The following is a 115343-nucleotide window of genomic DNA, read 5'->3' on the forward strand; positions in this document are numbered from 1 at the left end:
GATAAAAATAGTAATGGGATTTTTCGGCATATATATGCTTTTGTCTCTTGCGGCTACAGGAGCTGGTATGTATTTTATTTTAAAAGAAATATTCCCGGACCAAAGCCCTATGTGGACTATTAGCCAGTATTTTATTTACTGGATATTAATGGAATTATTCTTAAGGTATTTCATGCAAAAACTACCGGTGATGGATATAAAACCATTCTTGACCACACCGGTGAAGAAAAGTACCATAGCACATTATATATTAGGTAGATCGGCAGCATCTATCTATAATTTATTGACGCTATTTTTTATTGTTCCGTTTGCAATTGTTTTATTGTTTAATGGCTACCCTGTTTTAAATGTTTTACTATGGATAGTGGGTATTATAGGGATTGTTCTGAGTATAAATTACGTGAACTTGCTAGTAAATAAGAATGATAAGGTGCTTATTGGAATAGGGATTCTGTTGGCCTTAGGTTACGGGTTAGATTATTTTGGGGTGTTCTCTATAAAAGCGTTTTTTGCGCCTGTTTTTCATGCGCTTTATGCTTACCCAATTACAGTATTGATTCCTGTTGTCTTGACAGCTCTTATATATTATGTGAATTATAAGTTCTTGCGAGATAAAATTTATCTAGATGCCAAGCTCAAAACAAAGGCAGTAGAGGCAAATACCTCAGATATGTCTTGGACCAAACGTTTTGGCGAAATGGGGTCCTTTTTACAGTTAGACCTTAAAATGATTTGGCGTAACAAAAGAACGAAGTCTCAAGTGTATATTTCTATTTTATTTGTGTTCTACGGATTGGTATTTTATACACAAGAGATGTATAGTAGTATGATGCCGATGAAAGCCTTTGTAGGCATTTTTATGACGGGTATTTTCTTAAGTAATTTTGGTCAGTTTATTCCAGCTTGGGATAGTAGTTACTATAGTATGATGATGTCGCAAAATATTCCAATGCGCAAGTATTTAGAGTCTAAAGTGTCTTTGATTATGGTAAGTATAGTATTCATGTTTTTATTGACATTACCCTATGTTTACTTCGGTTGGGATGCGTTGGCTATCAATTTTGGTTGTGCATTATATAATTTGGGAGTAAATATACCGGTCATTTTATATTTTGGATCCTTCAACAAAAAAAGGATAGAATTGGATCAGAGTCCGTTTGGGAATATGCAAGGTGCTAGTGCTACTCAATTTTTGGTTATGGTTCCGGTTTTAATTGTTCCTATTGTAATATTTTCCATCTTTTATTACATCTTTAGTTTAGAGGTAGCAGTAGGATTATTATCTGTTCTAGGCATCATCGGTTTTGCCATGAAGAATTATTTAATCGGTTTAATCACCGAGCAGTACAAGAAAAAGAAATACGGAATGATTGCTGGCTTTAAGGAGAAGGCGAGTTAAGCTTTTTTCGTTTATCGCATAACAACTCATCCTAACAATATAGAATAACAAGATTATGATTGCAATAGAAAATTTATCTAAAAAATACGGTTCACAACAGGTACTTAATATAGAATCCTTAAACATACCAATGGGACAAAGTTTCGGTCTAGTGGGTAACAACGGCGCAGGTAAAACAACGTTGTTTAGTTTGTTACTCGATTTAATTCAACCAAGTACGGGACATATTATTAATAATGAGGTGCAAGTAAACACCAGTGAAGATTGGAAGCCGTTTACATCATCCTTTATTGATGAAACCTTTTTGATCGGATATTTGACTCCCGAAGAGTATTTCTACTTTATAGGAGATCTTCGTGGGCAAAACAAAGCCGATGTAGATGCGCTTTTAGCACAGTATCAAGATTTCTTTCACGGCGAAATTTTAGGTCAAAAGAAGTATTTAAGAGATTTATCTAAAGGAAATCAGAAGAAAGCAGGTATTGTAGCTTCTTTTATAGGGAACCCTAAAGTGGTTATATTAGATGAGCCTTTTGCCAATTTAGATCCAACAACGCAAATTCGCTTAAAGCAAATCATTAAAGAACTAGCAGCGCAAGAAGATGTTACCGTTTTAGTTTCTAGTCACGATTTAATTCATGTAACCGAGGTTTGTGAACGTATAGTGGTCTTGAACAAAGGTGAGGTGGTAAAAGACATAGAAACATCTGCTGAAACCTTGAAAGAACTAGAAGTATTCTTTGGTGCAGAAAGTGATATTGTGGTTGCGGAATAATTGATAGCTATATGTCCGTCCGATTGCAGTCGATATCTACATATGTTTAAAAATTCAAAGATCTACCATTATTTTAGATCAGACAAAATACACTTTATGTAAATAGCATTAAAAATCCAAAAACCGACCAATAGGTCGGTTTTTCATTTCTATGTTTTAACCTAAGTAAAATAAAATCCGATAAAAATGTATTTGATCAGATTATCTGCAGGAAACACATAATCTCTTGGTCATTTTTATTCAAAACAAACTACAGGGTCGGTAAAAATTAGTTGTAGCGGTTTATAAATGGTCTGATAACTTAAAAATAAATATGCGGTTTACCGATGAACTACATAATAATGTGACTGTTTTTAAGTTAAACATACATACGTAGATCAACTATTTTGAATCTTAGAAACAAACTTATTTTATCCGGTGTTTTGGCGAGTATGCTTTTTAATGCATGTTCTGTCAAGAAAGACAAGTTCGTAAACCGTAATTGGCATGCGCTCAATACCAAATACAATACCTTGTATAATGGTAATATTGCTTTTGAACTTGGTCGAGAAACTTTGAACGATACCTATCAAGATGATTATTTTGAAGTCTTGCCTATAGAACGTTTAGAGGTTAGCGGCGAAATTAAATTAGATTCAGAAGACAATAATCCTAATTTCCTTATTGCAGAAGAAAAAGCTACCAAGGCTATTCAACGACATAGTATGGATATTAAGGATGAAGAGCGAAACCCACAAATAGATGAAGCTTTTCTGCTTTTAGGTAAAGCCAGATATTTTGATGAACGTTATATTCCTGCATTAGAATCTTTCAATTACGTGCTTAATAAATATGCTGAAAGTGATAAGCTGAACGAAGCAAGTATTTGGAGAGAGAAAGTAAACATCAGGTTAGAAAACGATGATCTGGCTATTAAGAATTTAAAGCGCTTAATGAAGTATGAGCGTTTAAAAGATCAAGAATATGCTGATGCAAGAGCTATGATGGCACAGGCGTTCATTAATCTAAATGCACCAGATACGGCTGTTCAAAATCTTAAAATAGCATCGCACTACACTACAAAAAATCCTGAAAGAGGAAGGTACTATTATATTATAGGTCAATTGTACAATCAATTGGGCTTTAAAGACAGTGCTAATTACGCATTTGACAAGGTGATCGAATTAAATAGGAAGTCGCCACGTGTCTACATGATTAATGCGGAGATTGAAAAACTTAAGAATACCGAAGTTACTAGAGAGAATAAAGAAGAAGTTTTAGAGTATTTGACTAAAATGGAGTTGAATAGGGAGAACAGACCCTTTTTAGATGGTATTTATAGACAGCTGGCAGAGTTTCATTTAGAACAGGAATCTGATAGTTTGGCATTGGTATATTTCAACAAATCGTTACGTGCTTCGCAAAACAAGCCAAAATTGAATGCGCTTAACTATGAGAATTTAGCGGAATACAACTTTGATGAAAGTGTGTATAAACCGGCTGGTGCATATTACGATAGTGTATTGACCAACCTTAATGAAAACACCAAAAAATTTCGTGCTATAAAAAAGAAGCGCGATAATTTAGAAGATGTTATCAAATACGAAGATATCGTACAATATGCTGACAGCGTAATTACAATTTACCAAATGCCAAAAGATGAGCAGTTGGCTTATTTTGGAAAGCATATTGAAGAATTACAGAAAGCGAAAGAAGCTGCTCAGAAAAAAGAAAAAGCAAGAATTACCGATGGCTTTGCTGCATTTAACAACAGTAAAGGTGGCAAAGAAAACAAAGGTAAATTCTATTTCTATAATATTACCAGTTTAGGCTATGGTCAAAATGATTTTAAGAATCGTTGGGGCAATAGAGAATTAACCGATGATTGGCGTTGGTCAGATAAATCAATCATCAATACAGAAAACGTTGCCTTGCAAAATGGATCAGGAGTTAACGATAGTTTAAGTGTGGTAAATGAAGATGAGAAATTCTCTTTGGATTATTATATGAATCGTTTACCTACAGATGTAGCTATTATTGATAGCTTAAAGACAGAACGTAATTTTGCCAATTATCAATTAGGGTTAATATATAAGGAAAAGTTTAACGAGAATCTTTTGGCAGCTGCCAAATTAGAAGATGTATTGGCGTCTAATGCAGAAGAGCGATTAATTCTTCCATCAAAATATAATCTATATAAAATTTACGAAGAAGTTGATAGTCCGTTGAAAGAGACGATGAAGGCAGATATTATTGCCAACCATGCAGACTCTAGATATGCAGAGATTCTATTGAATCCGCAAGCGGTATTGGCAGATAGTTCTGATAGCCCAGAGAAGCGTTATGAGAGTTTGTTCAAGCAATATAAAGAGCAACAGTATTTACAAGTAATTACGGGTGCGGAAGAGAATATCAATAGATTTACGGGCGATCCAATTGTTCCTAAATTTGAAATGTTGAAAGCAAATGCCATTGGTAGACTACAAGGCTTTGAACCTTTTAAAGAAGCATTGAATTATGTGGCGTTGACATATCCTAACAATCCAGAGGGTAAAAAGGCGGAACAGATGATTGCAGAGCAGCTTCCTAAGTTAGAACAAAAGGAGTTTTCACCAGAGACAGATTCTAAAGGAACATCGAACTGGAAGGTGGTTTTTCCGTTTAAAAGAAGTAATACGGTACAAGCGTTAAAATTGATGGAACTGTTAGAGCAATCTATTGTGGACCTTAGGTATAAAAATATAGTCTCTAGAGATATTTATAACCTAGAAGACCAATTTGTAGTGGTACACGGATTTAAATCTAAAGATTTTGCCCTAGGGTATGCCGAGCTACTAAAAAACAATAGGGATTACCTTGTTGCTGATGAGAATTTTGTAGTTTTATCGGAGAACTATAAGATTGTACAAGTACACAAAAATATAATCGAATATAGAAATACGCTTTTAACCCCAAAACCGTGAACAATGTTTTCAGACAAACAAAAACCTAGAACAATGAATGAAGTAGGAGGTCAGCCTAACAGAATAGAGAAGAACACCAAAATTAAAGGAGATATCATATCTGAAGCAGATTTTCGTATAGACGGTAAGCTAGATGGAAATGTGAAAACTTCTGGTAAAGTGGTGATCGGCAAGGATGGCTACATTCATGGAAAAGTAGAATGTGTAAATGCAGATATAGAAGGTAGCTTTAACGGTGAGCTTTTAGTGTCTGACCTATTATCTTTAAAATCGTCTGCAGTAATAGAAGGTACGGTATCCGTAAATAAACTGGCTGTAGAGCCTGGCGCTACATTTAATGCATCTTGCACTATGGGTGGCGGTAAAGCTGCTGCAGGTTTTAAATCCTCTAATAATGGAGCCGCAAAAGCCTCGTAAAGAGAATGATAATTCTGAACTTTTAAGAAATGCCGCAAGCTTATCTGGTGTTGCCATACAAATGGGTGTCACTATATTCTTGGGTAATCTTTTAGGGGAGTGGTTAGATCAAAAATTTGAAAAAACGTTTTTAGAGGACACATTTACATTACTTGCCGTATTTTTGTCTATCTATTTAGTCATAAAAAAAGTTATGGCGTTAAATAAATAAACGTTGCTAAAAAACATCCTTTTATATAGTGTCGTGTTCACTGCTGTGGGCGCGACTTCTTATTTTCTACAAAATCTTGCTTTGTTAGATCCGCCATCTTATTTTGGACCTCTTTTGATCAAAGCATATACTTTTCATTTCTTGTTTTCTCTTGCATTGGTCATCATTTTTTTAATTGCCTCAAAAAACAATTCTTTTTTTGAGCAATTAGGTTTTGTATATATGGGCGCGCTCATTTTTAAGATTACAATATTTGCGGCGCTGTTCTTTCCTTACTTGTTGGGAGAACTGGTTATGCCTCAAATATATAGGGGTGCGATGTTTATACCGGTGATTATTTTTTTGTTTCTAGAAGTGTTTTTTATTTCTAAAATAATGCGCAAAAAAAGACTATAAATTTTAAAGCTTTAAAATTGCGTAGTTTATGCAATAATTAACTACTTTTGCGCAAAATTTCTAGGAGCTAATTTTTTTGATATAGAACTAATGATGCAAGTTTCAAATACGATTAAAACCTTATTACAACTTCTTATACTTTGTTTTTCATTGCAAAGTTTCGCGTTATCTGATGCCGAACCAAAAGGTACAGTTAGTAGTAAGGAGCAGGTAGATGCCTATATTTTACATCACCTTAAAGATTCTCACGATTTTCATTTGTTCTCATATTCTAATGATGCAGGCGAAAGAAAGCATGTTGGTTTTCCGCTTCCTGTAATTCTTTGGTCAAGCAACGGGTTGGCAACTTTTATGTCATCAGAATTTCATCATGATGATAATGGGCAGGTAATTGTTGAAAGTAACGGTTCTAAATTCGTTAAACTTCATAGTAAAATATATGAGTTAAATGCTGGTGCTTCTTCAGTGAATTTTGACGAAGATCACCATGCAACAAATGCGCAAAAAGTTTTAGATTTTTCTATTACTAAAAGTGTTGTCGGGGTGTTACTAGTAGGTTTACTTATGTTATTGGCCTTTTCATCATTGGCGAAACAATACGGAAAGAAAAAAATTCCTACTGGTTTCGGTAGGGTGTTAGAGCCATTGGTGCTTTATGTAAGAGATGAGATTGCTAGACCTAATATTGGTGAAAAGCATTACAGAAAATTTACGGGATATCTATTAACGGTTTTCTTTTTTATCTGGGTGTTGAATTTATTGGGGCTTACTCCATTCGGATTTAACGTAACGGGACAAATAGCGGTGACAGCTTGTTTGGCTATTTTCACGTTGATCATTTATACGGTTAGTGGAAATAAAGATTATTGGATGCATATTTTATGGATGCCGGGTGTGCCTGTATTCGTAAGACCTATTTTGGCTGTCATAGAATTGGCTGGGGCATTTATCATTAAGCCATTTTCATTGTTGGTGCGTTTGTTCGCAAACATATCTGCAGGGCATATTGTGATAATGAGCTTAATTGCAATTATGTTTACATTGAAAGAGAGTTTAGGTGTAGCGGGTGCTACGGGTCTGTCATTGGTATTGTCATTTTTCATTTTGCTTATTGAGGTTTTAGTTGCCTTTTTGCAAGCCTATATTTTTACTACGCTTTCTGCCTTGTTTATAGGTATGGCAGTTGCGGAACACGACCATGATCATCATCATGATGAGGCGGGTCACGAAGTAGCCGATACAGAAGATGTAAGAGCAGACTTCATTTAACAAGAGTTTTTTTAATTTAATTATATAAATCAGTTTATTATGTACAATTTAATTGGAGCAGGTTTAATCGTTATCGGAGCAGGTCTAGGTCTTGGTCAAATCGGTGGTAAAGCAATGGAAGGTATTGCTCGTCAACCAGAAGCGGCAGGAAAAATTCAAACTGCGATGATTATCGTAGCTGCACTTTTGGAAGGTTTGGCATTCGGTGCTTTGTTCTTAGGAAAATAAGAACACGAAAACCCAAAGACATCTTCCTGTAACGGTTGGTTGCAGGAAATGTTTTTTTAATTATTGATTTAGATTTTAAAGATTAGGATATGGAAGTTTTATTGAATGATTTTTCACCAGGTTTGTTTATTGTGCAAACAATATTATTATTAGGATTGATTTTCTTGATGGTAAAATTTGCTTGGAAACCAATTTTGAACTCTTTGAACGAAAGAGAAGCTGGTATAGAAGAAGCATTGTCTGCTGCTGATAAGGCACGTACAGATATGCAGAACTTACAGGCTGATAACGAAAAGATGCTTCAAGAGGCTCGTGCTGAACGTGAGGCGATGTTGAAAGAAGCTCGTGAGATCAAAGAAAAGATGATCGCTGATTCTAAAGAACAAGCGAAGCTAGAAGGTGATAAAATGTTGAAGCAAGCGCAGACTGCAATAGAAAGCGAAAAGAAAGCTGCGGTAGCTGATATTAAAAATCAAGTTGCAGAGTTGTCTGTAGCTATAGCAGAAAAAGTATTGAAAGAAGATTTATCTAGTAACGACAAGCAATTGAAGTTGGTAGATACAATGTTGAGCGATATAAAACTTAACTAAAAGAAATAATGAGCGAATCTAGAGCTGCATTACGTTACGCAAAGGCAATATTGGATATGGCCAAGGAAAACAATGCCTTGGATGCTGTTGAGAAAGATATGCGTTCAATCGCCGCTACTATTTCAGATAGTAAAGAACTGAAAGATGTATTGGCTAATCCGGTGGTTTCTGGTACGATGAAAAAGAATGCCTTGCTTGAAATTTTCAAGGGTAGTCATTCAATTACAGAAGGTACTATAAATATGTTGGTAGACAACAAGCGTTTAGCAATGCTAAATGAAGTTGCCTTAAAATACATTATCCTTAATGAGCAATTAAAAGGTAAGGATGTAGCTTACGTTACAACTGCAGTACCTTTGGATGCCGCTATGGAGAAGAAAATATTAAAGAAGGTTGCTGAACTTACAGGTAATGAAGTTACCATTGAAAGTAAAGTTGACGAAAGTATTATTGGAGGTTTCATCTTAAGAGTAGGAGATTTACAGTATGATGCTAGCGTAAGCAACAAGCTTAGTAATTTAAAAAGAGAATTTTCAAATAGTCTATAATAACTATATAAGGCTAAGAATGGATACATTCAGCGCCTAATATCTTATATCTAATTAAAAATGGCAGGAGTAAAAGCCGCTGAAGTATCAGCAATTTTAAAGAAACAATTATCTGGATTTGATGCTACCGCTACTTTAGACGAAGTAGGTACTGTATTACAAGTTGGTGATGGTATCGCAAGAATCTACGGATTAGCGAACGCGCAATACGGAGAATTGGTTGAGTTCGAAGGCGGACTTGAAGGTATCGTTCTTAACCTTGAAGAAGACAACGTTGGGGTGGTTCTTTTAGGACCTTCTAAATCAGTTGGTGAAGGTGATACGGTTAAACGTACACAACGTATTGCTTCTGTAAAAGTTGGTGAAGGTATTGTTGGTCGTGTAGTGGATACTCTTGGTAACCCTATCGATGGTAAAGGACCTATTTCTGGTGATACTTATGAGATGCCATTAGAGCGTAAAGCTCCTGGGGTAATCTATAGAGAGCCTGTAACTGAGCCAATGCAATCTGGTATTAAAGCAATTGATGCGATGATTCCTGTAGGTAGAGGTCAGAGAGAGCTTGTTATTGGTGACCGTCAAACTGGTAAGACTACAGTTTGTATCGATACCATTCTAAACCAAAAAGAATTTTATGATGCTGGTGAGCCTGTTTACTGTATCTATGTTGCCATAGGTCAGAAAGCATCTACTGTTGCCGGTATCGCTCAAGTATTGGAAGATAAAGGAGCAATGGCATATACTACTATCGTAGCTGCCAACGCATCTGATCCTGCACCAATGCAAGTTTATGCACCATTTACTGGAGCATCTATTGGAGAGTATTTCCGTGATACAGGTCGTCCTGCATTAATTATATATGATGATTTATCTAAACAAGCGGTTGCGTATCGTGAGGTGTCTCTTTTGTTAAGAAGACCACCGGGACGTGAGGCTTACCCAGGTGACGTTTTCTACCTACACTCTAGATTATTGGAGCGTGCAGCAAAAGTGATCAATGATGATGATATCGCAAAAGAAATGAACGATTTGCCAGAGGTATTAAAACCAATGGTAAAAGGTGGTGGTTCTTTAACGGCTTTGCCAATTATTGAAACACAAGCGGGTGACGTTTCTGCTTATATCCCTACCAACGTAATTTCTATTACTGACGGTCAGATATTCTTAGAACAAGATTTATTTAACCAAGGGGTAAGACCGGCAATTAACGTAGGTATTTCTGTATCTCGTGTTGGTGGTAACGCTCAAATTAAATCAATGAAAAAAGTTGCAGGTACATTGAAATTGGATCAAGCACAATTCCGTGAATTGGAAGCGTTTGCTAAATTCGGTTCAGATCTAGATGCCGCTACGTTGAACGTTATTGAAAAAGGACGTAGAAACGTTGAGATATTAAAGCAAGCACAGAATGATCCTTATACTGTAGAAGACCAGGTTGCAATTATCTATGCAGGTTCTAAGAACTTGTTAAGAGATGTGCCCGTTGAGAAAGTAAAAGAATTTGAACGTGATTACTTGGAGTTCTTGAACGCTAAGCATAGAGGTGTTCTAGATACGTTGAAGTCTGGTAAATTAACCGACGAGGTTACAGATACATTGACTTCTGTTTGTAAAGAGCTTTCAGCGAAATATAAATAAGTTTAAAAAGTACTGAGTACTGAGTAAGTAGTACAAAGTGTTAGCATTAGGTAATACTTTGTACTACTTTCTAAATACCGAAAAAAATGGCAAATTTAAAGGAAATACGTAATAGGATTTCATCGGTTTCATCAACGATGCAGATTACAAGTGCCATGAAAATGGTATCTGCTGCTAAATTGAAAAAGGCGCAAGATGCTATTACGGCTATGAGACCTTATGCCGATAAACTTACTGAGCTACTACAAAATTTAAGTGCTAGTTTAGAAGGTGATTCCGGAAGTGTTTATGCCGAAAATCGTGCTGTGAACAAGGTTTTAGTGGTTTCAGTTACCTCTAATAGAGGTCTTTGTGGTGCTTTTAATACCAATATTTTAAAGCAATCAACTCATTTGGTCGAAAATGTTTACATTGGTAAGCAAGTAGATTTTGTAGCAGTTGGTAAAAAAGCTAATGATTACTTAGAGAAACGTTACAATGTTATCGCCAACTACAGTGAAGTATATGACGATTTAACCTTTGATAATGTTGCCGAGATAGCAGAAAGTTTAATGGAACTTTTTACAGAAGGTACTTATGATCGTATAGAGGTTGTGTATAACAAGTTCAAGAATGCTGCTACACAAATTGTAATGACAGAGCAATTTTTACCAATTGTACCATTAGAAGTGGAAGAAACCGCAAGTGCAGATTATACTTTTGAACCTTCAAAAGTGGAAATCATTGAGCAGTTGATTCCTAAGTCTTTAAAAACACAATTGTATAAAGGTATTAGAGATTCATTCGCTAGTGAGCATGGTGCTCGTATGACTGCCATGCATAAAGCAACCGATAACGCAACAGAAATGCGCGATCAATTGAAATTAACATACAACAAAGCAAGACAAGCGGCTATTACTAACGAGATTTTAGAAATCGTTGGTGGTGCAGAAGCATTAAATAACTAATACTTTTATTGTATTTAATGACTTATTTGAGCGAAGTCATTTAAAACCCCACCTAAACGTGGGGTTTTCGCTTTTATAGCTTTAAGATTACTTTTTTTACCCGACTTTTGTCTTGACCATGAAATCCAAAAAAACCGCCTTACTTTTTATTTTCATTACCATCTTAGTTGATGTAATAGGTATTGGTATTATCCTTCCTATTATTCCTGATTTGATTATGGAATTAACGGGTGAGGGTAATCACATGGCCATTATATACGGAATGTGGCTAACGACCGCTTTTGCGGGTATGCAGTTTTTGTTTTCACCGGTGCTAGGGGAAATATCCGATAGATTTGGAAGAAGGCCTATATTACTTTTGGCCCTTTTAGGTTTAAGTATAGATTATTTGATCCATGCGTGGGCACCAACAATCACCTGGTTGTTTTTAGGGCGTTTTTTAGCAGGAATTACAGGAGCTAGTTTTACCGTGGCATCAGCCTATATTGCAGATGTAAGCACCAAAGAAAATAAGGCAAAGAACTTTGGCTTAATAGGTGCCGCATTCGGAATCGGATTTATTATCGGTCCCGGAATTGGTGGTTTTTTCGGTGAGATAGATATTCGACTACCATTTTATATTGCCGCAGGCTTAACATTTGCCAATTTCCTTTTTGGGTATTTCTTTGTTCCGGAATCCTTGACTCCAGAGAATAGAAGACAAATCAGTTTTAAAAAAATAATTCCCGGAGTTTCCTTGTTTGCATTAAGAAACTATAAAGGCATTCTGTTATTAATATCTGCGTTTTTCTTGGCTAATCTTGCCGGTCAGGCGCTTCCGTCCACTTGGTCGTATTATGGTATAGAACGTTATGATTGGAATCCTAGGCAAATAGGATTATCGCTAATGGTGGTAGGCTTGTTAGTGGCAATAGTACAAGGATTTTTGGTGGGTAAACTCGTTACTAAATTTGGTAAACGTAAAGTCATTATCTACGGATTTCTCTTATGGACGGTTGGTATGTTTTTATTTTCATTCGCTAAAGAACCTTGGATGCTGTATGCATTCTTAATTCCGTATGCATTAGGTGGAATTGCCGGTCCTACGGTGCAAGGTGTAATTTCTAATCAGGTGTCTGAAAAGGAGCAGGGAATTTTACAAGGTTCCATTACTGGATTGGTTAGTATCACGGCAATTTTAGGTCAGTTTATCTTTGCGCCCGTATTTTACTATTTTATCCGCCCTGGGGCATCTATTTACTTTCCCGGCGCACCATATGCCTTAGCGGCTATATTACTTTTAGCGGCTTTTATTTTAGCATCCACAGCTATAAAAAGAATGGATGTAGAGCCAGAATAAAATCTTTTTTCAATTTAGGATGTAACATTTTTTAGTTTTTGAATCTAAAGGGCAAACAAACAAAAACTCTTACGATGAAAACAATTAAAAAATTACTATTCGGATTACTTATTTTTTCAGCACTTTCAACAACGGCACAAGGCAAACCTTTTAAGGTAAAAGTTATTGGCGACGGAGATCCAATTCTTCTTTTTCCAGGATTTGCATGCACCGGTGATGTTTGGGAAGCTACAGTAGAAACGCTATCAAAAGAATATGAATGTCATGTATTTACTTTTGCGGGTTTCGGTGATGTTCCTGCCATTGAAAAACCATGGTTGCCAAAAATAAATGAAGGGGTTGTGGAATATATAATAGAAAATGAATTAAAAAATCCTTTTTTGTTAGGTCATAGTCTAGGTGGTGCATTGGCGCTTTGGTTGGCAACGGAAAGTAATATCTTTAAAGAGCTGATTATTGTAGATGCCTTACCTTCAACAGGTGCATTGATGATCCCTAGTTATAAAAGTGAATATATGGTCTATGACTCGCCTTATAATAAACAAGTTTTGGCAATGAATGCAAATGATTTTGAAACTATGGCTGCTCAAATGACTAGTGGTATGACCAAAGAAAAATCGAATCAAGAAAAAATTAAAGATTGGATGATTCAGGCAGATAGAGAAACCTATGTATATGGGTATACCGATTTATTAAAGCTAGATTTACGTGAAGATTTAGCTAAGATACAAACACCGGTTACTATTCTCGCGGCAACTGAACCCTATGGATTAGACATGGCAAAATCTACCTATGACCTACAATATAAAGCACTTGAAGAATACACCATTGAATTTGCTAATGGCTCTTCTCATTTCATCATGTTTGATCAACCACAGTGGTTTATGGAGAATCTTAAAAATGCGTTGAACGACTAATGGGTTCCAAAGAAATCACCTATCAGAAAATCTACGAAGATAACTACCCAAAAGTAATGCGACTCTGTATGGGGTATGCTGCGGGTAACGAGGCTCTTGCTAAAGATCTGGTGCAGGAAACCTTTATAAAAATTTGGCAGAATTTAGATGGTTTTAGAAATGAAAGCGGAATAGGGACCTGGATCTATCGTATTTGTGTGAATACTTGCCTGGCAGAAATAAGACGGGAACATAAAAAAGACAGAAATCTTCAGATTGATAGTCTGCAGGTAAGTGATAACGGTGAAAACTCTGTTAAAAAAGAGGAGATGTTGGTGCAACTGTATGCATGTATTAAAAAGTTAAGCAGCACTAATAAAGCAATTATAGTATTGGAATTGGAAGGATTGCCCCAACTAGAGATTTCACAAATAATCGGGATAAAACATGAAGCTGTTAGAACTAGAATTCATAGAATAAAACAACAACTGACAAAATGTGTAAACCATGAATAATTTTGAAGATTTACAAAATAATTGGCAGAACCAATTTGGAGTATCTGCAACAGAAGACGGATTTCAATCGCTTTTAAAAAGTGTAAAATCCATAGAGAACAAACAGAAAAGCGGGAATATAGTTTTAACGATCACTATTTTACTATTGGTTTCTTTTCTAATCTATGTTTCAGGATATACGAGTACTACATTTATACTTGGTATTGGCTTAATGATCGGTAGTTTAGTGGTTAGAATTGTGATTGAATTATTTAGTTTAAGAAAACTGCGTAGCATTAACTTTAGTAAGGATGTAAATACTTTTAAAGCAGATTTAACCACCTATTATTTCTTAAGAAAATATACGCATTATGTAGTTACACCGTTGGCTGTTATAGTTTATACTGTTGGGTTTATAATTTTATTGCCATTGTTTAAGGCTAGTTTATCTGACGGTTTTTATAGCTATATTTTATGCTCATCGGTAGTGTTGTTAATGGTGTTCTCTGTGTTTTTGTACAAACAGGTAAAGAATGAGCTCTTTAAGTTGAAGCAATTACAAATGAAAGACTAAAGATAATATTTGTGATCACGATGTTAAATGAGCTATTAAACCCATATTACTTATTATCTTTATAAGAATAATAGGGGTCTAATGAAATATGTATTTACTTGCTTTTTAATTTTTTCTCTTTGTTTATATAGTTGTAGTTCGCAGAAAAAATTACAAGTAGAAACTCCGTTTAAGATAGGTAAGGCTACTTGTCAACAATATACAAGCGGTAGAGAAGAAAGTGGCTCTGGTACCGAGTTGCGAATTCCAGTGTTACTACTGGAAAATTCTGGGGTAGAATTAAATGAAGTTTATTTTCGTGGTAAGCAGGTAAAAGCAATAGTAAATACAGTAGATAATCAAAAAATGATCGTGGTTAGAATATCTAAGGGAATAGCAAAATCATCTGAAAATTTAGATTTAGAATTGAATACAGACGAAGCGATCATAAGTTATAATGAAAATGGAAGAATAAAATATGCCAAAGTAAATGATATAAAACAAAAGCAGCCATTAATTTATAAAGGCGCTCCCAAAAACTAAATTTGTACCTAGGCTTTTAATAGGTACTTTTATCACCTGAATGTATAGTGCTTGAATCCACTCAAAAAACTTTTTAAACAAACGGCAATTTATGGCTTGGCAACTGTCTTGCCAAGGATGCTTAACGTCATATTAGTACCTATCTATACAGGTGTTATGTTGCCGGGCTCCTACGGGCAAGTGGTGGTGATTTATGCCTATTTTGCTATTTTCAATATCTTTCTGGCCTATGGCATGGAAACCGCTTTTTTTAGATTTTATAAGGATTCTGAAAATAAGAAAAAAGTTGTTTCTACCTCTTTATTGTCCATATTAGGCTCCACAATGCTATTTATGATCATTGGAGTTCTATTTAAGTCGCCACTATCTAGTTTTCTAGAAATATCCATTGAATATATTGGCTATGTCTTTTGGATTTTGGCTCTAGATGCGCTGGTTATAATTCCTTTTGCCTGGTTAAGGGCCAATGAAAGACCTATGCGTTTTGCCATAATTAAATTGATCAATGTGGTATTGAACTTAGGGCTTAATTCTTTCTTTCTTCTTATGCTGCCAAAATTGGCCTTAGATAGTGATGGTTTCTTTGCAAACATCTATAAACCAGATTATGAGATTTTATACATCTTAATTTCCAACCTAGTTTCTAGTGCCGTTACCCTTTTGCTAATGTTAAGGGTTTATCTTAGAAGACCTTATGTCTTTGATGTGGGTATTTGGAAGCGAATGATAAAATATGCCATGCCGGTAATGATTGCGGGTATTGCATTTACCGTAAATGAAGTGTTGGATAAAATTTTGCTCGAAAAAATTTTACCCGTTGAAATAGCAAGTGAAGAAGTTGGTAAGTACGGGGCTTGTGTTAAGTTGGCTGTGTTCATGACCTTATTTATTACTGCGTTTAGAATGGGTATTGAACCTTTCTTTTTCAGCCATTCAGACACAAAGCATCCGCAGAAAGCCTATGCGCAAATAACAAATTACTTTGTAGTCCTAGGCAGTATTATTCTACTAGCTGTGGTTGTTTTTTCTGATGTGCTCAAAGTTCTTTTTGTTCGTGATGAAGCGTATTGGGAAGCGATGCCAGTGGTTCCCATAATTTTGTTGGCAGCTTTCTTTTTAGGTATTTATCACAATCTCTCTGTTTGGTACAAGGTTACGGACCGAACAAAATTTGGAGCATATATTTCTATGATCGGTGCCGTGCTGACCATAATCGTTAATCTAATTTTCATTCCGTATTTTGGGTACATGGCATCTGCGGTTGCTACATTGATGGCTTACGGTACCATGATGATGCTCTCGTTTTATTTTGGAAGTATGTATTATCCCGTTCCCTATAACTTTAGAAAAATTATCTTTTATTTAGGAATATCCATCTTGTTTTCTATCCTTTCATTTTACATTTTTGATCGCAACCTTTTCGTAGGAATACCATTATTAATTCTGTTCTTGGGCTTGGTGTATAAGTTGGAGTTTGAGAATCTTAAAAAACTATATTTAAACAGATGAACATAAAAATTATTAATATATCGGATCACGATATACCACATTATGAAACTAGCGCATCTGCCGGTATGGACTTAAGAGCTAATCTTAAAGAAGCTGTAACGTTAAAGCCTTTAGGAAGGGCTATTATACCAACTGGTCTTTTCATGGAGTTGCCAGAAGGTATTGAAGCACAGGTAAGACCAAGAAGCGGACTTGCGGCAAAAAAAGGGGTTACCGTGCTTAACGCTCCAGGCACCATTGATGCCGATTATAGAGGCGAAGTGGGTGTTGTTTTGATCAACCTTGGTAGTGAAGATTTTGTAGTTGAAAACGGTGAACGCATAGCGCAAATGGTCATTGCCAAACATGAACGCGCCGAGTGGAATGTTGTAGATAGCTTGTCTGATACCGTAAGGGGCGAAGGCGGATTTGGTAGTACAGGTGTAAAATAGGTTTATAAAATAGAGATGAAAAAGTTGATTTTATTGGGCTTGATTTCCGGTATTTGTATGATACCGATGTGGTCTTATGCACAAGAAAATCTAGAATTGGAGGTGGAGCAAAGTTCAGAAGTTTTTCTGGAAGAATACTCAGATACTTTCCAAGAGAATTTTTTTGAAGGCTTAAAGCAGAAGGGAATTAGAAACTATGATCGTGCTATTACATACTTTTTAGAATGTAAACGTTTACAGCCAAAAAACACGGTGGTCTCTTTTGAGCTTGCAAAATTTCACCTTTATGATAAACAACTTGTTCTTGCTCAGGAATATGCATTGGAAGCGCTTAACGGAGAACCTGAGAATTATTGGTATGCAGAAACGTTGGTTAATGTGATCAGCGCCAAAAAATCTGATATTACAGCGGTAAAAGGACAATTGCCGTGGAACAACGTAGCGTTTAGAATGAATTTGGCGGAAATCTATTATTTAAATGCTGATTATGTAACCGCACAAGCTATGATAAAGGGTCTAAAGATCTCTAAAAAGCAAGCCTTTTTAGAAAAGAAAATCAAAGATTCTATAGCCACTCAGGAAAAGAAGTTTGTACATGTGGTAAGAGCGGTCAATGCAGCTCCTAGTAAAGATTTAAATAGCGTTGAAGCATATAAAAGTAGAATCAAAGGAATGCTCAGTTCAGAGGTAGATAATAGGGAGCTGTTGGATACGACTGCTGAAGCCATGGAAAATTTTCCGTCTCAACCGTACTTTTATTATGCAAATGGGGTTGCTTTCAATAGGATGAAACTCTATAAAGACGCCATTGAAATTTTGGAAAGTGCCCTAGATTACCTCATTGAAGACGTTCCCTGGGAAAATTCAATTTATAAAGAATTGGCAGCCGCATACACCGCAACCAATAATACCTCTAAAGCAAATATGTACCTTAGTAAAATTAAATAAGGATTTTAGATGACGAAGTTTTTGAATACAATGAAAATAAAATTTGTTTTACTGATCGTAGTGATAGGTTTAACGGCATCTTGTAAAAGCACAAAGGTGATTTCTGGTGGTATGGTAGATGCTAAATTATCATCTAAATCGGTTATAAAAGCGCATTACCAGAATGAAACCAATTTTAAAACATTGGCAGGGCGGGTGAAAATAAACTATTCTGATGGCGAATCTTCTCAAGGTGTATCTGTTAGTCTAAGAATGGAAAAGGATAAAGCCATTTGGATGAGTGCTCCACTAGGTATTGTTAAAGCCTATATTACGCCAGACAGGGTATCGTTTTATAACAAATTAGAAAATGAATATTTTGATGGAGATTTTTCATATTTAAGTAATTTATTAGGGACAGAGGTCAACTTTTCTATTTTACAAAATTTATTGACTGGTCAGGCATTGTTAGATTTAAGAGGGGAGAAATATGATATTGGTATTTCTGAAGATGGGTATAGACTATCTCCAAAGCAGCAAGGTACTTTGTACAAAACCTTATTTCAAATAGAGCCTAAAAATTTTAAAATGGCATTACAACAACTTTCTCAACTTGCAGACAAACGCGTATTAGAGATTGCCTATAAAAATTATCAAAGTATAGATAAAGAGGTTTTGCCCAACGAAATTATGGTGAAGGCTATAAGTAAGGATAAAATGAATACGATAGACCTTGAGTTTAAAAATTTAGCATTGAACACAACGGTTAATTTTCCATATTCAATACCAAAAGGGTTTAATGAAATAGAATTGTAAGCAGATGTTGTTTAGATGTAATAATAGTCTTTTCTTGTTAGTGCTGTTCACTACGGTATCTGTTTTTGCACAGACCAGTGAGCAAAAGGCCCTAGAGGAAAAACGTGAGCAACTTCAGACAGAAATACGTGATATCAACCGATTACTTTTTGCCGAGAAAAAGGAAAAAGGGAATGTCTTGGATCAAATGGAAGCTCTTGAAAAAAAGATTACCGTACGCCAACAACTAATACGTGTTACTAATCAACAATCGAATTTGTTGAACAGGCAGATCAATACCAATATCAGAAATATAGGTAAGCTTAAAACAGAGTTACAGGAGGTTAAGGACGAGTATGCTAGAATGATTCAGAAATCATATCAAAACAAATCCAAACAAAACAGATTAATGTTTCTTTTGTCTTCAGAAAGCTTTTTTCAGGCCTTTAAAAGGCTTCAGTATATGAAGCAATATACAGATTATAGAAAAGAACAAGGAGCTCAGATATTGGTAAAAACCGAAGAACTTTCACGCTTAAATGCAGATTTGAATGAAGAGCGAAAAGTAAAAGAGGTTTTATTGGCTCAAAATAAAAAAGCCAAAGACCAATTATTTGGTGAAATACAAACACAAAAAGCACTATTGGGTACTATTCGTAAAAACGAAAGTAAGTACGCAAATGCTATTAAAACAAAAAAGAAGGAAGCCAGAAAGATTGATCAACAGATAGAAAAGTTAATTAGAAGTGCTATTGCCGCATCCAATAAAAAATCAGGTAGCAAGACTAAAAATACGAGTAAGTTTGTGTTAACACCTGAAGCTACCGTTATTGCAAATAACTTTTCCGCAAATAAAGGAAAACTGATCTGGCCTGTTGAAAAAGGTATAAAGAGTCAGGGATTCGGAGTTTATGCCGATCCAGTTTACCCAGGTATTAAACACCAAAGTAATGGGGTCATTATTGCTACAGATGAAGGTTCCAAAGCCCGTGCTATATTTGAAGGAGAGGTCATTGCTATTTTGGCGGTACCTGGAGGAAATAAAGGGGTTCAGATCAAGCATGGTAATTTTATCAGTACCTATTATAACCTTTCTGAGCTATATGTAAAAAAAGGGGATAAAGTAACTAGTAAAGAAGAGCTTGGTATTGTTTTTACCAATAAGAACAATGGCCAGACCAGATTAAAATTTTATTTATATCAAGATACCTCTCGCTTAAACCCAGAAGAGTGGGTGTACCGTCTTTAAAACTTTACAAAAATGAAACAGCAACAAACGATTACAGATATTAAAGGAAGCTTTGAACTGCGTAATGGAGTGCATATGCCGTATTTGGGTTTAGGTACGTACCAGTCAGATAATGATCAAGAGGTAGTTAATGCGGTTAAGAATGCACTTCAGATTGGGTATCGTCATATAGATACTGCCGCAGCTTATAAGAATGAAGTGGGCGTAGGTAAAGGTATACGTGAAAGCGGAATAGATAGAAGTGATATTTTCTTGGTAACCAAAGTATGGAATACCGATCAAGGATATGAAGAAACACTGAAAGCATTTAACGCAAGTTTGGAGCGTTTGGGTGTTGACTACTTGGATTTATATCTTGTTCATTGGCCGGTTGCAGGTAAATTCAAAGAAACCTGGAGAGCTTTAGAGCATCTGTATGCTCAAAAGAAAATTAGAGCTATTGGTGTAAGTAATTTTCTAAAACATCATTTAGAAGAGCTTATTGAGGATTGTGAAGTAATGCCAATGGTAAACCAAATGGAGTTTCATCCGCATTTGGTACAACAGGATCTTATCAATTTTTGTGCAGATAAAGGAATCCAATATGAGTCTTGGTCTCCTTTCATGCAGGGCAAGGTTTTTGAATTGGATTTTTGTGCAGATTTAGCTAAGAAGTACAACAAGAGCGTAGCACAGATAATTCTACGTTACAATTTACAAAAAGGTATTGTTGCAATACCGAAATCTGTACATGCAAAACGTATATCAGCAAATGCCGATATTTTTGATTTTGAGCTGTCAGAGGCAGATATTGCTTTTTTAGACAGTTTAGAAACAGGGGAACGTAGTGGCCCTGATCCCGATAACTTTAATTTTTAGTAGGTAATTTAAAACATTCAGCGCTAGAAGTAGATTTGTGTTGAGAGGCTATTCAGTAACAAGATGTTGGTATTTTGGTTTAAACAAGGTTAAGACGTTTAGATTAAGTTTCCTAGAGTAGGTAGTGTAGTGTGTTATTTAGTTGTAAAAGGTACTGATATCTAATACAGTGTTATACCACATTAATTGCCATTCTTTCTTTTGTTTGCTTTGCAAACCCTTTTCTCCACTCTTCTATATTAAAATGATATCTTTCTTGAAAAGAAGAGGTTTCCCAATACATCATTAGCGCATAATTTTGCTCTAATAATAAGGCACTGTTAGTATCTCCAATATCATGGAGTCCAGCAATAACTTCGCGAATTATCAAATAGTCTTTGTTTTCTTTTTGACCTCCAAAACTAAATTCTATTTGTTTAAGATTCTTAATTAAAGGATGATTTTTATATGCTTCAATTGGAGTCATATTTTTAATCATTCTTAGCGCATTTTGAGCGGGGAAATCAATAGCCCAATTGGATAGTATAGAATTAATTATGCTTTTTTGAAATTCCAATTCGTTTCCTATGCGTTTATATTGAGAGGCTAACTTAAACCAATTTTCACTTAATTCTCCAAAACTATTAGTACTGTGTTTATAAAACTCGATAGCTTTTTCAGGATTATTTTGCTTCAATTGCTCGTTTCCTCTATGTAATAAATTTAAGACAAAATGTTCATCATCAATTTCTTCTTCTCCCCAATCATAATCATTCAATGTATACCATTCTAGAAATTTATTCAAGTTTGAAAATCTTGGAACGATAATTCCTTCATCATGAACCATTTCACATATAATTGGCTCTTGATCTTCTTTCCCAAATTCCCAATAAAATCCAAAATAATCTCCATTACCTAAACTGGCTTCACTGAACCGTAAAAATCCATTTGGAGGATATACCCCAACTTCCATTTCAGAATGAACTGAAACTTTATGTATGTTTTTAGGTAATCTCATTTTTTAAATGTAGGGTGTAACTAGTTAGGTAAAATTAAATTATGAGAGAAGAAAGGTTGTACTTAAGAACGAATTAAAAACGTATGAACTAAGCCTATTTATGTAGAGTTAATTCTCGCTCAAAATATAAACAGCATGTTATTTTACTTCGTAAACAATGCTTTAAGCTCCGTTGCGTTGTCCGGTTTCATTTTACCGGCCAATACTAAACTTAATTGTTTTCTGCGTAGGGCACCTTCAAAACGGGTCACTTCTAAAGGAGTTTCTGGGGTTAGTTCAGGTACTTCAGTAGGCTTTCCTGTTTCGTCAACGGCAACAAAGGTGTAGATGGCTTCATTCGCCTTGGTACTCTTGCCGCTGTAGCGATCTTCTATCCAAACATCTATATAGACCTCCATAGAGGTATTATATGCCCTAGAAACGGCTGCTTCTACGGTAACAACACTACCAAGCGGAATAGCTAAGTTAAAAGCAACATGGTTTACAGATGCGGTTACGGTAATTCTACGGCTATGTCTACCGGCAGCAATGCTGGCTGCACGATCCATACGTGCCAATAATTCGCCGCCAAATAAATTTTGTAGTGCGTTGGTTTCGCTTGGGAGAACCAAATCGGTCATTGTAGTACGTGATGCTGCAGGAGTTTTTGCTTCCATTTATTAGAAATTTTCCGCAAAGATACGGGCATCACTGATACTTATAAAATGTGTACAGGTTTATTTTTCAGTTAATAACCAAGCATCTTTAGACTGCGTTCGCTTAATTTCACGTAAAGCTTTTAAAGCGTCATTTGCATTGGTATAACTATTAAATGTAACCATGTGTAGACCAAACGCATTGGTGCCATAATAACCGGCATTGAATCCGTTTGCTTTAAGCTGTGCTATTTTTCTATCGGCATTGTCTTTGATTCTAAATGCACCCGCAACAATAAAATGTGTTGCCGGTACTTTGCTTATTGTTGACTTTGCTGTCGATTTCGAAGATGCATCAACGGTTACTGTAGGCAACTCTAATGGTGATAGATCAAAAAAAGTAGCTTCTTGAATTTGTTTATTCACAAATTCTTGAGCATCTTGTATGGCTACTTTTTCATTTGTTCGCTGCTGTTGATAAGCACGATAACCGGTTACGCCTGTAGAGAATGCCAACATTAGAATAGCAGCGTATTTTAAAAAAGGTCTGAAACCTCTTGTTGCCCTACGTTCAGGACTAATGACGAATGGTGTTTTTTCTTCAATCTCTATAACTTCTTCTTTTAAGACTTCTCTAGTTACCAGTAGAGAATTAAAATTTGAAAGACCGAATGAAGAAGTTAAATAGTTTGTTTCATTTACAGGTTGAAACAATATTTTGTCCTCTATATTCCTAGAAAGAGAACCAATATTCTTTAGGTGTAAAGAAGTTTCTTGAATTAAATGATCTTGCCAAGATTTTACTTGGTTTTCAATTTTAACCAATGCCGTTTCGTAAGAAACTTTCTCTGCATTTGATACATAAGAAACCAAAAGCCCATCATTGGAGACAAGCTGTCTATTGAATACAATAGATTTATTTGGAGCGCTAAACGTATTGGTAGCTACGTTTAATTTGGCTGAATTTTTTTGGGTAAGGAATGCTCCAAATCCAGGGACAACAACACAGTTGTACCTATATAGTAAGTCGCTTATATAGTGTTCTAAAATCATTGGACTACAAATATGGAAAAAATAAAGAGGGATAAAAACCTCTTAGGTTACTTTTTATTAACATATTTTTTTCTCTTATTTGTGAATAAGAAATGAAAGCCATTCAACATACTGCTGATGAACTTGTTGCAATTCTTCGTTTGCAACATGTACCAAATATTGGAGATATCCTTGCAAAGAAATTAATTTCACATTGCGGGAGCCCATCCGCAATTTTCGAAAATAAAAAACAAAATTTGCTTCAGATAGACGGAATTGGCACGCATGCCATAAAACATTTGTTTGATCTGGAACATTTAGAAGCTGCGGAGTCGGAATACAATTATATAATTAAGAATGATATTAGCTGTACCTACTTTTTAGATGATGATTATCCTAAATATTTAAAGCATTGTATAGATGGGCCCATTCTTTTGTTTCAAAAAGGGAATATAGATTTACAGCACCGTAAATTGATAAGCGTTGTAGGTACGCGCAATATAACAAGCTACGGTATGTCCTTTTGTGAACAGTTTATTGAAGAAGTTGCGCCTTTAGATCCAGTCATCATTAGTGGTTTTGCCTACGGTGTAGATATTTGTATTCAAAGAGAAGCGGTTAAACACGGATTACAAACCGTTGGTTGCCTTGCGCACGGTTTAAATCAAATATACCCAAAGGTACATGCCAAGTACCAAGCCGATGTACTTAAAAATGGTGGATTCTACACTGAATTTTGGAGTACGAGTAGTCCGGAGAGAGAAAACTTTCTAAAACGGAACCGAATAATTGCCGGGGTAAGTGAAGCTACAGTAGTTGTTGAGTCTGCTGAAAAAGGTGGAAGCCTAGTAACTGCTGATATTGCCAATAGTTATAATAGAGATGTTTTTGCCGTGCCAGGTAGAACAACGGATAAATATAGTCTGGGCTGTAATAACCTGATCAAGCAGCAAAAAGCACATGTAATGACTTCGGCGGCAGATTTAATTTATTTGTTGGATTGGGATATTGAAGAGAAACGGAACAAGACCATTCAGAAGCAATTGTTCATTGAACTTAATGAGGTTGAACAAAGTATTTATACCTATTTACAGAACAACGGAAAGCAAATTTTAGACCGTATTGCCTTAGATTGTAAATTGCCTATTTATAGCACATCTTCTACGCTGTTAACTATGGAGATGAAAGGAGTCATAAGGCCTTTGCCTGGGAAATTGTTCGAGGCTATTTAAAAATTTTACAAACCAATCGGTTTGTTTTTTTTAGCTATTTTTAGTGTAGCATTACTGAAGTAATCTCTTTATCGATAAAATACCGTTATAAATCGAGAAATTTGCCGTGAACTCTTGATAATTAAAACAAAAAACCGACCTAATAGTCGGTTTTCAATTTTGGTAGTATTTTAGGCTAGTAATTAATATCCTAATTTTTCTCGTACCCTCTCTAGTACCCCGTCTGCTACTTTTCTTGCTTTTTCAGCGCCTAATGCCAATGCGTCATCAATTTCATTTAGATTGTTCATGTAGTATTCAAATTTTTGGCGGGGCTCTTCAAATTCTTTTACAATCACCTCGTAAAGTGCTTGTTTAGCGTGACCGTAACCATAGTTGCCAGCGAGATAGTTAGCGCTCATTTCTTCAACTTGGGATTGGCTAGCTAGTATTTTATATAGGGCGAATACATTGTCATTGGTAGGGTCCTTTGGTTCTTCCATAGGTGTACTATCGGTTTGTATTCCCATAATTTGCTTGCGTAATTTTTTATCGGTCTGAAAAAGACTTATTAAATTACCTTTACTCTTGCTCATTTTAGCGCCATCTGTACCTGGAATGTACATGGTTTCTTCTTGTACTTTTCCATCAGGTATGATAAAAGTTTCCCCTAATTGGGCGTGAAAGCGTGAAGCAACATCTCTAGTCATTTCTATATGTTGCATTTGATCTTTTCCAACAGGGACAATATCTGCATCATATAATAGAATATCTGCCGCCATTAACATTGGGTAGGTAAAGAGTCCGGCATTTACATCATCAAGCCTATCTGCCTTATCCTTAAAAGAATGTGCTAGCGTTAAACGTTGGTAGGGAAAAAAACAACTTAAATACCAAGAAAGTTCTGTGGTTTGGGGTACATCGCTCTGTCTGTAAAAAACAGTATTTTCTATATCTAACCCAAAGGCAAGCCAAGTTGCGGCAACAGCATAGGTATTATGACGTAGCTCTTGGCCGTTTTTAATCTGTGTCAATGAATGCATATCTGCAATAAATAAGAAAGATTCATTAGAAACATCATTTGCCATTTCTATTGCTGGTTTGATCGCTCCAAGAATATTTCCTAAATGTGGAGTGCCCGTACTTTGTATGCCTGTTAAAATTCTTGCCATTTTTTTTTAATTCTAAGAAAGCAAAGGTAAAACAAATACAAAAATACTATTGTAAATAACTACTTTTGATTTATGCTTAAATTGGTCAAACAAGCCGGTCAAACTATATACCGAATTTGGTTTTATGTTCTAGTGGCTATTCCTATTCTTCTCTTTTTTCCATTTCTTGTCATTTTTGCCTCAAGAGAAACGTGGTATCCACAGTTCTTTTGGATGGCCAGAAACTTATGGGCAAGATTTATACTGCATGGTATGCTTTGCTTTCCTATGGTAACTTATGAGCAACGCTTAGTTAAAAATAAGAGCTATATGCTGGTGGCTAATCACACTAGTATGTTAGATATTATGTTGATGCTGGTGGTAAGTAGAAACCCTTTTGTTTTCGTTGGTAAGAAGGAGTTGGTTAAAATACCTTTATTCGGATTTTTTTATAAACGAGTCTGTATCATGGTAGATAGAGAGAGTACGCAAAGCAGAACGGCTGTATATAGAAGAGCACAAAAGAGGCTGCAACAAGGGTTAAGTATTTGTATTTTTCCAGAAGGTGGTGTGCCCAATGAGGATATACTTTTAGATAAGTTTAAAGATGGTGCATTTAGAATGGCAATTGCTCACAAAATTCCAGTAGTGCCGATGACGTTTTATGATAACAAAAAACGTTTTTCTTTCACATTCTTTAGCGGAGGTCCTGGTAAATGTAGGGCTAGGGTACATTCATTTGTTGAAACGCATTCCATACGGCCAGAAGATACTGCAGGGCTCAGAACATGTGTTAGGGAGACAATACTTAAAGAGTTGACTCAAAAAAATACTTAGAGTGGTAAGTGTACTTTAATAAATTCTATTAAAACTTAAAAGTTAGGCCGCTATAGACGCCAAGGGAATAAGGTCTAAATGTGCCATTTATGTTAGAAAACGTGTTTAACTGATATTTAAAAATAGGTTCTACGTTGAACCGGACCTTTTGTGAAAAATTGTAATTAAGGCCAAGTCCCATATTTGCACTGAAATTAAGATTGTTAATATTGTTTGCTTCACCAATTTCGGTGGTTAAATTACCAGATGTTAATGATACGGCATTGTTAATTAGAAATAGAGAACTGACACCTCCAATAAGATTGATCCCAAATTTCTTGTTGATCAACGCATAATTTAGTTCTACGGGTAGTTCAAGATAGCCGAACTGCTGTGACATGTGCCCTTCTCTAGTTGGACTTTTGCCAGTAACATCTATAGCTAAGCTCATAGTGTTAAACTGCTCTGAGTCCACTACCTTGCTTGAAATGGTCAGTGTATTTGACGTTTCTGCATAATCAATAGAGGATAACTGGCCGTTGTTAGATACGAATGTCGATGATGATGAAAATGCAACATCTTCAGTATCATAGCCATAGTCTACTTTGTTGATTCCTGATCGTATGGTCAATTTTTTAGTAACTGCATAAGCTACCGTAACTCCGTAACTCATGTTTATGCTTCCTGATTTTGTATTAGGGCTGAAAATAGGATTAACGGGAGAACCCTCTCCAAGGGCGTTGAAGTATACCGGAGCAACATTTGGTCCTGCAGACCATCTATTGCGGGCAACTTTTTCCTTTTTCAATGCTTCTTGATCTTCTATTTCATCAAAAATAGATTTTTTGTTTGTATCAATTTCTTTGTTAGCGTCTTCGGTAGATGAATTTGCGGCTATAGTATTTTCTTTAACGATACTAATTGGGTCTGATTGAGTAGTTGCATTTGAGCTATTAGCGGCAATGGTTTCTTTTGCTTTTTGGATGTCTATAGCTGAATTTTCTATATCATTTTTGGCAATTCCTGTGCTAACAGTATTTTGGAATATTAAATCCTCATGGGTAGAGGTGTTATTTTTTAAAGCGTTTTTATTTGTTTCTGTTGTAGCGGGAATGAACCCGGTGTTTTTGTTGGCGTTGATTTTAGTATGGGTTACGGCAACTTTGGTAGAATTGTTTTGATGATTTGGTGAGTTGTTTTTGGTCTCTAAAGAATGTTCTTCTTTAATTGTATTGGTTTGTTCAACTATTTGATTGGTGTTATTTTCTGTAGCATCAATTACAATATTAGTTTCTGTAGTTGATGGAATATCATTGTTTACGTCTGATTCATTTTCTGTGTCTACCAAAATTTCATGGGTAGGGTGTTCTTCCGTAAAAGGATTAAATAGTAATAAACCAATTAGTATAGCCGCAGCAATACCACTAAAAGACCACCATAAGGGGATGATGCTCTTCTTTTTTCTTTTGTTCAATGACGCATCAATTTTACGCCAAACCTTATTGTCTGGCGTTTGCTTGAAATTCGAGAGCTTATCTCGAAAGAGTTCATCTATATTCTTATTCTGCATTTAATACTATTTCGGTCTATACTAAGATCAGCTTATAAAAAGTGAGTTGTTATGATAATTAGGACGCTAATTATAGATTGCGCCATCTTGGTTTCTAATTTCTCTTTTAATAATGCCCGTGCCCTAGCCAAATTAGATTTAGAGGTGCCAATTGAGGTACCTAGTATTTCACTAATTTCTTTATGGGTGTATCCATCCAATACATATAAATTGAAGGTTGCACGATACTTATTAGGTAACTCCTGTATATAACCTAAAAGCGTCTGTAAGCTAATATCGCTAAAAGCATTATCTACGGTTACTTCATCCTCTGTGTTATCCGTAACAACATTGAGGTAATCTTCCTTTCTATATTTTTGAATAGCGGTATTAACGGTTATGCGCTTCATCCACCCTTCAAAAGACCCTTTGTTTTTAAATTGGCCAATTTTATCATAAATGGTCATAAAACTGTCGTGTAAGGTATCTTCTGCCTGAGTTTTAGATTTAGAATATTTTAGACATATACCAAAGAGGGTAGTAGCATAGGCTTTATATAATAATTCCTGTGCGTTACGATCTCCTTTTTTACAGTTATGGATGAGTTCTTCTAGACCCACAAATGGTTGATGGTTTTAAGGTTTGTTTACTGGTACGGTAATTTCTATATACTCAGCCTCTCCGTCACTATTATTTCCGGTATAAAATTTAAAAATATAAGGGTCGGTATATACCACCTGAAAGTTAAAAGACGCTGTTTCTTGAATTGATTCTTCCTTACAATCATCTATGTCTGATCTTACAGCACCAACGGCAACAACATTTCTAACGGTCAAGGAATCTTTTGCAACGTCAAAACCTTCGTAGTAGGTGCAATTGTTAGGTCTTAAATAATCTACGGAAATCTCATACGTCTTGTTGAGATCAAAAGACTCTGGCACTTTAGCTTCAACAATTTTTAAAGCGGTAAAATGGAAATTAGGGCCATCATCATCAATAGAGCAACCATTACTAATAAATGCGATGACCAAAGTCAAAAGCAAAAACTTATTTTTCATCATATAAATATTTATTTACAAGATGAAAATGAAGTGTAATGGTTGCGTTAACTATCTAATATTTTATTGAATAAAATAATATTTATGCATTTAAAGCTGCAATAGCTTCTCTAATTTTAATATCTAATTCCTCAAACAACTCTGGGTTGTCTAAGAGTAAGTTTTTAACGGCATCACGTCCTTGGCCTAGTTTGGTATCGCCATAGCTAAACCATGACCCACTCTTTTTCACTATTTCATATTCCACACCTAAGTCGATCACTTCTCCAACCTTAGAAATACCTTCGCCATACATAATGTCGAATTCTGTAGTACGGAAAGGTGGTGCTACTTTATTCTTTACAACCTTGACTCTGGTCTTGTTTCCTTTTACATTACCATCTGTATCTTTTATTTGTGTAGATCTTCTAATATCTAAACGCACAGATGCGTAAAATTTAAGGGCGTTACCACCAGTAGTAGTTTCTGGATTACCGAACATAACACCAATTTTCTCACGTAGTTGGTTAATGAAAATAACGGTACAATTTGTTTTGCTAATAGATCCTGTAAGCTTTCTTAATGCTTGAGACATTAGTCTTGCATGAAGTCCCATTTTAGAATCTCCCATTTCCCCTTCAATTTCACTTTTAGGAGTTAAAGCTGCAACAGAATCGACTACTACAATATCAATTGCTCCTGAACGAATTAGATTGTCGGCAATTTCTAATGCTTGTTCACCATTATCTGGTTGAGAAATAATAAGGTTGTCGATATCTACTCCCAGTTTTTGGGCGTAAAAACGGTCAAAAGCATGTTCTGCATCTATAAACGCAGCAATACCTCCGTTTTTTTGTGCTTCTGCAATTGCGTGTAAAGTCAGGGTAGTTTTACCTGAAGATTCCGGTCCGTATATTTCAATAACACGACCTCTTGGGTAGCCCCCTACGCCTAATGCTATATCTAATCCTAATGAGCCAGAAGGAATCACTTCTACATCTGCAACAACACTATCGCCCATTTTCATTACAGCGCCCTTGCCGTAGGTCTTATCCATCTTGTCAAGGGTCAACTTTAATGCTTTTAATTTTGCTTCTTTTTCAGAACTCATTCTCTATTTTTTTTGGAAAGCTAAATTACCAAATCTTTTTTGATTTGAATAATGTTGAATGGGTTTACGCAACCATTTTGGTCAATTACTATCTTTTATAAAAGAGAAGTTATTTCATTGGGTATCAATTGTTTTTTTTAGCGTTAGTGATAAAAGGGGGCTATATCCTTTTAAGAATACCATGAAAAAGAAAATAATGGAATGGTCGTTAAAGAGTCTTGATATAATCATGCTCTTTTTTTTGTTCTTAAGTCGTTAACGGTAATAAAATAGATGCTTTTTTCAATATTATGGTTATTTTTGCCATTCAAAATTTTTCTATAAACCTTCTGCCAGTTGGCAGACTTAAATTATTAGTATAGCATGCAACTGTACAATACGTTAAGTGCAATAGAAAGAGCAGCTTTGATTGAAGAAGCAGGTAAGGAACGGCTTACCATCTCTTTCTATACCTATGCACACATTGGTAATACCAATATTTTCAGAAATCACCTTTTTATTAATTGGAACGATATGGATGTTCTTGGGCGAATTTATGTGGCTCATGAGGGTATCAATGCCCAACTTTCTGTACCAGCTGAAAATTTTAATGTTTTTAAAGAACATTTAGATAGTATTTCTTTTTTAGAGGATGTGCGACTTAATATTGCCATTGAGCAAGACAACCTTTCGTTTTTAAAATTGAAGGTAAAAGTGCGCAAGAAGATTGTAGCTGACGGATTGGAAGACAATTCTTTTGATGTTACCAATAAAGGTATTCATGTAGGTGCAGAAAGGTTCAACGAACTTATTGAAGATCCAGATACCGTTTTGGTAGATATGCGTAACCATTACGAAAGTGAAATAGGCCATTTTAAAAATGCCATTACACCAGATGTAGATACGTTTAGAGATTCACTGGATATTATAGAACGCGATTTAGCCGATCATAAGAAGAATAAAAAACTGGTAATGTATTGTACTGGCGGAATCCGTTGTGAAAAAGCAAGTGCTTATTACAAACATAAAGGTTTTGAGCAGGTATATCAGTTAGAAGGCGGAATCATTGAATACACTAGACAGGTAGAAAACAACAATCTTGAGAATAAATTTAGGGGTAAAAACTTTGTGTTTGACCATAGAAGGGGAGAGCGTATAAGTGATGATGTTATTGCTAATTGCCACCAGTGTGGGGAGCCTTGTGATGAACATGTAAATTGTGCAAATGAAGCTTGTCATCTATTATTCATTCAATGTAAATCTTGTGCTGAAAAAATGAACGACTGCTGTTCAGATGCTTGTAAAGAAGTGCATGAATTGCCTTTTGAGGAACAAAAAGCGTTGCGTAAAGGCAAAGTGGTCAGTAATAAGATTTTCAAAAAAGGACGTTCAGAAGTGTTGAAATTCAAAAAGTAACCACTATTTAAAAAGAATTTTAGTGATTAGATAGCACTACTCAGTATAAAAAGACTGCGTTTTTCATGGTCTCTTATCATTTTTTAAATGGTATTGAGTTAGGGGTAAAGTCGCTATTTAAAACGTACACCGCTAATTTCACATTAAAAAAACTGTATCTTTACCTATAAGTTTTTTATGAACCTTTTTTGGTGAATTTTAGAAAATTCGACCAAACCAATATATATAATATGAGTTGTAGTAGTTGTTCTACCGGTAAGGATGGACAACCAAAGGGATGCAAGAATAACGGTACTTGCGGTACAGATGGTTGCAATAAACTGACAGTTTTTGACTGGCTTTCAAATATGTCGCTCCCTAATGGGGAACGACCATTCGATTTTGTTGAAGTAAGATTTAAAAATAGTAGAAAAGAATTTTTTAGAAATACAGAGAATCTCTCTCTTTCCATTGGTGACATAGTTGCCACACAAGCACAATCTGGCCATGACATTGGTATGGTTACCCTAACAGGGGAGCTTGTACGCGTGCAAATGAAGCGAAAAAAAGTATCATTTACGGATGAAGAGGCTCCTAAAGTGTACAGAAAGGCAAGCCAGAAAGACATTGATATTTGGCAGAAATGTAGAGATAGAGAAGAAGAAATTAAGAAAAGAGCACGTGAAATCGCTATTATCTTAAAACTTCAAATGAAGATTTCTGATGTTGAGTTTCAAGGCGATGGCTCTAAAGCTACTTTTTACTATACAGCTGATGAACGTGTAGATTTTCGTCAGTTGATAAAAGATATGGCAAAGGCATTCGGTATTCGTATTGAAATGCGTCAAATTGGGTATCGCCAAGAAGCGCAGCGCCTTGGTGGTATAGGCTCTTGTGGTAGAGAATTATGTTGCTCAACCTGGCTTACGGATTTTAGATCTGTAAGTACTTCTGCGGCACGTTATCAACAACTGTCATTAAACCCGCAAAAGCTTGCTGGTCAATGCGGTAAATTAAAGTGTTGTTTAAATTATGAGTTAGACGTCTATGTAGACGCACTAAAAGATTTTCCTGCTCAAGACACCAAATTATTTACAGAAAAAGGACTCGCTTTTTGTCAGAAAACTGATATTTTTAAAGAAATGCTATGGTTTTCATATAGAGAAGATCCAGGTAATTGGCATGTGCTTTCCAAAGATCAGGTTAATGAAATCTTGTTCAAGAATAAAAAGAAAGAGAAAGTTGCTAGCCTAGAGATGTATGCAATGGAAATTGCCGTTGAAGAGAAAGTAGTTTTTGAGAATGTTGTTGGTCAAGATAGTCTAACTCGTTTTGATAAACCTAAAGGTGGAGGAAATCGAAACCGTAATAAGAACAAGAACAAGAATCGAAATCGCAACAAGAACAAGAATAAGAACAGAAATCGTAATAGAAATCAAAAGAAGGATGCGTAGTATATTTTGTTGTTTTTTAGCACTTGTGCTATTTGCTTCTTGTAACAGCAATATTATTAAAACAGAATACCAAACATTAAAAGACGGCGTTTGGAATAAAGACAATATTCTTGAATTTTCTCTGTCTGGAATGGATACCATTGCTGAACATAATATTTTCATCAATGTTCGTAATGACAATACGTTCCCTTACAGTAATTTATTTCTAATAGCATCATTGACTACTCCCAATGGTGAAGTTACCAAAGACACCTTAGAGTATGCCATGTCATTGCCAGACGGCACATGGCTAGGTAAGGGTAGGGGTAGTATCAAAGAAAATAAATTATGGTATAAAGAAAACATCGTTTTTTCATCTTCTGGCGTATATACAATAGAGGTATCACAAGCGATGCGTAAAAACGGTAATGTTTCTGGAATTATAGGTCTAGAAGGTATTACAGACGTTGGTATAGAAATCACAAAAAGCACCCCGTAAATAATGGCAAAAAAGGTAAAGAAAAAAACAACGAATAGTTTTACTAAATTCATAGTATGGTTTTGGATTTTGTTTGCATCGGGTATTGCTATGGTGGCTTTGATATTTTTATCTGCTTCTTGGGGATTGTTCGGTAAATTGCCTTCATACGAGTATTTAGAAAATCCGCAGACGAATTTAGCTTCACAGATTATATCTTCTGATGGTAATTTATTGGGTAAATTTTATTTAGATGATAACCGTACCGCGGTAAAATTTGAAGAATTGCCAGATAATTTGGTAAATGCCTTAATTGCTACGGAAGATGCCCGTTTTCAAGACCATTCTGGTATAGATGCACGTGGAACCGTAAGGGCTTTTGCATATTTAGGAAGCAAAGGGGGGGCAAGTACCATTTCTCAGCAATTGGCAAGACAGCTTTTTGTTGGTGTACGTTCTAGAAATAAGTTTGAAACCATTCAGCAAAAAATCAAGGAGTGGGTTCTAGCTATCCGGTTAGAGCGTAGTTATACCAAAGAAGAAATTATTAGTATGTATTTTAATATCTATGATTTTGGTAATAATGCCGATGGTATTCGCTCTGCTGCTCGTATTTATTTCGGCAAGGAACCAAAAGACCTTAAAATTGAAGAGTCTGCCATGTTGGTGGGTATGTTCAAAAATTCATCGTTGTTCAACCCTATGCGTAGGGAAGAAATGGTGAAGAATCGTAGAGATGTGGTTCTCGCTCAAATGGCAAAATATGATTACATTACGGAAGTTGAGAAAGATTCGCTACAGGCCATGAAAATGGATATTAACTATAATCCAGAAACGCATAGTGTAGGTTTGGCTACCTATTTTAGAATGTATTTACAGCGTTTTATGAAAGATTGGATTAGTAAAAACCCTAAACCATCTATAGGTGATGAGCCAGATAAGTATAATCTATATCTGGACGGACTTAAAATATATACCACGATCGATTCTAAAATGCAGGCCAATGCGGAAGAAGCGGTCAACGAACACATGGCTAATTTGCAAGCGGAGTTCTTTCATCAAAACACACCTGACAGAAATAAGACGGCTCCTTTCTTAGATATAACTCCAGAAGAAACGAAGGGTATCATGGAACGAGCTATGAAATTATCTGATCGATGGAGGGTTCTAAAAAGCCAAGGCAAATCAGAAAAAGAGATTCGTGAATCGTTTGATAAGAAGACTGAAATGACAGTTTTTGATTGGAAAAGTCCTACTAAAGAAAAAGATACGATTCTTACACCACGGGATTCTATTAGGTATTATAAAACTTTTCTAAGAACGGCAATGATGTCCATGGAACCACAAACCGGTCATGTTAAGGCTTGGGTAGGTGGTATTAATTATAGGCATTTTCAGTATGACAATGTCATACAAGGATCTAGACAAGCGGGGTCAACTTTTAAACCTTTTGTTTATGCCGCAGCAATTGATCAATTGCGTTTATCGCCTTGCGAAACCCGCCCAGATACGCAGTATTGTATAGAAGCCGGTAAACATGGTAATATGGAGCCTTGGTGTCCAAGAAATGCAAGCTTAAGATATTCTGGCAACAGCTATTCGTTGAAAAAAGCTTTAGCTAATTCGGTAAATACCATCACGGCACAATTAATAGATGAGGTGGGTCCAAAATCTGTAGTAAGCATGGTACGTAATTTAGGGCTTACCGGAGATATTCTAGAGGTGCCTTCTATTGCACTTGGTGCTTTAGATGTTAATGTATATGAATTGGTAGGGGCGTATGGTGCATTTGCTAACCAAGGTGTATATGTGAAACCTGTCATGGTAACACGGATAGAAAATAAGGACGGTACAGTATTATATGAATATGTACCAGAAACTAAAGATGTTTTAAGTAAAGATGTGTCCTATGCAATTTTAGACCTGTTGAAAGGGGTAACTCAAGGAGGTTCTGGTACACGTTTGCGTACTACTGGTGCAAATAAATGGAGAAGGGAATATGATGAAATTATTACTGGTTATCCTTATAAATTAACAAACCCTATTGCTGGTAAAACGGGTACTACCCAGAACAATAGTGATGGTTGGTTTATGGGAATGGTGCCTAATTTAGTTACTGGTGTTTGGGTTGGCGGTGAGGATAGATCTGTACACTTTAAAAGTATAACATACGGTCAAGGAGCTTCTATGGCGCTGCCAATTTGGGGCCTGTACATGACCAAGAATTATGCAGATGAAGAGTTGGGTATTTCAAAAGAAGATTTTGAGAAGCCAAGTAATATGTCCATAGAAATAGATTGCAATAAGTTTACCGAAGGTATTAAAGAAGATAATAATAGTGAAGATGACCTAGAAGATTTAGATTTCTAAAGCGTGTTCACTAATGAGATTAAAAAGGTCTTAGCATTCGCTAAGACCTTTTTTTATTTTATCCCATTTATAATCGGTATTTTAGTAACAAGATAATTAATGAGAAAATGATACGTAAAACAGTAACAAATGTAAGCGAAGCCTTAGCGGGTGTGCAAGACGGAATGACCTTTATGTTAGGTGGCTTTGGTCTTTGCGGAATCCCAGAGAATGCCATTAGTGAATTAGTTAGATTGGGAGTAAAGGACATTACCTGTATTTCTAATAATGCGGGAGTTGATGATTTTGGCTTGGGGTTATTGTTGCATCAACATCAAATTAAGAAGATGGTATCTTCATATGTAGGGGAGAATGATGAATTTGAACGACAAATGCTTAGCGGGGAGTTAGAAGTGGAGTTGACACCGCAGGGAACTTTGGCTGAAAAATGCAAGGCTGCACAGGCTGGTTTTCCGGCTTTCTATACCCCAGCAGGTTATGGTACCGAAGTAGCGGAAGGTAAGGAGGTAAGAGAATTTAATGGTAAAATGTATATCCTTGAAGAAGCCTTCCAAGCAGACTTTTCTTTTGTAAAAGCTTGGAAAGGTGATACTGCAGGTAATTTGATTTTTAAAGGAACGGCACGAAACTTTAATCCGTGTATGTGTGGTGCCGCTAATATCACCGTGGCTGAGGTTGAAGAGTTGGTACCGGTGGGAGAATTGGATCCTAACCAAGTACATATTCCGGGAATATTCGTTCAGCGCATTTTTCAAGGAAAAGATTACGAGAAAAGAATAGAACAAAGAACTGTACGTCAAAAATAAAAGCATGTTAGATAAAAACGGAATTGCAAAAAGAATTGCGCAAGAAGTGAAAGACGGTTATTATGTAAACCTTGGTATTGGTATTCCAACGCTAGTGGCTAACTATGTTCGTACGGATATTAGTGTAGAATTTCAAAGTGAAAACGGTATTCTAGGCATGGGACCTTTTCCAATTGAAGGGAAAGAAGATGCGGACTTGATCAATGCTGGTAAGCAGACTATTACGGCATTGCCCGGGGCATCTTATTTTGATTCTGCTACTAGTTTTGCTATGATTAGAGGTAGACATGTAGATTTAACCATTTTAGGTGCTATGGAGGTTTCTGAAAACGGAGATATTGCCAACTGGAAAATACCGGGTAAAATGGTAAAGGGTATGGGTGGCGCAATGGACCTAGTTGCTTCAGCAGAAAATATTATCGTGGCCATGATGCATACCAATAGAAAAGGTGAGGCTAAACTTTTAAAACGTTGTACTTTACCGCTGACAGGAGTAGGTTGTGTAAAGAAGATTGTCACTAATTTGGCGGTACTTGAAGTTACAAATGATGGTTTCTTACTACTGGAAAGAGCTCCTGGTGTTACCGTTGATGAAATTATAGCGGCTACTGAAGGTAAATTAATTATAAAAGGAGCTGTTAAAGAAATGAGTATATAATAGGCTCAATGCTTTTGCCTTAAATTGTGTTTTTCTTTTTTTACCACAGGTTATATTCAATACACAACAATTATAGTTAACCTTGTGAAGGGTTGATGTATATTTAGTACTCAAATCAGCCTTTAACCTATTAATTACTTAACCGTCATGAATTCTCAAATAAACCACACAGCAGACGAACATAAAGTTCAGGTATATAGAAATGACTTTTTCAGTGGATTTCTAAGACTTACGAAAAAGCTATTTATGTTATAATAAGCTTTTAAGAAATTTAAAAAAGAGCGACTTTGTAAGTCGCTCTTTTTTTTATCTCATTTTTCTATATGCACATTTTCTTAAATCAATTTGATAAACAAACTTCTCTAAGTTCACCACATTTTTAATAAGTTTTACCACAAATTATTTTTTGTAAGAAAAAGACTACATATATTTGAAGTGTAATTAGAAGTTGATCCCAAATCACTTTGAAAAACTTAACCTAAAATGAAGTATGTATATAGTTGCTTATTATTGATAGTACTGGTTACCTCGTGCTCAAAAATAGAAGAAATAAACGACCCTATTATTGGAGTTTGGAGTCACACCGTGAAAACGGCTACCAATACAAATAAGATGGTTATTGATAATGAAGAATGGATTTTTAATGATGTCTATTTAGGTAGATTTCACGGTTATAAAGATGGACAAGTAGTTTATCTAACAGATTTTAATTGGAGTGTTAACGGTGAAGTATATATTGTAAGTTATCCAGGTACAGATTTCCCCGACGATTTTGTAAAAATGAAAGAAACTGATGAAGGTACCATTCTCATGAGAACTGAGGGTAAAGTCTTTGCAGAAAAACAATAGTAAGTTCGCAATTGAAAAATGCCCACGAACAATTGTATTGCCAACAATTTGCAATATAAAGAACAGTAAAGTTATCAAATCAACCTTTTTATAACATTTCCCCCGATTAGGAGCAAAGTAATTTGCTCCTTTTTTTATTTTAGGGTTATGGAACTTACATATAGTCTGTGTTGTTTAACGGATTTAGTGCAATTAAGGGAAATTTCCGAGCAGACATTTACAACTGCCTTTGAAAAAGACAACGACCCAACCGATTTTAAAAAATATGTTGAACAGGCTTTTGCATTGGCAACAATCAAGAAGGAACTTCTAAACCCTAATAGTGATTTTTATTTTGCATGTTTCAATAAAGAGTTGGTGGGTTATTTTAAGTTAAACGTGAAAGAGGCACAGTCAGAACTGAAACATGATGACGGTATAGAATTAGAGCGGATCTATGTACTTAAAAAGCATCAAGGTTTAGGCTATGGAGAACAGATGCTTTTACACATAAAGAATATAGGTCATAATAGAAATAAAAAGATACTATGGTTGGGTGTGTGGCAAGAGAACAAAGGAGCTATACAATTCTATGAACGGCACGGATTTCAGAAATTCGGTACACATCCCTATTTCATAGGTTCAGATGAGCAAACAGATTGGTTAATGCGTTTCCATTTAAGTATCTTGTAGCTCCAAACTACCTTTCATGAAATTATACACTATCACCCTAGTAGGTTTGCTTGGTTTTTTAAATTTACAGGCGCAAGATTATTATTTTCCGGAACGAAATACCGAATGGGAGGTAAAATCGCCTAAAGATTTTAAAATTAAAGCTGCTGCGCTACAGAAAGCGGTAGATTTTGCTAGCGCAAACGAATACTCTGGTTCTAGAGATTTACGAATTGCCATTGTAAAAGGATTTGAAAAAGAACCGTTTCATAAAATACTTGGTCCTACCAAAAAGCGTGGCGGTCCTGCAGGTATGATTCTCAAAAATGGGTATGTAATTGCACAGTGGGGAGATACTAAAAGGGTGGACATGACCTTTAGTGTTACCAAGAGTTTTTTAAGTACCATGGCAGGACTTGCCGAAGACGAAGGCCTAATTAGCGACACTAAAAGTCTAGTAGGAGATTATATCTGGGACGGTACTTTTGACGGTGCACATAATTCTAAAATTACTTGGGAGCATTTATTGCAACAAAACTCTGCTTGGTCAGGTGAACTTTGGGGAGGAAAAGACTGGGCAGATAGACCACCAAGTGAAGGTGGTATAGATGATTGGAAATTGATAACACCTAATGAACCGGGTAAGGTAATGGAGTATAATGATGTGCGTGTAAATGTGTTGGCATATTCACTTACGCATGTTTGGCGCAAACCTATGCCATTGGTATTGAAAGAAAGAATCATGGACAAGATCGGTGCTTCTTCTACGTGGCGTTGGTTTGGTTATGATGATGCTTGGACAGAAATTGACGGTTTACAAATGAAATCAGTTACTGGCGGCGGACACTCAGGTGCGGGAATATTCATTAGTGCAGAAGATATGGCACGTTTTGGTATGTTGTTCTTAAATAATGGTAAATGGAAGCATGATCAATTGATATCAGAGAATTGGATCAATAAAGCTACTACACCGTCAACTCCAAATGCAAACTACGGTTATATGTGGTGGTTAAATAAAAAGGGCGCTAGACATTGGGATGGTCTATCTGAAAACATCTATTACGCTGCCGGTTTTGGTGGTAATTTTATTATTATAGATAAAGAGAATGATATAGTTGTGGTTACTCGTTGGTTAGAACCAAGTAAGGTGGGTGAGTTCATGACAAAGGTTAATACTGCTTTTTAAAATAAACTTTAGAGCTTGCATAAGATTTCAATGGCTTGTTCCAAAGTTTCTTGCTTTTTAGCAAAGCAAAATCGTAACATGAAATCATTTCTATTACCTACGTTAAAGGATGAAATGGGGATGGATGCGATTCCGTATTCTTTGATTAAGCGTTTACCCATAACTTCATCTTCATCATTTGAAATATTGCTATAATCTAATAGTTGAAAATAAGTGCCGTGGGCTGGTTTACACTTAAACTTGGACGATTTTATTCCTTCAAGAAAGAAATCTCGCTTTTGTTGGTAAAAATTGTTCAAATATAAATAGTATGATGGATTTTTTAGATAACTAGCCAGTGCACGTTGTACCGGGTGATTAACACAGAACACTGCAAATTGATGTACCTTTCTAAATTCAGCCATCAGTTCAGCTGATGCAACACAATAGCCCATTTTCCAACCTGTTACATGAAATGTTTTTCCGAACGAAGCGCAGACAAAACTTCTGTTGGCTAATTCTGGAAATCGGGATGCACTTTCATGTACTTGTCCATCAAAAATGATATGCTCATAAACTTCGTCGCTCAAAAGAATAATATTCGTTGGTTTTAATATGTTCTCTAATTGCTCCATATCCCATTTTGTTAGAATTGTTCCGCTGGGGTTATGAGGGGTATTTATAATAACCATCTTGGTTTTATCGGTAATCTTATTTTGAAATGCTGTCCAATTTATCGTATAATCTGGGGCATCTAGTTGAACATAAACAGGTATTCCGCCATTTAAGATAATTGCGGGCTCATAACAGTCGTAAGCAGGTTTTATGACAATTACCTCATCACCCTTGCCAACAAAGGCTGTAATAGCCGTGAAAATAGCTTGGGTGGCGCCAACGGTTATGGTTATTTCGTCGTCGGGAGAATAATTATGGTTGTGTAGCGATGCTATTTTCTCTGAAATAATTTCCCTAAGGCCGTAATACCCTTGCATAGGTGCATATTGATTATGACCAGCTGTTAACGCACTATTGAGCAAAGACTTCAATTTCTTATCTGCCTCAAAATTTGGGAATCCTTGGGAAAGGTCAATAGCTTGGTGCTTTCTTGCAAGATTTCCTATGGTCGTAAATATCGTTGTCTTTACTTCTGGTAATTTTGATGCTTTTAAGTGCTGTTCATGATCCATAGTAGTAAATGTATGAATTTTAAAAACGGTCAAAAAAAAGCCCAACCTACTGGTTGGGCTTCTTAATTCCATTACAATGAATTATGCATGCTGCATTTCATGTTTTCCTTCTTTTATTTCCTCAATTAGTTTGGAATTAAAAGCTGGTAAATCATCCGGATTTCTACTTGTTACAAATCCTTCATCAACAACTACCTCTTGGTCTACCCAATTGGCTCCTGCATTTATTAGATCATCTTTAATGGAATTAAATGATGTCATTTTTCTGCCTTTTACCACTCCTGCACTAATCAATGTCCATGGAGCGTGGCATATTGCCGCTACTGGTTTTTTATGTTTAAAAAAGTCACGTACAAAATCTAAAGCAATTTCTTCTCTTCTCAATAAATCAGGATTAATCACTCCGCCTGGTAATACCAAGCAGTTATAATCTTCAACCCTAACTTCATTTAAAGTTTTATCTACTTTATAGCTGTTAGACCAATTACCGTCTGCCCAAGCTTTTATCTCTCCGCTTTTTAAACTTACAATCTCTACATTAAAGCCTTCTTTTTCCATGGCTTCTTTTGGAGATTTTAATTCACTTTCTTCAAACCCATTTGTAGCTAATATGGCTATCCTCTTCATAATATATAGTTTTTAACGATTAATAATTTGTTTGACACTAAGTTATATATTAAAGAAGAAAATATCCGTTAAAGCCTTATTAATAAAGGGTTAGCAAGGGTTAAACAATTATTAAATGAACTTTATAAAAGTCATTTTTGGCTCATTTGCACTTTATTTAAATGATGTATGGTTTTAGCTAAACATTCATGAAGATTCTTTTTTACTTCTGTCTCCCAAAATCTTAAAACGGTATAGCCTTTTGAAGTAAGTTCTTGGTTTACTTCTAGATCACGTTGCATATTACGTTCTATTTTGGCAATCCAAAATTCTCGGTTTGTTTTTACTTTTGGTTTGCGTTCTTCCCAATTTTTTCCATGCCAGTATTCCCCATCTATGAAGATTACCGTTTTGTATTTAGGTAGGGCAATGTCTGGTTTGCCAATCAATTTTTTGTAATCTATACGATAGCGATATCCGGCAGCGTATAATGCTTTTCTAAAGGCAAGTTCAGGTTTGGTATTTTTTCCTTTTATTTTGCTCATTATTTTTGAGCGCTGTGGAGTGGTGTAGAAACCAGATTCTTCATTGAACCTAGGTACTTTAATTCTTTCTTTGGTATAGTCTTCTGACATTCCTTAAAAATAAAAAAATCCCGAACCTTTACGGTCAGGATTTTTTAAAACTTTAGGAATGTAAGCTTAACTTTTAACGTTGGCACTTAAAAATTCACGATTCATTCGTGCTATATTTTCTAAAGAAATTCCTTTCGGGCATTCTACTTCGCAAGCACCAGTATTGGTACAGTTACCAAAACCTTCAAGATCCATTTGTGCAACCATGTTTTTAACACGATCAACAGCTTCTACTTGCCCTTGTGGTAATAATGCATATTGAGATACCTTAGCGCCTACAAAAAGCATTGCCGAAGCATTTTTACAACTTGCAACACAAGCGCCACAACCAATACACGTAGCGGCATCCATAGCCTCATCTGCTGCGTGTTTGGAAATTGGAATACCGTTAGCATCCTGTGTATTACCAGAAGTATTTACAGAGATATACCCACCTGCATGTTGTATACGGTCAAAAGAACCTCTATCAACCACTAAATCCTTAATTACAGGAAAAGCCTTTGCTCTAAAGGGCTCTATGGTAATAGTATCGCCATCTTTGAACATACGCATGTGCAGTTGACATGTGGTAACACCTCTATCTGGTCCATGAGCTTCACCATTGATGAACATGGAACACATACCGCAGATACCTTCTCTACAATCGTGGTCAAAAGCTACTGGCTCTTCACCGTTATTAATTAGTTGTTCGTTAAGAACATCCATCATTTCCAAAAACGACATATGTTCAGAAATCTCTGTCACTTTATAATCGACCATTTTACCCGTAGCTTGGGCATTAGATTGTCTCCAAATTTTTAATGTCAGATTCATATTTTAAGTATTGAGTAATGAGTACTACGATATGAAATAATTCATAGGTAATAGCACAATACTATTATTTATAACTTCTTTGTTTTAGTTCGATTTCGTTGAACTCTAATTCTTCCTTGTGTAAAACGGCATCTCCTGGTTCTCCTTTATATTCCCATGCAGAAACAAATGCGAAATCAACATCGTTACGTTTTGCTTCACCTGCTTGTTCTCCACCCATCTCAACAGACTCTTCTCTAAAGTGACCACCGCAAGATTCTTCTCTTTCCAATGCATCTTTAGCAAATAGTTCACCAAGTTCTAAGAAATCCGCTACGCGACCAGCTTTTTCCAATTCTGCATTAAGTTCTGTTGCAGTGCCAGGTACACTGACATTTTTGTAAAAATCTTCGCGTAAAGCCTTTATTTCTACCATAGCTTCCTTTAAGCCTTGAGCATTACGGGACATACCGCATTTCTCCCACATGATATTACCTAATTTCTTATGGTAATAATCTACAGAGTGAGACCCTTTATTGTTGATAAAGAAATTAATTTTATCTGTCACTTCTTTTTCGGCAGCATCAAACTCTGGAGTATCGGTAGCTATTTTACCTGTTCTAATTTCATGAGAAAGATAATCGCCAATAGTATAGGGCAATACAAAATAACCATCTGCTAAACCTTGCATTAGGGCAGAAGCTCCCAATCTGTTTGCTCCGTGATCAGAGAAGTTAGCTTCGCCAATACAGTACAGACCATCTACGGTAGTCATTAAGTTATAATCTACCCAAACACCACCCATGGTATAGTGTACTGCAGGATAAATCATCATTGGTGTCTTGTACGGATCTTGATCTACGATTTTCTCGTACATCTGAAAAAGGTTTCCGTATTTGGCTTTTACAATTGCCGCACCAAGTTCATATATTTTGTCGGCAGAAGCATTGTTGATGTTATGAATTTTAGCCTGCTCTTTACCATATCTTTCAATAGCAGATGCAAAATCTAAATACACAGCTTCACCGGTAGCATTTACACCGTAACCGGCATCACAACGTTCTTTTGCCGCTCTCGATGCAACATCACGTGGTACCAAGTTACCAAATGCAGGGTATCTTCTTTCTAAGTAATAATCTCTTTCATCTTCAGACAGATCGGTAGGCTTTTTCTTGCCTTCGCGAATTGCCATGACATCGTCCATGTTCTTTGGTACCCAAATACGACCATCGTTACGTAAAGACTCGGACATCAATGTCAGTTTAGACTGATAATCTCCTGAACGAGGAATACAAGTTGGGTGAATTTGAGTATAACAAGGGTTGGCAAAGAATGCTCCCTTTTTGTGTATTTTCCATGCGGCGGTTGCATTAGATCCCATTGCGTTAGTGGACAAGAAATATACATTTCCGTATCCACCAGAAGCAATAACAACAGCATGTGCAGAGTGACGTTCTATTTCACCTGTAACCAAGTTACGGGCAATAATACCACGAGCCTTTCCATCAACCTTTACTACATCTAACATTTCATGACGGTTGAACGGGGTAATTTTACCACGTGCAATTTGTCTGTTCATTGCAGAATAGGCACCTAACAATAATTGTTGTCCTGTTTGTCCTTTAGCGTAAAAAGTTCTTGAAACCAATACACCACCAAAAGAACGGTTGTCTAAAAGTCCGCCATAATCACGTGCAAAAGGAACCCCTTGAGCAACACATTGATCAATAATATTTGCAGATACTTCTGCTAATCTATATACGTTTGCTTCTCTTGAACGGTAATCACCACCTTTTACGGTATCGTAAAATAAACGGTAAGTAGAATCACCATCTCCTTGGTAGTTTTTTGCTGCGTTAATACCACCTTGTGCAGCAATAGAGTGTGCTCTTCTTGGAGAATCTTGGTAGCAAAATGTTTTTACATTATAGCCTAATTCCGCTAAAGTTGCAGCAGCAGAACCACCTGCTAATCCTGTTCCTACAACGATAACATCAATATTACGTTTGTTGGCAGGGTTAACCAAATCTATATGATTCTTATAATCGGTCCACTTCGTTTTAAGTGGTCCTTTAGGTACTTTTGAGTCTAATACAGACATAAGTAATAGGTATTAATGATTAAAATGATGAAAAAGAGCAATGAAAATAAATCCTAACGGAAGTAAAATCGAATACACTTTTGCAAACAATTGTAGTTTTTCTTTTCTCATGCTAGTTGCACCGGCAGACTGAAATGCAGAACTAAAGCCGTGCATAAGGTGTAGCGATAAGAATATGAAGGCAATTACATAAGCACCAACTCGTAATGGGTTTTCAAATTTATGAACTAGTTCCTCATAATATCTGAAGCCTTCACCATTGGGCAATAAACCGGTCATGTCTCCATCAATAAACTTAGTGTTGATTTCTGGAATCCAGAAATCGATAAAGTGTAGTACAAGGAAAGCTAAAATTGCTAGTCCGCTGTAAATCATATTACGGCTCATCCAAGTTGAATTGGCAGCACCATTGTTTTTTGCATATTTTTTCACTCTAGCACTTCTGTTTCTTGCTTCTAAAATGAAACCCATCACAAAGTGATAAATTACACCGAAGATTAAAACAGGCTGCAAAACATATTGTACGGCCCAAAAAGTACCCATAAAATGCGAAGCTTCATTGAACGCATCTGGACTGAAAACCGATAAGATGTTTATTGCAAAATGCTGAAGTAGAAAAAACATTAAAAAGAAAGCAGAAAGCGCCATTGCGTACTTTCTACCAATCGAAGATTTAAAAAATCCGCTCATTAGTCGTTAATTTTATATGCGAATGTACATCACAAGCTAGTTATTAACAAGAATTAAACAGTTTTAGTATGTCTATTTAGACTGATTTTAAAATGGATTTTTTGGATGTTTAAGAATTTCTACCTCTTTAAAGGTTTAAATTCTTCAATCCTTAAACAAAAAGTTGTTTTATGTAGTAGTGAATTTTATTGTTTTTTAGAAATATCATGAGCCCAATTAACGGCATCATCCAAATTTGTGAAAATTGTAATTCGTTTTGGGAAAATTAGTCGCTTTATTATGAAGCTAAATATATGGACTTTTAAAGAGCCTACTGAAGCAATATGTTGCATGTCGAAACGGTTTTTGTGAAATTTAAACCACTCTAATGTAGGTACATGATATCTATTTACTCTATTGGCAATATATATTAATGGTACGTCTTTATTATAAATTTCTTGTGCTGCATAGACGGCCTTTTTAGCATTTTTCCACTTAAATTGTGCCCCTTCATGCATTTCCGATATTACAATACCTCCCTTGAAAAAATAGAAAATCCCAAATTCGAATTCTCTTATTTCTTTTATTTGCTTTATTAATTCGAGTTCTCGAACTCTTTTCATGCCAATGATTGTCAGACGTCAAATATACTGGATATTAACCTCATAGCTTATAAAAATATCGATGAACCGTTTTGTTATTAGATAGGATTCTTTATTTGACAAGCAATTCTTATCTCTCCATATCTTTTAATTGAATTTCTAAGGCTTTAGTCGACAATTGAACTTCTATCAATGATAGCATCAGTGAGATCATTAAGGCGAATAAGCTAAACCCAAAAACAAGATTTGCCCAGAATGTAAGTTCTACATATATTAAAGTCATGGTAATTACGGCAAGTAGAAAACTGAAAATAGCTGTTGCCTGCATATTTTTAATTATTGTAAGTCGCTTGCGTAGCTTTTGAACTTGCAGCCCAACGGTAGGAGATTCTGTTTCTTTATATTCTTTATGCAATTGCCTAATTAATGCTGCTATGGCCAAATAGCGCGCATTGTATGCCAGCATGGTCAACGATATTGCTGGGAAAAGTAAAGCGGGTATTCCTAAAGTTAGTTCCATATATAATAATGTTAAACTATAGCTATATAAAATAAGTAAAAGTGACATCAGTTTTAAGGGAATGTGATGTCTGTATATTTGCCAATTCTCACTTCCAGTTCATTAACGAATATGGAAAAAAAGGCTTTGCCGGTCTATGTGCAACAAACTTTAAACGTCATTTGATATAACCTGCGATAGTTCCTTGTAATTGCTCAATGTTTTTTTCTTAAGTCTAAATACCTACTAATCTATCTATATGGTAATATTTACCTATTCCCATTTGGTTATTCTACATCAAAACTTACTTTTTCCGTTATACCATTACCTTTAATTTCCACGGTGTAGCTGCCTGTTGGTAAGTATGTACTTCCATTATCTGCTTGTTTTAATATAGTTTTGTGCTTTTTAAGGTAGTTCAGCTTACCCGTTTTAGAAAATGCAACATCATAGGATAGGATGTTCAAGCCTTTGTTTGCTATAATTTGGGTTTCACTGACTGTTATATTATCAGAGGACTTTATCTTTGCCTCATACACTCCGTCTTTATTGGAATAAAATGTAATATCCAAACCTGGTGTTCTTGGTTTTGCCCATGTACTCCATGAATTTCCCCATCTAGAGGAATATTTTATGTTTTTTAAAGGATAAACATGTGTGTCCTTGTTCCTAACATCAGTGGTCAAATTTTGAAGCGCTGATATATCAGCTATATAAATACTTCTACCATGTGTACCTACCACAAGGTCTTTAGCTTCTTGTTGAATCACCAAATCATGAACGGCTACGTAAGGCATACCGTTTTGAAACGATTCCCATGTAGAGCCTCTATTTAATGAAGCGTATAATCCATTATCCGTTCCAACAAATAACAGATTTTCGTTTTCTGGATCTTCGATTATGACATTTACTGCAGAGGCAGGTATGTTGTTAGAAATACTTTTCCAAGTGGCTCCTTTGTCTTCACTCATATAAACATATGCCGTAAAATCATCTGAACGATAACCATTCAATGTAGCATACACCCTGTTTTCATTGTGTTTAGATGCTATTACCCTGCTCACCCATAGATTCTGGGGTAAATCTTTTGATAGGTTGGTCCAACTTCCACCACCATTGTCCGTACGTTTAATCAGTCCGTCATCACTGCCGGTATATAGAAGTCCGAATGTAAATGGCGATTCTGAAATAGTCGTCAAGGTTCCATAAGCAACATTGCCCTTTTTTCCGCCTTGGGTTAAATCATCGGATATGGTATCCCAAGTATCCCCCTGGTTTAAAGAACGATGCAGTTTATTACTGCCCAGATATAAAATATCTTGATTATGTGGCGAAAGTAGAATTGGAGATTGCCAATTAAAACGATATGGGGTTTCCCCTAATGCATGCTTTGGCTGAATATAATGTCGGTGGTCATTCTCCAAATCGATTCTGAAATAATTGCCGAATTGATAACCCGTATAAACGATATTGGCATTGCGGTTATCTACCTGTACCTGCATGCCGTCCCCGCCTAAAATTGATTTCCATGGGTATTGACCAGTTTGGTGCCATTCCTTGTTTTCTTCTTCATTATGGGCGCCCATCCACACACCATTGTCCTGTAAACCGCCGTACACATTGTATGGTTTTTCATTATCTACCGCAATGGCATAAAATTGCCCTACGGAAGGGGAGTTGTTCTTGAACCAATGTTTACCATCGTCATAACTGGTATTTACTCCGCCATCATTTCCGTTGATTAAATGTCCTGGCAAATTGGGGTTGATCCATACCGCATGGTGATCGGCGTGTACATTATCACCATTGATAGAAGTGTATGTTTTACCACCATCTTTTGAAGCAATAATAGGGACGCCGGATAGATAGATGGCATCAATATTATTAGGGTCTATATTAATTTGGGCAAAATAGTACCCATAGCTATAAAAAAGGTCGTCTATATATTCTTCGTTTTGTTTTTTCCACGTTTTTCCACCATTATCACTGCGATACACTTCTGCTCCAATTACGGGAGTATCAAACAACATAGAATTTGCATCTTCTAAATACAGTGCCAGGTCTGCCGGTTGCACTGCATTACTTCTAACCAGTTGTTTTACGTTGGCAGCTCTATATTTTTCTTGAAAATTATTCGTCTTTAAAAATTCGTTTAGCTCTTTATCGTTCAGCTTCAAGAATTGTTCTTTTGTAAACGATTTAAAATCTTCTTTCGTTAAACCAGAGTTCTTTTCTTTCTTTTCTTCAGATTTTTTTCTTCTGAATTGATTGTCGTGTACTGCATAAAGTGTATTGTCATCAAAAACGGCTAAACCAATTCTACCAACGCCTTTTCCCGTAGGAAAACCGCTGGTTGGCGTAGATATTTTTGTCCAAGTATTTCCTGCATCTGTACTTTTATAAATGCCAGAACCTTCTCCGTTGCCAGTAAAATTCCATGCTTTTCTATCTTTCTGCCAAGCAGCAGCATATTGTAGGCTGTAATTATTGGGAGAAACGGCAACATCAATTATTCCTGTTTTATTATCAATATATAAGGTGTTTTTCCAAGTTTTACCGCCATCTGTGGTTTTATAGATACCCCGCTCTTTGTTTGCAGAATATAAATGTCCGGTAACACCAACAGTTACCTCGTTAGCATTGTCAGGATTCACTACAATACGCCCAATGTGGTGGGAGTCTGATAAGCCCATGTGTTGCCAGGTTTTTCCTTTGTCGGTAGATTTTAAAATACCAATACCGGCATATGAGGAACGCGAAGAATTGTTTTCTCCAGTGCCTGCCCAAATAGTACCGCTTTGCCAATGAACCGCAATGTCACCAAGGTTTTGGGTTTGTGTTTTATCCATTACGGGAGAGAATGAATTACCGTTATTGTTGGTATACCACAATCCGCCAGAGGCATAAGCTACATAATATTCAGTAGGATTATCTTCGTTGACCGCTAAATCAACAACGCGACCGCTCATTACAGACGGACCAATATTTTTCAATGGTATGTTTTTTACCAATGAATTGGCATCCATAGATTTTTTTGCCATTAAAGATTCATCTACTTTTTGTGAAGTTGTAGGTTGAATTTGTGCCGATGCTATAGAAATACTGGCAAATACTAATAGATAGAATTGTTTCATTTTCATGTTGTTGATAGTGCTGATGGTAAGTTACTGATTACTTATGCACTTGGCAAACTGTAATATTAATTGACAGCAGCTTCTATTGCAGTGATGCTTTTAATTCTTTTGAAATAAACTGTATTTCTTTTTTAGCTTTTGAAATAGCCGTTTTAATATTAGAATTTCCATGGGTGTAAATGTCATTTATAGAAGTGAGCGCTGCTAAATACCACTCTTCCCAAGCGGTAATAATCTGCTTTTCTTCATTAATTGTGCTTCCCTTTTTAAGTGCGGATAGACTTAATTCTGCTTCATCTTCTAAACGTGTTTTTGCTCGTTTTTTAATATTTTCAATCTGAGCTAAAGCAAAAGAATCAGAGGCATTGACCAATTCCAGTCCGCTCACCAAAGCTGCTGTGCCCACATTTTTCATAGTTTCTTGAGATACCTTATCAATACGGTCATTATCAGTATGGTAAAATTGGTCTGTAAAATGCCAAAGTAAAAGTCCGGGTATATTGGCTTGCAAAAATGGAGTGTGATCACTGCCGCCTTCAAAAGGGTTGGTTTCTACTACCCAATTGGCATACTTTCCTTGTTGTTTGAAAGTAGAAATTATAAAGTCGTTAAGGTAATGAGGTTTCATGTCTTTTAACTTTAAAACAGCACCGCCCCATTCACTATGTTTGTCTTTTCCGCGCGTCCAAATAGCACTTGGGTCAGGCATTTTTTCAATTAAGAAAGTACCACCTGTAACAGCTGTGTTTTCACCTACCATATCTAAACTAATTCCCCATTTTATCCCTTTTGCACGTGTTGTGTTTTCTTGAATATAGCGTCTGGTAGAAATAATTTCATCGCCCCATAAAAAAGTCATGGTTCGTTTAAAGTCCGTTTTGTTTTCTGCAAATAATTTAGCCGCTGTCGTAGCCATTTCTAATTGAGTGCCAACCCCAGTTGCATTATCATTTGCGCCAGGTTCTTGAATATGTGCGCTGTATACTAAACGCTCATCCGGGAATTTACTTCCTTTTATATCGGCAACAATAGTGAGTTCTTCTGATGGATATCTTTTGGTCTGAATATTTACCAGAACTTCTGTAGTTCCCTTATAAAGTTTAGCTATTAATTTCTCTTTTGCTTCGTAGGATAGTGCAATACCCCAAAAATTGCCCTCATCTTGAGAAGGAAGACTTCTAAACTGAATAGAAGTAGTGTTCTTTTCGGGTTGTAAATATGCGGGATTGTCATACGTTAGAATGCCAACAGCGCCTTTTTCAACCGCTAGTTTATACAATTTTCGAACATTCATTTCTGCAAATAAAACTTTGTCTTTAACAGAAACTGACTCTAGTTCATCAACAGATTTAATCCAAACTACTTCAGCCTTCAAACCGTTTTTAGGGGTTGAAACGGAATTTAAATAAGTCATGTTTCGGTTGGTTTCCGATAACAGTAAAGGATTTTTGGTGCCCACAATTTGTAACGCTGCAGATATGGGTTCCCAAGTGTGGTGGGTCATTGCCCGTTTTTCAATGCGGTAGGTAAACCGGTCGCTTTGTTTTGCATTCGCTTCTAAAACATAACCTGCAGCTTGTAAACTATCTGCAATAAGGTGAATGGTTTTGTTAAAGCCAGTATTGCCCACAACACGCCAATAATCTTCCACAAAATCTGTGGTCTCGTATGCAAGCTGACCCGTAAATTCAGGACGTACAATCTCAAAATAGTCCACGGGTTGTTCTTCAGTTTGCTGAGAACATGCCGTTAAAAAGGAAAGGCAGAATAGTGCGGGAACAATACCCTGCCTTATAATGATTTTTTTAACTGAGTTTATTCTTCCCATTTCCATTCGTTACCAATAATCAATTTATCCTTTAAATCATTCTTGATCATAAATTCTTTAGTGGTTTCACTATCCATTTTTGTAGCTGGTAATGTGTTGGCATCTGCCAATGCGCACAACATCATGGTTCCAAAACGCGCGGTGTTTTTCATATGGTCTTCATTTACCAAGTTGAAATCATCACAATCAGAATGATAGCAACCGTAAATAGAACGATCCAGGTTACTGTGAACTGATAAAATAGGCACACCTTCAAGCATAAATGGTTGGTGATCACTGTGTAAACTAGATTTGTTTGAGAACTTGTTCTGATAAATGGTATCCTGTTTTTGAATGGCAGCTCCTAGATCGGTAAAGAATTGCTTGTTATCCAATTCTCCGCCAGCATTCATGCCAATGGGGTTGCCGGACATATCTAAATTCATCATGTATTTAATATTCTCAATAGTGTTGTTTTCAATGGCTTGTTCCACTAAATATTTAGAACCAAGTAGTCCCTGTTCTTCCCCCATGAACATTACAAATTTTACGGTTCTTTTTGGTTGTAGGTTGTTTGCTTTAAACGCTCTTGCAATATCTATTACAGCAAAGGATCCAATACCATTATCAATAGCACCGGTAGCTAAATCCCAAGAATCTAAATGACCGCCAATAATAATCTCTTCTTGCGGAATCTCTGACCCTGGTAGTGTAGCTACTACGTTTCTTGCTTCTATAACGTCACTTGTGTTGGTCATGTCAATTTTGGCAATTGCTTTTTTAGATTTTAAAGATTCTTTCAGCGCCATGCCGTCTTCTTTACCAATACACACAGCGGGAATAGGAATCAATTCTCCTGTTACGGAAGCGGTACCCGTTAATAGCACTCCATTGTCCACTTGATTAATAATAATGATGCCAATAGCACCATATTTTATGGCCAAGGCTGTTTTTTCACTTCTGTGTAAATTGCTCAATCCTTCTTCACTATCTGGTAAAATAGAAATATAGACTAAGGAGATTTTGCCTTTCACTGCATCTGGGTTGGTAGTATAATCTGCTTCTAGTCCGTTGTCCATATCCACAATTTCTCCTGTCACATGAGCTTCAACAGGTGCGTGCCCTAAAGTAGCTACTTTAAAATTTTCATCATTAATATCTAAAGATACTTCACCTCTTGCCCAAGCTTCTACTTTAAAAGTTTGGTAGGTAACATCGTCAAAGCCATATTCCTTGAATAGATTATAGGTAAACTCCTCTGCCTTGGCGCCATTGGTTGAGCCTGTTAATCGGTGGCCAATGGTTTCCGTAGCTTCTTTTAGCGTACTGTAGCCTTTTGAATTTGCTTTGATCTCGGTATCAATACGTGCAAATAATTCAGCTTGTGATTCTTCTTTTTTGGTGTCCGAACATGCTTGTAGGCATAATGCGCCTATAATTAAGTAAGCAATTTTTTTCATGAGTTGTCTGCATTTGGTTTAGGAATACAAGTTAGCCAATTTGTAACTAAGATAGACCCGTTGCTTTCTTGTAAATTTTATAATTCCATTCCCTATTTTTTAAGGAAACAACACATAATGCGTAATTTTATATCAAAATAAAAATTCATGAAATACGATCAAATACCTAACTCCTTGTTTATTAAGAACCGTAAGAAGTTTATGGACCGCATGCAGCCTAATAGCATAGCAGTTTTTAACTCTAACGATATTTATCCAATAGGTGCCGATAGTGTTTTGCCTTTTGAGCAACATAGAGATATCTTTTACCTATCCGGGGCTGATCAAGAAGAAACTATTTTAGTATTGTTCCCAGATGCCATCAATAAAAAGCATCGAGAAATTCTTTTTGTTCGAGAAACAAATGAGCATATCGCTATTTGGGAAGGTGCTAAATTGACCAAGGAAAAAGGAACCGAAGTTTCTGGAATAGAAACGATCTGCTGGTTGCAAGATTTCGATAAGATATTCTTCGATCTAATGACCGAGGCCGAAACTATATATTTTAATACCAATGAACATTATAGGCAAGCCGTAGAAACCCAAACGCGTGAAGACCGGTTTATAAAAAAATGTAAACGAGAATATCCTGCTCATAGAGTTGCCAAGAGTAATCCAATTCTTCAAGAAATTAGAGGAATTAAAGAGCCAGAGGAAATAGAAATCATGCAAACTGCGTGTAATATTACCGAAAAAGGGTTCCGCAGATTACTTGGATTCGTAAAGCCTGGTGTCATGGAGTATGAGATTGAAGCTGAATTGCTGTATGAATTTGTACGCAATAAATCTAAAGGTTTTGCTTATCCGCCAATTATTGCTTCTGGAAACAATGCCAACGTGTTGCACTATCTAGAGAATAATAAACCTTGCCATGAGGGCGATTTAATTTTAATGGATACCGCTGCGGAGTACGCAAATTATTCAAGTGACTTGACAAGAACAATACCTGTAAGTGGAAAATTTACCAAACGTCAAAAAGAGGTATACAACGCTGTTTTACGTGTAAAGGACGATGCTACCAAAATGCTGGTACCTGGAACACTTTGGGCAGAATATCATAAGGAATGTGGTAAACTAATGACTTCAGAATTACTGGGGCTTGGGTTGTTGGATAAGGCAGATGTGCAGAATGAAAATCCAGATTGGCCTGCGTATAAAAAATACTTTATGCATGGTACCAGCCACCATATTGGGTTAAACACGCATGATTACGGAGCGTTGAAAACTCCTATGAAAGCGAATATGGTATTTACCGTAGAACCGGGGATTTATATTCCGGCAGAAAATATGGGTATTCGTTTAGAGGATGATGTTGTTATTCAAGAAACGGGAGAACCTTTTAACCTGATGGCGAATATTCCTATTAAGGCAGATGAGATTGAAGAATTAATGAACAAATAAAGTTAGTATGAAATTAGTATCGTGGAACGTTAATGGCATAAGAGCTTCCGTAAAAAAGGGGTTTGAAGATATCGTTAAAGATTTTGATGCCGATGTATTCTGTGTTCAGGAAACAAAGGCACAAGATGATCAGGTTGCCGAAGCTTTAAAAAGTATTACCGATTACGAGCTTTTTAGCAATAGTGCAGAGCGAAAAGGTTATTCTGGAACCGGAATTCTTTCTAAAAAGAAGCCGGTAGCATTCCATAAGGATATGGGTGTTGAAATTCACGATTTGGAAGGACGGATTACGCATTCTGAATTTGATCAATTTCATCTAGTCAATGTGTACATACCTAATAGTGGTAGCGGATTAAAAAGGTTGGATTACCGTGCGGGTTGGGATAAAGATTTTACCAACTACCTAAAGGAGTTGTCTAAGTCGAAGCCTTTGATTATTACAGGAGATTTTAATGTAGCACATACCGCAAATGATTTGGCAAACCCCAAAAGTAACTTCAATAAAACATCTGGGTTTACACAAGTTGAAATAGACGGGTTTGAGCACATGCTGAAAGAAGTTAACTTGGTAGATAGCTTTAGAAAATTACACCCTACAACATTTGATAAATATACCTTTTGGAGTGCAAGAGGTGGGGCACGTGGTAGAAACGTAGGCTGGCGTTTAGATTACTTTTTGGTTAGCGAGTCTATTTGGGACAAGGTGAAGTCTGCCGAAATACATGATCAGGTAATGGGCAGTGATCATTGCCCAATTAGTTTAGAAATAGAGTTTTAATATGAGGTTATTGGTATTTATTCAAGAGGTTTCCGGTATTGAAGAGAAGATTCAGAAAGCCCCTGATAGTGCATATGAGATAGGTGTTGTTATTGGCACCTATCTACCTTTTGTGGTGATGGTCTTCATAGCTTATATCTTCTATTATTACTCAAAGAAGAGAAAAAATAGATAATAGGTATTTTATTCGGGCTTTTCCCTATAAATAATATTGGTGGCAAAAAATACAACAAGTGCGGGCAGTACCCAGCCTAAACTATATGGTTGAAGCGGAATCCAAGAGAAGGTGTCGGCGGCAGGTGCTATGGCGCTAATACTTCCTAAGAAATCTGGAATGCTAAATACTATAGTAATGACCGTTACGGTTTTAAAGACTAATGCCGAAGCATATTTATCCGGTACTACGTTTAAAAGAATAAGTATAATGGTAATAGGATAAATAAACATTAAAGATGGTATGGCAACGGCAATGATGTAGGCAACATTGAACTGCCCTATTAATACGCCTAATACACTGCCAATGACTGCCGTGATGGTAAATGCCAATTTAGATTCATTACATCTAGAGGCAACAAAATCTGCGGTGCCGGTTACTATGCCTACAGCCGTGGTAAAACAGGCTAATCCTACTAACATGCTTAAAAATAAATTACCAATATTTCCTAAGCTTTGTTTGGCCAAGCCAGATAGAATTTCTGTTCTAGTGCTATCCGCATTAAAAACGGAATGTGACAATGCCCCGGAAAGTATTAATCCCATATAAATTAAAAATAGTGCCAACCCTGCAAACCAGGCAGCATTGCGTATAAGAATTTTTTTATCCTCATAGGTGGCATTGGTGTATTTTAAATTGATGGAAATAATAATTACTCCGCCGACCACAACAGCGCCTATAGCATCGAATGTTTGGTAGCCTTCAATGATGCCGTTCGTAAACGGATTTACGATGGCTATACTGTCAAAATCAAAAGGTAGCGTGAAAATAGTAATTCCTATTACTAAAAGAAGAATTAGAATTATAGCGGGAGTCAATAATTTGCCCAGTATGTTCAATATTTTTGAACGGTTCATTGCAAATAACAAAACTAATGCAAAATAGATGCTGCTAGTAAACCACGAAGAGATGTCCCAATAAGGTTGTATTGCTATTTCATGTGTTACTGATGCTGTACGAGGACTAGGAAGAGCTATTGCAATGGCATAAATGAAAAAGGAAAAAATTAAACTAAATGTTGGAGAAACTTTATTGCCAAAATCTATAAGGGTACCTTGAAGCTTTGCATATGCTAAAATACCTAAAATGGGAATGGCAACAGCCGAAAGTCCAAAACCTATTGAAACTATAAGCCATTGGTTGCCAGAATTAAAACCTAATAAAGGAGGTAAAATTAGATTGCCCGCTCCAAAAAATAGAGAAAATAGGGCAAAGGCAGTAATTAGGGTTTCCTTTTTTTTAAACATGAGTGCAAATTAAGTGAAAGATTATTAAATAACAGGCAAGCCAAGGTTTTTCATTTTCTGAAACAGCAAAAAAAAGCGCATTGACAACAGGTTGGATAAGACTCACAACAATTAGTGGTGCAGACCTTTAATATACAGTATATTAACAAAAGGAAATTAAGCTTATGTTAATTTTCTATGAGTATCAACAAATTATATTAACCGCATTTTCTCGATCCCCAAATCGGAATTTTTGCAACAAATCCTACAGCATGAAAAAAATATTCTGCAGCATTTTCGGTCATCATTACGCTATTTCTAAAAAAATAACCTCACACATTAAAGAGTACAAGTGTATTCACTGTCAAAAAGAGGTAACTACAGATGTAAGTGGTAATCTTTCTGTATTAACGCCTGAATTACAAGATATCAATAGAACTTTAGAGCATATTTACCAAAGAAGGCATACAGCTACGCGACAACAAGTAGCTTAAAGTATGCTGTTTTAAGTAAATGAATTCCAACCCTGTGCGGTTAATGGAATCTTCGTATTATTCCTAGAAATCAAGAATGCCCCTTCGTCTTTTCCCGTGGTATGTCCTATAACGGTCAAGTTAGGATTTCCCTTAATTTTCGGGAATTCTTTTTGGTCTATGGTAAACAATAATTCGTAGTCCTCACCGCCGCTTAGAGCAACTAAAGTACTATCCATCTTAAACTCTTCACAAGCTGAAATTACTGTAGGGTCTAAAGGAATTTTGTCTTCGTACAAGTCAATTCCCAATCCGCTATTCTTACTTAAATGCAGAATTTCTGATGAGAGTCCGTCGCTAATATCGATCATAGAGGTGGGGTGAACTTCTAATTGCTTTAATAACTCAGGAATGTCTTTTCTGGCTTCTGGCTTCAACTGTCGCTCTACGATATAAGAATAAGGTTCTAGATCTGGCTGACTGTTCGGGTTTACTTTAAAAACCTCTTTTTCACGCTCTAATACCTGTAAGCCCATATATGCTGCTCCTAAATCTCCGGTAACCACTAACAGGTCATTTGGTTTTGCACCTGAACGGTAGGCAATATCTTCTTCGTTTGCAATACCAATTGCGGTAACGCTGATCATTAATCCTGTTTTAGATGAGGTGGTGTCGCCACCTACCAAATCAACATTGTACGTTTTACATGCGGTAGCAACACCCGCATAAAATTCTTCAAGTGCCTCTAACGGAAATCTGTTTGAGACAGCTAATGAAACAGTTACTTGAGTTGCTGTTGCATTCATGGCATAGATATCAGATAAATTTACCATTATTGATTTGTAGCCTAAATGCTTTAATGGCATATAGGCAAGATCAAAGTGCACGCCTTCTATTAAAAGATCGGTACTCAGCACTGTTTTTGATTTTTTGTAATCTAACACTGCGGCGTCATCACCAATTCCTTTAATGGTAGATTTTTGAGTAAGCTCAAAATCTTTGGTAAGGTGTTCTATGAGTCCAAATTCACCTAATTTCTCTAACGAAGTTCTTTCTTGTTCTTTATCTTCTAGCATGTTGCAAAAATAAGAAGTAAAATAAGATGTATGACATAAAAAAACCGAAGCTTTTCAGCTTCGGTCTAACTAAAGTTTCTATTGTTTAGAGGTATGGATTATCCTACTGAATAACCATCTCTATAGGTTCGTTTCACATATTTGTTTGCAGGCTCGAAGTTGGTAATCTTCATATTAGCGGCATCCCACTGTAAACGTTTTCTACCGTGGTATTGTTTTCCGCCACCCCAGAAGCCCGGATTTTCTACTGCAGGATCTACTTCGAAATATGACTTCAATGCTAAGTTACCAATTAGGATACTTTCTGTAAACGGTCCGGCATAATCAAAAGATGAACTCGTTTCTGCATTTCCGTAACCGGCCATACAAGCGTTTACCCATTGCAAGTAGTGACCTTCCGGTACACGAGCAATAGTTTGCTCAACTTCAAATTGTTCGTTTAAAGATAATGGTAACAAACGCGGATTGGCACCGTAGCAATCTGCCATTAGTTTTCCTTTTGTACCAATGAAAAGTACACCGCCGTCCCAGTTTCCTAAAGCTTCGTCATCACCTAATTCTTCTGGTCGTTCAGGTAGTAGTCCGCCATCCATCCAAGTTACTTTGATCTTTCCTTTGCCATCCGTTCTTGGGTAGCTTAAGTGTATTTTACTGGAGTTAGGGAAACTCTTTGGGTAATTTTTGTTTTCAAATTTACCACTGAATGCGTCGGAAACGCTGCACTCTACGGTATCAGGATATAATATTGGTAATATTCTATATGCCGGATCCATAATATGGCAGGCCATATCACCTAGCGCACCTGTACCAAAATCTGACCAACCTCTCCAATCAAAAGGAAGGTATGCGTCATTATAATCGCGCATTTGTGCAGTACCTAACCATAGGTCCCAGTTTAGACCTTTTGGTACGCGATCTCTTTTGGTGGGTGTTTGTAGTGCTTGTGGCCAAATTGCCCTATTTGTCCAGCATTTTACGGTGTGTACATCACCTATGATGCCTGCATCATAAATTTCTTTCATTGTGCGTACCCCATCGCCAGAGCCACCTTGGTTACCCATTTGCGTAACTACTTTGAATTTTTTGGCAGCTTCTGTCAGCATTCTTGCTTCCCAAATATCATGTGTTAAAGGTTTTTGAACATAAACATGTTTCCCCATAGACATTGCCTGGTAAGCTGCAACGGCATGGTTGTGGTCTGGTGTAGATACAGAAACGGCATCAATATTTTTGCCTTCTTTGTCTAACATCTCCCTAAAATCGTTGAAATAGCTGGCTTTTGGGAATGCTTCTCTAGATCCTACTGCTTGCCTATTATCTACATCGGCAAGTGATACGATATTTACGTTTGGGCTCTCGGCAAAAGAAGCGATATCGCTCTGACCTTTACCTCCTACACCTATACCGGCAATGTTCAATTTATCGCTAGGGGCAATAAATCCGGTTCCACCAAGTACATGTCTTGGTACTATCATAAATCCGGCTGCAGCCATGCCGGTATTCTTCATAAATTTTCGGCGAGTGTTGTTTTTGTCGCTTAATTTCTTGTGTGACATAAATTGTTGTTGTTTGATTTTAGTAATGAAGATACTTGAATTCTAGCAAAATGTACGTGAATCTAAATGTCAAGGACGGCTAGTAATTCCTTAAAAATGATTTTAATCATTGAAAATTAATGGGTTACAGTATAATTAATTTTATTATTTAACATTTTCTTTGCTTTTTTAATTGTAGAATATTGAAATTTTTTTGTCTTCTGTGATAGAAGACTGAAATACCTTGGTAAGGTTTGAAAACTAAATGGGGTTGTTTTATAGTTACATATTGCTATAGTCTTTTAAGGTTTATGGCACGAGAGGTAATTTGATTTAGACGATGTATTTCTTTCCTTTTTTTAAAGGAATGGTGTTACTGAAAACTTTAAATATTTTCAAGTAAATTTTAAAAAAAAATGGTATGTTTTGTCGATAGAGTTTCTCTATAGATCTATACTGGATAATAATGTAAGGTTCTATGGTAAAAACGGACTTATAACGTATATTTGTAAACTATTTAGATTAAATCTAGTTAATTATGATTCAAGTATCAGAAACGGCTAAACAGAAAGTGATCAACCTTATGACAGAAGAAGGTTTTGATGCTACTACTGATTATGTACGTGTTGGGGTGAAAAGTGGTGGATGCAGTGGATTATCTTACGAGTTAAACTTCGATGATAAAAAAGATGATGCTGATAAAGTGTTCGAAGACAACAATGTGCGGATTATTGTAGATAAAAAAAGCTTTTTATATTTAGTAGGAACCGTGTTAGAATACTCTGGTGGACTCAACGGAAAGGGTTTTGTTTTTAACAACCCTAACGCACAAAGAACGTGTGGTTGTGGAGAGAGTTTTTCATTGTAAAAAATAAGTTTAGAATATGTAAAATCATATTTGAGTAGTTTTTAACTCATTATTTTTTTACTTATTACATAGAATATATGGCATATACAGAAGAAGAATTAAAGAAAGAATTAGAAACCAAAGAGTACGAATATGGTTTCTATACAGATATTGAATCTGAAACGTTTCCCAACGGTTTAAACGAAGAAATCGTTATTGCTATTTCTAAGAAAAAGGGAGAACCGGAGTGGATGACACTTTGGAGGTTAGAGGCTTTCAAATATTGGAAGGAAATGGAAGAGCCAGAATGGGCTAACGTTCATTACCAAAAACCAGATTTTCAAGCAATATCTTACTATTCTGCACCAAAGAAAGCAGATCCAAATAAAACCTTGGATGATGTTGATCCAGAGTTGCTGGAAATGTACAAGAAATTGGGTATTTCTGTAGATGAGCAAAAGAAACTTCAGAATGTAGCGGTTGATATTGTGATGGATTCCGTATCCGTTGCTACGACATTTAAAAAGACCTTGGCTGAAAAAGGCATAATTTTCTGTTCTATTTCAGAAGCTATTAAGGAGCATCCGGAATTAGTAAAGAAATATATTGGATCAGTAGTTCCAAAAAGAGATAACTTTTATGCCGCATTAAACTCTGCTGTTTTTTCAGATGGTAGTTTCTGCTATATTCCTAAGGGCGTTCGTTGTCCAATGGAATTGTCCACATACTTTAGAATTAACCAGGCAGGTACTGGTCAGTTTGAGCGTACCTTGGTTATTGCAGATGAAGATAGTTATGTAAGTTATCTTGAAGGTTGTACAGCACCTTCACGAGATGAGAATCAATTACATGCAGCAGTGGTGGAGTTAGTAGCTTTAGATGGTGCGGAAATAAAATATTCAACGGTGCAAAACTGGTTCCCTGGTAATAAAGAGGGTAAAGGCGGGGTATTTAATTTTGTTACCAAAAGAGCTTTGTGTGAGAAAAACGCTAAAGTATCTTGGACACAAGTTGAAACCGGATCAGCGGTAACTTGGAAATATCCTTCTTGTATTTTAAAAGGAGATAATTCCATCGGTGAATTTTATTCTATTGCCGTAACCAATAATTACCAACAGGCAGATACCGGTACTAAAATGGTACATATTGGTAAAAACACCAAGAGTACTATTATATCAAAAGGTATTTCTGCAGGTAAATCCCAAAACAGTTACCGCGGATTGGTACAGGTGAATAGCCGTGCCGATGGTGCTCGTAACTTCTCTCAATGCGATTCGCTTTTAATGGGTAACGAGTGTGGTGCACATACTTTCCCATATATTGAAGCAAAGAATAAAAGCGCAATGATAGAGCATGAGGCTACCACGAGTAAGATTGGTGAAGACCAAATATTCTATTGTAACCAAAGGGGTATAGATACCGAGAAAGCAATTGCATTAATTGTAAACGGATTTAGTAAAGAAGTACTGAATAAACTTCCAATGGAATTTGCGGTAGAGGCACAGAAATTATTGGAAATTAGTTTAGAAGGTTCTGTAGGATAAATAATAATTAAGGTTTTAGTAAAACGCCATAGGCGCCACAATATTTAAAGTAACATATTATGTTGAAAATTAAAGATCTACACGCTAACGTAGACGATAAGGAGATATTAAAAGGAATTAACTTAGAGGTAAAAGCAGGTGAAGTACATGCTATTATGGGGCCTAACGGTTCAGGTAAAAGTACATTGGCTTCTGTAATTGCAGGTAATGAACATTTTGAGGTTACTCAAGGTTCCATTGAGTTAAGTGGTGAAGATTTAGAAGAAGTTTCTCCAGAAGAAAGAGCACATAAAGGTGTTTTTCTATCTTTTCAATACCCGGTAGAAATTCCTGGTGTTTCCGTAACCAACTTTATGAAAACGGCCATCAATGAATCTCGTAAGGCAAAAGGCCTAGAAGATATGCCTGCTAAAGATATGTTGAAACTTATTCGTGAGAAATCTGAATTATTGGAAATTGACCGTAAGTTCTTGTCTAGATCATTGAACGAAGGTTTTTCCGGTGGCGAGAAAAAACGTAACGAGATTTTTCAAATGGCCATGTTAGAGCCTAAAGTTGCCATTTTGGATGAAACAGATTCTGGTTTGGATATTGATGCTTTACGTATTGTTGCTAGCGGAGTTAACAAATTGAAGAGTAAGGATAATGCAGTAATCTTAATTACGCACTACCAACGTTTGTTAGAATACATAGTACCTGATTTTGTTCACGTTTTACATAATGGTAAAATTGTAAAATCTGGTGGTAAAGAACTTGCACTAGAGTTAGAAGAAAAAGGATACGACTGGTTAAAGCAAGAAACAGCGGTGTAATTAAGTATATAGTATTCAGTGGCGGTAATGATAGATTGTATACTGCCAACTGCAAACTGGCAACTGAAAAAATATGGATTTAAAAGATAAATTGATTTCCTCTTTTATGGCGTTTGAGAACAACGTGGATGTTGAGCATCCGGTACACGATGTTCGTATGGCGGCTATAAAAAACTTTGAGGAAAAAGGGTTTCCTTCTAAAAAGGAAGAGGCTTGGAAGTATACGTCATTAAATAATATTCAGAAAATAGATTTCAGCATATTCCCAAAAGAGGACAATGCGTTGGAATATAAAGATGTAAAACGCTATTTTATTCACGAGATCGATACGTATAAGATTGTTTTCGTTGATGGTATTTACAGCTCTTACTTATCTGAGACTACACATGATGGCGTAGATATTTGCTTAATGAGTGCTGCGCTTACAAAGCCAATGTACAAGCAGGTAATTGATGTGTATTTTAATAAAATAGCATCTAAGGATGAGTCGTTAACGTCATTAAACACTGCATTTAGTAGAGAAGGGGCATATATCTACATTCCGCAGAATAAAATGCCTAAAAAACCAATTGAGATTTTACATTTCTCTACCGGTAATGAGGCTTCTTTATTATTACAACCAAGAAATTTAATTGTTGTAGAAGAAAATGCCGAGGTTCAGATTATTGAACGCCACCAAAGTTTAACTACAAATGAAGTGCTTACTAATGCAGTTACCGAGATATTCGCTGCAAAGAGTGCTATCGTAGATTTCTATAAAATACAAAATGATGCTCCTACGGCTTCATTGATAGATAACACCTACATTGACCAGAAAGATAAAAGTCATGTTAAGGTTCATACGTTCTCTTTTGGCGGTAAATTGACCCGTAACAACCTTAATTTCTATCAAAATGGGGAGTTCATAGACTCTACCATGAAAGGTGTTACTATTTTAGGAGAAAAGCAGCATGTAGATCATCATACTTTAGTGCATCATATTGAGCCTAACTGTGAAAGTCATCAAGATTACAAAGGTATTTATGGAGATAGTTCTACGGGTGTTTTTAACGGTAAGATCATCGTTGATAAAATAGCGCAGAAAACAAATGCTTTTCAGCAGAACAATAATATATTGATCAGTGATAAGGCTAGCATCAATACAAAACCGCAATTAGAGATTTTTGCAGATGATGTAAAATGTTCTCACGGTTGTACCATTGGCCAGTTAGATGAAGATGCGTTGTTCTACCTACAATCTAGAGGTATTCCACAGAAAGAAGCAAGAGCATTATTAATGTATGCCTTTGCAAACAACGTATTGTCCTCTGTTCGTATTCCTGAACTAAAGACTAGAATAAATAAATTGATTGCTAAGAAACTAGGGGTAAACCTTGGGTTTGATTTGTAAGATATTTTAAGTGAGAGATGTATATAAAGGATAGTTATTTAGATAGCTATCCTTTTTTATTTTAATCCGATGTAGAAGTAAATTAGAATTCAATAATATTTGTTTTCATTATCGGGTATCTTTGTATATAAGAAGATTGACTATGTTAGATATTAAAAAAATAAGAGAAGATTTTCCAATTCTAAAGCGCGAGGTAAATGGTAAGCCATTGGTCTATTTGGACAATGCCGCTACATCGCAAACTCCGCAGCAGGTAATAGATGCTATTGTAGATTATTATCAGAACTACAATGCCAATATTCACCGTGGGGTGCATACGCTTTCTCAAGAGGCTACGGATAAATACGAGCAGGCTAGAATTAAGATTCAAAAGCATTTCAATGCCGCTAAATCTTATGAGATTATTTATACTTCTGGTACTACCCATAGTATAAATCTTGTTGCCAACGGATTCTCTGCTTTGATTAAGGAAGGAGATGAGGTTTTGGTATCTGCAATGGAACATCATTCTAATATTGTACCGTGGCAAATGCTATGTGAGCGTACAGGTGCTGTTTTAAAAGTAATTCCCATGAATGAAGAAGGTGAATTACGTATAGATGTTTATGATGAGCTTCTTGGTGATAAAACAAAATTGGTTTTCTGTAATCACATTTCAAATGCTTTAGGTACTATTAATCCTATTGAAGAAATCATTGAAAAGGCGCATGAGGTTGGTGCTGCAGTTTTAATTGATGGAGCGCAAGCCGCTCCGCATTTAGTGGCCGATGTACAGGCTTTAGATGTTGATTTTTATACCTGTTCCGCTCATAAAATATGTGGACCAACGGGTGTTGGTATGTTATATGGTAAAGAGGAGTGGTTAAATAAATTACCACCGTACCAGGGTGGTGGTGAAATGATAGCTGAGGTTACTTTTGAGAAAACGACCTATGCAGATCTGCCTCATAAATTTGAAGCTGGTACACCAAATATCTGTGGTGGTATCGCTTTTGGTGCTGCACTAGATTATATGAATGCTATTGGCTTTGAGGAAATTGCCAAGTACGAGCATGAGTTATTAGCATATGCTACACAAGAGTTATTAAAAATAGACGGACTCAAAATTTACGGGACGGCAGAAAATAAAACTTCTGTTATTTCATTTAATATAGAAGGCGTTCACCCATATGATATGGGTAGTATTTTAGATAAGCTGGGTATTGCGGTACGTACAGGGCACCATTGTGCGCAACCTATAATGGACTTTTTTAAAATACCGGGTACCGTACGTGCTAGTTTTGCTTTTTACAATACAAGGGAAGAGGTAGATGTACTTATCGCTGGTGTGTTAAAAGCTAAAAGCATGTTATTGTAACACAAAGTTTCACAGGTAATGTTAAGGTTTGAAATCCTTCAATTGTTATCGTATTTTTGCATAAAATAAAGCAATGGAAATTAAAGAGATACAAGAAGAGATTATAGACGAATTTTCCATGTTCGATGATTGGATGCAACGGTATGAGTATATGATCGAATTGGGGAAGTCGTTACCATTGATCAAAGAAGAATTTAAGACAGATGATAACATTATTAAAGGTTGTCAAAGTAAGGTTTGGGTTCATGCCGAACTAGAAGAGAACAAATTAGTTTTTACGGCAGATAGCGATGCTATTATAACCAAAGGTATTATTGCCATTCTAATACGTGCTTTTAGTAACCAGAAACCACAAGATATTTTAGATGCTGATACGCAGTTTATTGATGAAATTGGACTAAAAGAGCATTTATCGCCTACGCGGGCAAACGGTTTGGTAAGTATGATCAAACAATTAAAGTTATACGCAGTAGCGTATCAAACACAAATTGAAGACTAGAAGATTATGAGTGATGAAAATATAGCTGAGGACAGCGCAGAATTAGGAGAGAAAATCGTTAAGATTTTAAAGACTATCTATGATCCAGAAATTCCTGTAGATATCTATGAATTAGGGTTGATCTATGATGTTTTGGTGAATGAAGATAATGAGGTAAAGATTTTAATGACGCTTACATCTCCAAACTGCCCTGTAGCTGAAAGTTTACCTGCAGAAGTAGAAGAGAAGGTAAAGTCTTTGGACGCTATCAAAGATGCTGAAGTAGAAATTACTTTTGATCCTCCGTGGACACAAGATTTAATGAGCGAAGAAGCAAAATTAGAATTAGGCCTTCTTTAAAAATCAAAATTTCATGCCGATTTAAAAGATGCTATTATGCAAGATGAAATCGTAAATAAGGTTGCCCAGAGCAAACTGATTACTTTTAACCTAGAAGACTATTATCCAAAGGGAGAAAGAGTAGTGTTAGATATTAAAGATTGGCTTTTTGAAGGATTTATACTAAAGGAAAAAGAATTCAGGGCTTTTGTAGACGCTCATGACTGGTCTCAATATGAAGGCGCTTATGTGGCTATGCAATGTTCTACCGATGCCATTGTACCGGGCTGGGCTTATTTATTGTTAAGTGTAAAGCTAAGCGGTATTGCTAAAAAGGCAATTCAAGGGAGTTTGGTAGATTTGGAATCTAGTATTTACCAATCTATTATTGAAGATATAGACGTTTCCGAATACCAAGATAAGTTGATTATAATAAAAGGATGTAGTAAAAAACCTGTGCCTACCAATGCATATCTGTTTCTTGCAGAGCGTTTAAAGCCGGTTGCAAAGTCTATTATGTATGGGGAAGCGTGCTCATCTGTGCCGCTATACAAAAGAAAATAACATAATCGAATTTATAGAAGTTGTGCAGTATTACTACCTTTGCGCCACTATAAACTATAAACATTAAGTATTATGAAGAAAATTGTATTAACGCTAGCATTTGCGTTTGTTGCAGTGGTTGGTTTTTCTCAAACAGAAGAGGAATTAAAAGGTCAATTAAGTGCAACTAAAGATTCTATCGCCGCTATTAAAGGAAGGGCGGACGCTATTAAGAGTAAAATAGATGCATTGCCAGGTTGGAAAAAAGGAGCGTTTGGTACTATAGGTGCTAACTTAAGTAGCTTTAATAATTGGTACGGTCAAGGTACTCCAGACTTGGCTTCCGGTAACATAGGTATAACAGTCAATGCTTTTGCTAATTTGAACGAAGAGAAATTCTTTTGGAGGAATTCTGGAAACATTAATTTAGGCTGGGTAAAGTTCGATGATAAGAACGATGATACCGATGATGATAGCTTTAAAAAAGGAACTGATGTATTTAGTATTACATCACTTTACGGTAGAAAGCTTGGCAAGAACTGGGCTGTTTCAGGTTTAGCTGAATATAGAACTACAATTCTAGATAACTTTAACGACCCTGGTTATCTTGACTTAGGTGTTGGTGCAACTTGGACGCCTATTACAGATTTAGTAGTGGTCATTCATCCATTAAACTATAATTTCGTATTCAGTGATAATGATACAGTTTTCGAATCTTCTTTAGGTGCTAAAATTGTTGCTGATTATACTAAGAAATTTGGTGCGGTTAATTTTAAAACGAATCTTTCTATGTTTCAAAGCTACAAAAGCGGTGACTTTTCTAACCTAACATGGATCAATTCCTTTGGCTATACTTTGTGGAACGGTATTGGTTTAGGTTTTGAATTTGGTTTACGTGATAATAAACAAGAAGCTTTAAACTTTGCTTTGGTAGATACACCTACCGAAACATTTGATACGGTTGACAATAAGTTACAGACATACTTCTTAGTTGGTCTTAACTATGCTTTCTAAGTTGTAGCATAAAATATACAAGATTGGTAAAAAGAAAGCCCTCTATTTAGAGGGCTTTCTTCGGTTAAGTAATTATCGTAAAATTTGGGATTTTACTTGATAATCAAGATTTTAATGTTCCAAGGTTTGCGTCGAAATCTATATAGAACTTTCAATTCAATACGTTGCGGGTTTACCGCAAGGTTGTTTACTTTTTAGTGTTCGTAAGTTACATATCAATTTGGGGTCAACACATCTCTTAAGTACATTGTAAAATTAATGCATATGTTCTTGTAGCATACAATTTATGTTGTGAATACAACCTAGGTTGTGGTGAGAATTACCATTGGCATAATTTCATCGATGAATTGCATCAATTCAATTATAATTGGTATTTAATACTCGTCTAAATGCTCTGGATAAAGAAAGTTGTTATATGGAAAACGTGTAACGTGAATATCTCTTACCTCATCATAAACACGTTTTCTAAATTCGTCTAAATTTTCTTTGTTTAAAGCGGAAATAAAAATAGCACGGTCTCCCACTTTTTCCATCCAAGTCTGTTTCCAATCATTAATGGTAAAATGTCTTCCGGTACGTTCGGTAACTAAATCATCATCATCAATAGTTTCGTGTTCGTATTGATCGATCTTATTAAAGATCATGATGCTTTTTTTATCTGAACTTTTAATTTCTGATAATATCTGATTTACAGATGCTATATGTTCTTCAAACTGAGGATGAGAGATGTCTACTACGTGTAATAATAAATCTGCCTCCCGCACTTCATCTAAAGTGCTTTTAAAACTTTCCACTAATTGCGTAGGTAGTTTTCTAATGAATCCTACGGTATCACTTAACAAGAATGGTAAATTACCTATTACCACCTTTCTCACTGTAGTATCTAGTGTAGCAAACAGTTTGTTCTCGGCGAAAACATCACTCTTACTTATTACGTTCATTAGGGTAGACTTACCAACATTGGTGTATCCAACCAAAGCCACACGAACTAAAGCACCACGGTTACCTCTTTGGGTTTCCATTTGGCGATCAATTTTTTTCAGCTTCTTTTTAAGTAAGGTAATACGATCACGTACAATACGTCTATCTGTTTCAATTTCCGTTTCTCCAGGTCCACGCATACCAATCCCCCCTTTTTGTCGCTCTAGGTGTGTCCATAATCCGGTTAGTCTTGGTAGCAGGTATTCGTATTGCGCAAGTTCAACCTGTGTTCTGGCATAACTTGTTTGTGCGCGTTGTGCAAAGATGTCCAATATTAACGAGGTACGATCAATTATTTTACATTGCAATTGTTTTTCAATATTACGTTGTTGACCAGGGGTAAGCTCATCATCAAAAATAACAGAACCTATTTTGTGCTGCTCTACGTAACGTTCTACCTCTTCCATTTTACCACTTCCTATGAGGGTCTTTGGGTTGGGCACGTCCATACGTTGAACAAACCGTTTGGTAACTTTACCACCTGCCGTATAAGTAAGGAACTCTAGTTCATCTAGATACTCACTTACTTTATCTTCATTTTGCTCCTTATTGATAACACCAATAAGAACCGCTTTCTCATAATCTATACTTTTCTTTTCTATCATAATACCGTAAAGTGCAAAATTAAGCAATTACCGATAAGCTATTTCGTATTTTTATTGACTTGATAATAGAGTTTACATACGCTCAAGAATTTTTGGATCGTTCAAGTTATTTGTCCAGAACTCCTTATAGATGTGCTTTTATGTAATTACCATTAAAAATATTCATGCGATTTCCATTCTTTAAAAAAAAGTCAAAAAAACAACGCTATACGGTTGCGTTTTACAATTTAGAAAATCTATTTGATCCAGAACGTAATACTAAGATTTTGGACAAAGATTATACACCAAATGGAACAAAAAAATGGACGGTAGAAAGATATCAACGTAAATTGAATAAACTTTCTAAGACTATTGTTAAGATTGGCGCAGAAGATCATCCCTATCCTCCGGCATTAATAGGGGTGGCTGAAGCTGAAAATAATAGTGTTTTTAAAGCATTGTTAGATACGGATGCTTTAGATGATTTGGATTATGGCTTTGTACATTACGATTCGCCCGATGAACGAGGTATAGATACAGGTCTCATTTATCGAAAAAAGTTTTTTAATGTATTGCACTCAGAGCCATTTACACTATTGGTCGATAATGCTGGTGGAGTTAGAGATACTACAAGAGATATTCTATATGTAAAGGGTGAATTAAATAAGGAATTAGTTCATGTGTTTGTAAATCATTGGCCGTCTAGAAGAGATGGTGGTGTAGAGACAGAGTACAAACGGGTTATTGCCGCAAACGAGATTGTTCAGAAAATTGAAATAATCAAAGAAACCGAACTAGATCCCAATATTATTGTCATGGGCGATTTCAACGATGACCCTTCCTCAAAAAGTATGCAGATTTTAAAAGATGATGCCTCTCTGTTTAATCCGTTTGAAACGTTGCATATACCACATAGTAAAGGATCTTCTGTTTATGGTAATAAATGGAATATGTTTGATCAAATTTTGGTGTCCAATTCTTTTTTTAACTACCAGAAGAATACACATAGTTTTGATAGTGCTGCTGTTTACGATCACACATCCTTGAAGGAGAAAAAGGGGAAATATAAAGGTTCCCCCTACAGGACTTTTGTCTCTGATCGGTATTTGGGCGGGTATAGCGATCATTTTCCGGTATATACTATGTTTTCTTTTAATTCTTAAAAGCCTTTTAATAGAAAGAAAAATCCTACACATCATAAATTGATGTTTTCACAACAGGTTCAACGTAATGTCTAGGTAATTCATCGAATAAAAGTGTTCATTCATCGAACCCTTCGTTTGGTTTATATATTTGTAGTCCAAATCTTACAATCATAACCAAGCGATGAATACCTACAATTCTACCTACCGTGCAAGTGGTATCTTAATGATACTAGTTTTTATGTTCTCAGCAGTGAATATAGTAAAGGGACAAACTTCTAAAGAGCGTTTAAAAATCGCAGCTAATGATAAAAGAATTGAACTAGCGACCTTTAGATCTAACTTGGTTTCTGAGTATGCCATTGAAAGAACGCATCTTCAAAAAGTAGCGAAGTTGAATAATTGGAAAATTAAGGAAACCTTGGCCAACGGTAAAAAAATTGAATTGCAAGGTATTGGTGCAGATGGTAGTCCGCTATATTATGAAACCTATTCTGATCAAGCCGGTTTGGTTTCTAGGGCAAGTACCTTGAATACAGATGGGTTAATGGGGTTGAATTTAGATGGTGATGGAATGAAAGTTGGAGTTTGGGATGCCGGTGTTGCCTTAGAAAACCATATTGAGTATGCATCTAGAGTATCTATTGGTGATGAGAATGCTGAAATTGATACACATGCAACCCATGTTACTGGAAGTATTATTTCTACAGGCCTTAAAAAAGATGCTAAAGGTGTGGCAAATAAGGCTAGTGTAGTATCTCATGACTGGACCCGAGATAAAATAGAGGTAACCAAGGCTGCGGCCGAAGGACTTCTTTTATCTAACCATTCTTATGGTATTAAAGCTAGTCGTGTGCCAGATTGGTATTTTGGAGCATACACAAAAGTTGCTCAAGATTGGGACAAGATTATGTATAATGCTCCTTATTACTTAATGGTTACCGCAGCTGGTAACGCTCAGAAGAGTAGAAATAATGAAACGCCAACGTATGGTAAAACAGCTGATGGATTTGATGTCCTGTTAGGTTTTACCATTGCTAAAAACAATATTACCGTTGCGGGTGCAAATTCTAAGATCGATGGAAATGGAAATTTAAAAAATGCAGAGGTTTCTACCTACAGTAGTTTTGGTCCCGTAGATGATGGGAGAATTAAGCCAGACTTAGCTGGAAATGGTGGTACTGTACTATCTACAGATGCCGCTAGCAATACAAGTTATGACACTTCTTCAGGAACTTCAATGGCTACCCCTGGTGTTACGGGTTCACTTTTGTTGTTACAACAGTACCATTATGAATTATATGGCGAATATATGAAAGCTGCTACCCTAAAAGGTTTGGCTTTGCACACTGCAGATGATATAAAGGCTGTAGGTCCTGATTATAAAATGGGATGGGGAATCATGAATTCTAAAAGCGCAGCCGAGTTACTTAATAATAAGGGTTTTAGCAGTCATGTGTCTGAAGAGACGTTGCAAAATGGGTCGTCTTATTCTTTTGAGGTGACTGCAGCAGGAAATGAAACGTTGATGGCTTCAATTTCTTGGACAGATGTAGAGTCTAGTTTTACCAATACCGGTGAACTGAACAACACAACTGCTGCCTTGGTAAATGACCTTGATATTAGAATTACTAAGGACGGACAAACTTTTTTACCTTGGAAATTGAATCCTGCAAAGGCTACCAGTGATGCTACTAAAGGGGATAATAAAGTAGATCCTTTTGAAAGAGTTGAAATACCTAATGCAAAGGGTACGTATACCATTACGGTTACCCATAAAGGAGAGTTAGTAAATACTATGCAAGATTTTTCATTGATCGTTTCTGGTGTTGCTATGACCACTTGTTCTATAAATGCCCCAGAAGTAAGCCTTGATGACGCAGAAATGTCTAATGTGACATTATCTTGGAATGCCTCAGAAGATGCACTTTATGAAATTCAGTATAAAGCTGTAAACCAGAAAAATTGGGCTACAGAATATATTTCTGTAAATAATTTTAGCTGGAAAGGTTTGGTGTTAGATACTATGTATTCTTTTAGGCTAAGAACATTCTGTTCTCAAAACATAGCTTCTGAGTTTAGTGAAGTAGCTACGTTTACCTTTAAAGGTGAAGAGACAGAATTAGAGACCTTACATACCTTAAATGCAGATGCTAAGATTCCGTTCAAGGTGTATCCAAATCCTGCGGTAGATGAAATTCAATTGAATGTGAAAACTTCTGAAAACGCTACCTATAGAATAATGAGTACAAGCGGTGTAGCATTAAAGATGGATAAAGCTTCAGATTCTAGAATCAATGTATCTGATTTGCCTTCTGGTTTATATGTATTACAAATTCAGGATGCCAATGTAAACAAAAGTGCAAAGTTCTATAAGTATTAAAAAAAACTATTTAATTCTCCTGGACTGTGTAGTAAAGGATAGGCCTTGTTGACCCACGGTAGAATTCATTACGCCTTCAAACAATGGCTCAGGACAATCTTTTGGTGCATGCCATTCAAATATAAAGTTAGAACCGGTACCGCCTTCAACGTCCATTTCATCTATGATGATTTCAGCAGTTTCTAAAGGAGCCAAATAAATAGGGTGGCTAAAGTAATTCCTCAATGATACGCCATGTGTGTCAAAATACTCAGCCTTTGTTAGGTATATGGTATCTGCATCACTGGTGTTGCGTAAGCTTACCATAGCTGTTAAATTATGGGTCTTATGCTCAGAACTGCTGTAAATTTGAGAATAGATAGATAAATAAGACTTCCCGTACGATAAGGAATCTTTAGCAGGGACGGTCGCTTTTCTTTTCGTCCAGTTTTCAGGATGTATAGAACTTATTTCCTTCTCTTGCACACAACTGGCGAACAGGGCAAATACAGCAAATAGTAAAATGACTTTTTTCATAAATATGGTCCGTTTAGAACAAATGGTGGTAATAACAAAATTAAACCATTAGTCCTGTTTTTATATCTGCAGATGCTAATTTTAACATGAAGCTATTCATAAACTATATTCTTTACCTCCTGATCAGTCAATAGATTTTGATTTCGTAGTCTTAAATACACTTGGGCAGTGGTGAGGACATCTAACTCGCAATAGGTAACAATGCGCTCTAAATTGTTTTCTTCATAGTATACCACACGCACCATACTGCCGTCAATATCTTCTTTTGGCGAAGGTATACCTAATACATGTGCCATTAGTTTTAAGGACGTATAATGCTTATAATCTCCAAACTTCCACAGCTCCATCGTATCTATATGTGGAACTTCCCATGGTTTTTTACCAAACAGGTCTAGTTTATGAGGTAATGATATGCCGTGTATGATCATACGGCGTGCTATATAGGGGAAATCAAATTCCTTGCCGTTATGTGCACAAAGTACATGCTTGGTATGATTGAAATGCTCGTCCAATACCTCTTTAAATTCTTGGAGCAATGTGGCTTCTTCACCGTGAAATGTGGTGATTCTAAAACTACGCATCTCTTTTTGAAATGTAAAGTAGCCTACAGAAATACAGATGATTTTACCGAACTCTGCCCATATTCCCGCACGCTCATAAAACTCTTCTGCGGTAGTATCATTTTTACGTTGGTATTGAGATTTGTGTGCCCACAGTTCTTTTGTAGTTTCATCAAGTTGATCAAACGAGCTCTTTTCAGGTACGGTTTCTATATCTAAAAACAAGATATTTTCAAGATGTATTTTGTCTGGCATAGAAAGGTAAGATACTAATAAGTAGTAAATTATGGTAATTTTGCTATTTTGAAAAATTCAATTTAATCTCACATCACATTTAAAATGTGAGAAGGTTTTAGATGTTTTAAAGGATAATAAGGGTGCGTTTTAACAGAAAAGATGTGAAGAATAGCGAGAGCATACTAAAAATAACGAACCGACTAAAAGGTTTGTTTTTTACTGTTAGAATGAAATGAGATCTATTGAAATTAGCGACAGTAATTGCAATTATATAGACGAAGTGCAACTAGGGTTGAGTTAAATGGATGTTTTAAGTACTTAACAAACCAAGTGGTTTGTTTTTGCTTTAGTAGAGTAGTGGTTTTTATCGAAACTATACTTCTTATAATTGTGGGAAGCGTTTGCTTATTTTGATATTTATGGTAATGAATTAGGTGATAATTCTTGAATACAACCCTAGATAAAATAACTAGAAGTAAACTTGTTTGAATATTTCTTTTAATGCTTAATAAAAGAAATATTCAATAATAGCTACAGCCCCAATCATCAATAATATGGTTAAAATACGTGCACCGTTTAATAGTTTTCCTTTTTTAAATTTAGGAATGTAGATAAAGTGATCTATGAGTAAAAATACTGGGATAATGGCCAAGGCGGTATAAAGTCCTGAAAAAACTATATATAATTCTATAAAAGATTGGTCTAGTTCTTTACATACTGTAGCCTTTAAATATTTTAATGCCAGAATTAAAGCGTAGATAGTTATTGACCATGATAGGATATAAACGGTGATTTTAAAAATTTTTCTCATAATAACGTATTAACTCGAAATCAGTATTATTGCTTAAGGCTTATGTATTCGCGGGTATTAAGTCTGCATGGAGTTCCTCGTTTTTAGAGTTGCTTGAATCGTCTATTAAGTTAATTTTATATTGTCCTTTCTCGGCAAGAAAAGAAAATAATTTCATTCTCCCTTTTTTAAAACCGTTAATATGGGTTCTCATAATCGTTAACTTTAGGGGTATTTTTTCTCCCGTATGTATATTAACGAAAGTAGATTTGAACCGGTGTATAGGATTTTTTTTAAAATAATTCTCCGCTGTGTGGGCAGTTGCAAATTTTCCCGATTCAATTACTTTAAATGTTTTTTTTGTTCATACGAAAGTGCCTTAATAACGGGTGAAGCAATCTTTTTTCTAACTTAGGGCTATGGGCTGCACTGCTGCTATCTCCAATAAACTGGATATTTTCTTTTTTTACTAATATTATTAAAAATAAGTGCTATAACAGTAATTACCAAAGCTCCTGTGAATACAGGGTTAATTAAAAACATCAAAGATTCAGCTCCAAGAATTACAACAATGGGGTTGGCTCCTGCTGGTGGATGCGTTGTTCCTGTCAGTTGCATTACAAATATGGCTAGACCTACCCCTAAAGCTAAGGAGTACCATTCATTACCGAACAAATAAAAACAAAGCAAACCAACTAAGGCCGCTACCAAATGTCCGCCTATAATATTTCTAGGTTGGGCCAGTGGACTATTGGGTACACCAAAGGCTAAAACACAAGTGGCTCCGAAAGGTGCCATCAAAAAAGGATGGTCTGTATAATATGTTAATAACGAAACAGCGGTTATTGCTAAAAAACCACCTAAGCCTGAATAGCTGGAAAACTGAAATCCTAAAGATTTGGGGCTTGTTTCCTTAGTTTTTAGTTTTGACAGGTAATATTTCATAAGATATTAGATTTTAAATAAGTAATAGTTGTATCTATAATTGTTTGATTTCTGAATATTTGACTCTCGGTAAGGCAAGATTCAAACAACATATATACCAAAAAGGAGGTCTGTTTATCTTTAATGATTTCATGGAAAAAGTGTTGTAGTTCAAGTTTGTGATTCTTTATAATTTGATAAGAATCAATGTTGTTATACTTTAATTCAGACAACATATTTAAGAAAACACATCCTCCAAAGTTTTCTTGATCATTCATAAATTTCAAGTATTCAAATGATTTGATAATTTTTTCTTCAGAAGTATTAGAATTAATTACAAAGCTTTGTAGTCCTTGAAACCAATTTAGGTGGCGTTGACTCAGATATTCCGTTGCTAACAAATGTTTAGATGTAAAATGATCATAAAAACTTGCTTTTGCCACATTGGAATCTCTAATGATTTGATTGACTCCTGTTGAATTGAATCCTTGTTCTCTAAAAAGATTTGAGGCTACCTCTAAAACTCTTTCTTTTGGATTTGTTTTTTTCACAAGGCAAAGATAATATTAAAAACAGAACATTCTGTCTGTTTTTATGTAAAAAAATTTAAATTGTATTTTTCATGAATACAGAATGTGGTTATTAATGGTGGCTATATATGTAGCCTGGCCCTTTTTAGGATAGTTATAATTCGCCAAAAAATTGTTAGAGATGGTTACCTTGGTTATAGGATATTATCTTGGCATAAGTTAATAAACCGCCGTATACCTGCCCGTTCTATTCAGGCGGGAGAGACTCGTACGTACGGTGTTCTGAGGGAGTATATTCCGTCATTTTATGGCGGAGCTAACTTCTCTATTCGCGGTAGGTTTATTTTATCTTTATTTCTTTAACTAAAGAAGTGATAGGTATGGCATAAACGTTTCCGTTGTTAAGTAAGAAAAGCACATCTTTCGTTTTTCCGATTAATTTTCCTGATTTAATTTCATTGTCTGCTAATTTTATTGAAATATTATTCTGATTACTTATTTTATTCTTTGTGTATTTTCCATAATAATCGGCTGACAGATATAAATAAAGGAAGAAACTTATGATAAAAAGTACAATTCTGTATGTTTTATACCAAGATTTATTATCAGGTACAAAGTTTGCTTTTGCGTAAGATTTAGGCCATTTGTTTTTCCACAAAGTGTCCAGTTTAATTAATATAGAAACAAATAAAATGGATGCCGTAGCAAAAAATAGTATATAAAAATCAGAAAAAGGCGCAATTAGAAAATCAAATACATCTGAATAATTAAATATGTTTATGTCAAATTCTGAATATTTTTGGTAATTAAAAAGCATGCCTATTCCAACAGCAATAATATATGAAGCAGTTATAACTGTTTGTATTTCCTTTATGATTAATTCATAAGTATCTTTTATTAAACCTTCTCTCATTTGTATCTATTAATCAGTAAGTTGTCTTATTTGTGGCATCCCAAAAGGTACTACGCACTATTCACATGGTGTGTGCTCACCATGGGTATCTTTTATTTACTGCAAAGTAGATAATTAATGCAAAGGGTGCAATTTCATATCCAAATCTGTTCTATCATTGAAAATAGGGATATAAATTGGTCTAACTGTATTTAGACTTTATAGACTGTATAACAAGAGGCGAGGAAAATGCCCTTGACCTACTCAACTGGTAGTGGTTACTTTTTTAATTCCATATGTAACATTGGATATGGTTTTCCGAAAGAATCCAATTCAGAGCGTTTAAGAGTTTCAAATCCGCAATGTTTGTAAAACCCAACTGCTTGTTCATTTTGTTCGTTTACATCAACTTTTGTTACACCTAAGTGGTCAATTGAATAATCTAATAGTGTTTTTCCAATACTTTTCCCTCTATATTCCGGGTGTATAAATAATATCTCCAAGTTGTGATCGGCTACTCCAAGAAAACCAACTATTTTTTTGTCATTATTCCTTATACACCTTAATTCGACTGCATCTAAATAAGTATTTAAAATAAGTGGTTTAAAATATTCAATATCTTGCTCTTTTAGGAAGTCATGCGTTGCTCTAACTGAAGATTCCCAAAGTTCAACTACATCTTCATATTCTTTTTTCTCTATCTTATCTATATGGTTCGTCATTTATCTAGTTACTGCCAACGTTTATGTATAAGATCAGTTACGTATTTGGGTGTGAGGATTTTCCGTTGGAAAATTAAATGTAGCAAACACGCACTTTTCTATTGATTTAGTACTAAAATAAGCATTAATTATTCACATGGTGTGTGCTCAGCATGTGCATTAATTAACTACAAAAAAAAGTAGTTAATTGATCTAGAAGCTGCAAGTCTCTTAGGACTAGGGGTAACGCCCGGAACCATTAGTGAAGTGCAAGGTTGCTGGTGGTGAGGTCAGAACTGAAGGAAGCAGGACTACAAAGCTACTTGTTGCCTACGAACAAGAATAGTATATGAAATCCGTGCGTACGGTGGTGCGGGGAAGCACTACGTCATTTTATGGCGGAGCCATCCTACTCCATTGTGCTAGGTTATTTATTATTAGGCTTCAATTTTAGTATAGTATGCAACGCTTTATATAACTTATAATAGCCCGTCTTTTCTTCAAGTTCTTTATATCTTATTTTGATCTTCAAAAGATAAATGACTGTTCTTATCTTAATTTTTCATCAGATTAAGTAAAATAAAATTTTAATTTATGCTCTGATCAAATAGTTATTCTTTTATGATTAAAATCTTTTTAGCCTTGATCGGTATTGGTGTCCCATTACCGTAATCACCAATAATTTTTACCTTTTCGCCTACTTTTAATTCCTTGTATTCTTTTTCAAGATTTGGAATACTGATAACAGTTGTATATAAATCCCCAAAATCATTTTTTAAAGTAGCGGTATAACCATCTTTTCCAGGTTCAACTTTAGTAACAGTTAAAACCGCATAATCAGTATTTATACTATTTGTTCTATCCTGATTTTGTTTTTTCTTTACAAACTCTAATAAATAATTTCCATTTTGTAAAACCATTTTTTCTTCAGTCAATGTTTTAATTTGATAGGTTTCATCATCTGTAGATGAATTTCCATTTCCAATACTTTTAGCTGTAAGAATTAGTTTTGTTCCATCTAATTTCCACTTTTTATATAATAAGGTTGCCATATTATCAGAACTTGCTGTTCCATCTTTAAACAATGAAAAATGAAGTTTTGATTCTGATTGATCTAACCATGAACCTATTAATAGCTTTTCATTAATAAGGGTTACAGGTTTTTCTACTTTTTCTTTTTGAATGCTATTTTTAGCTTCTTTACAGGCACTTAATGCTATTAGTGCTATCAGCAAAAATTTTGATATTTTTTTAGTCATTGTTTTTTATTTATTAAAGGTCACGTTATAAAATATGGCTACGGATTAATATTAGCTTTAAGCGACATATTGTTGCACGTAATCAGGTGTTTTATCATCTCAAGATAAATGCAATTTATCAGCATTGTATAATTTGATTGCATTTTTAACTTCTTTTTTGGCATGAACCGTACTGGTATAGGTGTGATCAAGATAGTATGCATCTTTTAGAATACTGTTGACACTTTTAGTTAAGGTATTGTAGTAGCTAGTCCATTCGTCTTTCGCCTACAATCTCAAAAAGTACCTAACGTTCTAAAACAAACGCCCTAAAAGCGGTTCAGGGAAGCTTGCCCTGCCATTATGAATAAAAAGCATGGTTCAATAGTGATTAGCCTTTCTCCAATACACCTAAAATTTAGGTTCAGCTGTTAACATCGCATAAAAAAGCTCCTTAAAAAGCCTTATGTAGATAATGATTATCTCTATTGATAGGCTGGTGCAACGGTTACTTTTGTTGTACACCGCTTTTCATTATTTATTACATATTATTTTTACGGTAGTTTCTTGTCCGAAAAATATCAAGGGAACTTCCATTGTTAAGTTAGAATTGGTTACTCCCAATATTGTGTATGTTAGATTTTCATCCTTACTATTCACTACATTTATAATGTTTTCTTTCAAGGAATAAGTTCCTTTCAAACTATTATTAAGGTCATCTTTTGGAGTAAAAGAATAGTGTCCATCATTTTTAAACGTATAAAAGCCTTCAAAATTTTGGTCATAACCTACTAAACTCTCAATCTCCATTAAGTTGCTAATAGTAAAAAACTCCCCACTTCCGTCCTGTTTAGGTAGTAGTACTTTAGGATTTACGTTCATTGATTGACGATTCCATTTACCGCTCGTTAGAAGAATTTCCACTTCGGATTTCACGTTTTCATTTTCTTCTTTTGAACAGTTTGTCATCAGAAAAATAGTAAAAACTAACATTAAGTATTTCATAGTATATACCGCTATTATTTTTCAAAAGTTTTGCAAACGTAATTTTTTTTTGGGGATAAAAAAACAATAGTTTAAGATAGCAGAAAACCATTGGGGATTATTATTTGAGATTTCCCTGATCCATGATTTTTAGGTATGGCTAACAGCGTTGATCAAGGAAGTCTAAATTAGTCCGTACTTATTTTTATAAAGCACGATGAATTGACTTTTTAAAAAAAAATTACCGTGCTTGTAGCAAGTAGTTTTAACGTTTTGTGAGCGAGATCACAACGCAGAAAGCAAAACTACTTAGGGCATGTCCTTCCTTTTTGCTTTGCATAACATTGCTCCCGTAATGCTTGAAAAATAAAACCGATCAATAGCTTAAATTATATACAACGGACTTGTGTATGAAAAGTAGCGGTTTTATAAACCAACATTTTGGTTAAGCACAAGCTCTAAATTTATAAAAAGCCTAACACAGGGTAAGGTTTTCGCTTTCTATTGTGCTATTGATTTTATTTGCCCATTAGGGCATGGTTTTTTCGTCGCAGTAGTTAGTTTCTTTCGTAAAGGCTAGAAAGGGTGTAATGGTTAGTAGATATATGAGTTTTTTATTTGGTTGGTATGCGGTAAGTTTAGGCTAAAGAAAATTTGTTTGTTTTTTACCTCAGTTCTTTTTTATGCTTTTTTTTAGTCTGTATCAGTAAAGCAAAGCATCCAAATAGTTCTTGATTCCATCGAAATAATTATCCATGAATGGTCTATAATGAAGTCAATGAACCAGGTATTCCATGCTCCTGAGATATAGTAAAACCTTACAAATTCATTTTGATACTTTTCTCCAAAAATCTGCTCGCAAAACTCTTGAGCTTTCTTTTTGACTTCTTTTGGGGTTCGTTTATAAGAAGATCCATAAGCTCCGCCATGAAAAAGTAAAGCCGAAAGTTCTCCGTCAATAGCAAATTCACTTTTCCATTCAAGTTTTGGAGTTTTATCAGTCTTACTTGCAAATAAATAATCACCGTCCTCCACTGTAGTAAAAGATTGAATTACGCTATCTGATAAGAGAAATTGTTCTACAAAATTAATTTCGTCTAATCTACCTCTTGAACAAAACCAATCGAAAACCTCATTTTCGTCAAATTGAAAACCTTTAAAGTAAATATGACCACCAATATGTTCCTTCAGCAGGTCAATGAATTCAAAATTTGGATCGACTATTTTATAGTTTATATCACGCCACATTTTTGAAATCTCTGATTCCTTTGGTAGGTTCTTTTTCCAGTTTACTTCGATTGATCTCATTTACTTTGATTGAGCGCAACACAGTACCTATGCGTAGTGCGGAGGCAAGGAAACTCTTCGTTTCCGTCTACGCACGAAGCTAAAGCTTATTGTTTAGTTTTGTTATTTGTTTGTTCAAAAGCTAAATCCATAAGATTTAGCGACTTCATAAATATACATAGACCTTTCGGTTTTACCCTAAAGTCCGCATTACGTTTAGGGGGTGTTGTACACCGTTTTTATTCCCTTAATTTAATAGCAGGGTTTTTGAAAATCCAAACGCCCAGAACAATTGTTAAGGAATAAATTAATACCCATATAGTTTGTTCCGACCACCTTGTTAAAAATCCCTTGTCTACTATAAAGAACGTAATACAAACCGATAAAAAAGAATAAAAAGATAAGATTGTCTTCTCTTCCAATTCCGAAACGTTGTTATCTAAGCGTCGTTTAATTAATTCAAAAATTACCATTGCTGGTATTGACGAAATCAAACCTACTAATATCATTACAAATACTATTTCGTAAGAATTTAATATACTATTAAAATTGGAATCATTAATAATAGTACTTAGAATTAATGCTAATATAAGCGGCGAAATTATTACAGTAAACAGCCAAACTTTGATAGTATATATCATCTATTTTCTATTGACAATTCGTTGGATATATACCCTATGATTTTTAAATCCGTTTTTCTCGGGATTTTCCAAATTAATCATTACGTTAATTCCAGAGTCGTAAATCTGCCAGTTATGTTTTTTAGCTAATTCAATCAGAGCATAAAGTCCGTTTTCACCATATAGCGAAAGCATAAAATTGCTTGATTGTTCGCTGTCGGCAATAAAGTCAATCGTAAAATCCGTACTAATTATTTCCCTGTGATTTTCGTCCTCTTTTATTTGGCTAAATGAACGCTATTAAATTCCGCTAAAATCCGTCAGTTCCAATTGGTTTTCGTTCAATTCCGCAACCGATTCTATTTTCTGTTTGGTATTAAAAAGAATAATGTCCCAACTCATTCTTATGAAGTTAGTTGTTTTATTTTTTTTGCAACCATTAAATGTTCTTCTAAACTTGTTGGGACTCCCATAGTTATGTTTGCGTGCTCAAGGAGTAATTCTGCAATTTTTTGTACGTCAGCATCCTGTTTTAGAAGTTTTATTACAGAAGGAACGTATCCAGAATATTCATTTTCGTGACCTGAATAATTAATTCCGATGGGGTCCCAATCTTCCCAAAGAATTCTATCAACTTGCTCCCAAAGTTTTGACTTTCTCATTTTTTCTCAAAATTGTGTACAATAATAAGCTAAACGTACGCCAGTACGTTTATTTTCTATTTAGTTTACTAAAGCTTACTAGCTAATATACTATTAAAGAATAAGCCTAAAATTTACAAGCGATTTTCCGTATGGGAAAATCACAATCATAAAAAAAATTCAATAGAAATGCTTAAAACCATCAAACCAACTATCTAGTTTGTTTTTAAAGCGTATTTAAGTGTGAAATTGTAGAAACCGACGACAGGAATCGTAATTGTCACGATAAAATGCAAGGAGTGCAGGGGTAAAAGGGTGTTGTAAACATTATATAAACCAAGTGGTTTGTTTTTTAGTGGAATAAACGAGCTGTTTGACACTGAAATTGGCATCAAGTCTATAGATTGTTTTTGGAAAAAAACAAAAAAGTGGTAAATAAATACGATCGGACTCGCACAGGCGGACAAGGTCATGCACCTGTCCGCAATCGCCTATAATCTCAACAAGTACCTAAAATTTAGGTTCAGCTTTTAACATGGCATAAAAAAGCCCCTTAAAGAGGCTTATATCAATAGTGATTTTCTCTAATTATAGACTTGTGCAACGGTTACCATTGTTGTGGTTAGTTATTTATGGTTTCTAATTTTCTTTTTTTCATTTCCAAACTTTCTCTATATTCTAGAGCTTCTGCTTTCATTGTCCAATGTGTTTCTAATTCAAATGTGTCAACTTTAGCTTTGATTTCACTAATTGGAATTGAGAAAAATTCTTTTCTATAATTTACTTTATTAACTCGGTCCGAATTAAAAGTTTCGTGTAATTCCTTTTCTAGTCTTGGAGCATCTTCTGAATGAATCATTGCGTGAACGTCAAATGTAAATGGAACAGAAGCATCTCCTAACTCTTTAACTCTGTCTAAAGGTTCTAATCTTCTCGTAAGCCCAATTTTAAATATATTTTCTCCAAATGAACCTACATTGGAAATTATATAAACGTGTCCTCTTTTTGTTTGTTGAGCCATCGACATAGCTCTTTGTCCTTTCTCTTCCGCAATTAATAGTTTTTGCTTAATATCTTCTAATTCTTGCTCAAATTTTGCTCTGTCTTCATCTGCAACTTTCAATAGTTTAGCTTCGATTTCCTTTCTTGCTTTTTCAAGCATTTTTTCTTCTTTTTCTGCTTCTTTTCTTGCTCGCTCAAAATCTCTTCTTGCTTTTTCCTCTTCTCGAATAGCTTCTCTTATTTCTCTCTGTTCTTGTAAATCTTGTTTCTTTATTTCGTGAACAGTAACAGCTAATTTTAATTGCTCTAAAACAACATCATAATATCTATTTGTAATTCTTGCATTTCTAAATGCCTTACCATTATGATTTACAAGACGAAAAGCATCTTTAATTGATTGTAATAGTTTACCATAATTATCGTGCTTGACTTTAGCCATTATAGTATCAACTTTTCCATTAAATGCGTCTAAAACAAATTCGATTGCAGTTGTTTTTCTATAGGCTTCAACATAGTCACATTCTGCAACTTCGTTGTTTTTAATCATAGATTTTATAAGTGTTCTAATTTGTGTAAGTTCTTGACCTGCTTTTTTATGATTATATTCTTCCGCTAAATCGTCTAAAAGTGAATGATTAGGAATTAAGTATTCATCTCCATATCCTTTTATTATATTTTTCATCGCTTTCACAGTTTTTTGATACTGTTCAGCATTGTTTTTTGCTTCCCAAGCTTCTCCAGCTATATTTTCTGCTTTTACATTAGCCTCACTTTCAATTTTTGTTGCAATTTGATGAGCATTTTCTAAAATAGTTTCAGCTCTGTTTTTTGTTTCAGTAGCTTTTTCACGTGCTTCTTTTCTTATTGCATTAGCTTCTGATTTTGAAGTTTCAATAACTTTTTCAATTTCGTTAGAAACTCTTTTCAGTTCTTGTTCAATGTTTCTAATTGGCTCATATTTCTTTAAATATTCAGTAGATTCTTTATAAACCGAAAAATCATTTTTATTCTTTTCTAATTCTTGATTTAACGTTAAGTTTTCTTTCTCTATTTTATCTCTTTCTTTTTTTATTGAAGAGTTTTTTGAGAGTAAAACAATGATAATTATAATACAAATAATTAGTAAAAATGCCATTTCAGTTTCGTTTTGTTAATTAACCACAACGGTCTTGTATATGAAAAGTAGCGTAGAAATAAACGCTAACCATTCGAATGAAACACAAGCCGAATTTTTAAATTTTACTATTTATTTTATTTTTGTGAAATCGTCAAATTTAAAAATTTGGCGACTTCGAAAAAATGCCTGAACCTTTGTGTTAGCAACTGCTCACGCTATTTTTTATATACGTTGTTAGCCACAGTTATTTAGCATTATATTCAACCATAATGTCATTTTCTTTGGCAAATTCTTTAAACTTTTCTTCTTGCCTTATTTCTTCGAAGATTGGAAAAGTCATTAAATCTTCTGGTAATAAATCTTCCGATTTAAGTAATTGTCCGAAATTTTTGAGACAGAATTCTTGTTCGTCTTTCAAGGCATTTAGAGCAACTTGAAAGAGTAAAGATTTATCAGAATAATCTACATCTTTATAAAGTTCTAAAGCTTTTTCTTTTCCTACTTTGTTTTTGTCGCAAAGCCAAGAATTAAGTTGGGCGGCAGTTCTACTCGCAACTGGCATCTTTTCATCAGTCATTAAAAATTCATTCGCTGTTTTAGAGACTGTCCAATTATTTTTAACCAAATAGTCATAGCCTAAATCCATTAAATACTTACCTCGATATTCACTTTCAGGTTCAAGTTTTTGCCATAATTCACTTGCTATCAAAATAAAGATTAAATGAAATTGGTCGATTGCATTTTCCAAGTATTCCTTTTCTACAGTTAATTTATCATCGATTTTGAATTCGCTTTTATGAGAATCACTAATTTTTGATAAATAGATTGAATTGACTTTTCCGCCATTATGTACTAAAAGGTTTCTACGTTGATAAATTTCAGTCAAGTCATCATAATAATTGTTAAGAAACTTCAATTTTAAATTCAAATCATTTTTCAAAACAAGAACCCAATCTTTAAAACTTCCACGCAATATGGACTCTATTTTTTGGTCAACTAAATACCTTTCTGCATCTCTGACTGTTTCAAAAGTTTTTAAGTCTTCAAGGGTTAAGCTTTTTTTGTTTATACCAGCATTGTCTGGATATTTATCAAAATGGAAATGTAGAATTTGTGAAAAATACCATTCTACAGAACTTAATAAACTTATAAGAGAATTTTTATATAAAAGTTGAATTTGAGCTTGAGTTTTCCCCATACTTTCAAAAGCCTCATTTAGAGAAGTAGAATCGCCTTTGATATTAAATGATATTTTTTTATCGTCGTCAATCTCTACTTTAATATCGCCGTCAAAAACTTCTTTGAATTTATCATCTAAATCTTGTTTTTCTTTTTCATCTTCTGCAAAATGTCTTTGAATTGCTATTGAAAGAGGTTCTAAATTTTTGACATTAGCGGTCTCAATTTTCTTATGATGTTCAGCTAACAAAGGGTCAATTAATTCTACAAAATCTCTTAATCCAGTTATATTTTCCTCAAATTCATTTATAAACTCTCTAAACATATTTTTATCTTATTGTGATGTTTTTTTTCTAATTGTGGCTAACAATTGTATATGTGCACAATTACACATATTCCGATATAATCAGAAATATGTGTAATGTTTTTTTTCCATGCATACTAATATACCATTAAAGAATAAACCTACAATTATCAACTAACATTCCATTACGGGAAACCATAATCACCATAAATTTTATAGAATTAATTTGTCATCCGTCGAACTGAGAAAGGAATTTCCCTAAAAACAGCGAACCGACCAACCAGTCTGGTTTTTACTTGTAAAGTGAGTTAAGAAGTGCAGATAGCAACGACAGCAAGCGCAATGGCATCGATATAAGGTAAAGTGAACGAAGTAAAATGGTTTTATTGAGCACCAAACAAACCAAGTAGTTTGTTTTTTGGTGAAGTAAATGATCAGTTTTAGAACAAACTTTGCTGTTTCACGGGGCTTTCATGGTTCAATAACCACTGTTTTCTGTGTAGCCCGCCAGCGTAACCGGTAAGTGAGCCATCGAGACCAATTACCCTATGGCAAGGCACTACGATCCATAACGGATTTCTGCCATTTGCAGAAGCGGCAGCCCTAATGGCTTTAGGGTCCCCAAGTGTTTTGGCGAGTTCTAAGTATGATGTAGATTTTCCGTAGGGTATGTTTTGTAGTGCTGCCCAAACCTTCTTTTGAAAATCGGTTCCTTCTGGGTTTAGGTTTAGATGAAACTGGGTTCGTACCCCTTCAAAATATTCGTTCAGTTGATATACGGCATCTTCTAAAGTTTCGGGGATAACATCTGTTAATGGGGCATCAGAATTCAACACGGTAATTGCCGACAATCCGTCAGCATCGCCAATAATCTTGGCAACGCCTAAAGGGGTATTAATGTAAGCAACATCGACCATGGTAGTTAGTGCTATTTATTCATCTGGTGACGTAGGCTTTTCGATTACTCCCGTTGCCTGTGCACGTTTTTCCCAGTTTTTACGAGCAAGACTTTGCAAATCTGCTATACTATCGCTCTCGTCCATTATTTCTAGCCCTAAAAGGGTTTCAATGACATCTTCCATTGTTACAATGCCACTTACAGAACCATATTCATCAACCACTAGGGCAATTGCTTCGCGCTTTTGAATGAACATTTCAAACAAGGTGGGTATGGGTGTACTTCTACGGGTAACTAGAATTTCTCGTTTAATATCTTTTAACGGAATATCTCCATTTTTGTTGATGATTTCTTCTAGCACATTATCTTTTAAAACAAAGCCGGTGATATTATCCATGTTACCGGTAAATACAGGAATCCTTGAAAAACGTAATTTGGGATTGTCCGTAAAGAAATCTGCTATCTTTTTTTCATCTGAGGCTATTTTCATTACCGCTCTTGGGGTCATGATATCTTTAACCAAAACCTCATCGAACTTTAGAAGGTTTTTAATGATAGTAGATTCTGATTTTTCAAATACACCTTCTTCATGGGCCATATCTGTCATGGCATGAAAATCTTCACGACTCAATACACTGCCATGGTGGTTGCCACCGCCCACCATTTTGGTAAACAAACGAAGCAACCATAATAAGCCGGTATATTTTAAGCCTAAAACCATAAGGTTAAGAGCCTTTGTAGAAAAATTGGCCAATTGTTTCCAATACGTTGCGCCAATAGTTTTTGGAATAATTTCAGACGCTACCAAAATGAGGATCGTCATAATGGTAGATACTACACCTACCATTAAATCTTCCGTAAATGTAATGCCCAATATTGATTTGGTTTCGCTACCATAAAGTTCAGCGTATGCAACTTTTGCTTGTACGCCCACCAAAATAGCACCAACGGTGTGGGCAATGGTATTTATGGTCAATATAGCTATTAAGGGTTGATCTACATCTTTCTTTAAAGTTTCTAGGGTCTTTGCGTAAGCATGGCCTTCTTTCATTTTTACATTGATGAAAGTAGGGGTAATACTCAACAGTACCGCTTCTAGTATAGAACACAGAAAGGAGAAAAATATAGAAACGAATGCGTAAAAAAGTAGTAAGCCCATAGGGTTGTTTTATATATCGAAGATATTAATAATATTGCTAAGGTTGGTGCTGTTTTGCTTTACCGAATGCCTTATAAAATATTTGTTGAATAGATGACCTTATATTTAGGTTGTAAATATTGCGATTATCTCTTGTTGGATATACTCTATTGGATAGAAATATATATACCAACTGATGCTCTGGATCTGCCCAAACAAAAGTACCGGTAAAGCCGCTATGTCCAAAGCTTGCGGCACCAACTTCTGGGGCAGGGTAGGCCTCGGCAATTTTAAAGGTGTTGTTCTTTAAATAGGGTTTGTCAAAACCTAAACCTCTACGGTTTTCGTTCTCAGGATATTGAACCTTGGTAAATTCTTTTAAGGTATTTTTAGAAATATAGCGCTTGCCGGCATAAAGGCCGTTCTGCAAGAATAGTTGCATGATAATGGCTAAATCGTCTGCCGTTCCAAATAAACCTGCATTTCCTGAAACACCACCTAATAAAGAAGCGTTTTCATCATGTACCCAACCTTGTGTTAGCGTATGTCTGTAGATGGTATCTACTTCTGTAGGCACAATTTTGTTTGTAAAATTTTTATTGCTCGGCAGAAAACCAAAGGTTTTCATACCAAGTGGTTTGTAAAACTCTCGTTCCATATAATCTTCATATGGAAGGCCCGTAATTTGGGTAATGAGCTCAGGAAAAATAAGAAATGTGAGTCCCGAGTATTTGTATTTTTTCTTATCGGATACTTTAGAACGATTGATGATGCGATACATTTTTCGGTGAAATGTATTTTTAACGTAGATACCTTCAAAAGCTTCATTACTAAATCTGTTGTTTGGTTTACTACGGATAAACCTCTTTTTAAACCGGCCGTTATTTTTTAAAGTTTTATTGAGGAAAACAATATAAGGTTCAAGACCCGCTTGATGCGCCAATATCTCGCGAAGCGTAATAGTTGCTTTATCTTTGCGTTTTTTCCAAGGTTTCCAGTAGGTACTAAAAGGAAGATCTAAATCTAATTTTCCTTCATCTACCAATTTCATAAGTGCAGGCAACGGACCTAAAATTTTGGTGACCGATGCCAAATCATAAATGTCATTTAATGCTACAGGTTGAATGCTGTCATAAGTGTGAAATCCATAAGCTTCATGAAAGATGATGTTCCCTTCCTTTGCAATTAACACTTGAGCGCCTGGGAAAGCATTATTTTTTATACCAGTGGTTACAATACTATCTACTTTACGGTATATAAAGGCAGAATCTAGTTGGTATGCAGCCATTGTAGATGCCTGTAAACTAGACCCCACAGGTAATAATAGTGGTGTGTTTTTTTCTACTTGAGCAAAAGCGCCCAAATAAAATAAACCGAAAAGTATAAAAATACAGTTTCGCATATATTATTTTGATTAACCTAAAAGTTTCACCGCATCTTTAGCGAAATAGCTAGCAATAATATTGGCACCTGCTCTTTTGATGGCAGTTAATTGTTCCATCATAACGGCATCATGGTCTAGCCATCCTTTTTCAGCAGCAGCTTTTACCATGGCGTACTCACCGGATACTTGATATACCGCAACTGGCACATCTACCTCATTTTTAATTTCACGAACAATATCCAAATAGCACAATCCCGGTTTCACCATAACAATATCTGCGCCTTCGTCAATATCCATTTGTGTTTCTCGAATAGCCTCAAAACGGTTGGCATAATCCATTTGATAGGTATTTTTATCCTTAGGCACATTTTTAATGTCTACCGGAGCAGAATCTAAGGCATCTCTAAACGGACCGTAAAAAGCACTGGCATATTTGGCGCTATAAGCCATAATACCGGTGTTTAAATAGCCTTCATCTTCCAAAGCCTCGCGAATACTAAGAATACGACCATCCATCATATCACTAGGGGCAACAAAATCTGCACCGGCTTGGGCATGAGAAACACTCATTTCTGCCAGAACCTCTACACTTTCATCGTTAAGAATTTGTCCGTCAGCAACAATACCATCATGACCGTAAGAGGAGTAAGGATCAAGGGCAACATCTGTCATCACCAACATTTCTGGGCAAGCGTTTTTTACGGTCTTGATTGCCAATTGCATTAGTCCGTTTTCATTCAATGCTTCTGAACCTTGATTATCCTTTAAATTATCAGGTACTTTAACAAATAGCAACACAGAACGTAGTCCCATTTTCCAAAGTTCTTTTACCTCTTTGGTCAAGTTATCTAGGCTAAGACGGTAATAGTTGGGCATAGAAGGTATTTCCTCTTTTATTCCCTTGCCTTCAACAACAAAAAGTGGCACTAAAAAATCGCTTGGAGAAATAATGGTTTCTCGAACCAAACTACGTATAGCTTTTGAACTTCTAAGTCTTCTATTTCTAATAAGTGGGTACATGATGCTATTTTTATATTCAATAATTATTCAGATTCCTGGCTTTTTTTAATGATGCTTTTAAGCCGTTCTTTTCTAAGCGCAGCTTCTTTCTTCAATTTGTTCTTTTTCCTTTCCATTAGCTTGGCATGCTTTGCTTTGTTCAATGTATTTTTAGCCTTGCCTTTTTTTGCCATATCAGCATATTTAGATTCAAATCTTTCTGTGAAATCTTCTAGTTTACTTCATTAAAGCACTTGTAGGGTGAAGTTTCTACAAAAATAGTGGAATTTGAATAATTGCTACTGCGGTTATTACTTATTTTTATGGGCTTAGCCGCTAAATAATTCTTGATGCAAAAATTAAGTGCAGTCTTAAAATTCAAATATACCTGGAGAAATTACCAACAGAAATTCCTGAATGGTTTTCAAGAGCATATTAAAGATGGGCACTTACATGTTATAGCACCACCAGGTTCAGGTAAAACCATTCTGGGTTTAGAAATATTAATTCGTATTGGCAAGCCTACACTGGTATTGTCTCCCACGCTTACCATACGAAATCAATGGCGCTCAAGATTGTTGGAGTTTTTTATCCATGACACCGCTTTTCAAAATCTTTCCTTGGACTTAAAATCTCCTAGCCAAATTACGCTATCTACATATCAGTCTTTATTTGCCCTTTCCAAATCGTTTAATGCTAATGCTCAACAGCAACTTTTAGAATATATTAAGTTTCATAAAATAGAAACTTTGGTTTTAGATGAGGCGCATCATCTTAAAAATGAATGGTGGCATTGTCTCTATCACCTGAAAGAAATTAAAGGCCTTACGGTAGTTTCCCTGACCGCTACACCGCCGTATGATAGCTCTACAAATGAAATTAATCGTTATTTTAGTTTATGCGGTCCTATTGATGATGAAATTGCGGTCCCTGATCTTATTAAAAACGGAGATCTTTGTCCGCATCAAGACTTTGTCTACTTCTCAAAACCAGAAGAGACTCAGATCAAATATATTGTCCGTTACCGGGAACAGATATTAAATTTTACAAATAGTCTTTTAGTTAATACGGGGTTACAGGAAAATTTGATAACACAGGATTTCTATGTGAATCCCAAAAAATCATTGGATTATATCTATAAGTATCCAACGTTTTTCTCGGCTATAATTATTTATTTGAATTCTTGTGGTTATGCCGTAAACGAACAGAACTTGAGAATACTTGGCTTCTCTGCCAATGATGTAACTTTTCCTAGTTTTACCTATGAATGGGCAGAAGCATTGTTGCAACATTTATTAGTGGATCAACGCGATACTTTTAGTGCTTTTGAGGAAATTTTAATGCCTTTGGAAAAGGAATTGAAACGTATAGGCGTACTGGCGAATAAACGGGTAAACTTTGTGGGTGATGAGGTGTTGTATCGAAATCTTTCCAACAGCCCGGGCAAGCTTGAAAGTATATTCCAGATCGTAAAGCATACGGAGGAGTATCTTGGAGCAAGCACTAGAACGGTAATTTTGACCGATTTTATTCGTAAAGAGTTTTTGAATTTTGAAGGGTTCAATACCAAAACCTTAAATAAACTTGGGGTAGTGCCTATATTTAAATACCTATTGGCTAAAGACAATGGAATAGATACAATGGGAGTGTTGACCGGGTCATTGGTTATACTGCATGAAAATGCGCTGCCTTTTTTAAAACAACAGCTATCTATTGAAGAGTTAGCCGTAAATGCTGTAGCGGGTTCTTTAGGGTATATATTTATTAAAGTACCTAATGCGCTTAAAAATAAAATAGCCGAATCTATTACACAGCTATTTGAAGACGGGGTGATAAAGACCTTAATTGGTACAAAAGCTTTTTTAGGCGAAGGTTGGGATGCACCTTGCATTAATACTTTGATCTTGGCTTCTTATGTAGGTTCTTTTGTTTCTTCCAATCAAATGCGTGGTCGTGCTATACGGGTAGATGCTAATACTCCCAATAAAACAGGGGCTATTTGGCACTTAGCTTGTTTAGATCCAACCGCCCCTGATGGTGGTAAGGACATGGAAAAATTACAGCAACGTTTTGATGCTTTTACGGGTGTTTCTCTACGTGATGAAATTTATATTTCTAACGGAATAGACCGATTGGTTTTGCCTTTAGAATGGTCAGATACTACCGATTTAAGGGAGATTAACTCAGAAATGCTGAAAAAAGCACAGCAGAAATCTGAATTTAAAAATAGATGGCATAAAGCCATTGAAAAAGGAAATGTTTTGGTGAGAGAACTGAAAATTCCGTTTAAAAATGAAGAATCTTATGCGAAAACAAAACAATTGCATGCATTAAATGCCAGTAAGTATGTAATGCTAGAAGTGGTATTGGGAGTTTCATTGTTTGTTCCTGAGTTTTTGATTAAAAATATGGGGGCAGTTTTGAGTAAAGGCATGGTACAGGTTATTTATATATTCTGTGCCGCCCTAATTTTAGGTTTTGGACCAAAAACGTTTAAAGCTTTAAAACTTTATTTCTTATTTGGCAATCAATACAGGAAAACAAAGAAAATAGGCAAAGCAATTTTGGCTTATTTATTAGATGATAAAACATCCTATTTTGAATCTAAAGATGCTATTATCCACGCAGAACAAAATTTAAAGGGTACGTTTTCTATTCATTTAAAAAATGCAAGTCAGCATGATAGCAACTTGTTTATCTCGCTATTAGAAGAAGTTATTGCTCCAATTGATAATCCTAAATATGTATTGGTAAACGGCAATTGGATAAAGAAAAAAATGGGAATTAGAAATTATTATGTAGTGCCAAAGGATATTGGTAAGAATAAAACCGGAGCGCATAGATTTAAACGCTATTGGAACACACATGTAGACGGTTCTAAATTACTATTCACTAGAACATTAAAAGGTAGAAAAGAACTACTTAAAGCAAGATTTTCGCACCTAAAATATCAGTTTGAAGCGGTGTCCCAAAAAACCATAACTTGGAAATAAAAAGCAGGTTTTATTTGTAGATTATATTTCTATTTCACCTATTAAATAACACACCCCATGACCAGATATTTTTACACGGTCTCCTAGATATTCACATTCTATATCACCACCGCGATCAGATAGTTGTTTGGCGGTTAGTATTTTCTTATTCAACTTCTCTGACCAGTACGGTGTTAAAGAAGTGTGTGCAGATCCGGTTACGGGGTCCTCTGGAATACCACATTGCGTAGCAAAAAAACGGGAAACAAAATCTACTTCGTTGCCTTTGGCCGAAACTATTATACCTCTACAATCCAATTCATTTAATAAATTAAAATTAGGTTTTATGGTTTCTATTGTTGTTTGCGTTTCATAGACCAGCATATAATCCGTTTTACCTTTGAACGTTGCTATCGGTTGTTTTCCTACAGCTTTTGATATGTCCTCTTGTTCGTCTATTTTTATTAGGTCATCCGTGGGGAAATCCATAGTCAATAGTCCTGACTCACTTTTTTGAACTAATAACTCACCGCTTCTAGATGAAATAAACCGAAGCGTATTTTCTTTGAAACCATAATAGTTATAAAGCACGAATGCTGTTGCCAGCGTAGCATGTCCACAAAGGTCTACTTCAACCTCTGGTGTAAACCAACGTAGCTCATAATGATGCTGTTTCTTTACGGCAAATGCGGTTTCGGCCAAGTTGTTTTCCGCTGCAATTTTTTGCATTAAATGGGTTGGTAACCATGATTCTAGAATGCAAACGGCTGCAGGATTCCCGCCAAATAATTTAGAGGTGAAAGCGTCAATTTGATATATTTTTTGCTTCATAAATAGTATAATAGATGCTCATTTAGCTATTAATGCTTTGATACTTGCCTGTAAATGTTACAGTTGTTACCATAAGAATACACTGAATGGTTGCATTGTGTTTAGTTACTCTATCCCAAATTTACGACTAAGCTCATCAGCTTTTTGAATCCATTTCTTGGGTGCATCAAATCTGTATCCAACATAAAACTCAAGAAAACTTATGGAGTCGTCTAAAATGAAATTTTCATCCGAAGTATGCGATAATAATTGGGTGTTGATAGTGATACCACTGAAAAAGTGTTCTGAATTATAGCCGCCGCTCAGTCTAAAAATCAATTGCGCTAAACCGTTGTACGAGGTTTTACCGTCGGTTTTGGAGAGGTTGAAACCTAATCCACCTGTTGCACCGGCAGAAACCAGGTAGTTTTCATCGAAAATCCAGTTGTAATAATACCCAGGGCCAATGGCCAATTTAAAAGATTTCTCCAATTGATTATCTATAATAGGATCTTCTAGCCTAAACTTGGTATAGTAATAGGATATGCTGGGTATAAAGCTACCTACACTTTCTTTTTGCCATTCATTCTGAAAGCCTATGGCACGAAATGAAAAATCAGGATTAAAAATATAACTAGAGGTACCCCCAATTTTAAATGTTCTTAAATCATTTATAGGGAGGGTTAGATCAGAAGTTCTAATGAAAAATCCCTTTTGCTTATAAATATCCAAGGTTTGCATGAATTGACCAAAGAACGTACGAATATTAAAGGTGACCAATTTAGAGTCTGCGTTGTCTTTATTCTCGGCAAGAAAGTTAGGCGCGTAACCAAAATCAACCTCCAAGAAACGAAAGAGTACAGATACGCCTAAATAACTTTTGTCGTTAGGTATAAATTCGGTTTTACTACGCGTTATCTTGTCTCTAAGCGTAAAGTTATTAGAAGTGGTCTGTAAGGATAACCGAACGGTTATCTTGTCAGGAAAAGCTTCTTTGTAATGTGAGTTTTGAGCGGAACATATACAAATTGAGCAAAGTAGGCTCAATAACAGTAGCGTTCTTATACCCATTCTTTTGGTGCTTTCAATACATTTAACAAACGTTCTTCTTCACTGCCTTCTTCTGGCTGATGATCATAGCGCCATTGCACGTGTGGCGGCAGGCTCATTAATATGCTTTCTATACGGCCATTGGTTTTTAGTCCGAACAATGTACCCTTATCATGCACGAGATTGAATTCTACATACCTACCTCTTCTAATCTCTTGCCAATCTCTTTGTTCCTTAGTGTATTCTAGACCCTTCCTTTTTGTAACGATGGGTACATAACAAGCTAAAAAACTGTTTCCTACCTCTGTTACGAAGTTGTACCAGGCTTGCATATCCATTTCTGGAGTTGCTTTGCAATAGTCAAAAAATAAACCGCCTAATCCACGAGCTTCGTTTCTATGGGTATTCCAGAAATACTCATCGCACCGTTTTTTGTACGTAGGGTAGAATGTAGGGTTATGCTTGTCACAGGCTGTTTTACAAACTTCATGAAAATGAACGGCATCTTCGTCAAAAAGGTAATAGGGTGTTAAATCTTGACCGCCACCAAACCATTGGTCTACAATTTCACCATCTTTCCCGTACATTTCAAAATAGCGCCAGTTGGCATGAACGGTAGGTACCATTGGGTTCTTTGGATGTAACACTAAACTTAATCCGCATGCGAAAAAATTGGCATCTTCCACGCCAAAATAAGTCTTCATGCTATCTGGTAGTTCTCCATGTACGCCGGATATATTTACGCCACCTTTTTCAAAAACAGCTCCGTTTTCAATTACTCTTGTGCGACCGCCACCACCTTCTGGGCGTACCCAAATGTCTTCCTTAAAAGTAGCTTTGCCGTCTACCTCTTCTAATTTAGAGGTAATGGTATCTTGAAGTTGTTCTATGTAAGCGTAAAATTTATCTTTCATTCTCTAAGATATAAAGTTCCATATTTAACGGGTCTTCGTTAGGTGGAGTGTGTTCTTTTAAAAGTGTCTTTTTCCAAATATAGCCACAATTTTCTGCTACCGTAATACTGCTAAGGTTAGATTTATGTGCAATGATCCTTAGTCGTCGTAATTCTTGCTTATTAAAGCCCCATTCAGAAATTGTTTTAACGGCTAGTGTAGCAAAACCTTTGTTGTGATGATCATACGATATGCAATAGGCAATTTCAGCCTCCTTTGCTGCGCGTCTCAATTTTTTTAAATAGACCAGACCTATAATTTTTCTATTTTCTGGCTCTTTAAGGGTGAATATATACTCTTTGCCTGAAATAAATTCTGCAGTCTTTTCTAAAACAAAAATATTGGATAAGGTCGGATTTAGATTTGCCGCAACCGTCTTGGGGAAGTACCGTTTAATATAATCTGCATTGGCAGATATAAAATCGCACAAACGCCATCCATCGCTCTCTGAAATCGGATTTATTTCGAAATCTGGAAGTTGAAATGAATTCATTATGAGATTATTATATCTGCTGCTTTAATTCTTTTTGAACCTGTTATATTTAGTTTTGCTTGTATTCTTTAACGGCGTCAATAAACGCTTTGGCATTTTCAACGGGAACATTTGGTAAAATACCATGTCCTAAATTAACTACGTAACTGTCCTTACCAAATTCATTGATCATTTGGTGAACCATTTTCTTGATTTCCGATGGCGGAGAAAGTAAACGTGATGGGTCAAAGTTACCTTGAAGGGTGATTTTTCTACCACTTAAATAACGGGCGTTTCTTGCAGAACAGGTCCAGTCTACACCCAAGGCAGATGCGCCAGATTTTGCCATATCGCCTAAAGCGAACCAACATCCTTTTCCAAATACAATAACCGGAGCTTCATCTTTTAAAGCGTCGATGATTTGCTGAATGTATTGCCATGAAAATTCTTGATAATCGGTTGGGGATAACATGCCGCCCCAAGAATCAAATACTTGCACCGCATTTACACCTGCGGCTACTTTTGCTTTTAAATAGGCTATTGTAGTATCGGTGATTTTTTGAAGCAGCTCATGGGCAACAACAGGTTGTGTAAAACACAATTCTTTTGCCTTATCAAACGTTTTGCTGCCTTGACCTTGTACACAGTAGCATAAAATGGTCCATGGGGAACCGGCAAAACCGATCAACGGAACTTCATCGTTTAATTTTTCCTTGGTGGCTTTTATGGCTTCCATAACGTAGCCTAAGGTGTCATGAACATCTGGTACAATTACGCTATCTAAATCTTTCTGATTACGAATAGGATTCGGTAAATACGGACCAAAATTTGGTTTCATTTCCACATGAATGTTCATTGCCTGTGGGATCACCAATATGTCACTGAACAATATGGCGGCATCCATTCCGTATCTACGAATAGGTTGAACCGTAATCTCTGATGCCAATTCTGGAGTCTGACATCTGGTGAAGAAGTCATACTTTTCTTTGATGGCCATAAACTCAGGTAGATATCTACCTGCCTGACGCATCATCCACACTGGTGGTCTTTCTACCGTTTCGCCTTTTAAGGCCTTTAGAAATAAGTCGTTTTTTAAACCCATATTTTTTATTGTTCGACATTGCGAGGAGCCTTTTCGCTCCGAAGCAATCTGTTTGTTTGGTGTTCCTAAGAAACAGATTACTTCGCTATGCTCGCAAAGACGTTAATTTTAAATTTTTTAGTCAACAGCCAACAGTCAACAGCCAAAGACTAATGATTAATCCGGATAATCGTCATTCACCATCTCAATAACACTTTCTGTAGTTGGTATTTTGGCAACTTTAACTATTTTGAAATGTTCTCTAGCAGCTTTTGCGGTGGTTTCACCAATGCAATACGCAACTCTATCTGTAGCATTTTCTTTAAGGTAACTCTCTACGTTAGACGGACTAAAGAACATAATGCCTTTTGTGGTTGCCGGTATGGCTTTACCAGAAAGTTTAGTTCTGTAAGCTTCTATAGCGTTTACTTCAATATTGTTCTCTTCTAAAATACTTGGTAATTCATCTAAACTTAGATTACCATGAAAATAAGTGATTTCTGTGCCATCAATAAACTCAACAATGTGATTGGCCAAATCTTTTGCATTGTTCTCATAATGCGTGATTTTACCGAAAGCGTTTTTTATTAATCGTCTTGTTTTGCGGCCTACACAGTAAATATTTTCGAAATCTAATTCTTCAGCAGTTCTGCTTGCTAATACTGCTTCAACAGCATTTTTACTTGTAAAAACAACATTTTTATGTGTCTTTTTTAATACGATAGGCGAAATACGATTCGGATTAATCTTGATAAAATCATCTGAATCTGCGTTTACGGAAATATTCAATAACAATTGCTGTTGCGGAGTCAGTTTTTTGGTTGAAAATATGTTTACTTCTAAACCGGCATTCGCTAGCTCTGACATTAATCTTTTACCGCCTCTTGCTATGATACTTTTAGCACAATCTATGCCTAAATTTTGATGTTTACCAAGTGGTGCGGTTAATTCAGCTTCCAACTTTTTACTTCCATCAACATTTAATAACACCCCTTTTAGGGTAACAATATTTTCTTTGTTGATATAGCATAATGCGCCGATCGGTGCACTACAACCGCCTTCCAACTCTCTAAGAAATTCTCTTTCTAGACCAACACAAGTGTCTGTTTCTTCATGGTTTAGGTGGGCGCAAGCTTTGCGTATTTCCTCATCCTTTTCCATGGCAACTACCATGATGGCACCTTGTGCAGGTGCGGGTAACATCCAAGTAAGTCCAATGGTATTATCAGGTTCTAAACCAATACGCTCTAAACCGGCAGCGGCAAAAATTGCGCCGTTCCAATCATTGTTATGTAGTTTTTCTAAACGTTTATTTATATTTCCTCTTAGGTCTACCACCTTATGTGTGGGGTATCTATTTAACCACTGTGCCTGTCTACGTAAGCTACCTGTAGCAATTATACCATCACGAGAACCTAAAAATTCTTCATTGTCCTTAAAGGCCAAAATATCCATATAATTACCACGTTTTATAACTGCAGCTTTAACAATGCCTTGTGGTAATGCGGTAGGTACATCCTTCATAGAATGTACGGCAATATCAATATCACCATTAATCATGGCAACATCTAATGTTTTGGTGAACGCTCCGGTAATACCTAGTTCGTATAAGGGTTTGTTTAAAATTAAGTCTCCTGTAGATTTTACCGGTACCAATTTTACTTTATATCCTAATGCTTGAAGTTGACTTTTAACGGTATTTGCCTGCCATAGCGCTAGTTCGCTATCGCGTGTGCCTAATCGTATTGTTTTACTCATTTTTCGTCCAATTCTAATTGAAATACTTTCTGGATAAATTCTAAACTTGAATTGGAATCTACCGTGTCATCTTTTAAATGATTTGCAAATTGCTTGGTTATTTTTTGAATGATGCGATTGGTGACTACATCTGCTTGGTGCGAATTAAAATCGACCGTTTTTTTAGACTGGTAGTCAAGTTCTTCATCTTTAATGGTCTTTAATTTTTTCTTAAGAGCCTTAATTACAGGAGCAAACTTTCTGGTTTCTAGCCATTGGTTGAAATCATTTTTAACTTCTTCGTTAATTGCTTCTGCCTCCGGTATAAATTGCTTTCTACGTTCTAATGTTTCATCTGTCATTTGAGATAAATGATCTAAATGAATTACAGTAACATTGTCCATTTCTGAAATAGCATCATCTACATTCTTAGGAACAGATAGGTCTAAAATCAACAATGGTTTGTTCGTATAGATTAATTCTTTGGTAATGGTAGGTTTTTGTGCACCTGTGGCAACTACTAAAATATCTGAAGTTCTTATTTCAGATTGTAAATCGCCATAATCTTTTACCTCAAGATTAAACTTTCCAGCAATTTGCTCGGCTTTGCCTTTAGTTCTGTTGATTAGGGTAATGTGCGGATTCTTAGTGTGTTTAATTAAGTTTTCGCAGGTATTGCGGCCAATTTTTCCCGTTCCAAATAAAAGAATATTCTTGTTAGTAACATTTTCAACATTACGCATAATGTATTGTACAGATGCGAATGCTACAGAAGTTGCGCCAGATGAAATTTCAGTTTCGTTTTTAATGCGCTTGCTGGCTTGTATAATACTATTGCAAAGTCTTTCTATAAACGGATTGGCGATACCCAATTCCTTTGATCGTTTAAAACTTTGCTTTAGTTGACTTATGATTTCAAAATCACCCAATATTTGGCTGTCCAATCCTGTTCCTACCCGAAACAAGTGATTTATAGCTTCTTTGTTTTTATATACGTAGGCCACTTCTTGAAACGCTTCTACGGTTCCGTTAGAGTGGTCACATAATAATTTAATGAGTTGAAAAGGGTGTTGTGCAAATCCGTGTAACTCCGTGCGGTTGCAAGTAGATGTTGCCAATAACCCATCTATGCCCTGGCTTTTAGCTTCTTCTAAAAGTGATCTTACGGCCACTTCGTCCAAACTAAATTTACCACGAGCTTCAGCATCGGCCTTTTTGTAATTAAGACCAATGGTATAAAAGGAGTTGTGTTTAGAAATGTGATAGTCCTTCATAAAGCGGATACAAAAATATGGGCATCCTTTCAATAAAAACAACGCTAGAGGTACAATTAATGTCGCCTGCCGAATTTTTAGCCAAAATATGATATTTATCAGTTAATTAGCCATAATTTTATGGTGGTTTCAGTGACTAAGTATAACTTTATTTAGATGCTTTCTAAATAAATATAAAATCGATTGAAGAAAATGGATATAAAAAGTAACGCTCAAGGGTCATACGATGAAGTTTTGATCGAAGACGGATTTTACGTACTTAAATTTCAGAACGAAGAGGATACTATGGTGCAATATTCTCGTGATATTAATAAACGATTTATACAATTTCACTTTTGCTTAAAGGGTAGTGGTACCTATAACTTTAATCAAGGAAATTATAGTTTAGATGTTAAGGAAGAGAACTCTTTGTTGCTGTATAACACGCAATTAGACTTGCCGTTGAATTTAAATCTTAATCCAAAATCGTCTTTGGTTTCTGTGGTAATGACCCTGCGTAAATTTCATTCTTTATTTACGGCAGAGGCAGATTACATTCCGTTTTTAGGTTCGGACAATAAGGAGAAAAAGTATTATTCTCAAGAGCCATTTTCCCCCTCAATAGCGGTAATTTTGAGTCAGATCGTGAATTATAACTTGCATCCTTCTATAAAATCATTGTATGTAAAGGGTAAGATTTATGAATTGATAGCCTTGTATTTTAATAAGAGCCCCAATGCCGATATTGAACAGTGCCCATATTTAGCGGATGAAGAAAATGTAAAAAAGATTAAAAAAGCCAAGGAAATTATTTTGGCAAATATGGCAGAGCCACCAACTTTAGCAGAACTTTCAAGTGAAATAGGGTTAAGTTTAAAACGCTTAAAGGAAGGTTTTAAACAGATTTATGGTGATTCTGTGTACAGTTTTTTATTTGATCATAAGATGGATTATGCGAAACGACTTTTAGAAACCGGTCAGTATAATGTCAATGAAATTGGGCTTAAAGTAGGATATAGTACTTCTAGTCATTTCATTGCGGCATTTAAGAAAAAGTACAATACCACCCCAAAGAAATATTTATTGGCTTTATCAGGAAGTTAGGATTTTAGAGGGGTCTTGCCACCATAATACCTATATTGCTCTTTATGCCTTTTAAATATTCTGCTAGCGGTTTTTTGGAAACTTCAACCTGCATTGATCCGGTAGATGCATGTAGTAAGTGAATTCTGCCATCTTTTTCTCGCGTTGCAATACCTGTGTGGGTAACATCTAAACCGTTAATAGAAGTTGCAAGTGCTATGATATCTCCAGATTTAATAAGATGCTCATTCTTGGCAATTTCATCTTGTGCAAGTACACAAATCGCCTGATTGTTTAAATAATTTTCGGACGCTTTAATTTTTGAGAAATTGGAATCATCAGCAAGAAAAGGATACAAATCACGATGCGTGCTCATGAAATCAATGTCTTTCGTGATTTCGGCACCACCAATTTCAGCGGTAATATCTTTAAGAAGCCCTTTTTCTGCATTGTTGGCAATCCACTCAGAAAAGTAGTGTAAGCGCGATGCGTAACCCTCTAAAGCACCATCTTTATAGCGTATAATTTCAAGATTTTTTAAATAAGCATCAAAAGACATTTCTTGCTGACGGAGCAGGAGCGAAAAAGCAAGTACGTTCTCAACAAATGTGGTGCAGTCCAACCCTTGTAGATTTACTACTAAAGTTTCTGTATCGCCAATTTCTAGTGTTTTAGCTACATAAGGAGTCTTCATAAACGTCTTACCAACGCTCACCATAGTTCCCCTGAAATCACCATTATACATTTCATCGATTTCAATTAGTTTGCTCTCAACGGCTGCTTTGTCTTTTGGAGAGCAGGTGATTTGCTGGGCATGAGCCTTTGTGCTGAAGAATACAACTAAAATTAGTAAATAAGATTTATAGTCCATTATTCGTAAACAATTTTTATCTCACTAGATGAGTAACCGTCTTTATTTTCAATATTAAATAATTCAGTTCTTAAGTACTCTAATTTATCTAGATTTATATTGGGATAATTTTCAGTTATTTCTAAAGGTAACTCTACTAAATTAAAAGTTTCATTTTTAGGCACAGAAATCTTCCATTCAGTTAAATATTCTGATTGTGGAGGGTTTGATTCACTTTCCTTGAAATAGCGCCATACGGAAGCAGATGAAGTAAATTCAGTATCAACTTTAAATTGAAAATCTGTCATGGTTTTAGTGATAATATCTAAATTAGGTTTAGGTGGGATGCTAATAGGTTTTATTGAATTACCAATTTCAGTCGTGGAATATGTATATTTATTTCTCAAGTTAATCCAGATATAAAAATAGTATCTCTCGAATTCATTTGAAAAACCTAATTTGGCTGTTGTAGGTTGATTGGAGCTTATATAATGATCGTGCGAGCTAATTAGAAATGATTTGTATTTTGATTCATCATTTGGTTCAAAACCGTATAGGTTGAAGCTCATGAATGAATAATCTGGAAACGTTATCTCTTGATAATTTTCATAGGGAATAAAATCATTATGATTAACTGACATATCTTCACTATTTGGATTTTTAATAAATAAATGTTTCATATTATTAAATCCGTCTATATAAGATATAAGGATACTGTCGGAATCTGTATAAGAATGAAGGTCGTAACTTATGGTTATAGTTTCATCATTATTTGAAACGGTGCCGAGCCAACCATCTTGAATTTTGCCAAACTTGTTTGAAATGTTATACATTTTGGCGTCATTGGGAATAGTAACTTCTAATCTCCATTCGTTTAATTCGATTGGCGTTTGAATTGTATCAAAATTGCCAATGTCCCAGACTGTACCTAATTCTATATTGGAGGATGTATTAATATAGTGTTCTAAACCTCTAGAATAATCTACTTTAATATCGGTAACCGTTAATTTATTATGAAGTGTTGTATTGGAATTAAAGGAAAGTACATCTCCGTTTTCATAACTTTTAAAATCTAAAAGATTACCGTTTGCTTCATGAATAATTATCCAATTATCACTAGTGCTGGTGTTGTAAGATTCAGAAACATTTAAAGTAAAATATGTTTCTTTATTTTGATCGGGAATAATTGGTATGTCTTCATTAATGTCATTGGTAGGATTTTTAGAACAACTGGTGATTAATAAAATTAAGATGCCTAGTTTAATTTGATTTTTACTCGTTTTAAAAAATTGGAAGTAGATTATGCTGAAATTTAAATTGCGGTTTAAAATCTTTAAATTAGTTATGAAATATTGTAATCATTTCGTTAAAATTTAATTGAAACATGGTTTGTGAATATTCTAAATTATTAAGACTTAATTGAGGGTTTTTTTTAATTATTTCTTCAGGTAATTCGCTAATAGTTGGATTGTAATTTGCACTTGAGTCGATATTCCAAGTAGTTGTGTGGTCACTGTTAGGGTTAGATTTCCATAAGGTGGTTTTACTTTGAAAATCTGATAATGATGTTTCAAATTTAAATTCTTGAATAGACGGATCTGCAATAGTTATAGAAGGTTGTATAGGAGTAATGATTTCTGTAGGAAATTCACCTGTACTTTTAAATCTATATGCATATTTTGAATTAGGTTGAATTTCATAAAGTACTTTATAAGTATCGAATCTATTTAAATTTCCCAATCTAAGACTTCCTTGGGAGTTACCGTTTGAAAAAGCTTGACTTAAGCTGTATGCTTCATTAGTATTGATACCATGTAATAATAAACGAAGACTAGTGTGTTCTGGGTAATTAATATCGATATAGTCCGTATATGAATTGAAATCCTCATAATTTATAGAAATTTTTTCTCCGATTTCATAGTTTTCTAATTCATAGTATTTGGCATTTTCATTTCCATCTTGAATCGTTATGACATAATCAGTTTTTGCTTCTAAGATGTTTAAGTCTGCCTCATAAGTCATTAAACCATTACTAGATGATTCAGAAAAAGAAAAGCCTACATTTTCTCCGTTGGAAGCATTAATACTTGTAACGGTTAAATCGTCAGGAACATTTTTTATTGTTACATTGAAATTTCCGATAATAGGAATCGATGCGTTATTCTCTTCAATACAGCTATAATCAAGTGTAGATCCCATTAACACTTCGGTTGATGTATTTAACCTATTCCAGACACTTCCTAGAAATTCATTTATTGTTAGAAATGTGACTGAATATTTTTCATGTGTTTCAGTTTCATCAGACTCAAATGTGATAATTTCATTTTCTTGAAAAGCCTTATAGTCAATTAAATTTCCACTCTCATCATAAACAATTATCCAATTTCCTTGATTTCCATAATTCAATAGGCATCCCGTCTTAATGGTTAAGTAAGTTGCAATTATGGGTTCTGCAATTATTTCTACTTCTTCGTCTTTTGGTTGCTCTATATTTGTATCTGGAATGTCGCCAGACTTTGAGCACCCTAAAGTTAAAATAAGCAAGGACAGACAAATTATACTTGTTTTCTTCATTTTTCTAAATCATCAAAAGGTAAGATAGAAAAACAATGTGTAAATAGTATCACTTTATACGGATATTCGATAAGTGATGAATTGTTATTGCTCATCCGTAGATTTTTCCAACAAAACCCTATTTCTAGCAATACTCTCAGGATAATTTTGTTGTAAAAATGTAATCAGTTTTTCACGTACAAGAACACGTAAATCCCAAGCTGTTGGTGAATCCTTCGCGCTCATTAATGCCCTTATCTCTACACAATTTTGTTTGCTCTCTGTCACTTGAAGTACATTAACTTCTTTATCCCAAAGGTCAGTACTTTCTAATATTTTGGTCAATTCTTCGCGTAAAGCATCAAAAGAGACATTGTAATCGGTATACAAGAAAACAGTGCCCAGAATATCAGATGAAGATTTTGTCCAATTTTGAAAAGGCTTGTCAATAAAGTAAGGCGTGGGTACAATCAACCTTCGTTTGTCCCAAATTTTAACGACCACATAGGTTAAGGTTATTTCTTCAATTCTTCCCCATTCGCCTTCTACGATAACCACATCGTCTATTTTTATAGGTTGCGCAATGGCAATCTGAATGCCCGCTAAAACGGTACCGATCATTTTTTGAGCCGAGAAACCAATAATGATTCCCGCTACACCGGCAGATGCAAAAATACTTACTCCTAGTTCCCTAATACTTTCAAAACTCATGAGTACGGCACCAACAGCCAAAATAATAATTGTGAAAATAAAAATGCGTTCAAGAATATTGAATTGCGTGTATATTTTACGTGCCTTTAGGTTATTTTCTACTTGTACATCATAATTGTTAACAATGGCAGTTTTTATTATTTTCAACAAGTTGAGTAACAACCAGGTGATAGATATAATAAAAAGAATGGTACTTGCCTTTTTAAACCAGTAGTCATGTTCTTCTAGCTGTAGTAAAGTTCGTATCGACCCAGATCGAAGCCAAATGGAGAAAATAATTAAAAAAATAGGTCTGCTAATTTTCTTAAAAGCACCGTTTGGCAATAAATACTTGGGGTCTTTGCCATACTTTTTAACAAAATAGGATATCACCCAATAGGCGACCAAAACACCAAGAGTAGATGCTATAAAGAAGTAGAGCGCACTTCTAGGTACGGTATCAAAAAATGTATTCATGAAAATTATATTATAAGTTTTGATGCATTACAACTTACTAAAATTTAATAGCACTAAAAATTTATTGACCACTTATTAGATTGCTTTATAAGGGTATAGAAAAACTATTGACGAAAATTAAAATATCATCGATTTGCAAGTGTTATTTTTGCAATCGAATAACAAACACATACGCTATGAAAGGAGTATTATTGGTCAATTTGGGTTCACCGGAGAGTCCTACCGCAAAAGATGTTAAGCCGTATTTAGATGAATTTTTAATGGATGAGCGTGTAATTGACGCTCCTAAATGGTTACGAACTATTCTAGTAAGAGGAATTATTTTACAGACCAGACCAAAAAAATCTGCTGAAGCGTATGCTAAAATATGGTGGGAGGAAGGTTCTCCGTTAGTGGTAATATCCGAGCGTTTCTCCAATAAATTGAAAACACAGACTAAAATGCCAGTGGCTTTAGGCATGCGTTATGGTACTATGTCTATTAAAAAAGCAATGCAAGAACTTAAAGATAAGGGAGTTGATGATGTGATCTTAGTTCCGTTATATCCGCATTATGCCATGTCTAGTTATGAGACGGTAGTTGTAAAAGCTTTAGAAGAGCAAAAAGCAGGCTTTCCTGATATGAAAATAACGACTTTACCTGCTTTTTATAAGCATCCGGAGTTTATTAAGGCGCTTTCAGAAAGTATAAAGGACGGTTTGGAAGGTTTTGATTACGATCATATCCTGTTTTCATACCACGGTATTCCTGAACGTCATATTCGTAAAAGTGATCCTACTAGTTATCATTGTAAAATAGATGGTACGTGTTGTAACGTAAATTCTGTAGCACACAATACATGTTATAGGCACCAGGTTTATGATACTACTGAAATGGTAAAAGCATATTTGGGATTAAAAGAAGAGCAGGTAAGTTCTTCGTTTCAATCACGCTTAGCCGGTGATCCATGGTTAAAGCCATATACCGATTATGAATTTGAAAGACTAGCTAAAGAAGGCAAGAAAAAGTTGGCTGTGATCACGCCTGCATTTGTGAGTGATTGTTTGGAAACCTTGGAAGAAATTGCAATGGAGGGTAAAGAGCAGTTCTTGGAAGCCGGTGGTGAAGATTATAAACACATACCCTGTATGAACGATAATGATGCTTGGGTGAATGTCATGGCAAAATGGGTAAACGATTGGCAGGCTACTGATAAATTAGATGTAGCTCCAAGCACATAATTAAAGGCAATTCTTAGTAAACGACTGTTATGAAAATCAAAGAAATAGAAATTAAATTAGAGCCGTTAAGAGCGCAGTTGAGAAATCATGCACTTTATGCAGAATTGAAATCAGTATCTGACATTCAAATATTCATGGAGAGCCATGTGTATGCCGTTTGGGATTTTATGTCGCTTTTAAAAGCGCTACAGATTAACTTAACATGCACTTCATTACCATGGAAGCCGGTAAAGAATACAAATACCGCTCGGTTTATTAACGAAATTGTTTTGGAAGAAGAAACAGATGTTAATGAATTGGGCGTATTAAAGAGTCATTATGAAATGTATTTGGATGCTATGGTGGAAGTTGGTGCAGATACTAATAAAATAACGGAGTTCTTACATGAAATTGGGGCTTTGGATAGCGTGTTACAAACTATTGAGAATTCTGATTTGAACGAAGCAGTGAAGTCCTTTCTAACATTCACTTTTGAAACGATACAAACACAAGAGCCTCATAAAATTGCGGCTGCATTTACCTTTGGTAGGGAAGATTTAATACCGGATATGTTCTTGAAAATAGTGGATAGTGCAGGTAAAGATGCATACCCTAAACTAGAATACTATTTAAGAAGGCATATAGAGTTAGATGGAGATGAACACGGTCCGCTTTCCTTAAAAATGATTCAAGAATTATGCGGAGATGATGCTATTAAATGGCGTGAAGTTTTAGAGTGTTCAGAAAAAGCTTTGCAACAACGCATTAACTTATGGGACCATATTGCAAGCGCAATTCAGCAAAAGCAAGAAATTAGCGCTTAATATACTATGATTTTATAGACGATAAAGGACAAATTAAAACTTACACTAATGGCTAATGTTTCCGCAGAACAATTGGGTACGGAAACTATTTCAAGTTTGCTTATCAAACAAGCATTACCTGCTAGTATAGGCATTTTGGTAATGTCTTTGAATGTTTTGGTAGATTCCATTTTTGTGGGTAATTGGATTGGTTCTATTGCCATTGCAGCCATTAATGTTGTATTGCCGATCTCTTTTTTTATCGGTGCTTTAGGTATGGCTATTGGTATTGGTGGTGCTAGTATTATTTCTCGTGCGTTAGGGGCTAACCATAAAGAAAAGGCACTTAGAACGTTTGGAAATCAAATCTCATTTACCATTCTGATCACTGTGGTTATGGTCATGGTAGGGTTGACTTTTGTAGATACTCTTATACCTGCATTTGGTGGAAAAGGGTCTATTTTTGAACTTGCTAAAATCTATTACACGATTGTCTTGTACGGCGTGCCGTTTTTGGCGCTGAATATGATGGGTAATAATGTTATTCGATCAGAAGGCAAACCTAAGTTTGCCATGATTGCGATGATTATACCTTCCGTGGGTAATCTAATCCTGGATTATCTACTCATTAATGTCCTGGATTACGGCATGGAAGGTGCGGCTTGGGCTACTACCATCAGTTACTTTATGTGCTTTCTGTACATTGTTTATTTTTTCCTGTCGGATCATTCTGAATTAAAAATTAGTTCGAAGTATTTACGTATCAAATTTTCTATAGTCAAAGAAATTAGCTCGTTAGGGGTAGTGACGCTATCACGTCAGGCGGTGGTAAGTGTCATTTATCTGTTGATGAATAACATTCTTTTTGATTTGGGAGGCGAAGCTATGGTGGCCGTATATGCCATTATTGGTAGAATGTTGATGTTTGCCCTTTTTCCGGTATTTGGTGTAACACAGGGCTTCTTGCCAATTGCTGGCTTTAACTACGGTGCTCAAAAATATGATAGGGTGAAGGAGTCTATTTATACGGCAATAAAATATGCCGCAATTTTGGCGACGATCGTTTTTGCGGGACTCATGATTTTTCCGGGAGAAATAGCGGGACTCTTTTTGGGCCATAAACCAGGTATGAGCGAATTGGAATTGGCAACCAATGCCTTTGTTTTAGAAAATACACCATCTGCCATGCGGTGGGTATTTGCCGCTACGCCCATAATTGCGTTACAACTTATTGGTGCCGCTTATTTTCAGGCAATAGGAAAAGCCGTGCCCGCATTATTATTGACCCTATGCCGACAAGGTTTTTTCTTTATTCCCTTAATATTGATACTGCCAAATTTTCTAGGTGAACTTGGTGTTTGGATTTCTTTTCCGATAGCAGATTTTCTAGCAACCATTGTTACCGGGTATTATTTGCGAAAAGAAATCAGGCTAAATTTATCTTAAGACCTATTTGATCTTTTTATTCTAATTATCATGATCTCTAATAATTAGGTGCTATCGTTATTCTCTATAAATGAGCTCTGAAAGTGTTAACAAAGACAGTAATAGATGTTAATACTATAGGTGTTTATACTGTCAATGATAGAATAAAGATGTAGAATAGTATACTGGTTATCAATCAATTGATAAAATTTTTCTGGGAATGCTAATAAAATCTTAAATTCAACATTTACAGGACAAAATGTTTAATTTTAAAGGAGACTAACATCAAACTATAAAAATGAAAAAGCACCTTACCAATGCTGGCATACTTATGCTGGCATGTTTTCTATTGCCATTATCGTTATTTTCTCAAAGAAAAGGAAAATCTCAAACCCCAGATCCAAGGTATCCAGAGGAATTGTATTCTAGTTTAGAGTATCGATCTATAGGGCCATATCGTGGTGGTCGTTCCGCTGCAGTTACAGGAGTACCTGGCGAGCCTAATTTATTTTATTTTGGCGCAGCAGGTGGCGGAGTATGGAAAACTTTGGATGGCGGACGAACTTGGGATAATATTTCTGATGGATATTTTGGCGGAAGTATAGGTGCCGTAGAGGTTGCAAAAAGCGACCCTAACGTTATCTATGTTGGCGGTGGCGAAAAAACGTTAAGAGGTAACGTTTCTTCAGGATACGGTGTTTGGAAAACAGAAGATGGTGGTAAAACTTGGGTAACTGCAGGATTGGAAAAAAGCAGGCATGTACCAAGACTTCGCGTGCATCCTACAGATTATAATACGGTTTATGCAGCGGTTTTAGGTGATATTTATAAGCCGACAAAGAACCGTGGAATTTATAAAAGTACAGATGGCGGTAATAACTGGAAGCAAGTTCTTTTTGTAAATGAACAAGCCGGTGCGGTCGATTTGACTTTTGATCCTAACAACCCAAGAATTTTATATGCCTCTACTTGGCATGCACAACGTACGCCTTACAGTTTAATTAGTGGTGGCGATGGTTCTGCGCTTTGGAAGAGTATGGATAGTGGAGAAACGTGGACCGAGATTTCTAAAAATGAAGGTTTCCCTACAGATACATTAGGTATTATTGGTGTAGCCGTTTCGCCTAAAAATTCTGAAAAGGTTTGGGCAATTGTAGAAAATAAAGACAAAGGTGGTTTGTATCGCTCAGAAGATGGTGGTAAAACTTGGTCTGTGGTGAATAGCGAGCGTAAAATTCGTCAACGTGCTTGGTATTATACAAGGGTGTATGCAGATACCGAGGATGAAGATGTAGTGTATGTACTAAATGTAAACTACCATAAGTCTACCGATGGCGGAAAATCTTTTAACACGTTTAATGCTCCTCATGGTGATCATCATGATTTATGGATTTCTCCAGAAGATTCTCAACGTATGATCATTGGTGATGATGGTGGCGCACAGATATCGTATGATGGTGGTGAAACTTGGAGTACCTACTACAACCAGCCTACAGCTCAATTTTATCGTGTAACCACGGATAACTCTTTCCCGTACAGAATTTATGTAGCCCAACAAGATAATTCAACTTTACGGATAGATCATAGAAGTGATGGGCGTACCATTGATGAGCGTAATTGGGAGGAAACTGCTGGCGGTGAATCGGCTTGGATTGCTGTTGATCCCAATGATAATGATATCGTTTATGGTGGTAGTTATGACGGATTTCTAACGCGTGTAAATCACAAAAAGAAAACGGTAAGGGGTATAAATGTTTGGCCGGACAATCCTATGGGGGCTGGTGCAGAGGCAATGAAGTATCGCTTTCAATGGAATTTCCCAATTCTGTTCAGTAGACATAATCCTAAGAAATTATATACATTTTCCAATTATGTTCACGTAACGGAAAATGAAGGTCAGAGCTGGGAAGTTTTAAGTGGCGATCTAACTAGAAACGATCCAACTAAATTGGGCTCTAGTGGTGGGCCAATAACTCAAGATAATACCAGTGTAGAGTATTACTGTACCATTTTTGCGGCTAATGAAAGTCCGTTGAAAGAAGGCCTTCTTTGGGTAGGTAGTGATGATGGGCTAATTCATATTTCTAAAGATTCTGGAGCAACTTGGGATAATGTTACGCCATCAAATATGCCAGAGTGGAATATGATCAATAGCATTGAGCCATCAAACTTTGATGAGGGCACGTGTTATGTTGCCGCTACAAGATATAAGCTGGGCGATTTTCAACCATACCTATATAAAACAACGGATTACGGTAAAACGTGGACAAAAATAACAAACGGTATTCCTGCTGAACATTTCACAAGAGTAGTGCGTGAAGACCCTAAAAAGAAGGGCTTACTATACGCAGGTACAGAAACGGGTATGTATGTTTCATTTAACGATGGTGCTAGTTGGTCACCTTTTCAAATGAACTTACCCATTGTTCCCATTACTGATTTAACCATAAAAGACGATAATTTAATAGTTGCTACCCAAGGTCGTAGCCTTTGGATTATTGATGACCTAACCGTATTGCATCAGTTAGATGATAGCAAAAAGAATGCGAATACTATTTTGTTCAAACCAAAAGACTCATACCGTACAAAAGGTAGAGCTGCCAAAAAACCTTCTAAAACATCGGGTCAGAATTTAGAGAACGGTGTGATCACACATTTTCTAATGAAAAACTATTCAGAGAAAGACACGGTTCAATTGACGTATACGAGTATGGCCGGTGATACATTGGCGTTGTATAAAAATCATTTGAAGAAAGACGGGTCGCTGAGCGGAGTCGAAGCGAAGAAGTTAGCGGTTAAAAAAGGCGGAAATACTTTCGTGTGGGATACACGCGGTAAGGGAGCAACCAAATTAGAAGGAATGATTTTCTGGTGGGCTAATTTTGATGGTGCAAAAGCTGTACCTGGCAATTATAAAGTGCATTTAAATGTGAACGGAACAAATAGTAGCCAAACGTTCACCATTTTACCAGACCCAAGAGCAGAAAGCTCGGTGGCTGAAATGCAGCAACAATTCAATTTTATTACCGATATCAATACTACCATAGAAAATGCGCATCAATCAATAAAGAAAATTAGAAATGTTACCCAGCAACTGAATTCATTTACGGAGCAATATGAAGATGATGATCGTACTAAAAATCTGGTAGGGAAAGCCAAAGCGATGAAAGAAAAGCTAGGTGAAGTAGAAAAGGCATTATACCAGACTCAAAACAGAAGTGGTCAAGATCCTTTGAATTTTCCTATTAAATTGACGAATAAATTGGGTCATTTAAATAGCTTGGTTTCTATTGGTGATTTCCCGCCAACAGAGCAAGATATTGCGGTAAAGAACGAATTGACAGCTAAAATTAATAAGGAGCTTCAAATATTTGATAGCGTAATATCATCTGAACTTAAAGAATTCAACAAAAGTTTTAACGAGTTGAATTTGAATTACTTGTTCGTTGATGAGAATAAATAAAGTACAATACTGTGATTTTCGGGTGAATTTTTGAGGTATGAAAAACTGTATGGAGAAACGTTTGTGTTCCAAAGGATTCTCGATACAGTTTTTTACGTTTTTCTTCAAGTAAAATCACTGGAACAGACAATTTAGAATACCCAAATAAACATGCCACTGGTAATGAAACAATAACTACTTTTTTTTATGTTGGTATTCATTACTACCATAACTTTTGTCTAATCTGCAAATGATTATTTTAAACTCTTAAAGTTTAGAAGTATTGGTTCGTTTAGAGGTGGCCGTTCCGTAACTGCTATGGGGGTTATTGGTGATTCTATGACTTACTATATGGGTACAACAGGTGGTGGAGTTTGGAAAACAACATCTGCAGGGCGGCGTTGGTAGAATATTTCTGATGTTTTTTTGAATAGGGCTCTCTTGGTGCCATAAGATTATAAGAAAAGTTCTATCCGCTTTTGCTAACTTTGAACTTAGTTCAAAGGTATATTGAGAAGTTTGATTTGAGTTTTGAACTTGAACTTGTGTCTTGCTCTTGAACTTGAATTTATTTTTTTATCCTATGACAGAATATTACAATTATATAAAATCCCTACATCTCATTTT

109 protein-coding genes and 1 pseudogene (2 of these 110 running past the window's edge) are annotated in these 115343 nt (G+C 35.6%); 57 read left to right on the forward strand and 53 right to left on the reverse strand.

Annotated elements, in window-relative coordinates:
- From BW936_RS02460 to BW936_RS02570, 23 genes are all read left to right on the forward strand, one after another.
- Window positions 1-1399: the 3' portion of a DUF5687 family protein gene (locus BW936_RS02460; RefSeq protein WP_076546729.1), read on the forward strand. 71 nt of this gene lie to the left of the window's left edge; the window shows 1399 of its 1470 coding nt (coding positions 72-1470); its start codon lies beyond the left edge, outside the window; the stop codon is at window positions 1397-1399.
- 55 nt (window positions 1400-1454) lie between these two features.
- Window positions 1455-2174: an ABC transporter ATP-binding protein gene (locus tag BW936_RS02465; protein ID WP_076546730.1), complete on the forward strand. Its 720-nt coding sequence runs from the start codon at window positions 1455-1457 to the stop codon at window positions 2172-2174.
- Between the two features lie 431 nt (window positions 2175-2605).
- Window positions 2606-5116 (forward strand): type IX secretion system periplasmic lipoprotein PorW/SprE, encoded by a 2511-nt coding sequence (gene porW / locus BW936_RS02470; protein WP_394333578.1) that lies wholly within the window; start codon window positions 2606-2608, stop codon window positions 5114-5116.
- 3 nt (window positions 5117-5119) lie between these two features.
- Entirely contained in the window at window positions 5120-5533 is a 414-nt protein-coding gene (locus BW936_RS02475) for a bactofilin family protein (RefSeq protein ID WP_076546732.1), read from the forward strand.
- Window positions 5511-5744, forward strand: coding sequence for an AtpZ/AtpI family protein (locus BW936_RS02480; RefSeq protein WP_076546733.1), 234 nt, complete (start codon window positions 5511-5513; stop codon window positions 5742-5744). Before BW936_RS02475 ends, BW936_RS02480 begins: the two co-directional genes overlap by 23 nt.
- Before the next feature lie 3 nt (window positions 5745-5747).
- Window positions 5748-6140 (forward strand): DUF6168 family protein, encoded by a 393-nt coding sequence (locus tag BW936_RS20160; RefSeq protein ID WP_394333570.1) that lies wholly within the window; start codon window positions 5748-5750, stop codon window positions 6138-6140.
- A gap of 90 nt (window positions 6141-6230) precedes the next feature.
- Entirely contained in the window at window positions 6231-7409 is a 1179-nt protein-coding gene (atpB, locus tag BW936_RS02490) for a F0F1 ATP synthase subunit A (protein WP_076546735.1), read from the forward strand.
- A 39-nt stretch (window positions 7410-7448) separates the two neighbouring features.
- Entirely contained in the window at window positions 7449-7637 is a 189-nt protein-coding gene (gene atpE / locus BW936_RS02495; protein ID WP_076546736.1) for an ATP synthase F0 subunit C, read from the forward strand.
- Window positions 7638-7726: 89 nt separating this feature from the next.
- Window positions 7727-8227 (forward strand): F0F1 ATP synthase subunit B, encoded by a 501-nt coding sequence (locus tag BW936_RS02500; protein ID WP_076546737.1) that lies wholly within the window; start codon window positions 7727-7729, stop codon window positions 8225-8227.
- Between the two features lie 8 nt (window positions 8228-8235).
- Window positions 8236-8775 carry an ATP synthase F1 subunit delta gene (atpH, locus tag BW936_RS02505; RefSeq protein ID WP_076546738.1) on the forward strand — a complete coding sequence of 180 codons (540 nt, stop codon included), beginning with the start codon at window positions 8236-8238 and terminating at the stop codon, window positions 8773-8775.
- Between the two features lie 60 nt (window positions 8776-8835).
- Complete coding sequence (gene atpA / locus BW936_RS02510) at window positions 8836-10413, forward strand: F0F1 ATP synthase subunit alpha (protein ID WP_076546739.1); 1578 nt, start codon at window positions 8836-8838, stop codon at window positions 10411-10413.
- An 86-nt stretch (window positions 10414-10499) separates the two neighbouring features.
- Window positions 10500-11360, forward strand: coding sequence for an ATP synthase F1 subunit gamma (gene atpG / locus BW936_RS02515; protein ID WP_076546740.1), 861 nt, complete (start codon window positions 10500-10502; stop codon window positions 11358-11360).
- Window positions 11361-11478: 118 nt separating this feature from the next.
- Window positions 11479-12699 (forward strand): TCR/Tet family MFS transporter, encoded by a 1221-nt coding sequence (locus tag BW936_RS02520; RefSeq protein ID WP_076546741.1) that lies wholly within the window; start codon window positions 11479-11481, stop codon window positions 12697-12699.
- 74 nt (window positions 12700-12773) lie between these two features.
- Window positions 12774-13616 (forward strand): alpha/beta fold hydrolase, encoded by an 843-nt coding sequence (locus tag BW936_RS02525; RefSeq protein WP_076546742.1) that lies wholly within the window; start codon window positions 12774-12776, stop codon window positions 13614-13616.
- Window positions 13616-14110, forward strand: a complete 495-nt coding sequence (locus BW936_RS02530) for an RNA polymerase sigma factor (RefSeq protein WP_076546743.1) — start codon at window positions 13616-13618, stop codon at window positions 14108-14110. Before BW936_RS02525 ends, BW936_RS02530 begins: the two co-directional genes overlap by 1 nt.
- Window positions 14103-14663, forward strand: coding sequence for a hypothetical protein (locus BW936_RS02535; protein ID WP_076546744.1), 561 nt, complete (start codon window positions 14103-14105; stop codon window positions 14661-14663). Before BW936_RS02530 ends, BW936_RS02535 begins: the two co-directional genes overlap by 8 nt.
- 81 nt (window positions 14664-14744) lie before the next feature.
- Window positions 14745-15185, forward strand: coding sequence for a hypothetical protein (locus tag BW936_RS02540; protein ID WP_076546745.1), 441 nt, complete (start codon window positions 14745-14747; stop codon window positions 15183-15185).
- Window positions 15186-15236: 51 nt separating this feature from the next.
- The gene (locus BW936_RS02545) at window positions 15237-16694 is read left to right on the forward strand and encodes a lipopolysaccharide biosynthesis protein (protein WP_076546746.1); all 1458 of its coding nucleotides are present in this window, start codon (window positions 15237-15239) and stop codon (window positions 16692-16694) included.
- On the forward strand, window positions 16691-17125 hold the full coding sequence (gene dut, locus BW936_RS02550) for a dUTP diphosphatase (protein ID WP_076546747.1): 435 nt from the start codon (window positions 16691-16693) through the stop codon (window positions 17123-17125). Before BW936_RS02545 ends, dut begins: the two co-directional genes overlap by 4 nt.
- A 15-nt stretch (window positions 17126-17140) precedes the next feature.
- Window positions 17141-18073: a tetratricopeptide repeat protein gene (locus BW936_RS02555; protein WP_076546748.1), complete on the forward strand. Its 933-nt coding sequence runs from the start codon at window positions 17141-17143 to the stop codon at window positions 18071-18073.
- Between the two features lie 9 nt (window positions 18074-18082).
- Window positions 18083-18868 (forward strand): lipoprotein insertase outer membrane protein LolB1, encoded by a 786-nt coding sequence (locus tag BW936_RS02560; protein ID WP_076546749.1) that lies wholly within the window; start codon window positions 18083-18085, stop codon window positions 18866-18868.
- A 4-nt stretch (window positions 18869-18872) separates the two neighbouring features.
- Entirely contained in the window at window positions 18873-20096 is a 1224-nt protein-coding gene (locus BW936_RS02565; RefSeq protein WP_076546750.1) for a murein hydrolase activator EnvC family protein, read from the forward strand.
- A gap of 12 nt (window positions 20097-20108) precedes the next feature.
- Window positions 20109-20954, forward strand: a complete 846-nt coding sequence (locus BW936_RS02570) for an aldo/keto reductase (protein ID WP_076546751.1) — start codon at window positions 20109-20111, stop codon at window positions 20952-20954.
- A gap of 172 nt (window positions 20955-21126) precedes the next feature.
- Here BW936_RS02570 and BW936_RS02575 read toward each other — a convergent pair whose 3' ends face one another.
- The 3 genes from BW936_RS02575 to BW936_RS02585 all read right to left on the reverse strand — a co-directional run bounded on the left by BW936_RS02575 (window position 21127) and on the right by BW936_RS02585 (window position 23639).
- Window positions 21127-21951, reverse strand: a complete 825-nt coding sequence (locus BW936_RS02575) for a hypothetical protein (RefSeq protein ID WP_076546752.1) — start codon at window positions 21949-21951, stop codon at window positions 21127-21129.
- Window positions 21952-22094: 143 nt separating this feature from the next.
- Window positions 22095-22607 carry an acyl-CoA thioesterase gene (locus tag BW936_RS02580; protein WP_076546753.1) on the reverse strand — a complete coding sequence of 171 codons (513 nt, stop codon included), beginning with the start codon at window positions 22605-22607 and terminating at the stop codon, window positions 22095-22097.
- 60 nt (window positions 22608-22667) lie between these two features.
- Window positions 22668-23639 carry an HU domain-containing protein gene (locus BW936_RS02585; RefSeq protein WP_076546754.1) on the reverse strand — a complete coding sequence of 324 codons (972 nt, stop codon included), beginning with the start codon at window positions 23637-23639 and terminating at the stop codon, window positions 22668-22670.
- A 92-nt stretch (window positions 23640-23731) separates the two neighbouring features.
- Here BW936_RS02585 and dprA point away from each other — a divergent pair, with 92 nt between their 5' ends.
- Window positions 23732-24850 carry a DNA-processing protein DprA gene (dprA, locus tag BW936_RS02590; RefSeq protein ID WP_076546755.1) on the forward strand — a complete coding sequence of 373 codons (1119 nt, stop codon included), beginning with the start codon at window positions 23732-23734 and terminating at the stop codon, window positions 24848-24850.
- 182 nt (window positions 24851-25032) lie between these two features.
- Here the strand turns inward: dprA and trpS are convergent, their stop codons facing one another.
- Window positions 25033-26001: a tryptophan--tRNA ligase gene (trpS, locus tag BW936_RS02595; protein WP_076546756.1), complete on the reverse strand. Its 969-nt coding sequence runs from the start codon at window positions 25999-26001 to the stop codon at window positions 25033-25035.
- 72 nt (window positions 26002-26073) lie between these two features.
- Here trpS and BW936_RS02600 point away from each other — a divergent pair, with 72 nt between their 5' ends.
- Window positions 26074-26817, forward strand: coding sequence for a lysophospholipid acyltransferase family protein (locus tag BW936_RS02600; RefSeq protein WP_076546757.1), 744 nt, complete (start codon window positions 26074-26076; stop codon window positions 26815-26817).
- Between the two features lie 28 nt (window positions 26818-26845).
- Here BW936_RS02600 and BW936_RS02605 read toward each other — a convergent pair whose 3' ends face one another.
- The 4 genes from BW936_RS02605 to recA all read right to left on the reverse strand — a co-directional run bounded on the left by BW936_RS02605 (window position 26846) and on the right by recA (window position 30493).
- A complete protein-coding gene (locus BW936_RS02605) occupies window positions 26846-28366 on the reverse strand; it encodes an outer membrane beta-barrel protein (RefSeq protein ID WP_076546758.1) in 1521 nt (506 codons plus the stop codon).
- A gap of 32 nt (window positions 28367-28398) precedes the next feature.
- Window positions 28399-28965, reverse strand: a complete 567-nt coding sequence (locus BW936_RS02610; RefSeq protein WP_076546759.1) for an RNA polymerase sigma factor — start codon at window positions 28963-28965, stop codon at window positions 28399-28401.
- A 15-nt stretch (window positions 28966-28980) separates the two neighbouring features.
- Complete coding sequence (locus BW936_RS02615) at window positions 28981-29403, reverse strand: hypothetical protein (protein ID WP_076547940.1); 423 nt, start codon at window positions 29401-29403, stop codon at window positions 28981-28983.
- A gap of 82 nt (window positions 29404-29485) precedes the next feature.
- The gene (gene recA / locus BW936_RS02620; RefSeq protein WP_076546760.1) at window positions 29486-30493 is read right to left on the reverse strand and encodes a recombinase RecA; all 1008 of its coding nucleotides are present in this window, start codon (window positions 30491-30493) and stop codon (window positions 29486-29488) included.
- 363 nt (window positions 30494-30856) lie between these two features.
- Here recA and trhO point away from each other — a divergent pair, with 363 nt between their 5' ends.
- The 9 genes from trhO (at window position 30857) to BW936_RS02670 (ending at window position 40298) form a co-directional block, all read left to right on the forward strand.
- Window positions 30857-31888 (forward strand): oxygen-dependent tRNA uridine(34) hydroxylase TrhO, encoded by a 1032-nt coding sequence (trhO, locus tag BW936_RS02630; protein WP_076546762.1) that lies wholly within the window; start codon window positions 30857-30859, stop codon window positions 31886-31888.
- A gap of 230 nt (window positions 31889-32118) precedes the next feature.
- Complete coding sequence (locus tag BW936_RS02635; protein ID WP_076546763.1) at window positions 32119-33321, forward strand: PSP1 domain-containing protein; 1203 nt, start codon at window positions 32119-32121, stop codon at window positions 33319-33321.
- On the forward strand, window positions 33314-33799 hold the full coding sequence (locus BW936_RS02640) for a gliding motility lipoprotein GldH (RefSeq protein WP_076546764.1): 486 nt from the start codon (window positions 33314-33316) through the stop codon (window positions 33797-33799). The genes BW936_RS02635 and BW936_RS02640 overlap by 8 nt, the downstream gene beginning before the upstream one ends.
- A 3-nt stretch (window positions 33800-33802) precedes the next feature.
- On the forward strand, window positions 33803-36148 hold the full coding sequence (locus BW936_RS02645) for a penicillin-binding protein 1A (protein ID WP_076546765.1): 2346 nt from the start codon (window positions 33803-33805) through the stop codon (window positions 36146-36148).
- Window positions 36149-36255: 107 nt separating this feature from the next.
- Window positions 36256-36954, forward strand: coding sequence for a CoA transferase subunit A (locus BW936_RS02650; RefSeq protein ID WP_076546766.1), 699 nt, complete (start codon window positions 36256-36258; stop codon window positions 36952-36954).
- A 4-nt stretch (window positions 36955-36958) separates the two neighbouring features.
- The gene (locus BW936_RS02655; protein WP_076546767.1) at window positions 36959-37612 is read left to right on the forward strand and encodes a CoA transferase subunit B; all 654 of its coding nucleotides are present in this window, start codon (window positions 36959-36961) and stop codon (window positions 37610-37612) included.
- 483 nt (window positions 37613-38095) lie between these two features.
- Entirely contained in the window at window positions 38096-38461 is a 366-nt protein-coding gene (locus BW936_RS02660; protein ID WP_076546768.1) for a hypothetical protein, read from the forward strand.
- 147 nt (window positions 38462-38608) lie between these two features.
- Window positions 38609-39133: a GNAT family N-acetyltransferase gene (locus BW936_RS02665; protein WP_076546769.1), complete on the forward strand. Its 525-nt coding sequence runs from the start codon at window positions 38609-38611 to the stop codon at window positions 39131-39133.
- A gap of 16 nt (window positions 39134-39149) precedes the next feature.
- Complete coding sequence (locus BW936_RS02670; protein ID WP_076546770.1) at window positions 39150-40298, forward strand: serine hydrolase domain-containing protein; 1149 nt, start codon at window positions 39150-39152, stop codon at window positions 40296-40298.
- Window positions 40299-40306: 8 nt separating this feature from the next.
- On the opposite strand, the gene BW936_RS02675 is transcribed toward BW936_RS02670, so the two are convergent.
- From BW936_RS02675 to BW936_RS02725, 11 genes are all read right to left on the reverse strand, one after another.
- The gene (locus BW936_RS02675) at window positions 40307-41536 is read right to left on the reverse strand and encodes a methionine aminotransferase (RefSeq protein WP_317042870.1); all 1230 of its coding nucleotides are present in this window, start codon (window positions 41534-41536) and stop codon (window positions 40307-40309) included.
- 9 nt (window positions 41537-41545) lie between these two features.
- On the reverse strand, window positions 41546-42091 hold the full coding sequence (locus tag BW936_RS02680) for a type 1 glutamine amidotransferase domain-containing protein (RefSeq protein ID WP_076546771.1): 546 nt from the start codon (window positions 42089-42091) through the stop codon (window positions 41546-41548).
- Between the two features lie 131 nt (window positions 42092-42222).
- Entirely contained in the window at window positions 42223-42705 is a 483-nt protein-coding gene (locus BW936_RS02685) for a very short patch repair endonuclease (RefSeq protein ID WP_076546772.1), read from the reverse strand.
- Window positions 42706-42771: 66 nt separating this feature from the next.
- Window positions 42772-43518, reverse strand: coding sequence for a succinate dehydrogenase/fumarate reductase iron-sulfur subunit (locus tag BW936_RS02690; RefSeq protein ID WP_076546773.1), 747 nt, complete (start codon window positions 43516-43518; stop codon window positions 42772-42774).
- Window positions 43519-43582: 64 nt separating this feature from the next.
- On the reverse strand, window positions 43583-45598 hold the full coding sequence (locus tag BW936_RS02695) for a fumarate reductase/succinate dehydrogenase flavoprotein subunit (RefSeq protein ID WP_076546774.1): 2016 nt from the start codon (window positions 45596-45598) through the stop codon (window positions 43583-43585).
- A gap of 12 nt (window positions 45599-45610) precedes the next feature.
- Window positions 45611-46288, reverse strand: a complete 678-nt coding sequence (locus tag BW936_RS02700; RefSeq protein ID WP_076546775.1) for a succinate dehydrogenase cytochrome b subunit — start codon at window positions 46286-46288, stop codon at window positions 45611-45613.
- A gap of 185 nt (window positions 46289-46473) precedes the next feature.
- Window positions 46474-46890: a hypothetical protein gene (locus tag BW936_RS02705; RefSeq protein WP_076546776.1), complete on the reverse strand. Its 417-nt coding sequence runs from the start codon at window positions 46888-46890 to the stop codon at window positions 46474-46476.
- Between the two features lie 109 nt (window positions 46891-46999).
- A complete protein-coding gene (locus tag BW936_RS02710) occupies window positions 47000-47389 on the reverse strand; it encodes a DUF2721 domain-containing protein (protein ID WP_076546777.1) in 390 nt (129 codons plus the stop codon).
- A gap of 266 nt (window positions 47390-47655) precedes the next feature.
- On the reverse strand, window positions 47656-50502 hold the full coding sequence (locus BW936_RS02715) for a WD40/YVTN/BNR-like repeat-containing protein (RefSeq protein ID WP_084182023.1): 2847 nt from the start codon (window positions 50500-50502) through the stop codon (window positions 47656-47658).
- Window positions 50503-50584: 82 nt separating this feature from the next.
- Window positions 50585-52330 carry a M28 family peptidase gene (locus BW936_RS02720; protein WP_143744045.1) on the reverse strand — a complete coding sequence of 582 codons (1746 nt, stop codon included), beginning with the start codon at window positions 52328-52330 and terminating at the stop codon, window positions 50585-50587.
- The gene (locus BW936_RS02725) at window positions 52318-53769 is read right to left on the reverse strand and encodes a M20/M25/M40 family metallo-hydrolase (RefSeq protein ID WP_076546779.1); all 1452 of its coding nucleotides are present in this window, start codon (window positions 53767-53769) and stop codon (window positions 52318-52320) included. Before BW936_RS02725 ends, BW936_RS02720 begins: the two co-directional genes overlap by 13 nt.
- 147 nt (window positions 53770-53916) lie before the next feature.
- Here BW936_RS02725 and BW936_RS02730 point away from each other — a divergent pair, with 147 nt between their 5' ends.
- Genes BW936_RS02730 through BW936_RS19700 form a run of 3 tightly spaced genes read left to right on the forward strand, consistent with a single transcriptional unit; the run spans window position 53917 to window position 56162 of the window.
- On the forward strand, window positions 53917-55209 hold the full coding sequence (locus BW936_RS02730; RefSeq protein ID WP_076546780.1) for an aminopeptidase P family protein: 1293 nt from the start codon (window positions 53917-53919) through the stop codon (window positions 55207-55209).
- Between the two features lie 7 nt (window positions 55210-55216).
- Complete coding sequence (locus tag BW936_RS02735) at window positions 55217-55987, forward strand: exodeoxyribonuclease III (RefSeq protein WP_076546781.1); 771 nt, start codon at window positions 55217-55219, stop codon at window positions 55985-55987.
- Window position 55988: 1 nt separating this feature from the next.
- Window positions 55989-56162 (forward strand): hypothetical protein, encoded by a 174-nt coding sequence (locus BW936_RS19700; protein ID WP_167368344.1) that lies wholly within the window; start codon window positions 55989-55991, stop codon window positions 56160-56162.
- An 8-nt stretch (window positions 56163-56170) separates the two neighbouring features.
- Here BW936_RS19700 and BW936_RS02740 read toward each other — a convergent pair whose 3' ends face one another.
- Window positions 56171-57448: a branched-chain amino acid transport system II carrier protein gene (locus tag BW936_RS02740; RefSeq protein WP_076546782.1), complete on the reverse strand. Its 1278-nt coding sequence runs from the start codon at window positions 57446-57448 to the stop codon at window positions 56171-56173.
- Window positions 57449-57699: 251 nt separating this feature from the next.
- On the opposite strand from BW936_RS02740, the gene BW936_RS02745 reads away from it, so the two are divergent.
- On the forward strand, window positions 57700-57921 hold the full coding sequence (locus tag BW936_RS02745) for a hypothetical protein (RefSeq protein WP_076546783.1): 222 nt from the start codon (window positions 57700-57702) through the stop codon (window positions 57919-57921).
- A gap of 11 nt (window positions 57922-57932) precedes the next feature.
- On the opposite strand, the gene thiL is transcribed toward BW936_RS02745, so the two are convergent.
- Window positions 57933-58976 carry a thiamine-phosphate kinase gene (thiL, locus tag BW936_RS02750; RefSeq protein ID WP_076546784.1) on the reverse strand — a complete coding sequence of 348 codons (1044 nt, stop codon included), beginning with the start codon at window positions 58974-58976 and terminating at the stop codon, window positions 57933-57935.
- 98 nt (window positions 58977-59074) lie between these two features.
- Window positions 59075-60532, reverse strand: a complete 1458-nt coding sequence (locus tag BW936_RS02755; protein ID WP_076546785.1) for a Gfo/Idh/MocA family protein — start codon at window positions 60530-60532, stop codon at window positions 59075-59077.
- A 517-nt stretch (window positions 60533-61049) separates the two neighbouring features.
- Between BW936_RS02755 and BW936_RS02760 the strand changes: the two genes are divergently transcribed.
- From BW936_RS02760 to BW936_RS02800, 9 genes are all read left to right on the forward strand, one after another.
- The gene (locus BW936_RS02760) at window positions 61050-61379 is read left to right on the forward strand and encodes a HesB/IscA family protein (protein WP_073241609.1); all 330 of its coding nucleotides are present in this window, start codon (window positions 61050-61052) and stop codon (window positions 61377-61379) included.
- Between the two features lie 77 nt (window positions 61380-61456).
- On the forward strand, window positions 61457-62902 hold the full coding sequence (gene sufB / locus BW936_RS02765; protein WP_076546786.1) for a Fe-S cluster assembly protein SufB: 1446 nt from the start codon (window positions 61457-61459) through the stop codon (window positions 62900-62902).
- A gap of 59 nt (window positions 62903-62961) precedes the next feature.
- On the forward strand, window positions 62962-63714 hold the full coding sequence (gene sufC / locus BW936_RS02770; protein ID WP_076546787.1) for a Fe-S cluster assembly ATPase SufC: 753 nt from the start codon (window positions 62962-62964) through the stop codon (window positions 63712-63714).
- A gap of 73 nt (window positions 63715-63787) precedes the next feature.
- On the forward strand, window positions 63788-65104 hold the full coding sequence (sufD, locus tag BW936_RS02775; RefSeq protein ID WP_076546788.1) for a Fe-S cluster assembly protein SufD: 1317 nt from the start codon (window positions 63788-63790) through the stop codon (window positions 65102-65104).
- A gap of 142 nt (window positions 65105-65246) precedes the next feature.
- Window positions 65247-66461 (forward strand): aminotransferase class V-fold PLP-dependent enzyme, encoded by a 1215-nt coding sequence (locus BW936_RS02780; protein WP_076546789.1) that lies wholly within the window; start codon window positions 65247-65249, stop codon window positions 66459-66461.
- Window positions 66462-66534: 73 nt separating this feature from the next.
- Window positions 66535-66960 carry a SufE family protein gene (locus BW936_RS02785; RefSeq protein ID WP_076546790.1) on the forward strand — a complete coding sequence of 142 codons (426 nt, stop codon included), beginning with the start codon at window positions 66535-66537 and terminating at the stop codon, window positions 66958-66960.
- A 6-nt stretch (window positions 66961-66966) separates the two neighbouring features.
- The gene (locus BW936_RS02790; protein ID WP_036151130.1) at window positions 66967-67299 is read left to right on the forward strand and encodes an SUF system Fe-S cluster assembly protein; all 333 of its coding nucleotides are present in this window, start codon (window positions 66967-66969) and stop codon (window positions 67297-67299) included.
- Between the two features lie 36 nt (window positions 67300-67335).
- Window positions 67336-67842: a DUF2480 family protein gene (locus BW936_RS02795; RefSeq protein WP_076546791.1), complete on the forward strand. Its 507-nt coding sequence runs from the start codon at window positions 67336-67338 to the stop codon at window positions 67840-67842.
- Window positions 67843-67914: 72 nt separating this feature from the next.
- On the forward strand, window positions 67915-68835 hold the full coding sequence (locus tag BW936_RS02800) for a DUF3078 domain-containing protein (protein ID WP_076546792.1): 921 nt from the start codon (window positions 67915-67917) through the stop codon (window positions 68833-68835).
- A 374-nt stretch (window positions 68836-69209) separates the two neighbouring features.
- Here BW936_RS02800 and hflX read toward each other — a convergent pair whose 3' ends face one another.
- Window positions 69210-70421: a GTPase HflX gene (gene hflX, locus BW936_RS02805; protein ID WP_076546793.1), complete on the reverse strand. Its 1212-nt coding sequence runs from the start codon at window positions 70419-70421 to the stop codon at window positions 69210-69212.
- A 164-nt stretch (window positions 70422-70585) separates the two neighbouring features.
- Between hflX and BW936_RS02810 the strand changes: the two genes are divergently transcribed.
- Both BW936_RS02810 and BW936_RS02815 read left to right on the forward strand, forming a co-directional pair.
- Complete coding sequence (locus BW936_RS02810; RefSeq protein ID WP_076546794.1) at window positions 70586-71563, forward strand: endonuclease/exonuclease/phosphatase family protein; 978 nt, start codon at window positions 70586-70588, stop codon at window positions 71561-71563.
- A 163-nt stretch (window positions 71564-71726) separates the two neighbouring features.
- Window positions 71727-73925 (forward strand): S8 family serine peptidase, encoded by a 2199-nt coding sequence (locus tag BW936_RS02815; protein WP_076546795.1) that lies wholly within the window; start codon window positions 71727-71729, stop codon window positions 73923-73925.
- Between the two features lie 6 nt (window positions 73926-73931).
- On the opposite strand, the gene BW936_RS02820 is transcribed toward BW936_RS02815, so the two are convergent.
- The 12 genes from BW936_RS02820 to BW936_RS02875 form a co-directional block, all read right to left on the reverse strand.
- Window positions 73932-74441 carry a DUF3124 domain-containing protein gene (locus tag BW936_RS02820; protein WP_076546796.1) on the reverse strand — a complete coding sequence of 170 codons (510 nt, stop codon included), beginning with the start codon at window positions 74439-74441 and terminating at the stop codon, window positions 73932-73934.
- A 92-nt stretch (window positions 74442-74533) separates the two neighbouring features.
- On the reverse strand, window positions 74534-75256 hold the full coding sequence (locus tag BW936_RS02825) for a 3'-5' exonuclease (protein WP_076546797.1): 723 nt from the start codon (window positions 75254-75256) through the stop codon (window positions 74534-74536).
- Window positions 75257-75743: 487 nt separating this feature from the next.
- Window positions 75744-76049 (reverse strand): hypothetical protein, encoded by a 306-nt coding sequence (locus BW936_RS02830; RefSeq protein WP_076546798.1) that lies wholly within the window; start codon window positions 76047-76049, stop codon window positions 75744-75746.
- Between the two features lie 40 nt (window positions 76050-76089).
- Entirely contained in the window at window positions 76090-76242 is a 153-nt protein-coding gene (locus BW936_RS19575; RefSeq protein WP_159438994.1) for a hypothetical protein, read from the reverse strand.
- 221 nt (window positions 76243-76463) lie between these two features.
- Window positions 76464-76973: an HPP family protein gene (locus BW936_RS02835; protein ID WP_076546799.1), complete on the reverse strand. Its 510-nt coding sequence runs from the start codon at window positions 76971-76973 to the stop codon at window positions 76464-76466.
- Window positions 76970-77503, reverse strand: coding sequence for a TetR/AcrR family transcriptional regulator (locus tag BW936_RS02840; protein WP_076546800.1), 534 nt, complete (start codon window positions 77501-77503; stop codon window positions 76970-76972). The genes BW936_RS02835 and BW936_RS02840 overlap by 4 nt, the downstream gene beginning before the upstream one ends.
- 319 nt (window positions 77504-77822) lie before the next feature.
- Window positions 77823-78395, reverse strand: a complete 573-nt coding sequence (locus BW936_RS19775) for a hypothetical protein (RefSeq protein ID WP_076546801.1) — start codon at window positions 78393-78395, stop codon at window positions 77823-77825.
- A 257-nt stretch (window positions 78396-78652) separates the two neighbouring features.
- Window positions 78653-79096 carry a GNAT family N-acetyltransferase gene (locus BW936_RS02850; RefSeq protein ID WP_076546802.1) on the reverse strand — a complete coding sequence of 148 codons (444 nt, stop codon included), beginning with the start codon at window positions 79094-79096 and terminating at the stop codon, window positions 78653-78655.
- Between the two features lie 590 nt (window positions 79097-79686).
- Entirely contained in the window at window positions 79687-80334 is a 648-nt protein-coding gene (locus BW936_RS02855) for a lipocalin-like domain-containing protein (RefSeq protein WP_076546803.1), read from the reverse strand.
- 513 nt (window positions 80335-80847) lie between these two features.
- Window positions 80848-81282, reverse strand: a complete 435-nt coding sequence (locus BW936_RS02860; protein WP_143744046.1) for a lipocalin family protein — start codon at window positions 81280-81282, stop codon at window positions 80848-80850.
- A 708-nt stretch (window positions 81283-81990) separates the two neighbouring features.
- On the reverse strand, window positions 81991-82605 hold the full coding sequence (locus BW936_RS02865; protein WP_076546805.1) for a hypothetical protein: 615 nt from the start codon (window positions 82603-82605) through the stop codon (window positions 81991-81993).
- 1003 nt (window positions 82606-83608) lie between these two features.
- A complete protein-coding gene (locus tag BW936_RS02875) occupies window positions 83609-83866 on the reverse strand; it encodes a hypothetical protein (protein ID WP_076546807.1) in 258 nt (85 codons plus the stop codon).
- 414 nt (window positions 83867-84280) lie between these two features.
- Here BW936_RS02875 and BW936_RS20210 point away from each other — a divergent pair.
- Window positions 84281-84364, forward strand: a pseudogene (locus BW936_RS20210) (transposase); the annotation flags it as partial.
- Between the two features lie 103 nt (window positions 84365-84467).
- On the opposite strand, the gene BW936_RS02885 reads toward BW936_RS20210, so the two are convergent.
- The 7 genes from BW936_RS02885 to BW936_RS19705 form a co-directional block, all read right to left on the reverse strand.
- Window positions 84468-85982 carry an SNIPE associated domain-containing protein gene (locus BW936_RS02885; RefSeq protein ID WP_076546808.1) on the reverse strand — a complete coding sequence of 505 codons (1515 nt, stop codon included), beginning with the start codon at window positions 85980-85982 and terminating at the stop codon, window positions 84468-84470.
- Between the two features lie 226 nt (window positions 85983-86208).
- Window positions 86209-87468 (reverse strand): hypothetical protein, encoded by a 1260-nt coding sequence (locus BW936_RS02890; RefSeq protein WP_076546809.1) that lies wholly within the window; start codon window positions 87466-87468, stop codon window positions 86209-86211.
- 419 nt (window positions 87469-87887) lie between these two features.
- The gene (locus tag BW936_RS02895) at window positions 87888-88364 is read right to left on the reverse strand and encodes a methylated-DNA--[protein]-cysteine S-methyltransferase (RefSeq protein ID WP_076546810.1); all 477 of its coding nucleotides are present in this window, start codon (window positions 88362-88364) and stop codon (window positions 87888-87890) included.
- Between the two features lie 15 nt (window positions 88365-88379).
- Window positions 88380-89504, reverse strand: a complete 1125-nt coding sequence (locus tag BW936_RS02900; RefSeq protein WP_076546811.1) for a CNNM domain-containing protein — start codon at window positions 89502-89504, stop codon at window positions 88380-88382.
- Window positions 89505-89541: 37 nt separating this feature from the next.
- Window positions 89542-90885 (reverse strand): serine hydrolase domain-containing protein, encoded by a 1344-nt coding sequence (locus BW936_RS02905; RefSeq protein WP_076546812.1) that lies wholly within the window; start codon window positions 90883-90885, stop codon window positions 89542-89544.
- A 12-nt stretch (window positions 90886-90897) separates the two neighbouring features.
- Complete coding sequence (gene hemB, locus BW936_RS02910; protein ID WP_076546813.1) at window positions 90898-91887, reverse strand: porphobilinogen synthase; 990 nt, start codon at window positions 91885-91887, stop codon at window positions 90898-90900.
- A 23-nt stretch (window positions 91888-91910) separates the two neighbouring features.
- Complete coding sequence (locus BW936_RS19705) at window positions 91911-92060, reverse strand: hypothetical protein (protein ID WP_167368345.1); 150 nt, start codon at window positions 92058-92060, stop codon at window positions 91911-91913.
- Window positions 92061-92216: 156 nt separating this feature from the next.
- Between BW936_RS19705 and BW936_RS02915 the strand changes: the two genes are divergently transcribed.
- Complete coding sequence (locus BW936_RS02915) at window positions 92217-94859, forward strand: DEAD/DEAH box helicase family protein (RefSeq protein WP_076546814.1); 2643 nt, start codon at window positions 92217-92219, stop codon at window positions 94857-94859.
- Window positions 94860-94880: 21 nt separating this feature from the next.
- On the opposite strand, the gene BW936_RS02920 is transcribed toward BW936_RS02915, so the two are convergent.
- The 7 genes from BW936_RS02920 to hemA all read right to left on the reverse strand — a co-directional run bounded on the left by BW936_RS02920 (window position 94881) and on the right by hemA (window position 102215).
- The gene (locus BW936_RS02920) at window positions 94881-95669 is read right to left on the reverse strand and encodes a PhzF family phenazine biosynthesis protein (protein WP_076546815.1); all 789 of its coding nucleotides are present in this window, start codon (window positions 95667-95669) and stop codon (window positions 94881-94883) included.
- A gap of 105 nt (window positions 95670-95774) precedes the next feature.
- Window positions 95775-96719: a DUF4421 family protein gene (locus BW936_RS02925; protein WP_076546816.1), complete on the reverse strand. Its 945-nt coding sequence runs from the start codon at window positions 96717-96719 to the stop codon at window positions 95775-95777.
- The gene (gene hemF, locus BW936_RS02930) at window positions 96710-97612 is read right to left on the reverse strand and encodes an oxygen-dependent coproporphyrinogen oxidase (RefSeq protein WP_076546817.1); all 903 of its coding nucleotides are present in this window, start codon (window positions 97610-97612) and stop codon (window positions 96710-96712) included. Before hemF ends, BW936_RS02925 begins: the two co-directional genes overlap by 10 nt.
- Window positions 97602-98144 carry a GNAT family N-acetyltransferase gene (locus BW936_RS02935; RefSeq protein WP_076546818.1) on the reverse strand — a complete coding sequence of 181 codons (543 nt, stop codon included), beginning with the start codon at window positions 98142-98144 and terminating at the stop codon, window positions 97602-97604. Before BW936_RS02935 ends, hemF begins: the two co-directional genes overlap by 11 nt.
- Before the next feature lie 49 nt (window positions 98145-98193).
- Window positions 98194-99225, reverse strand: a complete 1032-nt coding sequence (hemE, locus tag BW936_RS02940) for a uroporphyrinogen decarboxylase (protein ID WP_076546819.1) — start codon at window positions 99223-99225, stop codon at window positions 98194-98196.
- A gap of 156 nt (window positions 99226-99381) precedes the next feature.
- Window positions 99382-100962 carry a hydroxymethylbilane synthase gene (gene hemC, locus BW936_RS02945; protein WP_076546820.1) on the reverse strand — a complete coding sequence of 527 codons (1581 nt, stop codon included), beginning with the start codon at window positions 100960-100962 and terminating at the stop codon, window positions 99382-99384.
- Window positions 100959-102215, reverse strand: coding sequence for a glutamyl-tRNA reductase (gene hemA / locus BW936_RS02950; RefSeq protein ID WP_076546821.1), 1257 nt, complete (start codon window positions 102213-102215; stop codon window positions 100959-100961). The genes hemC and hemA overlap by 4 nt, the downstream gene beginning before the upstream one ends.
- Window positions 102216-102407: 192 nt before the next feature.
- Here hemA and BW936_RS02955 point away from each other — a divergent pair, with 192 nt between their 5' ends.
- Window positions 102408-103298: an AraC family transcriptional regulator gene (locus tag BW936_RS02955; RefSeq protein WP_076546822.1), complete on the forward strand. Its 891-nt coding sequence runs from the start codon at window positions 102408-102410 to the stop codon at window positions 103296-103298.
- A gap of 4 nt (window positions 103299-103302) precedes the next feature.
- Here the strand turns inward: BW936_RS02955 and BW936_RS02960 are convergent, their stop codons facing one another.
- The 4 genes from BW936_RS02960 to BW936_RS02975 form a co-directional block, all read right to left on the reverse strand.
- Window positions 103303-104148, reverse strand: a complete 846-nt coding sequence (locus tag BW936_RS02960) for an N-acetylmuramoyl-L-alanine amidase-like domain-containing protein (RefSeq protein ID WP_076546823.1) — start codon at window positions 104146-104148, stop codon at window positions 103303-103305.
- On the reverse strand, window positions 104148-104960 hold the full coding sequence (locus tag BW936_RS02965) for a hypothetical protein (RefSeq protein ID WP_076546824.1): 813 nt from the start codon (window positions 104958-104960) through the stop codon (window positions 104148-104150). Before BW936_RS02965 ends, BW936_RS02960 begins: the two co-directional genes overlap by 1 nt.
- 505 nt (window positions 104961-105465) lie before the next feature.
- Window positions 105466-106701, reverse strand: a complete 1236-nt coding sequence (locus BW936_RS02970) for a hypothetical protein (protein ID WP_076546825.1) — start codon at window positions 106699-106701, stop codon at window positions 105466-105468.
- Window positions 106702-106785: 84 nt separating this feature from the next.
- On the reverse strand, window positions 106786-107847 hold the full coding sequence (locus BW936_RS02975) for a mechanosensitive ion channel family protein (protein ID WP_076546826.1): 1062 nt from the start codon (window positions 107845-107847) through the stop codon (window positions 106786-106788).
- Between the two features lie 176 nt (window positions 107848-108023).
- On the opposite strand from BW936_RS02975, the gene hemH reads away from it, so the two are divergent.
- The 5 genes from hemH to BW936_RS03000 form a co-directional block, all read left to right on the forward strand.
- Window positions 108024-109067, forward strand: coding sequence for a ferrochelatase (gene hemH, locus BW936_RS02980; RefSeq protein ID WP_076546827.1), 1044 nt, complete (start codon window positions 108024-108026; stop codon window positions 109065-109067).
- A 29-nt stretch (window positions 109068-109096) separates the two neighbouring features.
- The gene (locus tag BW936_RS02985) at window positions 109097-109870 is read left to right on the forward strand and encodes a DUF3050 domain-containing protein (RefSeq protein ID WP_076546828.1); all 774 of its coding nucleotides are present in this window, start codon (window positions 109097-109099) and stop codon (window positions 109868-109870) included.
- Between the two features lie 48 nt (window positions 109871-109918).
- Entirely contained in the window at window positions 109919-111295 is a 1377-nt protein-coding gene (locus BW936_RS02990; RefSeq protein WP_076546829.1) for an MATE family efflux transporter, read from the forward strand.
- Between the two features lie 277 nt (window positions 111296-111572).
- Window positions 111573-114737: a VPS10 domain-containing protein gene (locus BW936_RS02995; RefSeq protein WP_076546830.1), complete on the forward strand. Its 3165-nt coding sequence runs from the start codon at window positions 111573-111575 to the stop codon at window positions 114735-114737.
- Window positions 114738-115299: 562 nt separating this feature from the next.
- Window positions 115300-115343 carry the beginning of a CopD family protein gene (locus BW936_RS03000; RefSeq protein ID WP_076546831.1) on the forward strand. It continues 508 nt past the right edge of the window, so 44 of the gene's 552 nt are visible here — the first part of the coding sequence; its start codon is at window positions 115300-115302; the stop codon falls past the right edge of the window.

Source organism: Maribacter ulvicola (assembly GCF_900155985.1).
In the GTDB taxonomy this organism is placed as follows: domain Bacteria; phylum Bacteroidota; class Bacteroidia; order Flavobacteriales; family Flavobacteriaceae; genus Maribacter; species Maribacter ulvicola.

What these genes read in the sequence shown, in the direction of transcription:
- BW936_RS02895 (WP_076546810.1), bottom strand. Translation starts at nt 88,364, where the DNA reads ATGGTCGATGTTGCTTACATTAATACCCCTTTAGGCGTTGCCAAGATT.
- BW936_RS02995 (WP_076546830.1), top strand. Translation starts at nt 111,573, where the DNA reads ATGAAAAAGCACCTTACCAATGCTGGCATACTTATGCTGGCATGTTTT.
- BW936_RS02745 (WP_076546783.1), top strand. Translation starts at nt 57,700, where the DNA reads ATGAAAAAAATATTCTGCAGCATTTTCGGTCATCATTACGCTATTTCT.
- BW936_RS02815 (WP_076546795.1), top strand. Translation starts at nt 71,727, where the DNA reads ATGAATACCTACAATTCTACCTACCGTGCAAGTGGTATCTTAATGATA.
- BW936_RS02900 (WP_076546811.1), bottom strand. Translation starts at nt 89,504, where the DNA reads ATGGGCTTACTACTTTTTTACGCATTCGTTTCTATATTTTTCTCCTTT.
- BW936_RS02540 (WP_076546745.1), top strand. Translation starts at nt 14,745, where the DNA reads ATGAAATATGTATTTACTTGCTTTTTAATTTTTTCTCTTTGTTTATAT.
- BW936_RS02725 (WP_076546779.1), bottom strand. Translation starts at nt 53,769, where the DNA reads ATGAAAAAAATTGCTTACTTAATTATAGGCGCATTATGCCTACAAGCA.
- BW936_RS02885 (WP_076546808.1), bottom strand. Translation starts at nt 85,982, where the DNA reads ATGGCATTTTTACTAATTATTTGTATTATAATTATCATTGTTTTACTC.
- BW936_RS02735 (WP_076546781.1), top strand. Translation starts at nt 55,217, where the DNA reads ATGAAATTAGTATCGTGGAACGTTAATGGCATAAGAGCTTCCGTAAAA.
- BW936_RS02670 (WP_076546770.1), top strand. Translation starts at nt 39,150, where the DNA reads ATGAAATTATACACTATCACCCTAGTAGGTTTGCTTGGTTTTTTAAAT.
- BW936_RS02465 (WP_076546730.1), top strand. Translation starts at nt 1,455, where the DNA reads ATGATTGCAATAGAAAATTTATCTAAAAAATACGGTTCACAACAGGTA.
- BW936_RS02875 (WP_076546807.1), bottom strand. Translation starts at nt 83,866, where the DNA reads ATGAGAAAGTCAAAACTTTGGGAGCAAGTTGATAGAATTCTTTGGGAA.
- BW936_RS02605 (WP_076546758.1), bottom strand. Translation starts at nt 28,366, where the DNA reads ATGCAGAATAAGAATATAGATGAACTCTTTCGAGATAAGCTCTCGAAT.
- BW936_RS02585 (WP_076546754.1), bottom strand. Translation starts at nt 23,639, where the DNA reads ATGATTTTAGAACACTATATAAGCGACTTACTATATAGGTACAACTGT.
- recA (WP_076546760.1), bottom strand. Translation starts at nt 30,493, where the DNA reads ATGAGTTCTGAAAAAGAAGCAAAATTAAAAGCATTAAAGTTGACCCTT.
- BW936_RS02785 (WP_076546790.1), top strand. Translation starts at nt 66,535, where the DNA reads ATGGAAATTAAAGAGATACAAGAAGAGATTATAGACGAATTTTCCATG.
- BW936_RS02740 (WP_076546782.1), bottom strand. Translation starts at nt 57,448, where the DNA reads ATGTTTAAAAAAAAGGAAACCCTAATTACTGCCTTTGCCCTATTTTCT.
- BW936_RS02535 (WP_076546744.1), top strand. Translation starts at nt 14,103, where the DNA reads ATGAATAATTTTGAAGATTTACAAAATAATTGGCAGAACCAATTTGGA.
- BW936_RS02975 (WP_076546826.1), bottom strand. Translation starts at nt 107,847, where the DNA reads ATGAATACATTTTTTGATACCGTACCTAGAAGTGCGCTCTACTTCTTT.
- BW936_RS02555 (WP_076546748.1), top strand. Translation starts at nt 17,141, where the DNA reads ATGAAAAAGTTGATTTTATTGGGCTTGATTTCCGGTATTTGTATGATA.
- BW936_RS02825 (WP_076546797.1), bottom strand. Translation starts at nt 75,256, where the DNA reads ATGCCAGACAAAATACATCTTGAAAATATCTTGTTTTTAGATATAGAA.
- BW936_RS02755 (WP_076546785.1), bottom strand. Translation starts at nt 60,532, where the DNA reads ATGTCACACAAGAAATTAAGCGACAAAAACAACACTCGCCGAAAATTT.
- thiL (WP_076546784.1), bottom strand. Translation starts at nt 58,976, where the DNA reads ATGCTAGAAGATAAAGAACAAGAAAGAACTTCGTTAGAGAAATTAGGT.
- BW936_RS02760 (WP_073241609.1), top strand. Translation starts at nt 61,050, where the DNA reads ATGATTCAAGTATCAGAAACGGCTAAACAGAAAGTGATCAACCTTATG.
- BW936_RS02680 (WP_076546771.1), bottom strand. Translation starts at nt 42,091, where the DNA reads ATGAAGAGGATAGCCATATTAGCTACAAATGGGTTTGAAGAAAGTGAA.
- BW936_RS02690 (WP_076546773.1), bottom strand. Translation starts at nt 43,518, where the DNA reads ATGAATCTGACATTAAAAATTTGGAGACAATCTAATGCCCAAGCTACG.
- BW936_RS02935 (WP_076546818.1), bottom strand. Translation starts at nt 98,144, where the DNA reads ATGAATTCATTTCAACTTCCAGATTTCGAAATAAATCCGATTTCAGAG.
- BW936_RS19775 (WP_076546801.1), bottom strand. Translation starts at nt 78,395, where the DNA reads ATGAGAGAAGGTTTAATAAAAGATACTTATGAATTAATCATAAAGGAA.
- BW936_RS02685 (WP_076546772.1), bottom strand. Translation starts at nt 42,705, where the DNA reads ATGTCAGAAGACTATACCAAAGAAAGAATTAAAGTACCTAGGTTCAAT.
- BW936_RS02955 (WP_076546822.1), top strand. Translation starts at nt 102,408, where the DNA reads ATGGATATAAAAAGTAACGCTCAAGGGTCATACGATGAAGTTTTGATC.
- sufC (WP_076546787.1), top strand. Translation starts at nt 62,962, where the DNA reads ATGTTGAAAATTAAAGATCTACACGCTAACGTAGACGATAAGGAGATA.
- BW936_RS02700 (WP_076546775.1), bottom strand. Translation starts at nt 46,288, where the DNA reads ATGAGCGGATTTTTTAAATCTTCGATTGGTAGAAAGTACGCAATGGCG.
- atpE (WP_076546736.1), top strand. Translation starts at nt 7,449, where the DNA reads ATGTACAATTTAATTGGAGCAGGTTTAATCGTTATCGGAGCAGGTCTA.
- BW936_RS02655 (WP_076546767.1), top strand. Translation starts at nt 36,959, where the DNA reads ATGTTAGATAAAAACGGAATTGCAAAAAGAATTGCGCAAGAAGTGAAA.
- BW936_RS02985 (WP_076546828.1), top strand. Translation starts at nt 109,097, where the DNA reads ATGAAAATCAAAGAAATAGAAATTAAATTAGAGCCGTTAAGAGCGCAG.
- BW936_RS02835 (WP_076546799.1), bottom strand. Translation starts at nt 76,973, where the DNA reads ATGAAATATTACCTGTCAAAACTAAAAACTAAGGAAACAAGCCCCAAA.
- BW936_RS19700 (WP_167368344.1), top strand. Translation starts at nt 55,989, where the DNA reads ATGAGGTTATTGGTATTTATTCAAGAGGTTTCCGGTATTGAAGAGAAG.
- BW936_RS02660 (WP_076546768.1), top strand. Translation starts at nt 38,096, where the DNA reads ATGAAGTATGTATATAGTTGCTTATTATTGATAGTACTGGTTACCTCG.
- dprA (WP_076546755.1), top strand. Translation starts at nt 23,732, where the DNA reads ATGAAAGCCATTCAACATACTGCTGATGAACTTGTTGCAATTCTTCGT.
- BW936_RS02780 (WP_076546789.1), top strand. Translation starts at nt 65,247, where the DNA reads ATGTTAGATATTAAAAAAATAAGAGAAGATTTTCCAATTCTAAAGCGC.
- atpB (WP_076546735.1), top strand. Translation starts at nt 6,231, where the DNA reads ATGATGCAAGTTTCAAATACGATTAAAACCTTATTACAACTTCTTATA.
- BW936_RS02965 (WP_076546824.1), bottom strand. Translation starts at nt 104,960, where the DNA reads ATGTATAACATTTCAAACAAGTTTGGCAAAATTCAAGATGGTTGGCTC.
- BW936_RS02565 (WP_076546750.1), top strand. Translation starts at nt 18,873, where the DNA reads ATGTTGTTTAGATGTAATAATAGTCTTTTCTTGTTAGTGCTGTTCACT.
- BW936_RS02600 (WP_076546757.1), top strand. Translation starts at nt 26,074, where the DNA reads ATGCTTAAATTGGTCAAACAAGCCGGTCAAACTATATACCGAATTTGG.
- hemC (WP_076546820.1), bottom strand. Translation starts at nt 100,962, where the DNA reads ATGAGTAAAACAATACGATTAGGCACACGCGATAGCGAACTAGCGCTA.
- BW936_RS02520 (WP_076546741.1), top strand. Translation starts at nt 11,479, where the DNA reads ATGAAATCCAAAAAAACCGCCTTACTTTTTATTTTCATTACCATCTTA.
- BW936_RS02580 (WP_076546753.1), bottom strand. Translation starts at nt 22,607, where the DNA reads ATGGAAGCAAAAACTCCTGCAGCATCACGTACTACAATGACCGATTTG.
- BW936_RS02575 (WP_076546752.1), bottom strand. Translation starts at nt 21,951, where the DNA reads ATGAGATTACCTAAAAACATACATAAAGTTTCAGTTCATTCTGAAATG.
- BW936_RS02890 (WP_076546809.1), bottom strand. Translation starts at nt 87,468, where the DNA reads ATGTTTAGAGAGTTTATAAATGAATTTGAGGAAAATATAACTGGATTA.
- BW936_RS02810 (WP_076546794.1), top strand. Translation starts at nt 70,586, where the DNA reads ATGCGATTTCCATTCTTTAAAAAAAAGTCAAAAAAACAACGCTATACG.
- BW936_RS02970 (WP_076546825.1), bottom strand. Translation starts at nt 106,701, where the DNA reads ATGAAGAAAACAAGTATAATTTGTCTGTCCTTGCTTATTTTAACTTTA.
- BW936_RS02865 (WP_076546805.1), bottom strand. Translation starts at nt 82,605, where the DNA reads ATGAGATCAATCGAAGTAAACTGGAAAAAGAACCTACCAAAGGAATCA.
- BW936_RS02650 (WP_076546766.1), top strand. Translation starts at nt 36,256, where the DNA reads ATGATACGTAAAACAGTAACAAATGTAAGCGAAGCCTTAGCGGGTGTG.
- BW936_RS02820 (WP_076546796.1), bottom strand. Translation starts at nt 74,441, where the DNA reads ATGAAAAAAGTCATTTTACTATTTGCTGTATTTGCCCTGTTCGCCAGT.
- porW (WP_394333578.1), top strand. Translation starts at nt 2,606, where the DNA reads ATGCTTTTTAATGCATGTTCTGTCAAGAAAGACAAGTTCGTAAACCGT.
- hemE (WP_076546819.1), bottom strand. Translation starts at nt 99,225, where the DNA reads ATGGGTTTAAAAAACGACTTATTTCTAAAGGCCTTAAAAGGCGAAACG.
- atpG (WP_076546740.1), top strand. Translation starts at nt 10,500, where the DNA reads ATGGCAAATTTAAAGGAAATACGTAATAGGATTTCATCGGTTTCATCA.
- BW936_RS02830 (WP_076546798.1), bottom strand. Translation starts at nt 76,049, where the DNA reads ATGAGAAAAATTTTTAAAATCACCGTTTATATCCTATCATGGTCAATA.
- BW936_RS02920 (WP_076546815.1), bottom strand. Translation starts at nt 95,669, where the DNA reads ATGAAGCAAAAAATATATCAAATTGACGCTTTCACCTCTAAATTATTT.
- BW936_RS02635 (WP_076546763.1), top strand. Translation starts at nt 32,119, where the DNA reads ATGAGTTGTAGTAGTTGTTCTACCGGTAAGGATGGACAACCAAAGGGA.
- atpH (WP_076546738.1), top strand. Translation starts at nt 8,236, where the DNA reads ATGAGCGAATCTAGAGCTGCATTACGTTACGCAAAGGCAATATTGGAT.
- BW936_RS02715 (WP_084182023.1), bottom strand. Translation starts at nt 50,502, where the DNA reads ATGAAACAATTCTATCTATTAGTATTTGCCAGTATTTCTATAGCATCG.
- hflX (WP_076546793.1), bottom strand. Translation starts at nt 70,421, where the DNA reads ATGATAGAAAAGAAAAGTATAGATTATGAGAAAGCGGTTCTTATTGGT.
- BW936_RS02500 (WP_076546737.1), top strand. Translation starts at nt 7,727, where the DNA reads ATGGAAGTTTTATTGAATGATTTTTCACCAGGTTTGTTTATTGTGCAA.
- BW936_RS02530 (WP_076546743.1), top strand. Translation starts at nt 13,616, where the DNA reads ATGGGTTCCAAAGAAATCACCTATCAGAAAATCTACGAAGATAACTAC.
- hemA (WP_076546821.1), bottom strand. Translation starts at nt 102,215, where the DNA reads ATGAAGGACTATCACATTTCTAAACACAACTCCTTTTATACCATTGGT.
- BW936_RS19705 (WP_167368345.1), bottom strand. Translation starts at nt 92,060, where the DNA reads ATGGCAAAAAAAGGCAAGGCTAAAAATACATTGAACAAAGCAAAGCAT.
- hemF (WP_076546817.1), bottom strand. Translation starts at nt 97,612, where the DNA reads ATGAAAGATAAATTTTACGCTTACATAGAACAACTTCAAGATACCATT.
- trpS (WP_076546756.1), bottom strand. Translation starts at nt 26,001, where the DNA reads ATGGCAAGAATTTTAACAGGCATACAAAGTACGGGCACTCCACATTTA.
- BW936_RS02645 (WP_076546765.1), top strand. Translation starts at nt 33,803, where the DNA reads ATGGCAAAAAAGGTAAAGAAAAAAACAACGAATAGTTTTACTAAATTC.
- BW936_RS02990 (WP_076546829.1), top strand. Translation starts at nt 109,919, where the DNA reads ATGGCTAATGTTTCCGCAGAACAATTGGGTACGGAAACTATTTCAAGT.
- BW936_RS02475 (WP_076546732.1), top strand. Translation starts at nt 5,120, where the DNA reads ATGTTTTCAGACAAACAAAAACCTAGAACAATGAATGAAGTAGGAGGT.
- atpA (WP_076546739.1), top strand. Translation starts at nt 8,836, where the DNA reads ATGGCAGGAGTAAAAGCCGCTGAAGTATCAGCAATTTTAAAGAAACAA.
- BW936_RS02560 (WP_076546749.1), top strand. Translation starts at nt 18,083, where the DNA reads ATGACGAAGTTTTTGAATACAATGAAAATAAAATTTGTTTTACTGATC.
- BW936_RS02525 (WP_076546742.1), top strand. Translation starts at nt 12,774, where the DNA reads ATGAAAACAATTAAAAAATTACTATTCGGATTACTTATTTTTTCAGCA.
- sufB (WP_076546786.1), top strand. Translation starts at nt 61,457, where the DNA reads ATGGCATATACAGAAGAAGAATTAAAGAAAGAATTAGAAACCAAAGAG.
- sufD (WP_076546788.1), top strand. Translation starts at nt 63,788, where the DNA reads ATGGATTTAAAAGATAAATTGATTTCCTCTTTTATGGCGTTTGAGAAC.
- BW936_RS02905 (WP_076546812.1), bottom strand. Translation starts at nt 90,885, where the DNA reads ATGCGAAACTGTATTTTTATACTTTTCGGTTTATTTTATTTGGGCGCT.
- hemH (WP_076546827.1), top strand. Translation starts at nt 108,024, where the DNA reads ATGAAAGGAGTATTATTGGTCAATTTGGGTTCACCGGAGAGTCCTACC.
- BW936_RS02615 (WP_076547940.1), bottom strand. Translation starts at nt 29,403, where the DNA reads ATGAAAAATAAGTTTTTGCTTTTGACTTTGGTCATCGCATTTATTAGT.
- BW936_RS02665 (WP_076546769.1), top strand. Translation starts at nt 38,609, where the DNA reads ATGGAACTTACATATAGTCTGTGTTGTTTAACGGATTTAGTGCAATTA.
- hemB (WP_076546813.1), bottom strand. Translation starts at nt 91,887, where the DNA reads ATGTACCCACTTATTAGAAATAGAAGACTTAGAAGTTCAAAAGCTATA.
- BW936_RS02960 (WP_076546823.1), bottom strand. Translation starts at nt 104,148, where the DNA reads ATGGACTATAAATCTTATTTACTAATTTTAGTTGTATTCTTCAGCACA.
- BW936_RS19575 (WP_159438994.1), bottom strand. Translation starts at nt 76,242, where the DNA reads ATGAGAACCCATATTAACGGTTTTAAAAAAGGGAGAATGAAATTATTT.
- BW936_RS02915 (WP_076546814.1), top strand. Translation starts at nt 92,217, where the DNA reads ATGCAAAAATTAAGTGCAGTCTTAAAATTCAAATATACCTGGAGAAAT.
- BW936_RS02705 (WP_076546776.1), bottom strand. Translation starts at nt 46,890, where the DNA reads ATGAAAAGAGTTCGAGAACTCGAATTAATAAAGCAAATAAAAGAAATA.
- BW936_RS02850 (WP_076546802.1), bottom strand. Translation starts at nt 79,096, where the DNA reads ATGACGAACCATATAGATAAGATAGAGAAAAAAGAATATGAAGATGTA.
- BW936_RS02480 (WP_076546733.1), top strand. Translation starts at nt 5,511, where the DNA reads ATGGAGCCGCAAAAGCCTCGTAAAGAGAATGATAATTCTGAACTTTTA.
- trhO (WP_076546762.1), top strand. Translation starts at nt 30,857, where the DNA reads ATGCAACTGTACAATACGTTAAGTGCAATAGAAAGAGCAGCTTTGATT.
- dut (WP_076546747.1), top strand. Translation starts at nt 16,691, where the DNA reads ATGAACATAAAAATTATTAATATATCGGATCACGATATACCACATTAT.
- BW936_RS02730 (WP_076546780.1), top strand. Translation starts at nt 53,917, where the DNA reads ATGAAATACGATCAAATACCTAACTCCTTGTTTATTAAGAACCGTAAG.
- BW936_RS02720 (WP_143744045.1), bottom strand. Translation starts at nt 52,330, where the DNA reads ATGGGAAGAATAAACTCAGTTAAAAAAATCATTATAAGGCAGGGTATT.
- BW936_RS02800 (WP_076546792.1), top strand. Translation starts at nt 67,915, where the DNA reads ATGAAGAAAATTGTATTAACGCTAGCATTTGCGTTTGTTGCAGTGGTT.
- BW936_RS02710 (WP_076546777.1), bottom strand. Translation starts at nt 47,389, where the DNA reads ATGGAACTAACTTTAGGAATACCCGCTTTACTTTTCCCAGCAATATCG.
- BW936_RS02795 (WP_076546791.1), top strand. Translation starts at nt 67,336, where the DNA reads ATGCAAGATGAAATCGTAAATAAGGTTGCCCAGAGCAAACTGATTACT.
- BW936_RS02860 (WP_143744046.1), bottom strand. Translation starts at nt 81,282, where the DNA reads ATGACAAACTGTTCAAAAGAAGAAAATGAAAACGTGAAATCCGAAGTG.
- BW936_RS02695 (WP_076546774.1), bottom strand. Translation starts at nt 45,598, where the DNA reads ATGTCTGTATTAGACTCAAAAGTACCTAAAGGACCACTTAAAACGAAG.
- BW936_RS02570 (WP_076546751.1), top strand. Translation starts at nt 20,109, where the DNA reads ATGAAACAGCAACAAACGATTACAGATATTAAAGGAAGCTTTGAACTG.
- BW936_RS02925 (WP_076546816.1), bottom strand. Translation starts at nt 96,719, where the DNA reads ATGGGTATAAGAACGCTACTGTTATTGAGCCTACTTTGCTCAATTTGT.
- BW936_RS02790 (WP_036151130.1), top strand. Translation starts at nt 66,967, where the DNA reads ATGAGTGATGAAAATATAGCTGAGGACAGCGCAGAATTAGGAGAGAAA.
- BW936_RS02675 (WP_317042870.1), bottom strand. Translation starts at nt 41,536, where the DNA reads ATGGAATTAAGAAGCCCAACCAGTAGGTTGGGCTTTTTTTTGACCGTT.
- BW936_RS02855 (WP_076546803.1), bottom strand. Translation starts at nt 80,334, where the DNA reads ATGACTAAAAAAATATCAAAATTTTTGCTGATAGCACTAATAGCATTA.
- BW936_RS02640 (WP_076546764.1), top strand. Translation starts at nt 33,314, where the DNA reads ATGCGTAGTATATTTTGTTGTTTTTTAGCACTTGTGCTATTTGCTTCT.